Source organism: Bacillus sp. ILBB4 (assembly GCF_035064545.1).
Classification (GTDB): domain Bacteria; phylum Bacillota; class Bacilli; order Bacillales; family Bacillaceae_H; genus Priestia.
The window spans coordinates 633995-749337 of record NZ_JAIQVD010000001.1; the positions used below are offsets into that span (position 1 = coordinate 633995).

Consider the following 115343-nt stretch of genomic DNA (forward strand, 5'->3'; position numbering starts at 1 on the left):
CCGCGAATTTCTACTCCCACGATTTCTTTCAAAATCTGATCGTATAAGTCATCTGGAGCATATAAGTCAATTTCGGCAATTCCCTGCCCCATCTCAATTCCGGCTAATCGAGCCTGATCGATAAACTCAAACTGGCTAAATTGCTCTACTACCCGTTCAACGTCTCTCAGCCTCTTAATATCTTTTACCGTTTCTTTAACGGCTTCTTGATAGCTTTCACGCAGCCAATGTTTATCTTTTAAAACCATTACCCAGCTTGGTAGATTAACGTTGACTTCTAATACAGGGAACTCGTAGAGTGCTTCTCTTAATACGTTCATCACATCAGTATCGCGCATGCTTTCCACACTCATCGCTAATACTGGAATATCATATTTTTCATTAAGCTTTGCACGAAGCTTTTCTGTATCAGGATGATATGGCTGTACGGTATTAATAACCATGATAAATGGTTTGCCTACTTCTTTTAGCTCATTAATGACGCGCTCTTCTGCTTCCACGTAATCTTGACGAGGTATATCTCCAATTGAGCCATCTGTTGTAATGACGACACCAATCGTTGAGTGTTCTTGAATTACCTTTCTCGTTCCAATTTCAGCCGCTTCGTGAAATGGAATTGGTTCTTCATACCAAGGTGTATTGATCATTCGAGGTCCGTTTTCATCTTCGTACCCTTTAGCGCCAGGCACCGTATATCCTACACAATCTACTAACCGTATGTTAACTTCTAGCCCGTCATCTACCAAAACATTAACTGCTTGATTCGGTACGAATTTCGGCTCAGTTGTCATAATCGTTTTTCCAGCTGCACTTTGTGGTAGTTCATCTTGTGTGCGAGCTCTTTCTGCCTCGTTCTCGATGTGAGGCAGGACCACCAGCTCCATAAATTTTTTAATAAATGTAGATTTTCCTGTTCGAACTGCTCCCACCACACCTAAATATATATCGCCTCCTGTACGTTCAGCGATATCTTTAAATACATCCACCTTTTCCAAAAGATCCCCTCCGATCTATGAGTTCATGGAATATGACATCCATTGCGAGAGTAAATTAGGACACTATATAGTTATGACGTTGTCCTATTAAAATATGACTTTTGATAGAAAAATTTATGATTTTTTTCATGCACATGCTGACTTAGTCATTCTGATTATCATTATTGGTGTACAAGAAAGAGAAAACCCCTTCTCTCTGAATATTATTCAAGGAGAAGGGGTTCATGACTTATTTTTTAAAAAATATTGGTTCATTCTTATCGTTGACTGTATAAGGAAGAGAGTAAGCAGGTACAAAATCACTGTTTTCCACAAGGAGCTTTCGTATATCTTCACCAGGTTTGTAGGAGCTTTTATGCTTTTGAATGGCATCATACAAATCAGGGCGATAATCTACAAATACATCTCCCTGTCCATTAACAATTAAAGAAAGACTATTCCCTGTATATGGGCTAGTAACGACAGGAGGCTCTTTCATATTCAATTTTTTATAATTAATAGAGAATACGCCGGGAGCGATGACGTCTTTAAACGGTACGTACCCTTTATGATTTTGACGGTATATATTCAAATGTACGTTAACATCTTGAATCGTATCCGCCATCCGTAAGTCTAATAATTTAACCGTCGGCTTTGTTTCTGCATCCACAAGCACGTACGCAAATATCCCTCCGCTTTCATACGAATTCCCAGGTGCGTCTTGCATGTATCTAGGAACAATTTTCGTAAAGTCAATCGGATATTTTTGATAAATCGGCGTGTCCATATCTTTCGTTTTTATCGGCAATAAGCCTCCGCTTTCTTGTTTAAATTGATCAACCGCCGTTTGCACGGAAGCAACTTGATCTTTATAAGGAACTTGATTTTGAGACATTCTTTCCGTCGGGTACAAACAACCGGATAATATAAAAATGGTTAACCCAACAATAGACGTTAGCATGAATTTTTTCATTTTTCTCACCCTACCATATGTACATTAAGCATCTGTCGGCCCGCTGAATACAACAATTACCATAATAAGACCTGCTACAATCATAAGCGAATAGGCAATGAAAGCGAGTACAATTTTACCAATGCGGTTCGTAATTTTATAACGACTAAAGTAAATAGAAAATACCGAAATAAACATAAATACAATGGAACCCAATGAAATCCACATCTTTAACAAACCTGGCGACAAATTGCATCCACTCCTTTTTTCACCGTTATTATAACATAAGGACTTATAGTTAAGATGGATATTGATAGAACTTTCTAAATTCACTATTTATTTACCTTCCAGTGATTCATGCTCTATAGTAATTACTTTCCTATTAAATTGACAAATTCCTGCTTTTTCGCATAAAAAAAATCGAAGCGAAGGGGGCTCTTCGCTTCGATCATAACTAAATATTCCCATACTAACAGTTCTACTCATCTTTATTTACACGTTATTTTATGCAAGTAAATGATTTTGGGTATCGCCAATTGCCTATTTTTTCATATTTCTTTGCACTTAATTTAATTTTTCTCCTAAAACATTCGCTAAATCTTCCATTTCATGTGTTTTAGTACGAGACATAAGCGCGTCTACTGCATCCTTTGCCTTCACATCATTAAACAGTACATTATATAAAGCATCAGCAATCGGCATTTTTACGTCATATTTTTGAGATAGCTGGTAAGCTGCTTTCGTCGTGCGTACACCTTCTACAACCATTCCCATATTTTCTAATACTTCGTCTAAATTTTTGCCTTTCCCAAGAAGATTACCAGCGCGCCAATTTCGAGAATGAACGCTTGTACACGTTACAATCAAGTCCCCAATCCCGGTTAAACCTGAGAACGTCAGAGGATTGGCGCCAAGCACAGTACCTAAACGAGCGATTTCAGCTAAGCCACGAGTCATAAGAGCGGCCTTCGCATTGTCACCATATCCAAGTCCATCCGTGATACCAGCAGCAAGAGCAATAATATTTTTTAACGCTCCCCCAATTTCCACACCAATCACATCAGGATTTGTATAAACACGGAAGTACTGTTGATTATTAAATAAATCCTGCACTTTTTCTGCTGCTTGTATATTTGTTGAAGCTGACGTCACGGTTGTCGGCTGCCTTCTACTTACCTCTTCAGCATGACTCGGACCTGATAAGACAACGATGTCTTTTGTATCAATTTCTTGTTGAATCATTTGAGATATACGTAAAAGAGAATCCGGTTCAATCCCTTTACTCACGTGAACAATTGTAAACAGTTCATCGGTAAGGGATTTTAGCTGCTGCAACACTTCACGAATGGCCTTCGTTGGAACAGCTAAAATAAGGGTTTCAACACCCTCTATTGCCTTTTCTAATGACGTAAAACCTTTAATCTGATGAGGAAGCTCTACACCAGGCAAATATTTTTCATTCTGATGCGTCTCGTTGATTTGATCAATGACTTGTTGTCTATGTCCCCAAATGCGAACATCGTGTCCATTTTCCGCCAATACGAAAGCTAATGCAGTTCCCCAGCTTCCTGCTCCTAGTACAGCTATTCTTTCCACGCCGATCACATCCTCTGTTATTTTCTTGGTCTTGCAATAATTTTAATTGGAGTTCCTTCGAATCCAAAAGCTTCACGAAGCTTATTTTCTAAGAAACGTTTATATGAAAAATGCATTAGCTCAGGATCATTTACAAACACAACAAAAGTTGGCGGCTTGATTGCTACTTGAGTTGTGTAATAGATTTTTAAGCGGTTGCCGTTGTGAGTAGGCGTAGGGTTCATTGCTACTGCATCCATAATCACATCATTTAAGATGCTTGTTTCTACACGTACCGCATGGCTTTCGCTTGCAAGATCAATCATTGGCAATAGCGTATGCGTACGTTTTTTCGTTTTAGCTGAAAGGAATACAATTGGAGCATATGTTAAGAACTGAAAATGCTCACGTATATTTTCTTCAAATTTTTTCATTGTTTTTTCATCTTTTTCTACTGTATCCCATTTGTTCACAACGATGACAACAGCTTTTCCAGCTTCTTGTGCATAGCCGGCAATTTTCTTATCTTGTTCAATAATACCCTCTTCAGCATTTAATACAACTAAGACAACATCTGAGCGTTCAATTGCCTTTAATGCGCGCAGTACGCTGTATTTTTCAGTACTCTCGTACACTTTTCCACGCTTTCTCATTCCAGCTGTATCAATAACAACATATTCTTGATCTTCTTTTGTAAACTTTGTATCAATAGCATCGCGTGTCGTGCCGGCAAGATCACTGACAATAACACGGTCTTCACCTAGAAGAGCATTAACTAATGAAGATTTTCCTACGTTAGGACGACCAATCAATGAAAATTTAATGACGTCTTCTCCGTAATCTTCGTCTTTTTCTTTTGGAAAGTGCTTAGCTGCCTCGTCTAGCAGGTCACCTAAACCTAAACCATGCGTTCCTGAGATTGGGAACGGTTCTCCATATCCTAGTGCGTAGAAATCATAGATTAATTCTCTCATTTCAGGATTATCTACTTTATTAACAGCTAGGACCACAGGCTTTTTGGATTTGTATAAAATTTTCGCCACTTCTTCATCAGCTGCAGTAATTCCATCGCGTCCATTCACTAGAAAAATGATTACGTCCGCTTCATCAATTGCAATTTCTGCCTGCTGTTTGATCTGTTCTAAAAATGGCTCATCTCCAATATCAATACCGCCAGTATCAATAATGTTAAAGTCCACATTCAGCCACTCACCTGAACTATAGATACGATCACGAGTTACACCCGGAATATCTTCTACAATAGATACTCGCTCTCCTACAATTCGGTTGAAAATTGTTGATTTTCCTACGTTGGGACGACCAACAATCGCAATAATTGGTTTTGGCATACGATTCTTCCCTTTCCTTGATCTTTTTTATGTATCGGCAACCAGTCTTTAATCGACTAAAGGTATTTATCTACATGTACAAATAAATAAGATCATTCTTTTTTCAAAAATTGAGGCCATGCAGCGTGGCATGACCTCTACTAATCGATCATAAGCGATAAAGCAGGCTTTTTATCAGCTCTATTTTACACCAAGCTGATTAACTGCCTATCCGCTGAATAAGCATTACTCTTTCAATCAAACAATTTTATCAAAAATCACCGGTAACAACAATATAATTTTACGAAATCTCTTCTTCTATTTGTAAGTACTTTGCTTTTGCCTGTGAGACTTCAGCACGTACAAATCTAAATAAGCAGAAAAATAAACCAGCATCTCCCAAATAAACATAGTTCCTACTGCTGTTGCTAAAACGTCGAGTGTCCGAAGAGACCCTACTTCATAAGATGCAATATCTCGAATAACAACTGCGTATAAAAAATCTCCTCCAACTACACCTAAAATGATCGCTGCGAATCTTTTTTCAGCATCTTTAATCACCATAAAGCAAATATATAAGATAAGTCCAGTCAAAATCCACTTACGATCAATAAAAATCCATACAGGATCATAGAGCTCAAGTAAACAAAAACCAGCATAGGCAATTATTATAATGCCGCATACAATAACATAATATAACTGCTGAAACCTGCTGTAGCCTGAAGCATAAACACACGCTACTCCCACTAAAAACAAAGCGGTGTAGCTACATGAAAACTGAGCCATATGCATGTTCATTCCGCTTAGGAGTATACTGATTAATATAATGGCTGCTACCTTCCAACGCCTAGGTGTTTTGGGCATAAGAAAAGTCGCAACAATCCATCCCATCCACGAAAGCCAATAAAAGAAAATTCCGTCCACTGAATATGGCACCTCCTCTACCTGTCATCAGTATGTATCAATTTGGTAAAACTTAATCGGAGTTTTAGAATAGAACCCTTTATTTTGGACAACCTATCAGAAAAAAGGAGGGAAACTAAAATGGGAAAAGATCGTCAAGAGAAAAAATTAAAAGAATCAAAACGAGTTGAATCTGACCGTGATCAAGGACTTCACTATCCGGGAGCAACTAGCTTGCAAAGTCCTGAAGAAGCGCGCGAGTTAAATGAGCACAAATAAAAAAATGCGCTGACTTAGTCAGCGCATTTTTTATTTTAAAACTGGATGTGAAACAGGATAGGAACGTTCTTTCTTTCCTGTAAACAAAAAGAGAACTCCTCCCACTAACAATAGTGCTCCTGACAAATAAAATCCGAATTCCATACTTCCAAGTTTATCTGCAAAATATCCGGTAATGTAAGGTGCAAAGATGGATGACAGCATGCCGCTGAAGTTAAAAAAACCGTACACTTTAGAGTACATGGACGATGGAGTAATATCTGCCATATACGAAATCAAAATCGGATCTAATGCTAATTTACCTATCAGACCGTACACAATTAAGCCGATTAATAGCCAAGAATAACTCTCTGTATAGGGAATAAAAAATTGACATAAAGCGCCCGCTACTGACAAACTCACAATTAATGCTTTTTTATTTGCAATTCGATCAGATATATATCCAAAGAAGATTGCTCCTGGAATAGACGCCCAAGGTACTAAAGATGCTATGATGCCTGTTTGAGACCCTTCTAAGCCTCGCGAGTGCTGTAAATAATACGGAAGCCACGTAAGCATCCCAAAAAATCCGTAAAGAGAGCAGAAGATTAAAATGTATACGAAAATATGATTTCTTGTAAATAATACTTTTAGCGACTGCTTTGTTTCTTTATTTGGCGCATTTTTTTCTTGATCCCTTTGCTTATCTTTTACAAAGAAAGCTATTAAAATAGCTATTACTATAGTCGGAATAGCAAATAAGTAAAAAGTAAACTGCCAGTCTTTTTCTAACGTATATGTAATGTATGTAGAACCGATAAAACCAAGTGATATACCAAAAGCCATTCCACTATTAATGAGCGCAGACACTAAACCTCGGTATCGTTCGGACGTGATGCTTGAAGAAATCCCGTATTGTGAACCATAATACGTTCCTTCTCCAAGCCCTGTCAGCGCCCGCATGAGTAAGAACATACCGAAAGTAGTTGTAAGTCCTGTGAAAAATGTGGCAACTCCAAACAAGATGTATCCAGCTACTAAGATCTTAACGCGACCAAATCGATCTGCCAAAAAACCCGTTGGAATTTGCATAGCTGCATACGCTGCAAAAAACACGGTAGACATTAGTCCAAGTTCAGCTTTATTAAGATCCCACTGCACACCGATATCTCCCATAACCGGAGATAAAATATTACGATCTGCATACATGAAAACCCAGCCTAAAAAGAAAAGAAAAATTGTAAATATAGAATGTCCTTTTTTCATTACGCCACCTCTTTTTTCTGATTTTTCTGTTCATTTAACTTATTATAAGGGGCTAACGTTTGGGATTTCATGCTTTTTGTCACTTCTTCTGCCAACATTTTTTGTTTTTCAAAATGAAAACGCGATCATTCATCTTCTAAAGAAATAAAAAAGCACGCAGTCAACTGCATGCTTTTTTATGATCTGTTATTAAATGTTTCTATAGATACATTTCGCTGAGTCAGCCAGCTATGGGTATCCCCTGTAATAACTAGAGGCATTTGCTGAAGCTTAGCAATAGAAGTTGCTCCTAACGCAGCCATGATGAACGTTAACTCCTCATGCAGCTCGGCTATCTCTTCTACAACTGCTTCTAAACCAGACTTCATTAAAATGGATAAAAAATATCCTGCCATTCCCGTTGCAGAAGCTCCTAACGCAATAGACTTAGCAATATCCATAGAGGTTTGAATACCTCCTGAACCAATAATGGACATACCTTCTACGTGCTGAGATACTTCCGCTAAAGAAGCTGCTGTGGAAATTCCCCAATCATTAAAGAAGTGAAAATGTTTTGCTCGTCTTTCATTTTCGATTTTCGAAAAATTGGTACCGCCGTACCCACCAATATCAACGATTTCAACACCAACATCTTTAAGTTTTTGCACTGCTTGAGCGCTCATCCCAAAACCTACTTCTTTGACAATTACAGGAACGGTTACTTCTCGGACAATGCGTTCAATACGACGTAATGCATCGGTAAAATCACGATCTCCCTCTGGCATGACCAGTTCTTGTATAACATTTAAATGAATTTGAAGTCCATTTGCTTCAAGCATATCAACCGCTTTTTTAGCTTGTTCAACTGTAGCTTCACTGCCTAGGTTGGCAAAAATAATTCCGTTAGGGTTTTCTTGACGCACTACTCTGTATGATTGTTCTTCCTTTTCATCTTTAATCGCAGCCATCTGCGATCCAACGGCCATTGCTAATTGACCATGATGAGCAATTTGAGCAAACGAACGGTTAATCCGTTCCGTTTCTTGTCCGCCTCCACCCGTCATAGCATTTATAAAAATTGGCGAACTTAACAAAAGTTCGCCAATTTTTGTATCAATATGAACATCTTGCACGCCTGTATTTGGTAAGCTATTATGAACGAAGCGAATATCATCTAGCCCGTGCAGCCGATGCTGTCCAGTTTGAATCGCATGATGAATGTGATCAATTTTACGTTTTGCTCTGCTCACAAATCATCACCATTACTTATCTTAATTTTTTTAATTGATCCCCAATCATATCACCTAATTGGAAACCTTTTGACTCTTCTTGTAATTCATAGTCACCGTAATCTTCTTGTTCTTCTTCCTCAAGATCACGAATGCTTAACGAAACGCGTCGTTCTTGTTCATTCACATCAAGTACTTTCACCGTCACTTTTTCGCCTTCAGAAAGCACTTCATGCGGTGTCCCGATATGCTTATGGGAAATTTGAGAAATGTGTACAAGTCCTTCTACTCCAGGTAGAACTTCCACAAAAGCTCCAAAAGATACAAGTCTTTTAACGGTTCCATCTACTACATCACCTTGGCGAAGCTTCGTAGAAATGTTGGACCATGGACCTTCTAACGTATCTTTAATAGATAATGAAACACGCCCCGTTGATTTGTCAACAGACAATACTTTGACTTTCACAGCATCTCCCTCAGCTACTACGTCTGAAGGTTTTTCTACACGCGTGTGTGAAAGCTGAGAAATGTGCACTAACCCATCTACTCCGCCTACATCTACAAACGCACCAAAGTCTGTTAAGCGCTGAACGGTTCCTTCTAAAACCTGACCTTCTTTTAATGACTCAAGAACATTTTCTTTTTGTTGTACAAGCTCTTCTTCTACAACTGCACGATGCGAAAGGATCACGCGATTTTTTTCTTTATCTAATTCCACTACTTTGACCGTAAGAGTTTGATCTTGATACTCTGCAAAATCATCAACGAAATGAGTTTCAACAAGAGAAGCTGGAATGAACCCTCTTACACCAATATCTACTACTAATCCGCCTTTGACAATTTCTTTGACTACCGCTTCAAACACTTCACCTGAAGAAAGTTTTGCTTCTAAACCATCCCATGCTTTTTCAGCATCTACAGCCCGTTTAGATAGCACAAGCAAATCGTCTTCCACTTTAATTACTTTCGCTTCGACTTCGGCACCTTCTTGGATTACATCGCCTGCTTTTTCAATATGTAAGCTCGCTAATTCACTAATTGGAATAATACCGTCTAGTTTGCTGTTAGGTACATCTACATACACTTGCTTTTCTTCTACTTTTGTAATAGTACCTTTTACTGTTTCTCCTACTTCTAATGACGTTACCTCTACTTGATTCATATCTTCTGTCATCGTCTTTTCCTCCTCCAATATCCATCTACAATATGTATTCCCTTGTAAGAGTTCTTCACTCTTTTAGCTCATCATTATTGTATATAGCTCTGTATAGAAAAAACTCTCTTTGTTACTAACTTCTAATAAATAGAATCTTTTGTCAAGTCATAAGGTTACAAACTATTGATATTTTTCAATTAATTTACCAATGCTTTTCATAATAGCTTCGGTTACTTCGTCGGCTGATGCTTTTCGTTCGCGAAGCTCATCCATCTGAATTGGCGGTCCGTATACTACTTTTAACCTTGCAAAACGCTTATATGGACCAATAACAGCGCAAGGCACAACAGCTGCTTTTGAACGCAAAGCAAAAAAGCCTACTCCAGCCATCCCTTTTCCTAATTTCCCATCTTTACTTCTTGTTCCTTCGGGAAATAATCCAAGCACTTTTCCTTCTTTTAAAATCTTTAACCCTTGGCGCAAAGCTTCACGATCTGCCATCCCGCGCTTTACAGGGAATGTTTCTAACTTTGGCAGAACCGTCTTCAGAAAAGGTGCTTTAAACAGCTCTGCTTTTGCCATAAACGAAATAGGCCTTGGACATGTCACACCTACAGTAGGCGGATCTAAGTTGTCAATATGATTTGAACAAAGCAACACTCCGCCTTCTGAAGGGATATTTTCTGCACCGATTACTTCATAACGATAAACTGGTGTTAAAATGCCTTTTACAATGGCACGTGCAAACATATAAAAGCTCAAAATCATCCAATCCTTTCTTTTGTAATAGAAAGTATTTTTTCTACAACTCCTTCAATCGATAAGGAAGTTGTATCGATTTCAATTGCATCTTCAGCTTTTTTAAGAGGTGCTACTTCGCGCTCAGAATCCAGCTTGTCTCTGCGGGCAATTTCTTCTTTTAAACGCTCTAAATTTGATTCAAAACCTTTTTTTATGTTTTCGTCGTGGCGACGCTGTGCTCTTTCATCCACAGACGCTAATAAAAAGATTTTAACTTCTGCGTGAGGAAGCACGTGTGTACCGATATCACGTCCATCCATTACAACGCCTCCATCTTTAGCAAGGCCCTGCTGTCTCGCTACCATCTCTTCACGAACTGCACGATGTTTCGCTACGATGGATACAGAGTTAGTTACTTCTGCGGAACGAATTTCACTTGTAACATTCTGTCCATTCAAGATGACTACCTGTCCAGATTCAGACGGTTTTAAATCGATTACTGTTTCGTTAAGCAAATGCAATAGCTCTTCTTCATTTTGCAAATCTACCTGGTTTTTCTGCGCTTGATACGTTAGAGCACGGTACATCGCTCCTGTATCAACATAAATATATGATAAGGTTTCTGCTATAATCTTTGCCACTGTACTTTTCCCAGCAGCTGCAGGACCGTCAATCGCGATTGAAATTTGTTTTTCCATAAGTGCCTCCCTTAATTTCAAAACAGGAACAAACCACTTTCATCTTTTATACAATGAGCCATTTTATATGAAGCGTTTATAAACGAAAAAAAGAGCAGGGGGTCTTCTCCTGCCTGGTGTTCACTGCATGTTTCTTTCCTAGTTATTCTACCATACGTCCGACTACTGGTCGAATGTTTCAATAATTTTATTAAAATTATTTTTGCTAACTCCCTCATACTGAATAACCTTTGAGAAATATGTACTGTGACTGCTAGATAGTAAAATACATTGGGCAATTATTAAAAACACAAATTGAATAACCACTAATTTAATTAAAATTCGTTCTATTCGATTCACCTTTTTTCTCCTTTTGTAAGAAGTAATACCTTTGCTTACAGTTTAGGAAAGAGAAGTTTTTTTTATACGCTAAAGAAGACCTTTTCTTCTTAGGTCGAGCTGACGCTTTAAGGTATAACGAATCATCATTTCTTTCGTTTGTTTTTCCATATTCATAAATTTAATAGATAGCTGACCTACTTTACAAGGAGTCGGGGCGGTAATTTGTACAACTTCCCCTTTTAATTCAAGATGCTGCAAAGCTCCCTCACGATTAGGAAGACTTAATCGTACAACAACCGAATCTTTCTCATTAAAAAGCAGCGAGTGATGGAAGGAGCCGGCTATTCCACCTGCACTGATGTTTTTAGTCATGATTTCCATTACATCCTGCTGTTCTTGTTCACTTTCTATCACCGCCTTCACTGTAAGCGGCACACGGAAAAAATTTCTTCTTTGGATGGATTTTAACTTTTTATCGCCCGGGTAAAAGAGCTTCACAACAGGCATGCCTTTTATTTCACGCCCTGTTACTTCAGTTGGAAAGGCATATACATTTTGATCATATCCAATAAACGTAGCAAGCAATTTTGTACCTTTTAGTAAAAAAGCACTTCGCTGCGTTTCTTCATTTAGCGGATAGCTAATATAAATCACGTCTTCCGTAAACTCAACTACTTTACATCGATATGTTTGTTGTAATGTAGACTCTCTGTGCCCGCTCTCTAACGTCAACCTCATTCCCGCTTTTATCATCTTCTCTCTCCTTCAGTTCCACTATATACACTTTTTCCCTTTATTTAAACATAGTCAAATATGTTTATTTTGTAAATATAAATTAGTTATTTAGACTCAATAAAATATTACAAAACACAAAAACCAGTGTCTATAGACACCGGTTTTTATCAACTTTACACTTCATTATATAAAGGTTCTGAGTTTTGCAATTTTTCGACTTTTTCTTCAAAACCCGTATCGGCATTGATGAAAATACGATACGTATCATTTTTTATTGTCCCTAAAAACTCATAGCATAGCACTTCTTCGTTTAAATCATTCGTAATAATTGCCAAGCGTTCTTCCATCACTTTTACATTCGAGTTCAGCTTGGTTTTTGCCTGTTCTTTCGAAATTTTAGGTTTTGGAATATCTCTTGTACGATGTTTTAATAAGAAGTCTTTAGCTGAGAAACCAATCACAGATCCATCTTCTAAAGACATTTTCATTTTAACTGAATCCGGATAAATCCGAACTCCACTTTCCGTTTGCTCTACGAATGTAAAGACTCCCATATTATCATATTGAGCGCTTTCAGCCATCACTAGGCTTTCAAAACGATGATCTTTTAAAAACTTAGTCGCTTTGTTCATAGCATCGTTTAAACTAATATTTTGTTTTTTAATATCTCGATCTTCGAGCACCCAAAGCGGATATCCACCTTTTTGTGTAATATCCATATACGTCTCTTGTTTAGTCTTTGGATCTGTAATGGTTAAGCTGTACACCTCATAATCGGCATCTTTTCCGCTCTTTACAATATGAATTTGTTCATTTCCTTTTAAATTCAAAAACGAACGCGCCACTTGTTTTGCAACATCTTCACTAACTTCTCTACCTTTTAATTGATGAAAAGCGTTTTTTTCCTGCTCATTCGTTGCATTCATAACGCCTAAATCTGTTTCGGCAAAAGAATCCATACTTTTTTCAACGGTTTTTAATCCGTCAATAATCGTATTGTCCCCTTGCTTTTCTTTTGTGGCTAAGGCTAGCTCAACATCCATCCAGCGCAAGTTATTATCAATGACTAGATGCTGTACTTGGCGCATTTCATTTTGAATTTCGCCTGACTGATCATAAAGCGAATTTAACGTTTTATACTCTTTATCTGTTAGGGGGGATTTGCTTAAATCCCTTACCGCCACTTTATACGTAAAGTCACCAACATCTGAAAGAAACTCTTCTGTTTTATTGAACGGTAAAAGCGATAAAGGCAGCTGTCCTACATTGTTATGAGCCTCAGAAGTTAAACGCCATACTTCTGCAAGCGCGGGCGAAAGCTGATCTCTCGAACTCATGGCGAGCGTGCCACCAATTTTATCATTTAATAAATCTAGCTGATATGACAAATCATGAAATGCTCGTTGATACGTATTCTCCGCTTGAAGCAGCACAGCATCTTTTTCTTGATGTTCGCTGTACCCCCAATACCCTACACCTACAACACCAATAGCTAATAATACAATTAAAATTGTTCGAATCATGTTTCCTTCACCTCTCTTTATCGACAGAAAATGTGTTTCCCGATTTGCTTAATTTGAGGACGTGACCAAATCCATGCGCTTGTTGCTGTATCCGGATTAAAGTAATAAATAGCATTCCCAGTAGGATCCCATCCGTTAATCGCATCCATAACCGCTTTTTTAGATGTTGGATTGGGTTCAAGCCAAATTTGCCCATCTGCTACGGCAGTAAATGCACGCGGTTCAAAAATAACTCCAGCGACTGTATTTGGAAATGACGGACTGTTAACTCGGTTCAAAATAACGGCCGCTACGGCTACTTGGCCATTATATGGTTCACCCCGTGCTTCACCATGCACGGCATTTGCCATGAGCTGAATATCGTTTTGTGAAAAACCGCTTGGTACATTCACCGCTGTTGGCTTTTGTGCTTTTTCTTTCTGTTGTTCAGAATTTCCTTTAGACGTATTACGCTGCGGCTGACTGGCAGGTTTTTTTGTTTGAGAAGATCCGCTTTGTGCTTTTTGCTGACCATTGTTCACCCTGCTTTTCCCACTGCTACCGCTTCCTTTAGACTGTTGATCAAGAGGCTGACCGCCATAGTGCGTAAACTTATTCCCTTTTCTAATTTGATTTTTCACATAGTTTTCGTGATATTTTGTTGCGTTGGCTAATTTAATCTTTGTTTGCCAGCCTGCTAAACCGTCAATCTTTTTAATGCCAAATTCATATTGAAAATTGCGCAGTGCCCAGTATGTGCTCCATCCAAATACACCGTCAATTTTCCCATTATAATAACCTAAATACTGAAGTCTCGACTGCAGCTCAATAACGTCATCTCCAACTGCTCCGTGTTGAATGACTTGATTTGAAAACGCGTGAGCGGCCTTTGGACTCACAACGGATGCTGCAATAAATGAACATATGCATATGAGACATGCATACTTTTTAAAACATCGAAATGATAACATGACAAAACCTCCTACATCGTATGTAACTGATAAGATGATAGGAGTATTTTTTGTAAAGGTTGTTTTTTTATACAAGATGCGCAAAATTTACCGAAATGAAAAAAACTCAGCTCGTAAATCTCTCAAAAAAGATTTACAAGCTGAGCCTAGACAATCGATGGCTGTTTGGCCTTTTTTACTTTTCTTAACGCCAGCCACCATAAATAAATCATAAATGGAATAATAATAAATACCCAATGATCCATTGTTTTTAAAATATAATCATATGTTCCATGTAAAATGAGCGGCGCAAATACGGAGTACAGCGTCCACTTCGTTTTTTCCTTTCCTTCAGAAAACTTTGCTTTCCCTAAATAATACCCCATAATGACGCCGAATAAAGCATGACTAGATACGGGTAAAAAGGCTCTTCCTAGCGCTGATTCTAAACCATTTGCAAATAAATATAAAATATTTTCAACGGTAGCAAAACCTAATGAAACAGCTGCCCCGTAAACAATTCCATCATAATGCTCATCAAATTCCACATGCTGATAAATCGTGAAATATAAAATGAACCATTTGAAAAATTCTTCTAAAAAGCTTGTCGTAAAAAATGCTTGAAGAAAAGGTGATTGAAAAACGTGTTCTTCACCAAATACATATTGAATAAACATAATTGGCAAAACAAGCATTGCTCCAAAAATAAATGTTTTTAATACCATTGAAATAGGCTCAGTTTCATATTCATCTTTCAAATAAAAAAAACTTAACAATGCCAATCCTGGCGCAATGCCTGCAGATACAATCGCCAACATAAATAGCGCCTCATCTCCTCTATTTTTTTTAATAGTAACATGTTATCTTTAGGATGAAAATCTCCGTCTATAATGTCCTTATCTTTATATGTAAATGCTCACATAACTTGCTGTCGATTTACAAAGCCTAACAAAGACCTTAAACAAGTATACCAAAAAATGTATCATACTTATATGAAAAATTGAAAGGAGCTCTCTATGAAAACTGTTTATATTCTTCACACCGGCGGCACAATCTCTATGAAAGAAGACATGGCAACTGGATCGGTAACACCAGATATTCAAAATCCGCTCCACCGCTCAACATCATCTGTTTCAGGTATGGCCAATGTAATCGTAGAAGAAGCATTTCATCTGCCTTCTCCTCACATTACTCCTAAGGAAATGCTTATACTTTCAAGAAAAATACGCGATAAAATTAATGAAGGCAAAATTGATGCAGTCGTGTTAACCCACGGTACGGACACGCTGGAAGAAACCGCTTATTTTTTAGATTTAACAGTGCATACAGATATTCCAATTGTCTTAACTGGAGCCATGAGATCAAGCAATGAAATTGGTTCAGACGGTCCTTATAATTTTATATCTGCGGTTCGGGTGGCTATTAGTGACGGTGCAAAGGGAAAAGGTGTCTTAGTTGTGATGAACGATGAAATTCATACCGCTGAAAATGTGACCAAGACCCACACAAGCAACGTGGCGACATTTCAAAGCCCTCAGTACGGGCCAATAGGATTAATCACAAAACGCGGCGTATCTTTTCACCACATGCCTACAGAACATGAATTTTATCCTGTCAATCAGATAGATAAACAAATCACTTTATTAAAAGCTTATGCAGGAATGGACGACCATTTATTTCGAGCAGTGGCTTCAATGAATGTTGATGGACTTGTAATTGAAGCCCTCGGTCAAGGAAATCTACCTCCTCTCACAATTCCAGGCATTCAATTGCTTTTGGAGCGAAAGATACCCATCGTGCTCGTTTCTCGCTGTTTTAATGGAATTGCTCAAGATGTATATGGATATGAAGGCGGTGGCAAGCAGTTGAAAGAGATGGGCGTTATTTTTTCAAATGGCTTAAATGGTCCTAAAGCACGCATTAAACTGTTAGTTGCTCTCCAAGTAACAACGAATCATGATGAGCTGCAGCAGCTATTTAATCATTAGTAAAACAACGCATAGAAGCCTATGCGTTGTTTTTGTTGATAATATGAGAAGCAATGGATTTTCCATGAAAACGTCCATTTTCGATAAAAATCTCATTAGCATTGTTTCCTGCAGCAATCACACCAGCGATATAAATTCCTTCCACGTTTGTTTCCATCGTCTCTTCGTTAAAAGAAGGGCGGCCTGTTTCATCATCTAATTCCACACCCATTTTTGTTAAGAACGAATGATCAGGGTGATAGCCAGTCATGGCAAAAACGAAATCGTTATTAATCGTAGATTCTTTCCCTTCCTGCTCATATGTTACCGTTTCATCCGTTATCTTTGTTACATGAGCATTAAAATGCATCCCAATTGTTCCATTTCGAACCAGCGCCTCAAATTCAGGCAATATCCAAGGTTTTACGCTAGGTGAGTAATCTGAGCCACGATAAATAACCGTCACCCTTGCATCACACTTCACCAATTCCAGAGCTGCATCGACACTAGAGTTTTTTCCGCCTATAACGACTACATCTTTATCAAAGTACGGATGCGCTTCTTTAAAATAATGAAATACCTTTGATAAATCTTCACCAGGCACATTCATATAATTAGGATGATCGTAATAGCCCGTAGCTATAATGACATTCTCCGCTTCATATGTCTCTTTAGATGTTGTGACAATAAATTGGTTTTCCGCTTGTTTGTCTACTTGCAAGACACGTTCAAACGGCTGAATTCGAACTTGCTTGCGCTTCACCACTTCTCGGTAGTAAGCAAGAGCTTGGTTGCGCACAGGCTTACGATTTTCGGTAATAAAAGGGACATCCCCAATTTCTAGTTTTTCACTCGAACTAAAAAACGTTTGGTGGGTGGGATAGTTATAAATTGCATTCACAATGTTCCCTTTTTCAATTACAAGGGCATCAATACCTGTATGTTGAAGCTCAATAGCTGCTGAAAGGCCGCATGGTCCTCCGCCAACAATAATTACTTTTTCTTTCTTCATGCCTGTCACTCCTTCAGTTGTAAACGCACCTTTTTTTTATTTTAACGCAGTGTAAAACAAAAAAATCTCCTCATTAATGATAGGAGATTTTTTCTATTTACGCAATTGTTCTGCTGTTCTGTTTTTAAATCCAGCCTCTGAAACGAGAGCCTTCTGCCATTTTTCTTACGCCTATCATATAAGCAGCTAGACGCATGTCGACTTTTCGAATTGTAGAGGTTTCATAGATGTTATTAAATGATTTAACCATTACTTTTTCAAGCTTTTCTTCTACTTCTTCTTCCGTCCAATAATAACCTTGGTTATTTTGCACCCATTCAAAATAAGAGACTGTTACACCGCCGGCACTTGCCAAAACGTCTGGAACTAATAAAATTCCTCTCTCTGACAAAATGCGCGTTGCTTCAAGAGTTGTTGGTCCATTTGCTGCTTCTACTACAATACTCGCTTGAATGTTATGGGCGTTTTCTTCTGTAATTTGATTTTCAATCGCAGCTGGAACTAGGATGTCACAGTCAAGTTCAAGTAGCTCTTTGTTGCTGATTGTATTATTGAATAATTTCGTTACTGTACCAAAGCTATCGCGTCGATCTAATAAATAATCAATGTCTAAACCGTTAGGGTCATGCAGCGCTCCGTACGCATCGGATATCCCTACAATTTTAGCGCCAGCGTCGTGCATGAACTTAGCTAAAAAGCTTCCTGCATTTCCAAACCCTTGTACTACTACCCGTGCACCTTGTAATTCAATGCCTCGTTTTTTCGCTGCTTCACGGATACAGATAGTTACTCCTTTTGCAGTCGCTGTTTCACGGCCGTGCGAACCACCTAAGACAAGGGGCTTTCCAGTAATAAAGCCCGGTGAGTTAAATTCATCAATCCGGCTGTATTCATCCATCATCCAAGCCATAATTTGTGAATTTGTAAACACATCCGGCGCTGGAATATCCTTTGTTGGTCCAACAATTTGGCTAATCGCACGAACATATCCGCGGCTTAAACGCTCTAATTCTCCAAAAGACATATTTCGAGGATCACAAACAATTCCACCTTTTCCTCCACCGTAAGGAAGGTCAACGATTCCACATTTTAAACTCATCCATATAGATAGAGCTTTTACTTCTTTTTCAGTTACGTTTGGGTGAAAACGAATTCCGCCTTTCGTAGGACCAACTGCATCGTTATGCTGCGCTCGGTGACCTGTAAAAATCTTAACTGATCCGTCATCCATACGAACAGGAATTTTTACTGTCATCATTCGTAATGGCTCTTTTAATAGTTCATACACTTCATCAGGATAGCCTAGTTTTTCTAACGCTTTATGTATCACTGTTTGTGTAGATTTTAAAACATCATGCTTCTCTTCTTGACTATTTTTACTGTCTTGCATCTTGTCGGCTACCATCTGTAAACCTCCTAAAATGTATCGAAAATTATTCGTTTTTAATTGAATGGTGCTTCTTTCATGACATAGTATACACCCTTAGTTTTACATTGCAAAGGAAAATATCGAACTTTTAGTATTTTTTGTGTTCTTCTAAGAAAACGCTTCCATTAACTTTACAAGGTATGCTACAATGTTTTAAGTCTGCCTCTTTTCTAGTATGCTTTAATCGTCTAAAAAAAATAAAAAACACCCGGTGATAAAGAGCACTTTCAACAACTTTGTACAAGCTGAAAGTGCAGCCACTCTTATTTTAATAAAAGTGCTTTATCCTTCACGGGTGTAATTATTTCAATTAAACAGTTAAGAAAAGACAGAGTTAATATACTCCAAAGCTCTCTTTTCTACTAACATTTTTCCATATTCATTTACGCGGTGCTTTGTAATTGTAGAGGGATTTCCATACTCCGCCAAAACCGCAATCATATTCCCCACTTCAGCCGGTGACAGCATGTGATAATCCAACAGCACGTAAAAACGTTTTTCAAATGAATAGAGCACGCTATCCGTATCGTAAAAGTTTGACATGCGTTTGGTCAGCTGAATGACATCTTCAAATGAATCAAACTCAAAAAACATGTCTTCGCTTTCATCTAGCATGACCTGCATTTCAATGAAGTCTTCGAACTCGTCTTCATCTAACTCACCGTAGCTGGTTTTTTCTTCATACTGCTTTGTCACAAATACAACCATTCCCTGTGCTTGAAGTGAAAAAACTTCTACCGAAAGAGAATTTGTAGGTTCAAAGTTCAGTTCTTGAGAAGCTTGCTCTATCATCTCACGAAAGAGTTGCTTTACTTTGAATGTATCTGTCCATAGATCTTCTTTTGTTAACCCTCTTTCTTTTAAATCATCGTAGGTCAAAAAAACTTTTAGCTTATTATAGTTTAATCGTTCAAGCCTCATTAGCGTCCCTCCCCGCTTGCACTCATAACCACATGGTTCGATAATGCAGTATATGTATTTTTTGGAAAACGGTTCGTGATGTTTACTTACGAGTTTACAGGTTTATGATAGGAAAGACAAGCTATTCTCAATCAATTTCTGCTAATTTTTTTGTTAGCCAGCTGTTCCACTCTTCTTTTGTATTTCCTAAAATAAACGGCTGGGCCTCGCCTTTTCTTTTGCTATCTAAACCATCAAACACATAACCGCCTAATCCTACTTTGAGATGCGGGAATTTCTTTATCATTTGGTTCGTCAAATTTAGTGTTTTCTCGGCATTTTCCATCATTGTGCATGACATAAATAAAAACGTTGGGTCTACTTCTTTAACAATTAACTCAACATCTTTATCTTCAATGCTGCTTCCTAAATAAATAACCTCAAACCCTTTACGGCGTAAAAATAGCGTAAAGATTAGGAGTCCCACTTCATGTGTCTCGTTAGGCCCGCATACAGCAATCGCTTTAGGCAATAAGCCATTTGAAGGCAGCGAATAAAAAATCATGCTGATACGCGTTTTTAATACTTGAGTCGTATAATGCTCGTGAGCACTTGTAATTTGCCCTTTTTCCCACATATCTCCAACCGTCACGAGTAGAGAACCCAAAATATCAATAACCACTTTTTCTACCGAATACAGGCTAAAAGCATGATTAATTAAATCCTGTGCTTTTCCTTCTTCAAAAGATAAAAGCATCGTTAACAGCTCATCCCTAATTTTTTGAGGGGAATCCACTTCTCCTTCTTCTTCAAACGTTCCTACTGTACTACTTTCCGTTTCTAATAACGAAACCGCTTGACTTATGGTAAAACCTCCGCTCACTTTTTCCGTGAGCCATTTTAATTTCCTCAAATCTTCCTCTGTATATAACCGATGCCCCGAATCGTTGCGGACAGGATTTAAAATTTGATAACGTCGTTCCCATGCACGCAAAGTTCCCGGCTGGATTCCGACCATATTTGAGATGGCTTTAATGTTATACTTCCCTTCGTGAGCCATACGTAACCTCCAACTACTCTTCGTGAACTGTATCTATTAATTGAATTATAGGATAAGTTATCCTGTGTGTAAAATTTGTATATGCTATGTAAAGATTTTGTTCAAGGCTATTCTTTCCTTTTTAAAGTGATATAATGCGTTTGGGCTCTAGCTTGTAAACGGAGAGGCAATGAGGTTGTACCATATCCGTTACTGACAAAAAGAGGAATCTTTCGTTTTTCTTTCAGCCCTCCTAATTCATACATACCAAAATTAAATAAACGTATCTGTCCCCCGTGTGTATGTCCGCTCAAAATTAAATCTACTTTTGATTCTTCATCTACATAATAGATAACATCAGGATTGTGGCTTAGAAGAATGGTAAGCTGTTCAGGTTCAATGGAAGAAACAGCTCTCTTTAGATTTATCTGACCTTCTGATAAATCATCTACCCCCGCAAAATGGCATGTAGTACCATATTTGGAAATGGCAAAGACATGCTCGTTTTTAAGGGCAATAACTCCTTCATCTTTAAGCATCTGCTTCAATTGCATTTGACTTACTTCGTAATCATTATTTCCCCACACAAAATAGACGGGTCCTAGCGTTTTAAGCTTTTGAATATTTTGACGAGCCCGCAATAAAGGGACTCCTCCTTCTAATAAATCACCGCCTATGATCACAAAATCTACTTCGCCCGGTATTTTTTCCAACAGCTTCGACGAAACTGTTCGCTTATGTATATCCGATATAAAAAACAGGCGCAAAGGCTGCTGATTTTCAGGAAATCTTGATAAATGAATCGTTCTTTCTTCGACATATGTACGATGGGCTTCTGAAAACATAAAAATCAGCAAGCCTATGCCTAACGCTAAAACAATTAAAAGAATAACCATATATTCTCCTTCTTTTCATTTTATGTCCGGTGTGTTTCTGTTAAAGAAGAAAGGGCATAAATTATCGCAATTGTTAACAAACCTACTACTTGATAAAGCGCAATTGCACTTAACGATAAAATTCCTATCACACATAGACATGAAACAAGGTATTCATGCCATTTTACCTTATAGCCTTTTAGAAGCAACCGACTTTGCAGAAACACTTTACGAACTGCCGCCGACAGACAAAAAAGAGCCGTAAAAAACAAGATTATAACACTAAACACATCTAACGGATGTAAAATCATTTGAATAAGTAAATAGGTTAACGAAGCTTTTGAGCCTACAGCCGTTAAACTGCTGATATAATAACTGCATAACCACGCAGCCAGCAAGTTAAACCAATCCCTCACAAAAAAACCCCCTTCACTAAACTTCTATGTAAAAAGAGGCTTTTTCATGCGATTCTATTTGTTTTCATGATATAAATTAATTCCATAGGTTGACTGCATCCAGCGGAACGTTTCTTTTCGGTGCTCCCATGTTTCAGGCGTCGCCCATAACTCTTTGCTTCTTTTAATAATCTCACAGCGCAAATCTTGAAAAGTCTTTTCTGCTTTCTCGCTTTTTTTCCGCAGCTGTACAGTATAAAAGTAAAGTGAGACGGTAAGCAATAGAAACATCAAATGCCCCATGTTGCCTAACAAAAATGAAAAAAATTCGCTAAACGTCGTAAAAAACCCGCTTTGAAATATGAAAAAAAAGTAGCTAATAACAGCCGTTACACTGGCTAAAAACAAAAGCTTCCATTTTTTCTCTTTAGCTTTCAGCTTATTGACTGTCTCTTTTCTTTTAATAACGCTCGCTAATATATATTGAAGTGTTTCATCGCTTTCAAAGTCTATCACTTTGTTTTCCATCATTCCACCCCCTCGTATGCTAGTACAACATATGAGGGAACATAAAAGATTATGTGGGTAGCACTGAAAATAATGGCTGTTTCCTTACCCTTTACTGCATTAGTTCTTCTGGCTGTGCAGATTCCCCTTTTAATTTTCGTATCTGCAGGCCTAATAAAAAATCAATGAGAAAATGAGTAAAAATCGTGACATACAAATTTTCAGTCCACCAAAAAAGTAACCCTATTAAAAAGCTTAAAAACACAACCGAAATAAAAAGAAACCACTTTTTTAAATATCGAATGTGAACGAGTGCAAATACGATACTCGCCCAAAAAAGGCCAAACTGAACTTGTATAACCCCTCGAAATAGTATTTCTTCTGAACATGCAACGATTAGGCAAATAAGGACCAGATGAGGAACAGAACGATTAGCAAATAAACGTTCATTGATCCCTCCGTCATCGTATAAATGCTCAGGTACGCATTTCATTAGAAGTATATCTCCTCCTACTACCAAGAGAGCTGTTCCTCCCCCGTACAATAAAATAGAAGACCAATCCAGCTGAAAAAACTGTAAAAAGGAATTCCACGAATCGAATGTAAAAAAACCGATGCCTAAAGCAATGAAGCAGATGAGCAGCTGTGTTACATATAAATTTTTAACTAGCTCTGCATCTGTCATGGATGAAATAAGCTCTTGCTGTGATTTTGCCATTATATCTCTCCTTGACGAAGCAAACGAGCTAATTCTAATTCCCAGCCTTGAAATGTCCATTGCTCCTGCTCACCATTTGTTTTTTTATAGTTTTCTAAATCCAAGCCGCAGCAATCGCAACAATTCTCAAGCTCTGATTTTCCCGTTTCATCGAAATAGCCAAGCAGCACGTGACGACGGCATTCTTTTGTCTCAATAAACCCCTTCATCGCACGATACTTGTCATGTTTGTTTCGAAGACGTTTATTTACAGCTGTAACAATCGTTTCATGCAGCGATTCAGGAATTTTCCAGGGTTCAACATGTTCATTTTCCACTGCATTTTCTCTGTACAAATAATAACGAATAAATCGCCAATGTGTTTCTTGAACACCCACTGTATAAAGAAAGTGAGACTCTACTTGTTTTAAAGGAATGGCCTGATCATGGTTTCGTAAATACGACAAGCAGTATAAGATGGTATCTGAAGAAGGAAGCTCAATTTCAAGTAAAGAATGAGCAAAATCATCATCTCCTTCAGCATAAAGCAAGATCGCAATACTGTTTCGCTGATCGCGTCCACTTCTTCCAATTTCCTGTACATATGCTTCCAGCTGCGTAGGTGTATGAAAATGAATAACAAAGCGAACATTCGATTTGTTAACCCCCATTCCAAATGCACTTGTGCAGCAAATGATATCAAGCTGATTTTCTAAAAATTGCTGTTGAACAAGCATTCTTTCATTCGGTTCCATTCCCCCATGGTAATACTGCACTCGCTGTATCCCATTTTCCTTTAGAAGCTGTGTTAATGCTTCTGTCCAAGATCGGCTGGAACAATAGATAATTCCCGGACCTTGCAGTTCACTAACGTACATCAGTAACTTCTCTTTTTTTTCTTCAATACTTGCAACAAAATCAACTTTCATCGCAATATTACTTCGATTCATGGAATAGATGTGCTCGTTGACAGCAGGAAGCGATAAGTAGCGCTTAATATCTTCCACTACTTCCCTAGTCGCAGTTCCCGTTAATGCCAGACATAGCGGACTGCCAAGTTCCTTCCATATATCTCCTAGCTGTAGATAATCTAAACGAAAATCATGTCCCCACTGAGAAATACAGTGCGCCTCGTCCACAACGAAAAGGCCTACCTTTGCCTGCTTTAATGCTTCTACTACAACAGCATTTTGCAAAATTTCAGGAGATGCATAAATAAAACGATAAAAAGCTAAATTTTTTAGCGCTCGTTGTTTTTCTTCTTGTTGTAGGAAACTATTTAAGGCAATAACTCGCTTTTCTCCGCTTGCCTTTAGTTGTTGAACTTGATCTTCCATCAGTGAAATTAAAGGAGATACAATCAGCACCGGTCGGTTCAACAAATAAGCTGGGAGCTGATAGCACAATGATTTTCCTGTTCCTGTAGGAAGAACCGCTAACACATTATGACCCGTTAAAATATCTTGAATAATCTCTTTTTGTCCTAGTCGAAATTGGCTATAGCCAAATTGTTTCTGTAGAAGTTGTTCTATCTTCACATCAAACACCACTTTTTTTAGTATCAGGTAAAATGTTTTGCTAATACGAGACGAATCTGAAAATAGGTAACGTCGTCTTTTACTTCTTCCTTTATCACCTTTAATTTATTTGTACGCAAACCTTCAAAGGCTGAGACAATTTCTTCCTGCTGCTTAGGCGATACGTATGCATCGATTGAAAAAGATGGAACAAACAGAGCTAATTCTGCAATATGATCTTCAATTGTACTTTCTTTTAAACGCCTTATATAAGCAATTTCTTCAAGCGTCTTGCCTTTTTGAAGCCAGCTATACGTTTTTAACGTCGAGCTTGTCAAAGGCAATTCTAAATATAGATCACGTAAAAAAGAAGAAAGTACATGAAAGCTTTCATTATTTTTACTCACTTTTTCAATGATATGGTGAATAACCCCTAAAAGTTGAATATGAACATAATGCTCATCGAGTTCATATTGATATGCTAACTGATTTTTTGTAAAGCCTACTCTTTGGTATCCAGTCAATTGCAAAACAAAAAGAGACGCGTCCCGTTCCGTACAACCTTTCAAGCACGTTCGGAGCTCTTCGAATAGCTCGGCCGCTAACTCTTGACGCGTTTGCTTTTGAGACATAATATACGTTTTGACCCATTGAATAACCTCAGGATTTTTGGAAATGGGTAAAAACCCTTTTTGAAAATACTGTAGGTTTGATAAGGTCTGAATGAACAAAGTGATTCTTGCTAAAAATAATTGAGTACTGCTTGCGAATTTCCATCCGTCTAAAGCTGGATGAAAGGGTCGAGCCGTCAGTTCATCTTCAAGGCGTGCTTGTCCCTTATCTGTCATCACATACTTTTGATTTTCAGTTTCTTCAATATACTGCTGTTCTTTTAAATATGCAACGCAGGTTTCAAAAGACCGTTTATCTAAGTAAACAAATGACTGAAAAAGAAACGAAATTCTAAAAATTTTTCCGTCTTGAATCGTTTGAGCTGACTTTTTACCTGTTAATAAATGATAAATACCATAGGCGGTTCGCTCACCTTTTAACTGTTTTATACAAAATAAAATGCTAACTTGAATATAATTCAAAGGTGTCAACTTCCTTTCTCATTCATTGTACCAAAAGTGACCAATAGCATGTGAGATAAAGGCTTTTTAGCTCTTTCCTTTATGTATCAAAACGTTTGGGTAAGTGAAGAAACCTTGATTTGATAAGCATTCTCAGTGACTTTTCTATTGAAAAGTTTTATAAATCATTTTACAATGAATAAGGAGAAATTTCACTCTTGATTCGCGAAGAGATTATATAATGAGAAATTTTCGAACACTTTACAGGAGGTCTTGTTATGCCAAAATATACAATTGTTGATAAAGATACTTGCATCGCATGCGGCGCTTGCGGAGCAGCAGCACCAGACATTTATGATTATGATGATGAAGGTATTGCATTCGTAACATTAGATGATAACCAAGGTGTAGTAGAAATTCCAGAAGATCTAGAAGATGATATGATGGATGCAATGGAAGGCTGCCCTACGGATTCAATTCGCGTAGCGGATGAAAAATTCGAAGGCGATGCTAATAAATTCGAATAAGTATTGAGCAAACCTGTAGTGTACATGCTGCAGGTTTTTTTATATATAAAAATCGCTCTCCCCGGGAGAGCGATTGAATTAAACAGCAATGCGACGCGTGATCCATTGCTTCATTTTTGAAAACAATAAGACAAAGATAACCCCTGTTGCTGCTCCTTTTATTAAGTTAAACGGCAAAATACCTGCAACGATATATTGACGTGCTTGTTCACTAGACATTTCTGGCGATTGTAAGAAGATTGTATACGCTGGCAAGAAGACATAATAATTTAAGACAGCCATGAGTACCGTCATTACCACCGTACCCGTAACCAAACCTATCGTTACGCCTTTAGCCGTTTTAAATCGGTTGAACATGTATGATACAGGAAGAACGAACAGTAAACCAGCCACAAAGTTCGCCACTTGACCAACTGGAACCCCTGTAGCACTTCCTTGAATTAAATAATTCAATAAATTTTTTATTCCTTCTACTATAACAGCAGCCATCGGTCCGAATACAAGTGCTGCTACGAGTGCAGGAATTTCGCTAAAATCAATTGTTAAAAACGGAGGTAATCCAGGAATTGGAAAGTTAATCATCATTAAAATATAAGCAATACTACTTAACATTCCTAGTACAACCAGCTTTTGAGTTTTCTTACTTTGTTGCATCTTGCCTCTCTCCTTCTTTGTGATCCACTCTTCAAAGAAGAAAGGTTCAACTTTATATCCCCACGCAAAAACCTCCCAACAAATGATTCGTTGAGAGGAGACATGGCAGGCATATTTAATAAACGTTCATCACATTAGGTTTTGAACGCTGAACCTCCACCTTCTCCCATCCAGACTGTACTGTCGGCTTTGGAGTTTCACCAAATCTGCTCGTATGTATTACATATAAGCTCGCGGGCTCAAAACAATTTGTTTTTTACCGCCGGTCGGGAATTTCACCCTGCCCCGAAGATAGACCAATATTTAATTATGAATTTATTATATGTTATCTCGAATTAAAAGTAAATAAAGAAGTTTTTTAATTCCTATTAAATTGATGTCTTTTATAAACTTCATTACTGTTTTTATATGTAAAATAAGTAAATAAGTGCATAACCAACAGCATTATGACATATTTATAGTTCCAATTTACGTTTATAATTGTGTATTTGATAACTAATCGTAAAGTTTGAAAAATACAATTGACAGAATTTTTTTAACATGGTAAATTATCAAATATTTGATGATAGTAAAATCCAAGGGAGATGTTCACGTCATGTATAATGTGTTAGTAGCTGATTCAATTAGCAATGAAGGTCTTGCTCCACTACTTGAAGCTCCTCATGTGAATCTTACGCGAAAAAAAGTTGAAGAAGTTGAGAATGATTTGCATACGTACGATGCGCTTTTAGTACGGAGTGCTACGACGGTTACAGAGGATTTGCTGGCAAAAATGCCGAATTTAAAAATTGTTGCTCGCGCTGGAGTAGGGGTCGATAATATTGATATTGAAGCCTCAACCAAACGAGGGGTTGTCGTTATTAACGCACCGAACGGAAATACCATTTCAACGGCGGAACATACATTTGCTATGATGGCTAGCTTGTTTCGTCATATCCCCCAAGGAAATGCTTCAGTTAAAGCGCGCGAATGGAACCGCTCAGCATTTGTTGGAACAGAGCTTAACCGCAAACACCTGGGCATTATCGGATTTGGACGAATTGGCTCAGAACTTGCCAAACGCGCAAAAGCCTTCAATATGAGCGTTCACGTTTACGATCCTTTTTTAACCTCTTCCCGAGCTGAAAAGCTAGGAGTAGAACTATTATCCCTGGATGAATTACTAGCAGCAGCGGATGTAATTACCGTGCACACTCCGCTTACGAAAGAAACAAAGGGATTGCTCAATCATGACACATTAGCCAAAACAAAGAAGGGTGTGTTTTTATTAAACTGCGCGCGCGGCGGAATCATTGATGAAAAAGCCTTAGTTCATTATTTAGAAATTGGCCATGTTCAAGGTGCAGCTATTGACGTATTTGAAGTTGAGCCGCCGATTGATAACCCTTTGTTACATTTTGATCAAGTTATTACAACTCCCCATTTAGGAGCTTCTACAAAAGAAGCCCAGCTTAACGTTGCTGAGGACGTGGCACATGATGTTCTGCGTTTTCTAGAAGGTAATCCTGTAAGCTCATCCATTAATTTGCCAACGCTTTCTAAAGAAGTTTTTGAAAAAATTCAGCCGTTTACGAGCCTTACTAAACAAATGGGAGCCATTTTATCTCAATGCATGCGAGAACCTGTTCAGCATATCTCTATCTCCTACGGAGGTACAGTGACGGATTTGGAAACCACTTATATTACACGGAGCTTGTTATCAGGCTTTTTAACTCATCGGATCGACTCACCTGTTAATGAAGTCAATGCTTCTATGATTGCCAAAGAACGAGGAATTACATTTGGTGAAAAAACATCGGAAGATACGCAAGGATATTCCAATATGATTGACGTTACCGTAACAGGGGAACAGCGTATATTTACCATTACGGGCACCTATATAGCAGGCTATGGACCTCGAATTATTAATATTGATTCGTTTGATATTGATTTTTATCCGGAAGGACATCTTCTTTATATCCGTCACAGTGATCAGCCCGGAGTTATTGGAAATGTAGGGAAAGTACTTGGAGATTTACGTATTAACATTGCTACCATGCAAGTGGGCCGTAAGCAAAAAGGCGGAGAAGCCATTATGATGCTTACGTTTGATAAACTTTTAGATGATTCTGTCATTTCCTCGTTAAAACAAACAAGCGAAATTGTGACCATACAGCGTATTGAATTGTGACATTAAAAAAAGAGCCTTAGCGGCTCTTTTTTTATGGACTTATCTTTAACACTTGTCCTGCATTTAACATCGTATTTTCTAAATGATTCCACTTTCTTAGCTGATCAATATCTACTTCATATTTGACTGCGAGCTCAGATAATGTATCTCCTTGATGGATAAGAATACAGTTATCAGAAGTCTGATGTAACTGCTGAAAAACCGTGGCAGCTAAATCGCTTTTTACGTATGCCGATAGTTTTTGCTTGTCCAATTTGGCAAGTGGGTTTACTGCATTGGTTTTATCCGGATTCCAACTTCCTTGATGAACTTCAAAATGCAAATGTGCACCTGAAGATCGCCCTGTATTGCCAACTCGTCCAATGTTTTGACCTGCGGCTACACGATTTCCTTCTGCAACAAAACGTTCCTCTAGATGAGCATAGACCGTTTCGTATCCATTTGTTTGTTTGATAAAAACAACCTGTCCGTATGTATTTGAATAGTAAGAGCGGCTCACCACTCCTTTTGCAACAGCATACACCTGTGTACCAACAGGTGCTGCTATATCAATTCCAAAGTGTTTGGCGTGACGAGAACCAAATATATCAGTTAAGACTCCTTCAACCGGCCACTCCCACTGCTTCTCTTCTGCTTTTACCATTTGCCCGCCCAAAAATAAAAGACCTATACACAATCCCATTACTAATACAACCAATATTCTTCTTAACACGTCAATCATGAAGAAAGAACCTCCTATGTAGATCATTGCACACAAAACATACTATATGCCAATTCCTTCTCTTTTAGACTTGTTTATAGAAAAAATAAAGAGATGTGATTTTCCACTGAATCACATCTCTTTGCTATTCTTATTATTTCAGCCGAACAAACTGTTATTTAGCATGTGCTTACTTTGGCAGTTTAATAAAGAAAGTTGTTCCTTCATTTAATCCACTTTCAACCGCAATGATCCCTTGATGTGCCTCCACAATATTTTTGGCGATTGCAAGCCCAAGACCAGTTCCTGACTTCCCTCTTGTTCTGGCTTTATCCGCTTTATAAAATCGTTCAAATACAAATGGAAGATCTTCTTTCGGAATGCCTGCTCCTGTATCTTGAACAGAAAGATGGATTTCGGATTGACTTTTATCAAGATGCAGCTTTACTTCTCCGTAGTCATCCGTATGACGAATGGCATTATCAATTAAGTTTGTCAGCACTTGTTCCATACGGTCTGAATCAATCATCGCTTCAAATTCATCTTCTATTTTTCCATTAAGAGACAGTTTAATATGTTTTTCTTTAGCTAACCCTTGAAACTTACGCAAAACACGTTCTGTAAATTCAACCATTGCTACAGATTCTAAGTGAAGCTGCACATGTCCCGCTTCCATTCGCGCCAAATCTAAAAGTTCATTTACAAGCCGGCCCATACGGAGTGATTCATCATAAATCACCTGTGCAATTTCTTTCTTTTCTTCATCCGTACTTGCAATATCGTCAATAATAGCTTCACTATAACCTTGAAGCATAGAAATAGGTGTACGCAATTCATGAGACACGTTTGCAATAAAATCTTTTCTCGATTTATCAAGTTTACGCTCTTCAGACATATCACGTAGTACAGCTACAGCACCGCGAATTTTCGTTTGATTATAGAGCGGTGACATTAAAATGACCCACGTTTTCCCTTGAATTTTCAATTCTGCACTTCGCTCCGTTTCAGTCTCTACTACCGTTTGAAACAAATGGACGACGTTTGCTGGAAGCTCAGGGACCTGCTGATTGTTGACATCCTGCTCGTAATACCAAGTCTGAAGAAAATGCTCCGCTGGGGGATTGGTAATTAAAATCGATCCGTCTCTACTAAACGTAATAACACCGTCTGCCATACTGCTTAAAATACTTGAAAGCTGCTCTTTTTCCTGATTGAGCGCATTGAGGTTAAACTTTAACTGCCTGCCCATTTGATTAAAAGCAATCGCTAACTCTCCAATTTCATCGTGAGTTAAAATAGGTACTTTTGTATCAAAGTTGCCTTTTGTTACTTCAAATGCCGCCTGCCTCATTTTTCTAAGAGGCGCTGTAATTCGAGTGGATAAGAAAAAAGCAAAGATAGTAGTTAAAATAATAGCAATACCTGCAGCCAATAAAATGAACTTAGTCGTATATTGAGCGGGTTCTTCAATTTCAGAAAGAGATTGATACAAATAAACGCCGCCTGTTGGTTTGTTATCTTTCATTAAAGGTACACCGACAACAAACATTAAAGGCTCATCACTCGTGTCTTTCTTTGTAGTCATGTACATTTTTTCCCGTATTACTTTACCTTTTTCAACCACTTGATTTAGCTGATCGTTTTGTTTAACAATGGCCGAAATAGCTTTCTTATTTTCTTTATCAGGATGTGTGGAATGCCAATAAAAATCTTTGTCTTGAACAATAACTACACTTGCTTGGTCTGCAAGTTCACGAGCAATCGATAGTCCTAGTTTTTCATCGTCCGTTTCCTGCACAATGGTAGAGATTTTAGCAGCCGTTTTAGTTAAACGGTTTTCTGCATCTACAACATGATAATTTTCAAAAAACTGAAGCAGTAAAATGGTCAAAATAAATAAAACAAGCGTGACGAGCAATAGGATAGTAAACCATAGTTTACCAACTACACTTCTCCAAAACATCAGTTATTTTCAACCTCAAATTTATACCCTACTCCCCAAACGGTTACAATCATTTTCGCCGCTTGTGACGATACACGATTTAACTTTTCACGCAAACGCTTGACGTGCGTATCTACCGTACGAAGATCTCCAAAGAAATCATAATGCCATACTTCACGCAGCAGCTGCTCTCTGTCATATACTTTATCTGGCGTTTTTGCGAGATAGCATAATAATTCATATTCTTTTGGAGTTAAGTTAACTTCTTTTCCGTCTGCTGTAACGCGATGTGCATCATTATCAATCGTTAAGTGATCAAAGACAATAAGATTTTTCACGCTCGTTTCTGGTTGAATAAACGTTGCTTGAGAAGAACGTCGAAGCAGTGCTTTTACGCGAAGAACCACTTCTCTTGGGCTAAACGGCTTAACGATATAATCATCTGTACCTACTTCAAACCCTTGGACTCTGTTTACTTCTTCCCCTTTAGCTGTAAGCATGATAATAGGAGTTGCTTTTTTCTCCCGAATTTGTTTACAAACCTCAATACCGTCTATGCCGGGCATCATTAAATCTAATACAATCAAATCATAATCTATGTGTAACGCTTTTTCGATTGCTTCATGCCCATCGGCTGCTTCTTCAATGATGTATCCTTCTTTTTCTAAGTACATTTTTAACAATCGTCTAATGCGATCTTCATCGTCTACTAGCAGTAATCTTTGTTCGTTTTGCATGTATTTTCAACCTCCTAGTCTTAGTGTACAAAAAAAAACCGGCGAGTTCTACTTATGATACCCAAACAATGTGACAATTCGTGAACACCTTTACAAAAAACAGCTTTTTTTACCCAAAAGAAGCTGAGACGCAACGAAATCCATGCAATCTACAGCTGAATAAATAAAATAAAGAAGCTAGTAGGGATCGCTTGTTCCACGGCTATAAGCACCTACATACATGAACCCTACGTTCACCATCTCAATGAAAAAATCCGAACGAATGAGATTCTCCATCAAGAATCTCATTCGTTCGGATCTTCCTTCAACTAAAATATCTTTGTTTCAGCCTCTATTCTATTTCTAAAGGTTACGCATATGAATGTAAACCTGCAATAATTAGGTTCACAGCAACTAAGTTGAACATAATGATGGCAAACCCGCCAACTGCCAGCCAAGCTGATTTTTCACCGTGCCAACCTTTAGACAGCCGAAGATGAAGAAAAGCGGCGTAAAATAAAAAGGTGATCAGCGCCCACACCTCTTTAGGGTCCCACCCCCAAAAGCGCGTCCAGGCCATCTGAGCCCAAATCATAGCGAAAATAAGTGCTCCTAGTGTAAAAATAGGAAATCCAATCGCCACTGCTCTGTAGCTTACTTCATCAAGCAAGTCGCTGTTTACCTGCTTCACAAGCGGCTGCAGCGCGGCTCCAATTCGCTTCCGTAAAATAATACGAATCAGCCAATATAAGACAAAGCCACCGGCTAACGACCAAATAACCGTATTTAATTTTTTAGCATTGATAATAGCGGGCATATCAATAAGCGGCTGTATATCGTTCCCGTCTGTCCACTCACTTTGATGCGGCCCCACTAGCGGAACCATATGATATACGACTTGCTCTTGTTCTCCACTTTTATTAACCCAATTAAATGATGACTCGTAGTGAGCCGCATTAAAAGCCAGCGTCACCGCTACAAACCCAAGCGTACTAATAAGCGTATACAGGATGAATTCCAGCCAAAATGCTTTTTTATTTCGCTTGGATTGGTCAATCGTTTTGATTAAATAAATCAATCCTGCAACAAAGCTAATGGAAAGCACGGCTTCACCCGTAGCAGCAGTTGTAACGTGAATATGCAGCCAATTCGTTTGGAGAGCCGGTATCAGCGGCGTAATTTCAGTTGGAAACATGCTTGCATAAGCAATGATCAAAAGAGCCACCGGCAATGCAAACAGTCCAAGCATGCTAAGACGATAAATAAAGTAAATAACAATAAATGCGCCAACAAGCATCATGCCAAAAAACGTCGTAAATTCAAATAAATTACTAACAGGAGCGTGGCCTGATGCAATCCACCTTGTAATAAAGTAGCCAATCTGTGCAATAAAGCCGATGATGGTAACCGCAATTCCAAACGTTGCCCACTTTGTTTTCTTTTGAGCTGCTCGCTTATCTCGAATAGCTCCTCCGAAAAAAAAGGTTGCAACTAAATAAGCAATAAACGCCACATACAGTAAATTACTACTTATACTCGCGTAATCCATGCTTTTTCCTCCTATTTTGTTTCTTTATCATTTTGGTCCTTCAGCTGTGTAAGGGATGTTGATTCTAATAAACCATTTAGTTCTTTTTTAAGCCCATACCAGTTTTTATTTGTATGTGCGGCCAACCATATCTCATTATTGACTTTTTGAATCCACATGCGGCGATGATTCCAATACATCCCTTGAATCACACCAATCATAAAGATTGCTCCGCCAATTCCTAAAAACCAAAGCGTATAGTCTCTGCGAACGGTTAATCCCGTTACATTTTTCGTTTCCACACCAGCAAAGGTCATTTTATAATCGTTATTTCCTAGCGGCTCCAAGTTCTCTCTAATTCCAACAAAAGCAACTTCCCCTTTTTTATGCTGAGGCGTAATCATTTTAAATACAAAAGCCGGATTGTTAGGCACTCTGGTCTTTGTATTTGGATTTCCTTCATCATCAAAGAAAAAGTCTGGAAAGTAACTCATGAGCTTGACTTTATATCCGTTTTTTAAATCATATGTTTCTTTTGGATTATGTAAATCTACTGTAAGTGAACCAACGTTTCTATTTGCATTTTTATCTGTTAAATGGAAAGACATAGAGCTAAACTCATTTAACTTGAAGTCCACTTGGTACATGGCATATCCTTCAAACTTAAGCGGCTGATTCACCCGAATCTCTGAATCTTTTATTTTCTTTAACTTTGGATCTGCTCCCGGTATAAGCTTTCCTTCGCGCTTATACAAACTAACATCCGCTTCATATTTTTTGGCTACTTTATTATTCCCTGCACGATCAATTGCTTCTTGGAACACGGCGCTTTCGCTATCTTTATCATACGTTTCAACAGTAAAACGATGGTTTTTCAAAAAATACTCTCCGTTCGTCCCAGGAATAACTTTTGTTTCACCTTCACGGATCCAAAGAACTTCATCTATATACATACCTGGTACAAATCTAAGCATAGCACCTAGTAAAAAGATAATGAGACCGATATGATTAATATATGGACCCCATCTTGAGAAGCGTCCTTTTTCAGCCAGCAGATTGCCGTTTTCTTCACGAATGGAGTATCTTCTTTTTTTAAGCATGCTTTTTACGTGTTCATAATCTTGATCCGTCCACGATGATGAAGTGCTATATAAACGCTGTCTTTTTAAGAAGTTTGGATGTTTTGTTACACTCTGCTTTTTTAGAGCTCGGTACAAAGGCACGACTCGATCTAAACTGCAAATGACTAACGACATTCCTAAAGCAGCAATTAAAAGCAAGTACCACCACGATTCGTAGAGATGATGAAAACCTAACTTATAATAAAGCTCTCCTGTCCATCCATATTCCTTTTGGTAATACTCATCTGCTGTCACATTAGGAGGTATGTAAGCTTCTTGAGGATAAATGGTTCCGACTGCAGACGCAACAAGCGTCACAATAATGATCCAAATACCTACTTTTACAGAAGAGAAAAAGTTCCATATTTTATCGATAACTGTTTTATTGTACGTTTGCGATCGCCTTGCGCTTCCTTCATAACGCATATCTACTAATTTATCAGTTGTTTCTTCTGCAATCGGCTTACCACAGGCTTCACACAAAATCGTACCATGCGGGTTAACGTGTCCACATTCACATTTTACGTGTTTCATTGTCAACACTCCCTATGGTTTAATTTCTTCCATATATTCTTTTATTTTAGATTCTTCCAATCCCCCAATAAAACTGTCTACAATCTTTCCGTTTTTATCAATTAAAAATGTAGTCGGCAGAGGATCTATTCCGTATGCACCCAATACTTGTGAATCTTTATCCATCAAAATCGGAAAAGATAGCTCATACTGTTTAGCAAATTGCTCTACTGCTATATTCGTTTCTGCAACGTTAACAGCTAGAATTTCGACACCTTGCTTTTTATATGATGCATACTGCTTCTCCATAGCCGGCATCTCTTGTTTACAGGGCTTGCACCATGTTCCCCAAAAATTCAAAAAAACTCCTTTGCCTTTGTAATCTGATAGCTGATGAGTTTCTCCATTAACATCTCTTAATATAAAGTCAGGTGCCTTATCTCCTACTGATACCTTTTGTTTATCAGCAAAAAATTGAGCATAAAGGGTATATCCAACCGCGCACAGCAAAACTGCCAATATAACTGTTCGAACAATCAAGCGCTTTTTTTTCATGGCACGAACTCCTTTTAACCGCTTTCAATACGCTTTTTTCTACCATTATATCATTTTTGTGGTAGTGGCTTTCCAATAATATTTCGACGTTTCTGTGAAGTCTTCCTCTCATTCTACAAGTTCGACATTTTTTCAAAAAACCTTGCTTGTTTTTCTAATTCACGACATTTTTCATAAAAAAAAACAGGTAAGTGAAAATTACTTACCTGTTTGAGACATTGAATATAATTGTTTGACTTCATGCGCTGTAAGCTCACGAGCTTCTCCTGCATTTAATCCGCGTAAATCTAAAGGTCCGTAGCGTTCACGTTTTAATTTTAAGACAGAATGCCCAATTGCATCGAACATGCGACGTACTTGACGATTTTTCCCTTCATGAATCGTCAATTCCACAATCGCCGTCTGCTTGCTTTTATCAATAGAAAGAACTTTTGCACGAGCTGGTGCTGTTTTTCCGTCCTCTAGCATCACACCGCGCTGCAGCTGTCTGATTTTTTCACGACTTGGAATTCCTTTAATTTTAGCCACATAAACTTTGTCCACTTCAAATTTAGGGTGCATTAGCTGATTAGCAAATTCACCGTCGTTTGTTAAAAGAAGTAAACCCGACGTATCATAGTCTAGACGTCCAATTGGATAAATTCTTTCTTCTACATGTGGAAAGAAGTCAACGACTGTTTTTCTTCCCTTGTCGTCGTTAGCAGCTGAAATTACGCCTCTTGGTTTGTATAACATAAAATAAACGGGCGCTTCGCTTTCTACAGGCACTTCGTCTACTTCAATTTTATCGTTAGGACCTACTTTCGTGCCCAATTCTCTTACAACTTTTCCATTTACTTTCACTCGGCCTTGGCCGATTAATTCTTCAGCTTTACGTCTTGATGCTACACCTGCGTGAGCAATCACTTTTTGTAATCGTTCCATTAACACTTCACCTCTTGTAACATCTTACTTGTTTACGAAGTAATACACAAGTGTATTTGCCACTCAGAGGTAGAATTTTCGATTTCTTACCGACCAAACACAAGGATTACAATTACAACTGAGGAAATAATTCCCACCAAATCTGCCAGTAAACCAACCTTCAGCGCATCTCCCATTTTTTTAATGCCAACCGCTCCGAAATAAACCGTTAAAATATAAAATGTGGTATCTGTACTTCCCTGCATGGTCGATGCCAAACGACCGATAAAAGAATCAGGTCCGTATGTAGAAATTAGATCCGTCGTGATACCAAGAGCAGCCGTTCCAGATATCGGTTTGATAAGAGCTAAAGGTACAATTTCAGCCGGAACGCCGACTGCTTGCAGCATAGGCTTTAAAATAGATAAGAAAAAATCAAGGGCTCCTGAAGCTCGAAAAATAGAGATGCTCACTAACATGCCGACTAAGTAAGGAATGATGGAAAAAGCAATTTGTAATCCGTCTTTCCCTCCCTCTACAAACTTTTCATACGTAGGAATTTTTTTATAGGTTCCATAAAGTAAAATGCATCCTACGATAAGAGGAATAAACATCAATGATACTTGATTAAGCATAGTCATTTTCGTTTTCCTCCTTTTCGTGTACGTCGATAATAAAAGAAGCGATCAATGATGATAGCTCCTATCGTAGCTACAACAGTTGCTAAAAGTGTGGTACCGACAATTTCAGTAGGATTAGCCGAGTTATACGTAATTCGAATTGCAATAACTGTGGTTGGTATAAGTGTTAAACTGGTTGTGTTAAGTGCTAAAAGTGTGATCATAGAACGGCTTGCTTCGTCTCTATCGCCGTTTAGCTTTTTAAGCTGCTCCATCGCTTTAATGCCAAGAGGAGTTGCCGCATTCCCGAGTCCAAACATATTCGCCATCATATTGGACAATATGTACCCTAAGGCCGGATGATCTTTTGGAACATCAGGGAAAAGTCTTGTAATGATGGGTCGAAACAGTTTCGCTAACTTGTCGAGAAGCCCTGCACTTTGAGCAATATTCATCATCCCTAACCAAAAGACCAGCACGCTGATTAACCCAATGCTGATGGTCACTGCTTCGCCTGCTCCTTGAAAAATTGCTTTGTTTACATCACCAATTTTTCCATTTATAATCGCAAAAACAATTCCGATAATGGTCAGCAGCATCCAAATAATATTAACCATCTGTTTTGGCTCCAGACTGAATAAACATTAATCGCTTCACCTTATCAAAAAAACCTTTTTGTTGCTCGGACTGCTTTTCGAAATAAATTGGAACACTGTCAATCGTCTCTCCACTTCTATAAATATCGAGCTTTCCTACCACATTTGGAACTTCCCCTGTTTCTTTCCACTGCTTTTTAGGCTGAATTAACGTTGTTTTCACTTCTACAGAGCTTTGTTCTTTCTTTGTGAGAGGATAGACGACATTTCGTTTAATATACAACTGATCTTTATAGAAAGAATCCTTTATATCTGCCAATTCTCCTTTTGCAGCTAAACTGGTCATATCATATTTATCAAATGCATTTTCATACATGGAAATGTGATCGTTCCAATCATCTGGGGCATTGATCGTTACAGCAATTAAATCCATTCCATCTTTTGTAGCAGTTGTCACAAGCGTTCGTTTTGCTAATTTTGTATACCCTGTTTTTCCGCCAGTACAGTATGCATACAGTGTTGTCAGCAGTTTATTTTTGTTTTTCCACACTCGATCCCATTTCTCTTCAGGATGCTTCATTCGATAGACTTTTGTTCCTGAAATCTCTTTGAAAATTTTATTATTCATTGCATAGCGCATGAGCAGAGCCATATCGTGCGCGGTTGAGCGATGATTTTCATGATCGTCTAATCCATGCGGATTTTGAAATGTTGTATTTGTCATGCCAATTTCTTCTGCTTTTTTATTCATCAAATAAACAAATCCATCTTCGCTTCCTCCAACGGCTTCTGCGATAGCTACAGCAGCATCATTACCTGAACGAAGCATCAAGCCATATACTAAATCTTTTAATTTTATTTTTTCACCTTCAACTAAATACACAGACGAACCTTCAACACCAACTGCGCTGTGGCTCACGGTAACTGTTTTATTTATTTTGCCAGATTCAATCGCCAGTATTGCTGTCATAATTTTTGTAATGCTAGCAATTCGGCTAACTTGATCTGCATTTTTAGCATATAACACTCTCCCTGATTTCTGTTCCATCAAAATAGCACTATGAGCACTTACGCTCCCCGCTGCAGATGATGTGGAAGGCCAACCGCTGAGACATAGCAATACAATAAATAGATAGATGATACTTTTTTTGCTTCTTTTCATGTCATCCCCGTCCCTCTACCTGTTTGTACAAGTTTATGCTCGTCTTTTTTGGTTATGAATGAAAAGATTTGTCCATACAAAAAAGAACATAGAAAAAACTCTATGTTCTTTTACATTTTTACTTCATTTCTTGAAACGATTGAAAAAACAAATCTGCTTCTTGATCGGTTCCTTCTTGTAATAAATCTTCTGGAAGCGGCGGCAGCTCTTCGATACTTTTAAGGCCAAAATAGCCTAAAAATTCCTTTGTCGTTCCGTATAAGATGGCCCGCCCTGCGCCTTCCGCTCGTCCCACTTCTTTTAATAAAACCTTTCCAATTAAAGTTTGAAGAGGTCTTTCCGTTTTCACTCCGCGAATCTCTTCGATTTCAGCTCTTGTAATTGGCTGCTTATACGCTACAATAGCTAACGTTTCAAGCGCTGCTTGTGATAATGATTGATTAGCGGGAGCTTCTACGAGCTTCTCAATATATGGTGCATACTCTTTTTTTGTGACAAGCTGATAGGCCCCTCCTATTTCAACAAGTGTAACTCCTCTGAACTTACACTCTTGCTCTAAGCTCTCCAAAGCACCTTGAATGTCTTCATGAGGCTTTTCTATAATCTCAGCTAACCGGCTAATGGATAGACCTTCATCACCAGAAACAAAAAGTAAGCTCTCAATAATAGCCTGTAGATCATTCGTTGTCATTCCTCTTCATTCCTTTCTCGATACGATACATAAAGCTCGTCTAGATTGTGCTGCTGTTCCACAACGATTTCATTTTCTTTCATTAATTCCAGCACAGCTAAAAACGTTACAACAATATGATCACGCTCTTGATAAGGAAACAGCTGATAAAAACTTTTTTTCCCTTTAAAGGCTTTTAATTCGTTCACAATTTCACTCATGCGCTTATCAATTGGAATGTCTTGCCTTGCTATTTTCGTCTGCACAGGCTTTTTGTTTTGCTTTCGTTTCATCAACTTTTGAAAAGCACTTAGCATATCATACAGTGATATATCCAATCCTTCATCCTGAGGCTGCGTACGTTCTTCTGCATTTATTTGCACATTACTTGGAGGTTTTGTATACACATGACTTTGGTCTTCTTCCAGCTTTTGAAGCTCTACCGCCGCTTCTTTAAACTTTCGATATTCAATTAAGCGCTGCATCAATTCTTCACGTGGATCTTCTTCATCGACCATTTCAATTTCATCCATATCTTCTTCATACGTAGGCAGAAGCATTTTACTTTTAATTTGAAGCAAAGTTGCTGCCATGACTAGATACTCACTGGCAACGTCTAGCTGAAGCTCATTCATTGTATGTATAAACATCATATATTGCTCAGTAATTGTCGCTACTGGGATATCGTAAATATCAATTTCAAATCGGTTAATCAAATGCAGAAGAAGATCTAAAGGTCCTTCAAACGCATCTACTTTTACACTATACTCCACTTTTATCTCACCAACACTTTTCAATTGCTTATCATTTCTGCTGCTTTATATAACGTGACTATCATTAGTATAGAGGATTATAGACACATGTCCAATACAAATTAACGTAAAAATAGGTCATTTGCCCATACAAAAAGTTTAAATATACATATGATGTCAAGGTAATAAGATTTTGAAATGGCTGAAGGAGGAACTCGCATGGGTGAAAAATCTTGTGGATACGGTAGCGGTTTCGCTTTAATTGTTGTACTGTTTATTTTATTAATTATTGTTGGTTGTTCTTGCTTACGCTTCTAACCACACATATTGAATAAAAACAAACGTGTTCGCCATACCTTGAGCACGTTTGTCTCTTTAAAGGCACCGCGCTGATGAATAGCTAATTTTTGTGATACACTACATATAGAGTCTTACCAGGAGGGAACAAGATTGTATTCACAAGCCTATATTGATTATTTAGTTCATTTTCATGGCGACCGGGATTACTTTGAATGTCATGAACTGCTAGAAGAACACTGGAAAAAAGACGAAAGAGGATACCGCAATATTATTTGGGTTGGCCTTATTCAAATTGCTGTTTCACTCTATCATCATCGACGCCAAAATTTCGCCGGAGCCAAAAGAACGATGCAAAAGGCGCTGGCAATTTTAACGAAGGAAGAAGAAAATATTGCACAGCTTGGACTTAATTATCCTTCACTGCTTAAACTTCTTCGCAAACAATTAGCTTTAATCGATACCTATCAGCCATATAAAAGTATTAACTTGCCCATTGAAGATCCAGCATTATTACGAGCTTGCAAACAAAGAAGCACTGATAAACAGCTTGTCTGGTTATCAGCTTCTAATCTGCAAAATGATGCGATTGTTCATCGTCACAGCACGCGAGATCGGTCAGATGTGATTGCGGAAAGACAAGCGAACTTATTGGCAAAACAAAACAACAGGTAGCTTCTAGCTACCTGTTGTTTTATGATGACTAAGATGTGAAAGAAGCTTTCGCACCTCACCTAATCATGCTTTTCTTTATTCATCCGCCTGACACTTTTCATAAAACGGAGCGATGATTTCACTCGGCTTAATTTGTGCAGTCGTATACATTTCTTTAAGAGCTTTAATCATTTTTTTGCCAATGCCCTGTTGGCGGTGTGAAGGGTTTACACTGACGTGTTGAACCTCAATCAAACTTTTATCGAGCATGGAAATGCCAACAATCCCAATAATATCTTCTTCTTGCTTCCAAAGATACAGCTGCCAATGTTCGTTTTGCTCATATTCTTTCATCGTTTGTTGAAGTTTTTTTAAATCTTTTTCCGTAGGTACAAACGATAGAAGACCCATGGCAATTTTTTCATAGTTTCGTTTATAGCGAATAAGCATACGATTCTCCCTCGTCCTCAAACTTTCCTACAAATTAATGCGCTGCGTTTTTTACTGCTTTTATCATACAAAATTTATAAGTAAATAGCAATATTACACAAAAGCTTGTCCTATGTCATGCTTGTATGAGAAACCTAATCTATTACGCTTTTTGAGCTGTTGCGCGAAGAAAAAACGCCGTAACCCCCTGTAAAAGGTTGTTATGACGTTTTATTAGCTAATATCCATTTATAGCAGTATGCTCTTATTCTTCCCAGACTTTTACTTCTTTCATTACGTCGCCATTTTTCATTTTTAACACTGTATCAAGTCCTTCTGTTACTTTTCCAAATACAGTGTGAACACCGTTCAAATGAGGCTGTGGCTCATGAACAAGAAAGAACTGACTGCCGCCTGTGTCTTTACCAGCATGTGCCATTGATAGAGAACCCGCTTCGTGTTTGTGAGGATTTCCTTCTGTTTCACATTTAATTGAGTAGCCAGGGCCGCCAGCACCTGTACCAGTTGGGTCTCCTCCTTGAGAAACAAATCCAGGGATAACGCGGTGGAACGTTACGCCGTTGTAGAATCCTTCATTAGCTAACTTTTCAAAGTTTTCTACTGTTCCTGGTGCTTCGTTCGGAAATAAATCGATTAGAATTTTTTCGCCATTTTCCATTAGAATACTTGCTTTTTTCATATAAATGACCTCCAATATATGTATTAGTACCGCTATAGGCTCTGTTTTCCCTATTAAAGCGGCAAAACGTAAAAATTGCAAGTGCCACCTAGAGTAGAACACTTACATTTATAAACTCACTCTATTCTACTACAAACAAGCTCATGAATTCAATGAATGCACTTTTTCACTTTCTTCTCGTAGGGCTCTAAATAAAAAATAGTAGTTGTGAGATGAAACTTTTTATAGTATCATCCGTCTAATACAGTGATGGAGATACATAGATTTCATTTCATATAGAAATCTACGCCTCTAGACTGATTTATGGGAAAATGATGAATTGACTCTGTTACTTCAGACCTGCCCGTATTATAATAGGGCAAGTATGGGATTAAAGGAGGAAAAAGGTTTGAAATTAACGATAAAAGCAATGATGGTGACATTAGGTCTTCTTCTATTCCTAACCGCACCCTTAAAAAGTTTTGCAGATGCGGCTCCGGGCGATGTTATTATTACATTAGGTCAGGACTTAACCAGCTCTCAGAAGCAACAGGTATTAAATGACCTTGATGCGCCAAGCAATGCTCAAACAGTAACCGTGACAAACCAAGAAGAGCATGAATATTTAGGTGACTTTATTCCAAAGGCTACTATTGGATCTCGTGCTATTTCATCTTCTAGTATTACCCTTGGTTCAAAAGATTCAGGTTTAAGCGTATCAACTCAAAATATTAATGGTATTACAGACGACATGTATATTAATGCTTTGATGACCGCCGGCGTTAAAGATGCAAAAATCCAGATTACCGCTCCATTTGAAGTATCTGGTACAGCTGCTTTAACAGGTATTATGAAAGCATATGAAGTTCAAACAGATCAAAAAATCCCAGAAGAAGTAAAAAAAGCAGCCAATGAAGAGATGGTCCAGACATCTGAGCTTGGTGAAAAAATCGGTAAAGAAAAAGCAGCGCAGTTTATGGCAACGATTAAAGAAGAAATTGCCAAAGAAAACCCTCAAACAAAGGACGATTTACGCACGTTAATTCAGCGAGTGGCTGATGATTTAGGTATTAAATTAACAGATTCAGAGCTTAATACACTTGTTGACTTTTTCAATCGTTTAAAAGATATGAACATCGATTGGAATCAAGTAAAAGACCAACTTTCTGCGACAAAGGAAAAAGTAACAACATTTCTTCAGTCAGAAGAAGGCCAATCATTTCTTGATAAATTAAAGCAATTCTTTGTTGATATTATTAATGCTATTAAATCGTTATTCTCATAAAAAAAAGAGCCTCTTGAACAAGAGGCTCTTTTTTTACGTTAATCACTCGTTACTTTTTTACCGTCACTTTGTATTTCACGTCATTTTTTACAATGTCTTCATACGTTTCGCGTTTTACGACTAGCTGTGCTTCTCCATCTTCTACGAACACGACAGCTGGCTTTGGCAAACGGTTATAGTGACTTGCCATAGAATAACCGTATGCGCCTGTACAAAACATCGCTAATAAATCATCTGGGTTTGCTTTTGGAAGGTGTACATCCCACATCAGCATATCCCCCGATTCGCAGCACTTACCCGCAATAGATACAAGCTCATCACTCTCATCATTCATTCGATTAGCAATGACTGCTTCATATTTCGCTTGATACAGCGCAGGACGGATATTGTCGTTCATTCCTCCATCAATGGCTACATATTCACGTACATTAGGTACATGCTTACGAGAACCAATCGAATACAGAGTCGTTCCAGCATCTCCTACAAGAGAGCGGCCGGGCTCAATCCAAATTTCAGGGATTTCTACCTCTAACTGTTTAGACTGCTTTTTGACCTCTTCTATAATAACTTCCACATACTGTGAAACAGGAATAGGCTGATCTTCTTCCGTATAACGAATGCCAAAGCCGCCGCCTAAATTTAATACTTGCGGAACAAATTCTATACGTTGTTTCCACTCTTTCATTTTTGCAAAAAGCTTTTGAGTCGCCATAATAAATCCGGTTGTTTCAAAAATCTGAGATCCTATATGACAGTGAATACCTAAAAGTTCTAGCCTCTTGCTATTTTGCACAAGACGCACAGCTTCGTCTGCTTGACCGTTTTGAAGATCAAACCCAAACTTCGAGTCTTCCTGCCCTGTCAAGATATAATCATGTGTATGAGCTTCAATTCCGGGTGTTAATCTGAGAAGAACAGGCATCTTTTTTTGATACTGTTCCGTTATTTCCTGAAGCAATGCAATTTCATAAAAATTATCAACTACAATGCATCCTACATCTTCTTTGATGGCCATTTCTAGTTCTGCTCGGCTTTTATTGTTCCCATGAAAATGAATCCGTTCTTTCGGAAAGTCAGCTGCTAAAGCCGTATACAGTTCTCCTCCCGAAACAACGTCTAACGAAAGACCTTCTTCATGAACGACTTGGACCATGGCAATTGTAGAAAAAGCTTTGCTTGCATAAGCGACCTGTGCTTTTACCCCATGCTTTTCAAATGTTTCTTTAAATCCTCTAGCACGCTGCCGAATTAAAGCCACGTCATATACGTAAAGGGGTGTCCCAAAATTTGATGCTAATTCAACCGTATCAACTCCACCAATTTCAAGATGCCCCTGCTTATTTATGCGACTTGTTCCGTGTAAAAACATGTTTAGACCCCGTTCCTGTGTATAGTGTAAAAAAGACAGTTAACGGCAATTCGCTGCTAACTGTCTAAATATTTATTATTTTCCATATTTAAAACAAATCTATCACATCTTCGTACAGGTTTCAACCACATATTTTGTTTAAGGTTTTGCAGGCTGGCGGTCTTTGTCCTGCGGATGTACAATACTAGGACGCGGATTTGCTCCAGGAACCGGTGTGCGAATGATAATCTGCCATAAAGCCTGCGGATTAAATGGAAGAAACGGCCACAAATAAGGCGTATTCAATGATTTTAGACGTACCATGTAGAGAATGATAGCCGTTGTCGCAATAAGGAATCCTGGAGTATGAAATGCCGCAACAAAAATTAATAAAGACAATCTCAGCATCTTATTTGCCACTGCTAACTCATAGCTTGGCGTTGAAAAAGAACCAATGGACGCAATAGCTACATAAAGAATAACTTCCGGAACAAACAATCCTACATCAATGGCAATCTGTCCAATGAGTGCTGCAGCAATTAAACCCATCGCAGTAGCAAGCGGTGTCGGCGTATGAATGGCGGCCATCCTCAGGAATTCAACCCCTAGATCGGCTAAGAAAATCTGGATAACTGTCGGAATATTTGTTGTTTCGTTTGGTCCAATAAACTGCAATTTTGCCGGCAGCAGATCTGGCTCAAGTACAAATAACAGCCATAGCGGCAATAAGAAAAGAGACGCAAGAATTCCTAAAAACCGTATCCAGCGTATAAAGGTACCTACAGAAGGAGACTGCCTGTATTCTTCTGCATGCTGCACGTGATGAAACAGCGTAGTTGGCGTAATAATAACGCTTGGTGATGTATCGGTAATAATAATGACATGCCCCTCTAGTACATGAGCTGCTGCTGTGTCAGGGCGTTCTGTATAGCGTACCATTGGAAAAGGATTAATTCCTTGTTTGACTAAAAACTCTTCAATGGATTTGTCAGCCATAGGCAAACCATCTACATCGATAGCTTCCAGTTCATCTTTTATCAGTTTAACCAGTCCTGGATCAGCTACCCCCTTTATGTACCCAATCGCTACGTCCAGTTTCGAACGTTCGCCTACCTTCATAATTTCAAAACGAAATCTTCCGTCACGGATTCGTCTTCTCGTTAACGCTGTATTGATAATGATGTTTTCAGTGTATCCATCTCTTGCTCCGCGAATCACTTTCTCTGTATCCGCTTCTTCAGGCGATCTGCCGGGATACGTACGCACATCGACTTCAAAGCCAACTTCTTCACCGTCAATTAAAACGAATAGCAGTCCTGATAAAACAGAAACCATTCCATCATCCAGCGTTTTTAAAGGCTTTACTTGCTGATGAATAAGACGGTTTTCAACAATATCCTTTAGCTTCGCTCGTTCAACTTCATTATCATTAATTTGAACGAGCACTTTTGTAATTTCAATAATAAATGAACTGTCGCACAGTCCTGTTACATAGTAAACATGAACTTCTCGATCCAAAATAAGTAATTTACGCACGCCCACATCAAAACTTGTGTTCATACTAGCGTTTTCTTTGAACCACTGATCGTTTTTTTGCACTTTTGAAAAAATAGCTGTTTTCTGCTCTGCTGGCTTACCCAAACGAACCGCTCCTTTCTAAAATAAGTCTTGCTGCTTTTTCTGTAATAGGACATCCCAGTTTAACATCATCCATCCTAGCCATTTTGCCGATATCCCCTATTCCTACAACTAAGGGAATATCGAGCTGATCCAAGCAGTAAACTGTATCTCCATTAATTCGTCCGACTTCTAACTCTTGAATTCCGCTTTTATCCACGCCGTAATGCGATATTTCCCCAAAACGATCAATGGTCACATCCACTCTTGTCCATTCGCTTTGATGAGTACGTGATGCAACGGCAATCACTCCAAGAACTTCTACTTGAGGATGCTTTGCTACATGCAGCAAAGCAATTTCCCCAGGTCCTTCCTCTAAGAAACCGCTATCGTCAAACATCACAAAGACGGGATCATATGGTGCTTGAAGAATTAAATCTACCGTTTGACTACCTGTTAACGTAGTAGGGTTTCCATATGACCTCGAAATGCATCTGCCACCAACTGATTTAGCTACATGCTCAATTGCTTTGCGAGCATATTCATCACCATCGGTTACAATAATGATCCTTCTTTTTTTCATAATCTTTTATCCTTTCGGTTTAAAGATTAACGCGATAATAAAAGCAAATAAAATAGCTGCTGAAATTCCAGCCGAGGTAAGTTCAAAAATCCCAATCCCAATCCCGATAAATCCATGGTCATCCGCTTGCTTCATCGCTCCGTGCAGCAAAGAATGACCAAAGCTTGTAATTGGAACCGTCGCTCCGGCGCCAGCAAATTCAATTAACTTATCATAAAGACCAAATCCATCTAAAATCGCTCCTGCAACTACAAACGAACTCATAACATGCGCTGGAGTAAGCTTAGCAAGATCAAGCAGCAGCTGCCCAATAACGCAAATGATTCCTCCTACAGCAAAAGCTATTACATACTCCATTGATCATCCCCCTCCCCAATATGTTCTAAGACGACGCCATGAGCAATTGTTGGAATTGACTCTTTTTGCTGAATCATCGTTGGACTTAAAAGAGCTCCTGTTGCCACCATAAACACTTTCTTTAAGTTTCCTGATTTTAATTCATTTAAAATATGCCCATACGTGACAATAGCCGAGCAGCCGCAGCCGCTTCCTCCTGCAAATACATTTTGATCAGGGCGATATACCATTAATCCGCAATCATTATGATTGGTTGATATATCGTAGCCTTCGTCCTTGAGCAGCTGTTTTAAGATTGGACTTCCTACACCAGATAAATCTCCTGTTAAAATAAGATCATACTCGCTTGGAGCAACGTTTAAGTCTTCCAAATGTCTTTGAATGGTATCTGCAGCAGCTGGTGCCATAGCAGAACCCATGTCGTTTGCATTTTTAATCCCGTAATCCATTACCCGACCAATCGTTGCAGACGTGAGACGGACAATACCTTTTTCTTTCGAGACCAGCGCTGCCCCTGCTCCCGTAATGGTTGCCGTTGCTGTATCTGGTTTTTGTCCTCCGTACTCGGTAGGATTTCGAAATTGGCGCTCAGCCGTTGCGTTATGACTGCTCGCTGATGCAATAACACGATTAGCAAACCCTGCATCTACAAGAGCTGCTCCCGTTGCGAGCGTTTCCATTGATGTGGAGCAAGCGCCAAACATGCATAGAAATGGAATTTGGTTATGCCGGGCTACAAAATTAGCCGTTACGTTTTGATTTAATAAATCTCCAGCCAAAAACAAATCAACGTCTTCATAGGATAAATTTATTTTTTGCAAGCAGGAATCAATAGACTCCGTCATAAGCCTTCTTTCAGCCAACTCCCAGTTATCTTCTTCACAGTGCAAATCTTTATGTGTAATATCAAATGTTTCTCCTAACGGTCCATCTGCTTCTTTTGGTCCTACAGCTGTTCCTGTGGCATTAATATAAATAGGATTTTCATAAACCCACGTTTGCTTTCCAGTTTTTCTCATAATCCCCCTCTTTTCATAGCAAATAAGTTTTAAAAAGGTAGCGAATGATTCCTACAACGTAAGCCGAAACCGTTCCAAATACAATGACGTTTCCGGCCAGTTTGAACATGTTCGTCGCAATTCCAAGAACAATCCCTTCACTTCGATGTTCAAGCGCTGCACTCGTCATGGAATTGGCAAAACCCGTAACAGGAACAGCTGAACCTGCACCTGCGAATTGACCAATACGATCGTATATCCCAAACCCGGTTAAAAGCGCAGATATTAAAATAAGGGTTGCAACGGTAGGATTGCCTGCATTTTTTTCATTAAAGTCAAAAAATGCAATATAGAAATTTTGAATTGCCTGTCCTAATGTACAAATGATTCCCCCTACCAAAAAGGCTTTTAGGCAATTTGCCACATATGAAGGTTTAGGCTGAAATGGTTTAATGCTTTCTTGATAGTTATCTTTTAATTTTTGATTATTTGCCATGTTACATACATCCTTTTCTTATTGATTAACAAAATAAATCCAATGAAATAATGATCCGCATACTTTGCCTAGTACAATGGCCATTAACAATAAAATAAGCTTGCCTTCCATTCCTATTCGTTTTGTTAACGTCGGCAATACATTAAGCACTTCTGTTAACGCTGCTGCCAGCATCCCAATAAAAATACCGCTCGTTAGACCTATGATCATAATGAGCACCGCAGGAAACTGCCACGTGTATTGATGAAGACTGCACCACCCGCCTGTAACAGCACCACCCACCACTCCCCATTCATATGCTTGAATATATTTCATGGTTTTGGTCAGCTGCATCAAACGCGGAATAATGCCCAGCACCGTTAAAAATGCTACAAACCCAGCACCTGCAGCCAGTCCTCCCGCAAGTCCAATTACAATGGTCATCACAATGTTAATGATCATCAATTTTTTTCATACTTTCTTTATTCTCGTGCATAATGACGTATTGATCTAAGTCTTGCTGGTAATTAAACATTTCGACTTCGAGAGGACTAGGCTCTTCATTAATTCGTTTTCTAAAGACATGGTTAAAAAACAGAATCATTCCCAGGCCTAAACCGATAGAGTAAGGCACTTGAATCAGCAAAGGCTGCTTATCTCTCAGACCGGTCAGCATGTAGAACAATTTTTGATGTACTTGTCTCATACTCACATCTTCGTGAAAGTTCATAATTGCTAAAGCAGCTCCGATGAAAAGAAGAAACCAAACAGCTAGAAAAAACAAAAAGGAATATTGTTTCTTTTTATACACGACCTCTACAATCGTTTGAGCGGGTCCAATCGTCTGAATGTCCAAATGCGGATACCGAGAGGCAACTTTTTCAATTACCTTCATTAAATCAACAATGATAATATTTCGATCACTCATACTGACTTGATATACAACTAGCTTTTCAATTTGCTTTTGAACAGAATCTGCTGCTATAACCATTGCTAATTGTCCAATATTTACAGCCTCATCAGGTTTTACTTGAATACGATGTCTCATTTTAAGATAAAGAACGTTTTCCATTCATATCACACCTTACGATTCATTATCTCCCTGTACGTGTAGTATGGATTTTCTTAAATTTTCTAATTCACGTTTCTGAACAGACCATTAATTACCAAATGAAAAAAGCAATCCGTTTCACTATTCTTGTTTGAATAGCAAAACGGATTGCTTCTTAAGTATTACGTATCATTCATATGCAGCTTCATTTGTTTTAAGATTTTCTTCTCAAGCCTCGATACCTGAACTTGAGAAATTCCCAGCCTTGCGGCCACTTCGGACTGAGTTTGATCTTTGTAATACCTCAAATAGACAATGAGCTTTTCACGCTCATCAAGTTCTTCAATTGCTTCTTTTAAGGCAATTTTATCAAACCACTTCGCTTCCGTATGATCAGCAATTTGGTCAAGAAGGGTAATTGGATCTCCATCATTTTCATAGACGGTCTCGTGAATAGACGAAGGAGCACGATTAGCTTCTTGAGCTAGCACTACTTCTTCAGGAGTGAGATCCAAATGTTCTGCAACCTCAGCGACTGTAGGGACGCGTCCAAGTAATTTGGAAAGCTCGTCTTTTGCCTTACGTATTTTATTGCTCATTTCTTTCAGAGAACGGCTAACCTTTACCGTGCCATCATCACGAATAAATCGCTGAATTTCACCAATAATCATTGGAACAGCATATGTTGAAAATTTAACATCATACGATAAGTCAAATTTATCAACGGACTTTAATAGCCCTATGCATCCAATTTGAAATAAATCATCGGGCTCATAACCACGGTTAATAAAACGTTGAACAACCGACCAAACGAGCCGCATATTTTTTTGGACGATTGTATCTCGTGCAATTTGATCACCTTGCTGACTGCGCTTGATGAGGTCTTTAACTTCATGATCCTTTAAATACGGTTCGTTTTTATTTTTTTTGACCTCCACATCCATTGGCAAGTCTCCTTAATTACATAGCGCTTTACTATTTGTTAAGTGCTTTTTTAAATATAAGGTCGTACCTTCTAATACAGTAGACTCCACTCGAATTTCGTCCATAAAGTTTTCCATTATGGTGAAACCCATTCCAGAACGTTCTAGATCTGGTTTCGTTGTGTATAACGGCTGCTTGGCTTCATCCACGTTATCGATACCAATTCCTTCATCACGAATCATCAGCTCGACTACACCGTCTTCGTGAAGCGTCACAGAAATATATACCACGCCATCCGGATTGCTTTCGTAGCCGTGAATAATAGCATTTGTTACTGCTTCAGATACGACTGTTTTAATTTCTGTTAACTCATCCATTGTTGGATCTAACTGCGTAATAAATGATGCTACCGTGACGCGAGCAAACGATTCATTTTGACTAAGCGCGGAAAATTGGAGGTTCATTTGATTTTTCATTATGCCACCCCCAATTTTTGAAGCGCGTTTTCTTCATTAGGTTCAAAACGAATAATTTTAAATAAGCCTGACATATTAAACAAACGTTCTATGGCAGGAGAAATAGCGCATACAACCATTTCCCCGCCGTTATTATGAACCTGTTTGTATCTCCCTAAAATAACCCCCAAGCCAGAGCTGTCCATAAAGGTTAAATGCTGTAAATTTAAAATCAAATGGCTGATAGATTCCTTCTCTATCGCTTCGGTGATTTTGCTTCTTAGCTCTTCTGCCGTATGATGATCTAATTCTCCAGTTAATCGAACCAACAAGACATCTTGTTTGAATTCCAATTCAATCGAAAGACTCACTATACAAACCTCCTCGGAAATCTTATAGTCAGTCTTTCGCTGCCGACAGAATAGAATCCTTCTCACCGACAAAACTAGTTCTATTTCGTCACATTTAGCTGTTTAAGATGTTTGAGAGAAAATAGAGAATGTACGTTTGAATATCTTCCACCAAGAAGCAGCATCGATATCTTCTTTTGCAAGAAGCGGTGAAGAACTAACTACTTTGTTATCCTTCTTAATGGTCAACGTTCCAATTTTGTCGCCTTTTTGAATAGGCGCATTTAGCTTCTCGTTCATTTTCACTTCTGTTTTAACGTCTTTGGCTGCATTTCCTTTTTTCAATAAAACAGAAATAGGCTCGGACGTAACAGCTGTTACCTGATCTTCGCTACCCTTGTTTACATCTATCTTGGTAATAACGTCTCCTTTTTTGTATAAAGGCTTCGTTGTATATTGACTGAATGCGTAGTCTAACATTTTGGTTACTTGATTATTGCGATCTTTTGGCGTGCTTGCACCGAATACAACCGCTAACACACGCATATTTCCCTTTTTAGCGGTAGCTGTTAGGCAATACTTAGCTTGACCTGTAAATCCGGTTTTGAGTCCATCAACGCCGGGATAAAACTTCACTAAGCGATTTGTATTTACTAACCAAAACTTCTTATCTGTATCCGTGCGCAAATAAGCTTCGTATTTACTTGTATAGTTAATAATTTTTTCATACTTTAGCAGCTCTCTGCCCATCATGGCCATATCATGAGCTGTACTATAGTGATTTTCTACGGGCAGGCCTGTCGGATTTTGAAATTTTGTATGAGTCAAACCAAGATCTTTCGCTTTTTGGTTCATCTTTGCTACAAATTTTTCTTCTGATCCAGCTAAATATTCAGCCATTGCCATAGAAGCATCGTTACCAGAACCTATCGCAATCCCTTTTAGCAAATCATTTACCGTCATTTCTTCTCCGGGCTCTAAAAAGATTTGTGAGCCTCCCATTGAAGCGGCATATTCACTTGCCCGCACTTTATCTTTTAAGGTAATTTTCCCTTTATCCAAAGCCTCCATAATTAAAATCATTGTCATAATTTTAGTCATACTGGCAGGGGGAAGTTCTTGATTACTATTTTTTTCGTATAGAATTTTTCCTGTATCCCGTTCAATTAAAATAGCTGACCTAGCACTGTCAGCAAGCTCAGAATTCTTTTTTTCTGCGGCTAAAACAGGTTGCGTCATAAGTGGAAATAAAAATATGACAACGAGTAACTTTACAATAGTTCGCTTCATCTCCACAAACCTCCATTCTTTATACAACCTATTTTTTCCAAGGTATAATCGATTTATACTAAGGGAAATAAAAAAAGCATCGAGAAATTCTCGATGCTTGAAGTCATATTCTCTTCTTATTTTTGATAAGCTGGAAGCTGCTTTACTACTTCTTTTACAAGCGATAAAAACTGCTGTTTTACTTTTTCAGTCGTTTCAATTACTTCTTCATGATTTAACGGCTGATCTAAAATACCAGCTGCCATATTAGAAATACAAGAAATACCTAGCACTTTCATACCTGCATGGCGTGCCACAATAACTTCTGGCACTGTAGACATGCCAACCGCGTCTCCCCCGATAATGCGAAGCATGCGCACCTCAGCAGGCGTTTCATATGTTGGACCTGTATTTCCTACATATACACCTTCTTGTAAGGCGATATTTAAATCAGCTCCTACTTTCTTCGCTAATTGACGAAGATCCTTGCAGTAAGCAGTTGACATATCCGGGAACCTTACTCCAAAATCAGAGTCATTAGGTCCAATCAAAGGGTTGGTTCCAAAGTTATTAATATGATCAGAAATAATCATTAAGTCTCCTGGATTAAAGGATTCGTTTACTCCGCCCGCTGCATTCGTTACAATCAACGTTTCTACACCGATTTCTTTCATTACGCGCACTGGAAATGTTACTTTATCAAGGGCGTACCCTTCATAAAAGTGAAAACGTCCTTGCATAGCTACAACCGGTACGTCATGAATAGTACCTATTACTAATTGACCTGCGTGACCTTCAACTGTTGAAACCGGGAACTCAGGAATGTCGTTATACGGAATTTTTACCGCGCCTTCAATTTCGTCAGCTAATACCCCTAGTCCAGAACCTAAAATAAGCCCAATTGTTGGTGTAACAGCTGATTGATTTTTAATATATGCTGCTGCTTTTTCGATATATTCTTTTTTCATACTCCATTCCCCCTGCTTAATTCAGCTCTTTTAAAAAACTCTTTCCATGCTTAGGCATTGCTACGCCAAAATTTTCTGCTACCGTTGCGCCAATATCCGCAAACGTTTGACGAATAGAAAGCTCTTTTCCTTCTTGCATGCCTTTATTGTACACAAGAAGCGGCACGTATTCACGCGTATGGTCTGTCCCATGATGAACAGGGTCATTTCCATGATCCGCTGTAATAATCAATAAATCATCTTCTTTTAATAAATCAAATACTTCTTCTAAGCGTGCATCATATTCTTCAAGTGCTTGCCCATATCCTTGTGGATCGCGGCGATGACCATAGAGAGCATCAAAATCAACTAAATTTAAGAAGCTTAAGCCTGTGAAGTCCATGTTTAATGTATCAACTAGCTTATCCATGCCGTCCATATTCGATTTGGTACGAAGAGATTTTGTTACCCCTTCTCCGTCGTAAATATCAGAAATTTTACCGATAGCAATAACATCGATGTCATTGTCTTTTAATTCATTCATTACTGTACGTCCAAAAGGCTTTAATGCATAGTCATGACGATTGGATGTACGTGTAAAGTTACCTGGTTCACCTAAAAACGGGCGAGCGATAACACGTCCAATCATATATGGATCATCAAGCGTTAATTCACGAGCAATCTCACAAATTTTGTACAATTCATCAATTGGAACAATTTCTTCATGAGCAGCAATTTGCAAAACAGAATCCGCTGATGTATAGACAATTAAGTCACCTGTTTCCATATGCTGTTTTCCTAGCTCATCCAAAATTTCTGTACCAGACGCTGGTTTGTTCCCGATGATTTTTCGACCTGTTTTTTCTTCTAATTGTGAAATCAGCTCTTCTGGAAATCCATCTGGAAATACATTAAAAGGCGTATCAATATTAAGACCCATAATTTCCCAATGACCTGTCATTGTATCTTTTCCTGCAGAAGCTTCCTGCATTTTTGTATAGTAAGCCAACGGTTTTTCGGCTTTACCGATTCCTTTAATTTCACGGATATTGCTTAGGCCAAGCTTAGCCATATTGGGCATATGAAGACCGTTACAGTGCTCTGCAATATGACCAAACGTATCAGCACCCTTATCATTGTATTTTTCAGCATCCGGTGATTCACCGATACCCACTGAATCCATGACAATTAAAAATACGCGTTTATATGTATGCGCCATTTTATTCCCTCCAAATATCAATTTATTTATTCTCTATAAAATTCCCGTTTGGAAATAATTTAACCATCTTCTCTTATTGGTCAGAAGTCTGACCTCTCTATTAGTATAGACGCTTTTTATTTTTTTGTACACATGAATGAAAGTGTTTTCAATCAAAAAAACCAATGTCTATGAACTCATTGGACATTGGAATCTTCCTACGCTCGCGGATGAAACTGATTGTATACATCTTTTAAACGTGCTTTTGTAACATGTGTATAAATTTGAGTGGTCGAAATATCCACATGCCCGAGCATTTCTTGAACGGCTCTTAAGTCCGCGCCGTTCTCTAACAAATGAGTAGCAAACGAATGCCGTAACGTATGAGGAGTTAATTCTTTTTCAATTTTTGCTTCAGAAGCTAACTTTTTTAATATTTTCCAAAACCCCTGCCTTGTTAAACGCCTTCCGTGATGATTAACAAAGAGTGCTTTGTCCTGTTCCTTTTGCTTTGTTAAAACACTCCGGCTATGCTGTAAATACTCTTCAATCGCCTCCGTTGCCAACCTTCCGATGGGGACAATTCTTTCTTTATTTCCTTTTCCGATACAACGAATAAATCCCATCGTCAAATGTGCATCATCAATATTTAAGTTAACGAGTTCAGACACACGAATTCCAGTAGCATAAAGCAACTCAAGCATCGCTTTGTCTCGTATGCCAAAAGGCGTCGATGTATCAAACACATTTAACAGCGCCTCTACTTCTTCTGCATTTAGCACTTTTGGCAGCTTGCGCTCAAGCTGCGGGGTATCAATATGAACGGATGGATCTGTATCCGCTGCTTTTTCTCTTAGTAAGAATTGATGAAAAGATCTAGTTGAAGCCACATGTCTCGCAATCGTTTTAGATGACTTTTGCTGATCACTTAAATATTTCAGAAAATTAACAATGTGGAGTCTTGTTACTTCATTAAATGATTTCAGCTGCTCTACATGCTTTAAATATTGAGCATACTTTTTTAAATCTCGTTCATACGAATCAATCGTATTTTTCGCCAGTCCCCGCTCTACTACTAAATAATGAATAAAATCTTGAATTTGATCATTCAATAGCCTCTACTCCCCGTTTTGATAAAACATAAATAAACGCTCTAGCCACGTCTGATCTTTGTTCACACTTGCTTGCATGACCTTAACTGCTGAACCCGACGGCTCATCATAACGTTTATAATTTTGATACTCTTGAGATACCCATATCATTCCAAAATAAAACAAAAGAGTAAACCCGGTAAATAAGATAAATACTTTACATGTATTATATACCATTTCAGCCCATGATTTCATGAAACAATTCCTCCAATTTTTGATTCTATTAGAAGATATGCCAATTGGGACAGGTTTTATACATGTTTCTTACCTTTATACGCTGAGTTCTCTCCTGGTCATTTCCTTTCTTTCTATAAAAACATGTAGCTTGTAACCTCGTTATTTTTTTCTATTTATGTACGACAAAAAACCTTCTCCATTAGGAAAAAGGCTTTTACTGCTTGTCTTCTTTATCCTGACAGCGATGGCAAATGCCATGAAATGTCAAGCGGTGATCTTTAATTTTAAAATTCCATTGCTTTTCCACAATTTCTTCAACGTCTTCAAGCAAATCTTCTTGAATTTCGTCCACAGATCCACATTCCATACACACAAGGTGATGATGAAAGTGTGCGGCTCCTTCTTGTCTTAAATCGTAGCGAGAAACGCCATCGCCAAAGTTTATTTTATCAACAATTTTAAGTTCAGTTAACAATTCTAACGTACGATAAACAGTTGCCAATCCAATTTCCGGAGACTTTTCCTTGACGAGGAGATATACATCTTCGGCACTTAAATGATCCTCTTCATGTTCAAGAAGTACTCTTACAGTCGCCTCACGTTGAGGTGTCAATTTATAGCTAGCTGAGTGCAACTGCTGCTTAATTCGCTCAATTCGACTTTCCATAATTATTCCCTCCCTCGCCATTCACTAATTCATTATATCAGATGTGTCGAGGGTGTCAAAATAAAGTTATTATTAATAAGAAAAAAGAATTCTTTTTACTTAATACTTATTCTTACTTATTTAATAGAGCCATTACACTTTTCATTAAAGTAGGTGATACATAGGCTTCAACTGTAGCCGCACAGGCAACCAAACATATCATTGCAATCATCGTGCCGCTATAGCGTAAAAAGGATGCGGAAATTGGCTCCGCTGCTTTTTTAAAGAATTGCTGCCGCACAAGCTTCAAAGAAAAGGCAACTGAAGCTGCAGACAAGATCAGAAATGCCGGTATGAGAAAGATATTTTGCGGCATAACAGATACAAAAGATAGCGCAAACCCAGAGAGTCCCATTTGATTGACTAAAAAGCCTACGGTAAAACCAATCACCATTCCTTTTAAAAACAGCAGAATTAACACTACAGGCAAACCAATAATGGCAATTCCTAATATCCAAATGAGCCCCAAGTATTTAACATTATGAAAAAAACTTTGCTGAAACATTTCAACGCTGCTTGCTACTTCTCCACTCTTTACCTGTCCGAAAAACCGGTTTAAATAGAAGTACAGGTCTTCTTTTTGATCAAGCGTCAAACTATTTACAACAATAGCCCCAAAAATGATTCCCATTAAAAACAGCACGGTCACAAACAAATAAATAGAACTGTTTTCTTGAAAATGTCTTGCATACGATAATGGCAATTGTTTTTTTCTCATCGTCTTCCTCCTATTAATCGCTTAATAGAGTGTATGATAGAGTACAAAAACTATGCCAAGAATCTTTTGAATCTATCAAATAAAAAAAGAGAATGAGACATAATGAAATCAATCCATTCTAAATAAGAACAAATGAGATAGTATGGATGGCTTGGGCCACCGCTGTTGATTTCCATGCAAGGCTTCGCTTTCCGCGAGCGGCCGGTGAGTCTTCGCCTTGCCCTCCAATCAACCTCTAGAACCAACTATATAAATGAAATCTACATTCACCATCACCTAAAAAAATCCGAACGAATTTGATTCTCCATCAAGAATCTCTATTCATCGTTCGGATTTTCCTTCAACTAAAATATGGTTGTCACACATTTTTTTAAGTTAGAGATACACGCATGCCTGTTTTTTCTCACATCAAATGATGTTTCAATGTAAACCTCTACATTGCTAGATTGCCGTTCGTATGTAAAAGAAAAAACTCTCTTATTCTCCTAATCCGCTTTTTAACTGTAAGTACTGCACAGCATAGGCTGTTTTTGCATCATAAATTTCCTTGTTTTGAATAAGAGTAAGCGCCTCATCTACCGTAACTTCCATTACTTCAACAAATTCATCTTCGTCTAATTCCGCTTTGGTGGTCATCACTTTTAAATCTTCCGCTAAATAAAGGTGCACCAACTCATCCGCAAAACCTGGTGATGTATAAAAAGAAATAATATGGCTAAGCGAATCTGTCGTATAGCCCGTTTCTTCTTCTAACTCACGTTTTGCCGTCACAATCGGCTCTTCTCCTTTTTCTAGCTTGCCGGCTGGAATTTCGACTAAAATACGATCCATCGGCCTGCGATACTGTTTGACCATAACCATTTTATGATCGCTTGTTAATGCAATGATAGCTACGGCTCCAGGGTGCTTAACTACTTCTCTTGTACTCGTTTTTCCGTTTGGAAGCTCTACTTCTTCTAAGTACAAATCAATCACTCTGCCTCCAAACAGCTTTTCAGAAGACAGCATTTTTTCTGTTAAATGATCCATTTTCTACACCTCGTTCTATTTTTTTGACTCTTACATATATTCTATCATACGAATCTTGGGAGGTAGAAAAAATGAAAGTTTATGTTCACGAGAAGCAAATCATTTTGGTCGGTAAAGCATGGGAAATCAAGCAAAAGTTAAAAGAATACGGCGAACAATTTCAGTATGTTGATGAGTGGACGAACGCTATCTCTCAAAATTTTAATTCTTACAAACAAGCAGACTGCAGACACTAATTGTGCTGCAGTTTTTTAATCTTCTTATTTGAGTTTCCCTCTATCATAGCGCTACAATAGATAGAAACAAGTAAAAAATAAGGAGTGACATATATGGAAAAAAGACGCTTAGGTACTTCAGACTTGCTCGTCAGTACATTAGGTTTAGGATGCATGTCTCTTGGAACGGAACAAAAACACGCTGTCAATATGATTGATGAAGCTCTCGAATATGGCATTAATTATTTCGATACAGCAGATTTATATGATTTTGGCTTAAACGAGAAGTTTGTGGGACAAGCCCTAAAAAAACGCAGAAATGATATTATTTTAGCCACAAAAGTGGGGAATCGCTGGAATGATGCAAAAGACAGCTGGACGTGGGATCCGTCAAAGGTTTACATAAAAGATGAAGTAAAAGAAAGCCTGCGCCGTCTTCAAACGGATTACATCGATTTATACCAGCTGCACGGAGGGACCCTCGAAGATAATATTGAGGAAACGATTGAAGCATTTGAAGAATTAAAACAAGAAGGCGTCATTCGGTACTATGGTATTTCATCTATCCGCCCAAATGTGATTCGAGAGTATGTGCAAAACTCTTCTATTGTCAGCGTCATGATGCAATACAGCTTGTTAGACAGACGACCTGAAGAAAGTGCACTTCCTCTTTTACATGACAACGGCATTAGCGTTGTAGCGAGAGGTCCAGTAGCCAAAGGACTGCTAACCGAAAAAGGAGAGCAAAAACTTGCTGCATTCGAGGGCAAGGGCTACTTAGATTATAGCGGTACGGAATTAGCAAAAACGATAGAAGAATTTCGTCACGTACGACCAACTCACTCTCTGAATTCAACGGCACTTCAATACTGTTTAGCTAATCCTACGGTAGCCTCGGTTGTAGCAGGAGCAAGCTCTTCTTCACAGCTTCGCGAAAACGTCAAAGCTGTCGAGGATTCCCCGCTTCAGCCTACTGAAATTAGCAAGCTGCAATCGATCTTTAAAGCAAATCAATACGAAGCTCACCGTTAAAAAATAAAAGCGCCTTTACCGGCGCTTTTATTTTTTAAATTCAGACCAGTTCAAATCACTTTCATTTAACAGTTCTTCAAACGACTTATTTTTTTCTTTTTCTTTTCGAATTCGAGCAGCTTCTTTACGCTCTGTTTCTTTCTGCTCTTCTTCTTTTAAAGAAAGCGCCTTTTTTTTAGCTTGAAGCTGTTTTAATAAGCTATCATTTAGCTGATCTTTGATACTGAGCTGATCATTTTGTTTTTGTGCTGATTGTTTTTGCTTTTTTTTAGCCATCACAATTCCCCCGCTACTTTAATTGAGAGATATTGTATCATATTCTTGCTTTTGTTACCAAAAATCAAAATGCATCTAGTTTTACATGTTCATCAATGATTAAAGTTGGCTCTGTAGATTGCTGAATATCTTCTACCGTATAGCCTTTCGCTACTTCAACAAGCTTTAGACCTTCTGCCGTAATATCAATGACCGCTCGATCTGTAATAATACGATCCACTACCTCTTTTCCTGTCAGAGGGAGGCTGCACTCATTTAAGATTTTAGGCTCATCTTTTCTCGTCACGTGTTCCATAATAACAATGATGCGCTGTGCTCCGTGAACTAAATCCATTGCACCGCCCATTCCTTTAATCATTTTTCCAGGAATCATCCAGTTTGCCAAATCACCAGTTTTTGAGACTTCCATTCCTCCTAAAATCGCAATGTTAATATGCCCTCCGCGAATCATTCCAAACGATTCAGCACTATCGAAGTAAGAGGCGCCTTTTGTCGCTGTTACGGTTTCTTTACCTGCATTAATTAAATCAGGATCTACTTCTCCTTCTTTCGGATATGGTCCAATGCCTAATAGACCGTTTTCGGACTGAAGCACCACCGTTTTATTATCTGAGATATGATTAGCCACAAGCGTTGGAATACCAATTCCAAGGTTTACATAAAATCCGTCCAAAATTTCTTTTTCAGCACGTTTTGCAATTCGCTCTCTCACGTTCACGCCGTTTTCAATCATGAAAAATCTCTCCCCTTTTGTTATTTTTGAACGGTTAAACGCTCAATACGTTTTTCTTGTTCACCAATAATTAACGATTGAACATATACACTGGGTGTGTGGATAATATTTGGATCAAGTGAACCTGTTGGGTGAAGTTCCTCCACTTCTGCTATCGTCACTTTTCCTGCTGCTGCAATCATTGGGCTGAAATTGCGCGCTGTCTTGTTATACACTAAGTTCCCCATATGATCGGCTTTCCAAGCTCTAACCAAACTAAAATCAGCTTTTAACGCCTCTTCTAGTAAATATTCTTTTCCATCAAACACGCGAACTTCTTTTCCTTCAGCAATGGGTGTTCCCACTCCCGCTGGTGTATAAAATGCAGGTATGCCCGCTCCGCCGGCGCGAATCTTTTCAGCTAGCGTGCCTTGAGGTAGCAATTCTACTTCAATTTCTCCTGACAATACTTGTCTTTCAAACTCTTTATTTTCTCCCACGTAAGAACCAATCATCTTTTTAATTTGTTTGTTTTTCAGAAGCAGTCCAAGTCCCCAGTCGTCTACACCGCAGTTATTTGAAATTACGGTTAAATCTTTTACCCCTGTTTCAACTAACGCTAAAATCAAATTCTCCGGAATTCCACATAAACCAAAACCACCGACCATAATCGTAGCACCGTCGTGAATATCTTTCACCGCTTCTTTAAACGACGTATGTACTTGTTTCATACATAACCACCCCTTCGTTATTTTTGAAAACGCTTTCTAATCTATTATAAAAGATTTTTATTTCTTTTTAAATATATATATAACTGAAAATTATAATTTAATCATTTTTTTGTCAAAAAAGTTATATTACTAGACAAATTAAAGGAAAAACAAAAACGCCACGAGTTCCAAAGCTGTATGTTTGGAATCTGTGGCGTTGTGATATAGCTTTAATGTTTGTTAAAACTATATCAAATTAAGGACGTTCAACGATTGTTGCAACGCCTTGGCCTCCGCCAATACATAACGTTGCTAACCCAAGTTTTGCGTCGCGTTTTTGCATTTCATGAATAAGTGAAACTAGGACACGTGTACCACTTGCACCAATAGGATGTCCAAGCGCAATTGCTCCACCGTTCACATTTAAAATATCATGATTAAATTGAAGTTCACGATCCACAGCGATTGACTGTGCAGCAAATGCTTCGTTTGCTTCTACTAATTGAACATCTTCTAATGAAACAGCAGCTTTTTCCAGAGCCTTTTTCACTGCGCTTACAGGACCGATTCCCATAATGCTTGGGTCTACTCCGGCAGTTGCATTAGCTTTAATTGACACTAATGGTGTTAGGCCTAACTCGTCTGCTTTTTTACGGCTCATTACCACTACTGCCGCTGCACCGTCATTGATACCAGATGCATTACCAGCTGTTACAGAACCGTCTTTTTTGAAGGCTGGACGTAGTTTCCCTAGACTTTCAGCCGTTGTGCCTGCGCGCGGGAACTCATCTTGTTCAAAAATAGTTACTTGACCTTTTCTTCCAGGCACTTCTACCGGTACGATTTCATCTTTGAAACGACCAGATTGAATAGCTGCTTCTGCTTTTTGCTGACTTGAAGCTGCAAACGCATCTTGTTCGTCGCGAGTAATTTCATATTTATCACACAGATTTTCAGCTGTAACGCCCATATGGTAGTCGTTAAATGCACACCATAATCCATCTTGAATCATGCTGTCAACTACTTTTTGGTCGCCCATTTTAAACCCGTTGCGTGCATTTTTTAATAAGTATGGTGCTTGGCTCATGTTTTCCATTCCACCAGCAACAATCACATCAGCATCCCCAGCAAGAATCGCTTGTGTAGCGAGATGTACTGCTTTTAGTCCTGATCCGCATACTTTATTGATGGTTAATGCTGAAACAGTTTCAGGTAAACCTGCTGCTAAAGTTGCTTGTCGTGCTGGATTTTGTCCTAAACCTGCTTGTAGGACATTCCCCATGATAACTTCATCTACTTCGTTTGCTGATACCCCTACTTTGTTTAAAGCTTCTTTAATTACAGTACCACCTAAAGTTGTTGCGGATACATTTTGTAAGCTTCCCCCAAAGCTGCCGATTGCTGTACGTACAGCGCTTACAATGACTACTTCTGTTTGACCCATGTCGAAAACCTCTCCTTACTGTTTGATTACTGTGATTAACTGTCACCTGTATTAATTTCGACATCGGTTGCGAAATTCCTCTTTTTTTGTAAAAATTTATAATTTTTATTGAATTTTAATTTTTTAGAATTAAAATGAATATTAGTAAGCGTTTACAATGTAGGAGGAGAGCGGTTTATGGGATTTCCTGAAAAAGTAACAATTATAGAAGTTGGTCCACGAGATGGACTTCAAAATGAAAAAAATTTTGTTCCAACTGATAAAAAAATTAATTTTATCAAAAAATTAAAAGAAGCTGGACTATCCGAAATCGAAATTACATCCTTTGTTTCTCCAAAATGGGTTCCTCAAATGAAAGATGCTTCTACTGTTGCAAATACATTTCAGTCTGATACATGCCGAAACATTGTACTTGTGCCGAATCAAAAAGGCTTGGAAAAAGCACTGCAAGCTAATTGCCGCTCCGTTGCGCTGTTTATTGGCGTAAGCGATACCTTTAATCAAAAAAATATTAACAAACACACCAAAGAAGCTGTACAAACGCTGCTTCCTCTCATTCAGCAGCTCAAGCAGCAAGAATGTTTTATTCGAACTTGCATTTCCACCGCCTTTTATTGCCCGTATGAAGGAAAAATACATGAACGCGACGTGCTGGCTCTTTGCGAAAGCTTTGTGGAGGCTGGAGTGAATGAACTAAGCGTTGCCGATACAATTGGCATGGCAAACCCTAAAGATGTATTTTCACTTTTCTCGAAATTAAAACAAAACTTTCCACACACCCTACTTGCTGCGCACTTTCACGATACGAGAGGATTAGCCATTGCAAATATCTATGCAGCTCTGCAAGCCGGTATTAACAGGTTCGATTCATCCGCTGGCGGGGTAGGTGGATGTCCATTCGCTAAGGGAGCAACGGGAAACGTAGCTACGGAAGATCTCGTCTTTATGCTTCATGAAATGGGTATTTCCACTTCTATTAATGAAGAAAAGCTGCTCGAAGCGGTCGATTTTATTGCTCCTCACATTTCAAGACCGATTGAAAGCAAGCAATACTCTTTGTTTGCACAGCGTTAAAAATTAGGTTTTTATGAGAGCGATGCTATAATAAATAATAGCTATATTAACAAAAGGAGCCGCTAATCATGAAAAAATGGCTATTATTAATAGGAAGTGTTTTCGGAGCATTTGCCGCTCTTGGCATCTTTTTTACAAATCAAATGATGTACATCCGTAAAAAGACCGACAAAGTTATTATTGACCGCGATACGGAAGATGGCTTTTATGATGAGAAAGTCTATAGCACTCTTCCTAAAGAAGCATTTGTGCTTCCTTCTTCTTTAGGCTATAACATAGCTGGGACCGTTATTAAACAACACGACAATAACCGATTTATGATTCTTTCGCACGGAGTTACAGTTCATTCACTCAACTCTATGAAGTATGCTCGGCTTTTTCTAAAGCTGGGATGGAACGTCGTTCTTTATGATCATCGCCGCCACGGCAAGTCTGAAGGGAAAACAACGAGCTACGGCTATTATGAAAAGCTGGACCTTCAATCCGTTGTTCATTGGGTAAAAGAACAATTCGGTTCAACTATTTCCCTTGGGATTCACGGGGAGTCTATGGGAGCTGCGACCACTCTTTTGTATGCTGGAATGGAAGACGGAGCTGATTTTTATATTGTCGACTGCCCTTTTTCTGACTTGGAAGAACTTCTTGCCTATCGCTTAAAACAAGATTTCCACCTGCCCAAACAGCTTGTGATGCCAGCAGCTAATGTTATTTTAAAATGGCGAGAAGGCTACTCATTTAAAGACGTATCTCCCATTTCAGTCGTAGATCAAATCAAACATCCTGTTCTGTTTATCCATAGTAAAGAAGATGACTATATTCTTCCTAAAATGACGGAGCAGCTGCATGCCAAAAAAATGGGAGCAAAACGGATGTATTTAGCACCTGTAGGCACTCATGCCCGCTCGTATGCTGATAACCCAGAGGAATATGAACAAGTTATTGAATTATTTTTAGAAAAAATACAAAAAGAAGCGCTTTAAAGCGCTTCTTTTGTTTTATCGATAAATGACATGCGCGGATTTAAAATTTGAGAAGGACATTTTAGCATAAACGTATATGCACTTTCATTGTAGTCAATCGTCATATTATCATCTAAAAATACTTGCTTTGTTTTTTCGACAAGAACAGGAACAAAATTCGTCTCGATGGTTACATCATCGCTCTCTTTTTCATCAACAATCCATAGCGTCGTTACGCCGCTCACGACACAGCCGCATCCATCCGTATCGTATTTTAATTTTAAATATAGTGAAGAATCTTTCCCGTACTTTTCTTGTACTTTTGCTATCGCTTTATCAGTAAAGGTAATATTCATTTTCCTTTAACTCCTTTTAAACTAATTGTATAAACAAACGAAAATTGCTTATATAATGAGTATAATACACATCTCGCTTTCATTAAACTCTCGCGCTTCATATAGATGTGTACAAAAAGGAGGTTTTTCTATGTCAAAAGTACAAATTAAAGTAATGGATAACGGCTCTTTCCGTGTCACTGGAGACGTTGAATTAATTGATGCAGACGGCAACAAATTTGAAACAAAGCCGACATTTTCACTATGCCGATGTGGCCAGTCGCAAAAGATGCCCTTTTGCGACGGAAACCATAAAGGAAAATTCGACTCTTGTGTGCGCGCTGCAAAAATTTTAGACGAGCAGTAGATTTATAGAAATACAGCCTTACTGAACAAAACCGTTAACGAAAAACATTAGTAACCTGTGGTTAAAACACAGGTTATTTTCTATTAAACGCATCCCCTGCCAATTTTTCTACGAGACCTGGGGCAAGCTGATACATCTTCGAACCTATATTCATCCACTTAGGCAAGTTGACTTCTCGTTTTGGTTTCCCAATAATATTGACCGTTTTTTCAGCTACGTATTGAGGGGTTAACATAAACTTTTCTACACTTTTTTCATAGTTTCCTGATTGATCTGCTATTGAAAAGAAGTTGGTTTGAATAGGACCTGGATTCACTGCCGTGACATAGATATCTGTTTTCGCTAATTCCATTCGCAGGCTGTTGGTAAACCCTAGCACGGCATGTTTAGAAGCTGAATAGCCACTGGATTTAGGCGTTGCAAGTTTGCCTGCTTGAGAAGCAATGTTAATAATATGTCCTTTGTTTTCTTTTAGCATATAAGCTAAAATTTCTTGTGTACATGCAATTAATCCAATAACATTGACTTGAAACATTGAGGCAATTGTCTTAATCGATGCTTCTTTCACTTCTTCAAATACACCAAATCCTGCATTATTAATCAGGACATCAACACGCTTAATTTCACTCATCATTTTCTGAACAACTCTTTTGACTTCCTCTACGTTCGCTACGTCAGCTTTATATATGTAAGAGGTAATCCCATACTTTTGACTAATTTGCTCCGCTACTCGGTGCAGCTTTTCTTCTGTACGTGCAAGCAAAACGGGGACGCCCCCTCTTTTGGCCACTTCATAAGCTAAATGTTCTCCAAGACCTCCTGAAGCCCCTGTAATCACGACATATTGGTTCTTTAACGAGGATTTCAAATATAACACACCTTTTTTATAAGTTAAGAGCACACAGAATAAATAAGCTTACTTTCTTTTTCATGTGTACTGATTTTATTTGCATCTTCTAAAAAATCGAGCTGACCAATTGTTTCAGAAAGAGTTAGCCCTAGTTCTTTTTCATAAATAGTAGGAAATAGCTGTTTGCAAATATCAAACGCTGTTTGAGGGCGTTCTTTTATCATGCTAAGCACTTTATCCGCTCGGTCGCTCTGCTTTTGTAACCTCTCTTGTACAAGTTGGCGAACATGTAACACTTCATCTCCATGACCTGTATAGATACAGTTTATCTCTAAGTCAAGGAGACGTCTTAATGAATGATTATATTGAAGAAGCGTTTTAGGTCGCTCGCCGCTTGGTTTCATAGGAGGTTCAATGAGCGGATTAGATGAAATATGCTTTAACAGTAAATCTCCTCCAATCATAACCGCTGTTCTTTCATTGTATAATGCAATATGGCTTTGAGCATGACCGGGTACTTCAAGTACTTTCCAACTCTCTAGGCCCGGAATGTAATCTCCTTCCTGAACAGAAGTTGTAAGAGAACGGTGACATGAATACTTCATTGATGCTTTTAAACGTTTTAAATAAGGGCGAAACCTTTCATCTACGCCGGCTTTCATAAAGTGATCTTCAAAAAACGCATCGTACCACTCAAAAAAATCTGGATTTTGGGAGATCCAAGGCTGATTTTTCGCATGACCGACTATGGCGATATCTTTATCAAAAAAATCAAGCATTCCTACGTGATCAGGATGATGATGAGTTAGGACAACTTGCTTAATATCATCTGGTTTTAATCCTATTTCATTAAGCTTTTCTTTAAATACAGACCACGCTGCCTCCGTCTTAATACCAGCATCGATTAGCGTAACGGTCTGACCTTTTATAACAAAAACATTCACATCTCCTACCGCAAAAGGAGTAGGCAGCACAATTTTATATAATTGCTCATTCATCTGTATTTTTGCTCCTTTACCATCGCATTTTCTTTTAAGTTTACACGATTTTTCCTGTTATTTATACAATTGCATTCGTTTTCTGAAAATTACATTGACATCCTTCTCTTTTTCATTGCATAATGACAGAAATATAGTGAAGTTTTATTCATATCTTTAGATAACTATGCATTTTATAAAGAAGAGATACACAAACACAAACCTTTAACAGATACTGAAATCTCAGTATCTGTTTTCATTGGATAGCAAATGACTGGAGGAACTTTTAATGAAAACGGATCTAAACATCGCCTTTATTGGAGCTGGATCAATGGCTGAAGCCATGATCTCAGGGCTGCTGTCAGATAAAAAGCTTCGTCCCAATCAAATCACCGTAACAAATCATAGCAACGATAAAAGACTTCACGAACTTCGAAACGCCTATGAAATTAACATTACGCGTAATCATGCCTTGTTAATCGAAAAAAGCGATATCGTCGTGCTTGCTATTAAACCAAAAGACGTAGCGGAAAGCATCGATACGATTAAGTCCTATATTCGTCCTCACCACCTCGTTCTCTCTGTTTTAGCAGGTGTATCGACTGCCACAATTGTAAACTTGTTTGACCAAGAAGTAGCGGTTGTAAGAGCTATGCCAAATACATCGGCCTCTATTGGATTATCAGCTACAGCCATTGCACCCGGCAAGTTTGCTACAGCAGAGCATATGAACGTTACTACTGCTTTATTTGAAACGATTGGTACGGTTACAACTGTAGAGGAAGAGCAGCTTCACGCTGTAACAGGACTATCTGGAAGCGGCCCAGCATATGTCTACTATTTAGTAGAAGCAATGGAAAAAGCAGCTGAAAAACAAGGCTTGGATACGTCAGTGTCAAATGAACTAATTCTTCAAACTCTTATCGGTGCTGCAGAAATGCTAAAACAGTCACCTAAAACGCCAGCCGTACTTCGAAAAGAAGTGATGAGTCCCGGCGGCACAACAGAAGCAGGAATTGAACAGCTTATTTCTCATAACTTCCAAGAAGCCATGATGCAGTGTATTGAACAAGCTACAATTCGCTCCAAATATTTAGGAGATACGATTGACGAAAAAATCTCGAGTAAACGTTCGTAGAGGTTCACCTCTTTCTAAAAAAAGAAAGAGGTTTTTTTATGATTAAAAATGGATAAGCAGATTATGTGAAAGAAAATTCAAGGCGGTGATATAATAACTTTTGTTTAGAGTATCGAAATAATTGGAGGTTAAACCAAATGACAACAAAACTATTTTCACCTTATACAGTGAAAGATGTAACATTAAAAAACCGAATTGTAATGTCACCAATGTGCATGTACTCATGCGAAAAGGAAGACGGCGTAATAACCGACTTTCATATGGTTCACTACACAACTCGTGCGGTTGGACAAGTAGGTCTCATTATGGTTGAAGCCTCAGCTGTCGTGCCACAAGGTCGTATTTCAGCTCAAGACTTGGGCATTTGGAATGATGAACAAAGAGATGGATTAACGAAACTTGTGACACAGCTAAAAGAAAACGGTGCAAAAACGGCTATTCAACTTGCACACGCAGGACGTAAAGCAACTGTTGAAGGCGATATTTATGCTCCTTCCGCTATTGCTTTTGATGATAAAAGTAAAAAACCTGTGGAAATGACCACAGAACAAATTCAAGAAACGATTTCTGCCTTTAAAGAAAGCGCTCGACGTTCAAAAGAAGCTGGGTTTGATATTATCGAGCTTCATGCGGCACACGGTTATTTAGTACATCAATTTCTATCGCCGCTAAGCAATAAGCGCAGCGACGAATATGGCGGCAGCGCTGAAAACCGCTATCGTTTCTTAAAGGAAATTATTGAAGCTGTGAAAACAGAGTGGGACGGCCCTTTATTTGTCCGTGTTTCTGCTTCTGACTATACAGAAGGCGGATTAACAGTCGATGATCACGTTGTATTTGCAAAATGGATGAAAGAACAAGGCGTCGACTTAATTGACGTTAGTTCCGGTGCTCTGGTACACGCTCCAATCAACGTATACCCTGGCTATCAAGTGCCGTTTGCAGACAAACTCAAACAGCAAGCTAATATTGATACAGGGGCTGTTGGATTAATTACAACTGGACGACAAGCAGAAGAGATTTTACAAAGCGAACGCGCTGATTTAATTTTTGTTGCGCGCGAACTTCTGCGTGATCCGTACTTCCCGCGCACGGCGGCAAAAGAACTAAATGAAACAATTTCAGCACCCGTTCAGTACGAACGCGGATGGTAAAAAAAGACGAGGATATCCTCGTCTTTTTTTATGAAATCGTAAACCGTTTCAAGTCTTCTGCTATGTCGGTATTCGGAAAAATTTCTTTTGCTCCTTCTGCTAGCCGGCTGACTGCGTCTCCTTGGTAACGCGAACTAATATGAGATAAAATAAGACGCTCGGCCGATGCTGTTTTAGCAATTTCAGCGGCTTCTTTTGCAGTGGAATGAAAATAGTTGTAAGCAAGCTCCTCGTCTCCCGCTGCAAAAGTAGCTTCATGGACTAACACATTCGCATGCATAGCAAGCTGAACACTTTGCATGCACTTTCTTGTATCTCCTAAAACCGTGATAACCTTCCCTTTTTTAGGCTCTCCTACAAACTCTTGTCCATTAATAAGGCGCCCATCTTTTAATACTACTTCTTTCCCTTCTTTTAACTGCTGATAGTGAGGCCCTGGGGGAATATTCATCTCTTTTAAACGCTGAATGTCCAGTGATCCTGGCAAATCTTTTTCGACAACTCGATATCCATAAGATAAAATGCCATGTTCAAGCTTGCCAAATTCCACTGAAAAAGTTTCATCTTCAAAAATCGTTCCACTTTCACTTTCCTCTTCTATTTCAACAATCTCTAGAGGATATTGCAGATGAGTTTGACTTACAGCCAGCGTGACTTCAATAAATTCTTTAATTCCTTTTGGCCCGTATACAGTAAGCAGCGATTCTCCGCCTTGAAACGAACGGCTTCCAAGGAATCCAGGCAATCCGTAAATATGATCACCGTGAAGGTGCGTAATAAAAATTTTCTCAATTCGCCTTGGTTTAACGGTTGTATGTAAAATTTGATGCTGCGTTGCTTCTCCGCAATCAAAAAGCCACACCGCCCCTCTTTCTTGCAAAAGTTCGAGCGCAAGAGATGAAACATTCCGCTGTTTCGCCGGTACTCCTGCACCCGTTCCTAAAAATAACAATTCCATTTTCTACTTCCTCCTTCACACGCACAAAAAGCCTGTAAGTATATTATACAGGCTTTTTGCAAACTTACCTATTTGATGCTGTCAAGCGCATACGTAATAGTAGCTAATAACAGCTCAATATCACTTTCCTCAATGTTGAGCGGCGGCGAGAGCGTGAGAACATTATTATAGCCGGCCACCGTTGCTCCATTTTTCCCAATAATGACTCCTTTGCTTTTGCATTTAGCAATCACTTCATTTACAAGATTAACGTCTAACGGTTCCTTTGTTTGTTTATCAGCTACAAGTTCAATTCCAATTAAAAGCCCTTTACCTCTTACGTCTCCAACATATGGGTGGCTATCAATAAGCGGCGTTAGCTCACTTAATACGTAAGCCCCGAGCTGTTTAGAACGGCCAAAAAGATTTTCTCTCTCCATAATTTCTAAATTCTTTAATGCCAGTGCACACGCAGCTGGACTTCCTCCAAATGTATTAACATGGCGAAAATACTCGTACTGATCGCTATCTTTGAACGCTTCATAAATTTCTTTTTTAACAGCAGTTGCAGAGAGCGGAAGATATGCGCTTGTAATTCCTTTTGCCATGGTAATGATATCTGGTTTTACATCGTAATTCATAAAACCAAAGGCTTCCCCTGTACGTCCAAAGCCGCAAATAACTTCATCTGCAATTAAAAGTGCACCGTGTTTTTCACACGTTTCTTTTACGCCTTTCATATAATTTTGAGGCGGTAAAAGAATTCCTCCTCCTGTAATAATTGGCTCCATAATAACAGCGGCAATCGTTTCACTTAGCTCCCACGTCATAACATTGTCAATATCTTTTACAGATTGAAGCTTCTCTTTCGGTGCATCGTAGTCATCTTGCCCTCGGTACGAATCAGGCGGGGCAACGTGAATGAAGCCAGGGGCAAGCGGTTCATATTTATATTTACGCTGAGCTTGGCCCGTTGCTGCTAGTGCGCCCATTGAATTTCCGTGATACCCTCGATAACGCGAAATAAATTTGTAGCGAGAATGCTCTCCTTTTTGCTGATGATACTGACGCACAATTTTAAAAGCCGTTTCATTTGCTTCAGATCCGCTATTTGAAAAGAAGATAACATAGTCATCACCTAGCATTTCATTTAGCTTCTCTGCCAGTTTGATAGCAGGTACGTGAGATTGAGTGAGTGGAAAATAAGCCAGTTCTTTTAGCTGCTCATAAGCTGCGAGCGCTAACTCATCCCGTCCATACCCAGTATTTACACACCAAAGCCCTGCCATTGCATCTAAATAGCGATTTCCTTGTTCATCTGTAATCCAAGCACCTTTTGCTTTTGTAGCTACCATCGTTGCATCCGGACTGTATGGTTTCATTCCATGCCATACATACTGCTCATCTTTTGCACGCAGATCTTTTTCATTTTGACTGACCTGTACCATCTTATCCACTCCCAAATCGCTAGCGCGGTATTTTTTTCTGTATAGAAAGACTTCGACAAAATGCCGAAGCCACTTGCTATATTCATCTATATGTTAAAAGTCAAAGCGTGATGTAACCATCTTTTTACGTGTAAAGAAGTTCAAACCGTCTTTGCCGTTGACATGCAAATCTCCGTAAAAAGAGTCTTTCCAACCGGAGAATGGGAAGAAGGCCATTGTAGCAGGTACTCCTACGTTAATACCGAGCATACCCGCATCTGCTTCTTCTCTAAATTGACGCACCGCTTTTGCATCTTTTGTATAAATCGTTGCTCCATTTCCAAAACGGGATTTTTCCATATAGCGAAGTGCTTCATCTAATGTGTCAGCGCGAAGCAAGCTTAGTACAGGTGCAAAAATCTCTTCTTTAGCAATGGTCATATCAGGAGTTACGCGGTCAAAAATTGTTGCCCCTAAGAAGTTGCCTTCCGTATGCTCATCCATTTCTTTACGTCCGTCACGAATGAGTTCCGCCCCTTCTTTCATGCCAAGTTCAATATAATCCAGCACTTTATCACGGTGCTCTTTTCGAATCACAGGCGTTAGAAGCACTTCATCATCAAAGCCGCTTCCCATAATTAATTCATCTGCTTTTTGCTTTAATTTTGCGACGAATTCATCGCCTTTTTCACCAACCACGACCACGGCGCTGCAAGCCATGCATCGCTGGCCGGCACTTCCATAAGCCGAGCTGATAATATGTGATACCGCTTTATCCATATCGCAGTCTGGCATCACAACATGATGATTTTTAGCTCCAGATAAAGCCTGAACTCGTTTCCCTTGAGCAGCGGCTTGTTCATAAACATATTTTGCTACCGGCTGCGATCCGACGAATGAAATCGCTTTAACTTTTTCATGCTCTATTAATCCGTTCACGACATCGTGTGCCCCGTGCACAATATTTAATAATCCATCCGGTGCTCCTGCTTCTGTAAAAAGTTCAGCAAGTCGCGTTGCTAAAAGCGGCGTTCGCTCAGACGGTTTTAATACAAACGCATTTCCACATACAATTGCAAGAGGGAACATCCAAAGCGGTACCATCATCGGAAAGTTAAAAGGTGTGATGCCGCCAACGACACCCAGTGGAAAACGGAACATCTCAGAATCAATTTCTTCCGCTATGTTATTTAATGATTCCCCCATTAATAAAGTAGGAGCACCCGCGGCAAACTCCACGCATTCAATACCGCGCTGTACTTCACCGTAAGCTTCTTTGAAAGCCTTGCCGTTTTCTTGTACAACTAATTTAGCTAACTCTTCATGATGCTTAACTAGTAAATGCTGAAACGCAAACATTAATCTTGCTCGTTTTGGAGCAGGAACGTTACGCCATGTTTCAAATGTTTTTTGCGCTGTTTCCACCGCATTGGCTACGTCTTCTTTTGTAGAAAGCGGTACTTTTGCAATTATTTCGCCCGTCGATGGATTAATTACCTCTCCAAATTTTTCACCTGCCGTATCAACCCATTTTCCGCCCACGTAATTTTTTAAAACTTGCGTATCATTATTCACAACTGACATATCGCTTGGCCTCCTCAAAAAATAAGAAATGACAAATCTACCTTTATTATTGAATAAATAAATGGTGGTTGCATTAGACAAAATGTGAAACAACTCTAGATTCTCGTTTCACATTTTGCGCAGTGAACTCGAAGAAAGCATGAACTAAAATGAACATATAGTAAAATCAGCCTCAACATAAAAAAACAGCTGTTTCCAGCTGCTTACTTATCCGTTTATAAATTCCGCGCGCGACTTTTTCATCATAAACAAATATTCATATGCCATAATCATAAACTCAATTGCCAGTCGTTTTTCCGGCTCCATAAAGTCTTCACCCAGCAGCTTTTCTAGTTTTTCAATACGATGATACAGCGTTTGCCGGACAATGTATAAACGCTTAGCCGTCTCTTGTTTAGAACCGTTGCATGCTAAATAAATTTTTAATGTTTCCATGAGTTTTGCATTATACGTTTCATCATATGTAATAACGGGCTGCAGATATTCAAACACCACTTCCTGTAAGTCTTCATGCTGATGTAAAAGCGAAATAATCCGGTACATATGCAAATCATCATAAAAATGAATAATGGTTTGTTTTTGCAGCATTTCTTGAATCGAAATTGTTTCTTTAGCCGTTTCGTAGCTTTTATGCATGCAGTCAAGCTGTTCACAGTATTGGCCAATTCCGATAAAGCTAATGGCGTTCCTCTTTGAATTTTCATCCGATTCATATTGATTCATCCAGCGATGAAGGCTGTTTTCTAATCTCTCTCTCCACGTGCTAACCATTCGTTTGTTCAAAAGAATAAATAATACTTCGCGATTTCGCTCGGAGACTAATAAGTGAAAGCCTTCTTGTTCAAAAATGCTTCGCAAGATCAGCTTAAAATACGTTCGATCAAACTTCTCCCGCCTTTGCCACTTACAGCAAACAACGACACCTCCGCGAATAGGCGAATCTGAACACACTTCGTGCATAGAGTCTTTTATTTGTTCAAGAGTTAACTCTCCGTTCATCCATTTCGTCATCCATTCGGTTTCATCTACTCTTTTTTTCTCTTCGACATACAGGTCCTTCAAAAAATGCTGAGCAAGTGCAGTCGCCGTTCGGTCAACGGTGAGCACTTCAAGTTCTGTTAAGGCTTCATTTATAGAAGCAACATACAGCTGAGCATAATCTTGTCCTAATAAATGAATAGGCTGCTCAGTAAAATGCGGACTTTCATTTTCCCTGCTTATATAATGAAGTAGAAGCTGCTGTTTGAGCAAGTCCATCTCCGGAGCAAAGGTAAGCAATTCATTTGAAACTTTAAGGCCGACAAGAAGCCCCGTAGATTCATATAAACACTGTAAGATGACGGCTGGGTCATTAACTGTTAACAGCAGCTGATTTAGCCTATGAGAATACTGTTCTAAATCGGAAATCATTTGATAGTGCTGATTAATTAAAAGCGAGTGAACATCTTGTGTAATTTCAACGAACGGAACTTCCTCGTGAAATAAAATAATCGGAAAATCACATTCGTTCGCTTTATCAATAACAATTTGCGGAATCTTAGAAGTATAAGTGCCAAGTTCAATACACAGTCCTGATGCCTTACAAGAAATTAATTGCTGAAGAAATGATAAACAAGATTGAGAATCTTCTCCCCAGCCTACCCCTGTTGATAAAATGAGCTCGTTTCCTTTTAGCAGCTCATTAATGCGCGTCACTTCCATCACGTGCACCCACTTCACAGAATTAGTAAGCCCTTTCTCTCCAGCTATTACTTCACAGTTTACAAAATGTTTCCTTGTTAAAATCTCTGTTACTGTTAAATATGATTTCAAGTCAACACCGCCCCTAGCGAATTTCACATCATGTCTCCTGGATCATTAACGCGTATTTCGCATATGTGTAGAACAAAAGCTATATCTTCTTACATTATATTAAATATTTAGAAGAAATAAAATATTTAATAAAAGAAACGAAAAAAGCTGTAACGATAATGGATCGTTACAGCTTCTGAGCTGTTTGCTGTAATTTATTAAAAAAACCGTGGCGTTTAACCGCTTGTTCTTTAATTCGGTGAATTTCTTTTTTATAAAAACGCAAATCTTGTAGTGACACTGCATTTAACATTTCCATTTTTAATTTATCAATAATTTTTGTTTCTTCCTGTGTCATACACTGCGTAGCTTGATCCATCCGTGTCACACCCTTTTCGTATTTAATAGATTTAGTTTGAAAACGTTCTACTATAATATTTACTACAATTTACTAGATAACTAAACCTTTTCTCTTTCGATGTAAACGAAATGTAACAACTGTAATACAGTGAATGGATAATATCTAGTTATTTTGTTTCACATCCAAAACGAAAAAAACACAAAAACAGTTCACTTTTGTCAGCCAATATAGTAAAAAACTTATAGGTATTAGTAAACAAATAAAGAGATTGAAACATGATTAAATTACTCCAATCAACAGCCAGAAGCACCTACATACATGAAATCTACGTTCACCCTACCAATAAAAAAATCCGAACGATTCATCGTTCGGATCTTTCTTCAGCTAAAATAATTTTGTCCCAGCCTTCGTTTTTATACTTGTTGAATCAGTACGGATGAAAAATATTTTCTAGCATCCGCCGTCAATATATGAAGGGTTTCTTGTTCGGCTTGGTTATTTTCGGTGCGTTCAAACGTCACAAATGCCCCGCTTAGATTCTCTGTTACAGCTGTTATTTTGAATCCTTTTTGCAGCAAAAAATCAATCTTTTCTCGCTCTGCCATATATTCATGGTAACTTGACATTTCCCTGCCCCCGATCTATTTCTTCATCTGTTTTTATAACATTAATTTTTCAGCTTCGTTAGCCGTGTTTAACTCATTAAACTTTGCTCGTTTTGTAAATTGTCCGTAGCCTTTTTGACCGACAAACTGCTTATCTTTTACGACAAATTCCCCGCGGCAAAGTACTGAAACCGGCTCACCTGTGACTTTCATTCCCTCAAATGCGCTATAATCGACTGCCATATGATGCGTGTTTGCTGAAACCGTACGTTCAACAGAAGGGTCAAATATAAGCAGATCCGCGTCTGCGCCAACCGCTATTGTTCCTTTTTTCGGGTACAGTCCGAACAGCTTAGCAATTTTTGTTGATGTTATATCAACAAACTGATTTATATTAATTCGTTTCTTCACTACTCCTTCTGAAAATAAAATACTCATGCGATCCTCGATAATAGGACCTCCGTTTGGAATCTTCGTAAAATCTCCTTTTCCCAGATCTTTTTGACCGTTAAAATCAAACGAACACTGATCTGATCCAATCGTTTGCAAGTCGCCATTACGCAGAGCATTCCACAAAACATCTTGGTTCCACTTTTCACGTAAAGGCGGCGACCATACGTATTTTGCTCCTTCAAAATTCGGCTTTTCTAAATAGGTTTGGTCAAGCGTCAAATACTGCGGACACGTTTCGCCCCAGATATTTACGCCTTTTTCCCTTGCTTCAGCAATCTTTTTAACCGCTTCAGCGCACGACACGTGAACAACATAGAGCTGTGAGTCAGCCAGCTCCGTTAGCACCGCGGCTCTTCCCGTAGCTTCTCCTTCTATTTCTGGAGGACGAGTCAGTGCATGATAGATAGGATCGGTTTGTCCTTGTTCTAGTGCTTGTGCCGTTAAATACTCAATAACATCTCCATTTTCAGCATGTACCATCACAAGCGCCCCTAGTTTTTTAGCTTGCACTAGCGTTTGATAAAGGGTAGCATCGTCTGCTTGAAAAACATTTTTATAGGCCATGAACACTTTAAAAGAAGTAATTCCTTCTTTTTCAATAATCGTAGGAAGCTCATTTAATACATCTTCCGTGATTTCGCCAATCATTAGATGAAAGCTATAATCGATAGCCGCTTTTCCTTTTGATTTTTCATGCCATGTGCCGATCGCTTTTTGCAGCGGTTCGCCTTTATTGGTTAAGCAAAAATCAATAACAGTTGTCGTACCTCCAAAAGCTGCTGCTCTTGTACCTGTTTCAAAGTCATCTTTTGTAACGGTGCCTCCAAACGGCATATCTAAATGAGTATGAGGATCGATGCCTCCTGGAAATACATAGTTGCCTTTTGCATCAATCACTTCACAGCCCTGCTCTTCAAATGCCGAGCCAATTGCTGAAATAACTCCATTTTCAATTAAAATATCGGCTTTATACGTATCTGTTGCTGTGACTACCACACCATTTTTAACGATTTTCTTCATTTCTTCATCCCCTTTGTCTTTATACATCTAATCGCTGTGCAGCCGTCGCTTGTAAAGCAGCTTGGCGTTCATTCCACGTCATTGGAGGCTGTTCATTCGGTAATTCAACCATGGATATAGCCCCGTCCACCGGACATACAATCGAACATAAATTACAGCCTACACAATCTTCTTCTCTTACTTTTAAATAAGATTTCCCTGAAGGGTCTTTCAGCATATCAATACATTGGTGAGAAGTATCTTCACAAGAAATATGACACTTATTGCAGTTAATACACGTATCCGGATCGATGCGAGCCACTACTTTATAATTGAGATCTAAGTTGCCCCAGTCGGAATATTTTGAAACGGCTTTCCCTACAATATCACTTACTTTTTCGATTCCTCTTTCATCCAAATAATAATTGAGACCTTGAATCATATCCTCTACAATGCGGAACCCGTGATGCATAGCAGCTGTACATACTTGCACACCTGTAGCACCCATGAGCATAAATTCGACGGCTTCCTGCCAGTTCGAAACGCCTCCCATACCTGATATTGGAACGTTAATAAACGGACTTCTTGCACATTCAGCGACCATATTTAATGCAATCGGCTTAACAGCCGGGCCGCAATAACCTCCGTGAGCGCCTTTTCCTGCTACGTGTGGAATTGTATTCCATGAATGAATGTCTACTCCTGCTAAACTATTAATAGTGTTAATCATGCTCACAGCGTCAGCACCGCCTCGAACCGCTGCTTCTGCTGTAACGGTGATATCTGTGATATTTGGGGTTAATTTAACAATAACCGGCGTTTGGGCAACTTCTTTAGCCCAATGCGTTTGTTTTTCAACCAAATCAGGGACTTGCCCAGAGGCAGCACCCATCCCTCGTTCTGCCATTCCATGCGGACAGCCAAAATTCAGCTCTAATCCATCCACTCCTACGTCTTCTACTTTTTTGACAATCTCATGCCATTTTTCTTGCTGTGGTTCTACCATAAGAGAGGCAATAATTGCGTGGTTAGGAAACTTCTTTTTCGTTTCATAGATTTCCTTCAAATTAACTTCAAGCGGACGATCGGTGATTAACTCAATATTATTAAAGCCGGCTACGCGCTGACCGTTGAAGCCAACGGCAGCAAATCGAGAGGAAACATTTAAAATCGGATCACCAAGCGTTTTCCAAACTGCGCCTCCCCATCCTGCTTCAAATGCACGCTGCACTTGATAACCTGAATTGGTTGGCGGTGCGGATGCCAGCCAAAACGGATTTGGTGATTGAATACCTGCTAAATTTGTTGTTAAATCTGCCATAGATTTCTCCTCCTCCTGATTTTAAGCTGTTTCCATTGTTTCTTTTGTTAACTGCATATGAATATTTAACGCCGTTTGTTTTCCTTGCTGAGCAGCGGTCACAACCATTGCTTCTCCTTGCCCTTTACCAAAAATAACGTCTCCGCAAGCAAATACTTTTGGATTTGAAGTTTGAAACGTCTCTTGATTAATTAAGACAACTCCGTCTTCATGATGCAGCTGGAATTGTTGAATCAAAGACAGGTACCGTTCTTGACCAATTGCTTTAACAACAGCATCGACTGGAATGGTAAATGTTGAACCTTCAACAGGAACAGGCTTCCTGCGGCCGTCTGCATCTGGATCTGTTAGGGTCATTTTTACACATTCAATCCCGCTCACCTTACCATTTTCATCTCCAATAATTCGTATAGGAGCCGTTAACCAGCGGAATTCAACACCATCTTGTTTCGCAAATTCAAATTCAAAATCATAAGCCGTCATTTCTTCTCGTGTACGACGGTATAAAATTTGAACATTTTCAGCCCCCAAGCGCACGGAACACGTAGCACCATCAATCGCAGTATTTCCCGCGCCAATGACGGCAACACGCTTACCCACAAATTCTGTTGATAACGCTTCTGACTTCGTTTTTTTCACAAAATCAATCGCGTCATACACACCGTCTAGCTCTTCACCTTCAACATGTAGAGAAGGCACCTTGCTCATACCAATAGCTAATACAACCGCGTCATACGACTGCAGCAATTCACTTGGAAGAATATCTTCTCCAATTCTTACGTTTGTTTTAATTTTTACATCTAAGCTTTTTACTTGTTCAACTTCCCAGAATGAAATCGCTTGAGGAAGACGAAACGACACGATTCCATATGTATTTAACCCTCCTGCTTGTTTTTCCGCTTCAAAAATGGTTACGTCATATCCAAATCGCGCCAGTTCTCTTGCTGCAGAGAGACCCGCCGGACCTCCACCAACAATTGCTACCTTTTTGCCGTTTGCTCTTCCTTTCTCAAACAGCACCTGTTCATTTTGAATAGCCCAATCCGTTGCGTAGCGCTGCAAATTCCCAATCATAATTGGTTTGGTTGAGTGGTTAAGTACACACGCTCCTTCACATAGTTCATCGGTTGGACAAACTCTTGAACAGCTTGCTCCTACGGGATTAGAAGACATAATCGTTTCGGCAGACCCCTTTAAATTGCCCGATGCAATTTTTTTAATAAACGTCGGGATGTCAATTCCTGTAGGGCATGCCTGAATACAGGGTGCATCATAACAGTACAAACATCGATTAGATTCTTCGACTGCTTCTCTATTTGACAACCCTTTTTCTACTTCATTAAAGTTTTGAATGATGGACTGCAAACTTTCCTGTGATCGCATTGCATCAACCTCCCAAGGATATCTGTTGATAAAACTAAAATTGAAAGCGCTTACATATTTTTTATATACGTTATTTTCAACTTCTACTTTGGTAAAATGTATTACTAACTTTATTGTACAAAACGACCGTCTTTTCTTCATTATACATTATGTTAAAAAATTCAGACTATTTACTATTCACTATGTAAAAAGCCTTGCTTTTATATAAAAGCAAGGCTGCAACTATTATTTTGCTACTTCTTTAATAATCGACACTACTAGTTCAGATGTCTTCACCAGTTCTTCTACCGGAATTTTTTCATTTGTTGTATGAATGTCTTCATAACCAACTGCTAAATTTACTGTTGGGATATCAAAGCCTGCGATTACATTTGCATCGCTTCCGCCTCCGCTTTGAAGCAGGCGTGAAGGACGATCGATATTAGCCACGGCTTTTTTAGCAACTTCGACAACATGATCTCCATCGCCAAATTTAAAGCCTGGATACATCACTTTAATATCAACTTCTGCACGTCCGCCCATTTCTTGTGCAGCTGTTTCAAACGCTTCTTTCATTTTCGCTACTTGTGCTTCCATTTTTTCTGGAATTAATGAACGAGCTTCTGCTAAAATATCGACGCGGTCACACACGATATTCGTTTGCGTTCCACCTTCAAAGCGTCCAATATTCGCTGTAGTCTCTTCATCAATACGTCCAAGCGGCATTTTAGAAATGGCTCTTGAAGCAATCGTAATAGCAGAAACGCCTCGTTCAGGAGCTACACCTGCATGAGCTGTTTTTCCATAAATTGTTGCATTTACTTTTGCTTGCGTCGGCGCAGCAACGATAATGTCTCCCACTTTGCCATCGCTATCTAAAGCATAGCCGAATTTTGCCGTTACGAGACTAGAATCAAGAGCTTTAGCGCCCACTAAGCCAGATTCTTCTCCTACTGTAATAATAAATTCAATTTTGCCGTGCGCGATGTTTTCTTCTTTTAATACGGTGATGGCTTCTAGCATTGCTGCTAAGCCTGCTTTATCATCCGCTCCAAGAATTGTCGTGCCGTCACTTTTAATATAGCCATCTTCGATAGATGGTTTAATACCGTTTCCAGGTACGACTGTATCCATATGAGAAGTAAAGTAGATTGTGTCTACGCCTTCTTTTGTAGCTGGCAGTGTGCAGATTAAGTTGTTGGCTCCGTGGCCCGTTTTTTCTTTGGCATCATCTTCTACTACTTCGACGCCTAATGCGGTAAATTTTTCTTTTAGTACAACAGCAATTTTTTCTTCATGCTTTGTTTCTGAGTCTACTTGTACTAATTCAATAAATAAATCAACGATTCGTTGTTCATTAATCATAATATGTAATCCCTCCAAAAATAACCTACAATGGTATGTTACCATGTTTCTTTGCTGGACGCTCTTCCTTTTTATTGTGCAACATTTCAAGCGCTTGTATTAATTTTATTCGCGTTTCCCTAGGATCAATAACATCATCCACCATTCCAGCGCTTGCCGCTACGTAAGGATTAGCAAATTTCTCGCGATACTGTTCAATTTTTTCGTGTCTTGTTTCATCTGGGTTTTCGCTACCTCGAATGTCGTTTGCAAAGATAATATTTGCAGCACCTTGAGGACCCATAACAGCGATTTCGGCATTCGGCCACGAATACACAAGGTCCGCTCCAATCGATTTACTATTTAAAGCTACGTATGCACCGCCGTACGCCTTTCGCAAAATCACCGTGATTTTCGGAACGGTAGCTTCGGAGTATGCATATAAAATTTTAGCACCATGACGTATAATTCCGCCATGTTCCTGCTTGATACCTGGGAAAAAACCTGTAACATCTTCAAATGTAATAAGTGGGATATTAAATGAATCGCAAAATCGAATAAACCTTGCTGCTTTATCTGAGGAGTTAATATCTAAACTGCCTGCCATTACTTTAGGCTGGTTACACACAAGTCCGACAACTTTTCCATCTATGCGGGCAAAACCAATGACAATATTTCTTGCAAAGTCTTTTTGCACTTCAAAAAATGAGTGCTCGTCCACTACTTGGTGAATGACTTGACGCACATCGTAAGGGCGCACGGCATCAAACGGGACAACGTCTAATAAATCCGGACGATAATGATCACACTCTGCCTTTGAGGCTAAAGGAGGCTGCTCTTGGCTAGACTGAGGAAGATAACTTAAGAGCATTCGTACTTGTTCTAGCACCTCTTGTTCTGTTGCACCTCTAAAATGGGCATTACCGCTAATTTCGTTATGAACAGCTGCTCCTCCAAGATTTTCTGAGGAAATGCTTTCTCCCGTTACCGTTTCAATTACTTTTGGTCCTGTAATGAACATTTGACTTGTTTCTTCTACCATAAAAACAAAGTCCGTAATCGCCGGTGAGTACACGGCTCCGCCTGCACAAGGCCCCATAATAACAGATATTTGAGGCATGACACCCGAATAAATGGCATTTCGATAAAAAATATGACCGTATCCATCAAGAGACATGACGCCCTCTTGAATACGAGCCCCGCCTGAATCATTTAACCCAATAAACGGCACGCCTGTTTTAGCAGCTAAGTCCATTACGTGCGCAATTTTTTTAGCATGCATTTCACCTAACGCGCCTCCGAATACCGTAAAATCTTGCGAAAACAAATAGACTGAGCGACCGTTTATCTTGCCGTAACCTGTTACTACCCCGTCTCCTGGTCCTACTTGATTATTCATACTGAAATCCGCACACCGATGTTCAATAAATGGATTTAATTCGACAAATGTATGTTCATCCAAAAGAATTTCAATTCGTTCGCGTGCCGTTAGTTTCCCTTTATGGTGCTGTTTTTCAATTTTTTCGTCCCCACCGCCTAACTCGATCTTCCGGCGCTTATCGTACAATTCATTTAATTTATCATAAATGTCAACCATGTTTCTTCTCCTCCTCTAGTGTTTTTTCACAGAGCTCATAAAGAACACCGTTTGCTGACTTTGGATGCAAAAAAGCAATGGATGCTTCCCCTGCGCCTTTTCTCGGAACATCGTCAATCATTTGTACACCCTTTTCCTTTAACTCGTTAATCCGTTCTTCAATCGTGCGCACACCTAAAGCCACATGATGAAGACCTTCACCTCTCTTTTGGATGAACGCGCCGACTGCACTGTCTTCAAAGAGCGGCTCTAATAATTCGATTTTTACGTTGCCGCACTGAATAAAAGCAACTTTTACTCCTTGTTCTTCTACTTCTTCTACTTTTAATAGAGACAGTCCTAATACCTTTTCATAAAAAGGGAGGCTGCCTTCAATTGATTTTACAGCTATTCCTATGTGATCAATTCCTTTTATCACTTTCTCACCTCTTTAAAAAAGCGTTTTCATTTATACATATTCTTGAAAACAAAAGAAATCTCCTGCTGGCGTATCTACAGAAAGTTGCTTGTCTAAGCAGCGGAAGACATGTAAAATAAGAAAAAAACGTGTAGGAGGACTTTGGTTGTATGTCTAATAAGAAAATCCAAAAAACCATTGTGTTTTTAATGCTTCTTGTCATGTTAATATCTACGCTTTTAGCGGGACTTGCCATGTGGTTTTAATCGAGACTGATGACTAAAAACATAGATGCACTGCTTCTTTGTGCAATGCAAACATATAAAAAAGACTGGTGACTAGTCACCAGTCTTTTGCTGTATATTCACAATGCCTTTTTGAGCGGCTAACTCTTCAAAAGATTGATCTGTAGATACAATCCAGACTTTTGTACCTAACGGGACTTGATCGTATAAATGGCTTACTTCACGATTTTCTACGCGAATACAGCCATTCGATACATATTTACCGATGGAATCCGGCTGATTTGTACCGTGAATGCCATAAATACGTCCGTCAGTCTCTCTTGCATCAAACCCAATCCACCTTACACCTAGAGGATTTTGAGGAGCGCCTCCTTCAATATTATTTCTCCGATAATAAGGATTAACAGCTTTTACTGTTACCGTGAACTCCCCTTCGGGCGTCAGATTAACTGTTTTCCCCGTTGCTACTTTAATAATTTGTTTAATTTCTTTATTTTGAATATAAGCAAGCTCATTGCTCTGTTTATTAATAATAATATAAGGATCATTTGGCAACGGATTTTCTCCTAATGGCCAAACCGGAGATAGTAGTAAAAGGATAAAAGCAAACACATGCATGTAATCCACCACCTTACGTTAGTCCTAAGTAAAAGACAAGAGAGATATCTCTTGTCTTATTTAGTGTTCGTAAGCAAGCTAAACAACATGCATGCTGTTTAGCTTATTTTTAAGGTTTGTTTAATAACCAAATATTGTTCAATTTCTTTGACTACGTGCAGTAAATCGGCACGCGCTTCAAACTCTTCCCGTGTTTTGGGAAGCGGCATCTCTGCAAATGCTTCTCGTAAATGCTGAAGTTTGGCTAAAAATAATTTTGCTGTATTACCGGGGTGGATGGATAGACTTAATTCTTCAATGAAATCGGCAATCATGTAGCGCTGTTCTACCACCAAATCAATAGCGGTAATGAGAGGAAGCGTACGCTCAATAATTTCAAGCTGTTTTTCACGAATTTTAAAATAGCGGTAATAATAATTTTCCCCACGCACAAAATGATTTTCTACATCACGAAACGCAAGGCTTTTTGCTTTTTCTAAAATTTTTACCGTATCTGCAATTTCCTTACCGTCCCAACTGCTGTCATTGGTTCTGAGATACAGGGCAATTTCTTTTAACATCGACCGGAAATTTTCTTCAATTTCTTGCTGATACGTGCGAAGCTCTTGGTCTAAACTTGGCATGTATAAATTCACAAGCAGGGCAACACCTATCCCAATTACAATTAAGCCAAGTTCATTAAAGACGATTCCCCATGTCATATTTCCTTTGGAGTAAATATGAAGCAAAATAACGGAGCTTGTAACAATGCCTGCATTAACTTTGAATATAACCGTAACCGGGATAAACAAAAGCAGCATCAGTCCTATAACAAGTGGATGATAAGCAATCCCTTCAAAGAATATAAACGAAAACAGAATGGATAAAGAACAAGCAATAAAACGATCGCTTGCACTTCGCAACGATTTTTTCTTTGAATTTTGAATGCACAAAATGGTGATAATTCCAGCTGATACAAAAAACTCGAGGTGAAAGAACTGAGCTATAATAATAGCCAGTGATGTACCGACGGCTGTTTTAATTGTCCGGTACCCAATTTTAAATTTCATTTTCTAGACTCCTACATGTTGGTTTCTTTTTAGTGTGATAAAATACTCTATTCTTTATTAACACGAATAGAAAAATAACACAACCTTAAATCTTGCTGTACCGTATAAATTCCAATAAAAAAAGTGCAGAAAAGATCGTACTCTTCCTGCACTTTTTTATTATAAAATCTTTTCTAAGAAATCTTTAGCACGCTTGCTTTTAGGCGCTGAGAAAAATTCAGCCGGAGGCGCATCTTCAACAAGAACACCGCCGTCTAAAAACAGCACACGATCCGCTACTTCTCGTGCAAATCCCATTTCATGCGTTACAATGACCATCGTCATTCCTGTTTCTGTTAGCGACTTCATTACATCTAGTACTTCTTTTACCATCTCTGGATCTAATGCTGAGGTTGGTTCGTCAAACAGCATCACTTTCGGCTCCATTGCCAGTGCTCTGGCAATAGCTACACGCTGCTTTTGACCGCCCGATAAGCGATTTGGAAACTCGTTGGCTTTTTGAGCAAGTCCCACTTTTTGGAGTAATTCTTTGCCTTTAGCAACAGCCGTTTCTCTTGACACGCCTTTTACCGTCATCGGAGCATACGTCAAATTTTCAAGCACTGTCATATGTGGAAACAAGTGAAAATGCTGAAATACCATTCCTACGTTTTCACGCACACGCATAATGTTTGTTTTTTTATCTGTAATCACTTGACCGTTAATTGAAACTACTCCGCTCGTCGGTTCTTCAAGCAGGTTCATACAGCGTAAAAAAGTAGATTTACCAGAACCAGAAGGGCCAATAACAGCTACGACTTCTTTTTCTTTAATCGTAGTTGAAATACCTTTTAAAACTTCATTTTTACCAAATGATTTGTGTAAATTTTCAACGTTAATCACCTTTTCTCATTCTCCTCTCGACTGCTTTACCAAGGAGCGTTAAGCCCATTACCATTACATAATAAATCAACCCTGCAAAAATTAACGGTTCAAGGTAGGCGAATTTTTCTCCACCTACAATGTAAGCACGGCGCATAATGTCGAGTGCTCCAATAACTGTAACGATAGCTGATTCCTTTGTTAATGTAATGAACTCATTCATTAAAGCAGGTAAAATATTTTTAAGTGCCTGTGGCAAAATAATTTGTCCCATCATGCGGCGATAAGGAATTCCTAACGCTAATGCCGCTTCACGCTGTCCTTTATCAACAGCTAAAATACCAGCGCGAATAATTTCAGATATATATGCTGCAGAGTTTAGCCCGAACGCAGCAACGGCCGCTGGAAACGGGGCAATATCAAACCCGAGCAGCTGAGGTAATCCAAAGTATATTAATAATAATTGCAATACTAGCGGTGTTCCGCGAAACACGGACGTATATGCATCCGCAAACCATTGAAGAGGTTTATTGCGGCTGATTTTACATAAAGATAAAATAACTCCCAGCACAAACCCTAAAATTGCTGAAGCTAGGACTATCTGTATCGTTACCCCTATCCCTTTTAAAATATAAGGCATAGAAGGCACGATTTGCGAAAAATCCAAATTCATGCCTAGTTCCATTCCTCTCTAACTATCATTCTTATTTTTGGTCGTCAAACCACTTAACGATTAATTTATCTAATTCACCGTTTTCTTTCATTTTCTTTAATTCACGGTTAAAGTCATTCGTTAGCTTGCTGTCTTTAGGAAATGCGATTGCTGATCCTTTACTTGAATCTGGACGTCCTGTATCAGACATTTGCAAGCTTTTGTCTTTGTTCACATACCCTTTAGCTACTGTATCTTCAATAATCGCTGCATCGATACGATTTGATTTCATTTCTTGAATTAGTTCTGGAATACGGTCACGCGTTGTTACATTTACTCCGTCAACTTCTTTTGCAATTTCTTTTGCTTCGTCTGCTTGGATAGAAGAAGTTTGTACACCGACTGTTTTCCCTTTTAGTTCTTCTGCATTTTTAATTGGCGCATCTTTCTTCGATACAATCATGTTTTTTGCTTCATAATATACGTCTGAGAAGTTCACGTTCTTTTTACGCTTTTCAGTTGGCGTCATACCAGCTAAAACTAAATCGACTTTATTAGATTGTAAAGCTGGAATTAATCCGCCAAATTCCATATCCTTCACCTGTACGTCATAACCTAACTTTTTACCGATTGCTTTTGCTAAATCTACGTCAAATCCGATTGCTTCACTATCACCTTTTGCCGTATTAATATATTCAAATGGTGGGTAATCTGCTGATGTTCCCATTACTAGTACTTTTTTATCTTTGTCGTCGCTGCTTGCTCCGCCATTAGACGTTCCTTCTCCTGCTCCGCATGCAGCTAAAACGCCTGCTGTTAAAAGACCAATTGCCGTTACCGATAACCACTTCTTCAATTTCATCTTCGTTCCCCCTAGTTTATTCCTTACATTATTTTTTAAAAATTAATAATATTATGAAATAAGTTTTTTACTATTGCAAGTAAATGTCGAAATTTAAATATATATTCATATAAATGTATTTTAACACAACGTTATAAATATGCAATATCTTTTTTAAATATAAGTTTCACTATTTGAAAATACCTTTTCTCAACATTTTCCACTCTCTAGAAAGCCTGCATACAGATAGGTAAAAAAACGCATAAAAAAAGAAGCCGTTTAAAACGGCTTCTCTCTTACACTTCTTCACAATGCTGTTCGAATGCTTCTTGCAGCTTCATCACAACTGACATTGGCTCGTGGCCTTCAATTTCGTGACGTTCTACCATTGTGATAATTTTTCCGTCTTTTAATAAGGCGAAAGATGGAGACGAAGGCGGATAACCTTCAAAGTATTCGCGTGCACGCGCAGTTGCTTCTTTATCTTGCCCAGCAAATACTGTAACCAAGTTTGTTGGACGTTTATCATAATGTACAGCGTGCGCTGCAGCAGGTCTTGCAATACCTCCTGCACAACCGCAGACTGAATTCACCATTACAAGCGTTGTACCAGGCTTTTTAAACGTTTCATCTACCGCTTCAGCCGTCGTTAATTCTGTATAACCAGCAGCTGTAATTTCTTTACGGGCTTGACGAACAACGTCGTTCATAAACAAGTTAAAATCGATATTCATTTTCATACCTCCCTTTTGCTATCTATTCTTTATCATAGCAAACGAAAACTAAAAAGGCGATTGCTTTGACTCATTTTTTCTTGGTAATCAAGATTAAACAAGAAAAGAAATGGTGATACTATTTTTACAGCTAGAAAACCATACTCTTAACTCCCTAGTGTAGAAGGATCCGCATAAAATGCAGGATCCTTTTTTATATTTTCTTCATCGCCTGCTGGTAGGTTTTAATCAAGCGTTCGAGAGCTTCAGCCATTGTGACATCTCCCGTCATCATTTGTTTTTCAACATCCCCTAACGTTTGCTTAACTAAAGGATGTTCATAAAATGATTCTTGTAAATATTCATTAACACTTGCTTGTAACCATGCCTTCATTTGCTTTCGCCTTACTGTATAAAACAGATCATTTTTATTCATCCATTCCTTATAGTCACAAATTATCTTCCACAAGTCTTGAAACGATGCTTCTTCATAAGCAGAAGTTGTGATGACCTGTGGGTTCCACCCTCCAGAATGACCGTGAAGGAAACCGATGACGCTTTCGTATTCTTTTGCAGTCACTTCTGCTTTTAGCCGGTTATCCCCGTCTGCTTTGTTTACACAAATCAAATTAACCCATTCAAGCAGTCCTTTTTTAATTCCTTGCAAATCATCTCCTGCTCCGGTCAAAGCAAGCAGAACAAAGAAGTCTACCATCTCTTTTACAATTATTTCACCTTGGCCAACACCCATCGTTTCGACAAATATGATGTTATACCCAGCCGCTTCACAAAGAAAAATGGCTTCTCTCGTTTTAAGATGAACACCTCCAAGCGTTCCTTGAGAAGGTGAAGGACGGACAAAAGCGTTCTCTTGTTTGGTAAGCAGCTCCATTCTCGTTTTATCTCCTAAAATACTTCCTCCAGACAAGGTACTGCTTGGATCGACTGCCAAAACTGCAACGGAATGGCCATTTTTGCATAGGTACGACCCAAATTTGTCAATCAGCGTACTTTTTCCTGCTCCGGGTACGCCTGTAAAACCAATGCGCACTGAATGCCCCGTATGAGGATAGATTTCTTTAATCAGCTGTTGTGCTATTACTTTATGCTTCGGCGCTTTACTTTCAATTAAAGTAATGGCTTGAGCTAACGCTGTTCTTTTCCCTTCAAGCAGCCCTTGTGTATAATCTTGTACCGTTTTTAATTTCACCAATTGTCTTCACCAACTATTCTTCTAACCGTTTCTTTATTTCATGTAAGACGGAAACGGCCGCTTTTGGGATTACTGTTCCAGGTCCAAAGATTGCAGAAGCGCCGTGTTCTAAAAGAAATGAGTAGTCTTGTTTAGGAATAACGCCTCCGACAATAACAACGATATCGTCGCGCTCTAATTTCTTTAACTCATCAACAAGCTGCGGCAGTAACGTTTTATGCCCGGCTGCCAAAGAGCTTATGCCAATTACATGTACGTCGTTTTCTACAGCTTGCCTTGCTGTTTCTTGAGGCGTTTGAAATAAAGGACCAATATCAACATCAAAGCCAAGGTCAGCAAAGGCTGTTGAAATAACTTTCGATCCTCTGTCATGACCGTCTTGCCCCATTTTCGCGACTAAAATTCTTGGGCGTCTTCCTTCTTCCTCTAAAAATTCAGCCGTGAGCTTTCGAACTTCTTCGATTTGATCTCGATGCACAAACTCTGCACTGTATACCCCGCTGACTGACTTAGAAATAGCCTGATGTCTTCCAGCCACTTTCTCAATAGCTTCTGAAATTTCACCTAGTGTAGCTCTAGCTCTCGCAGCTTCAACCGCAAAAGCAAGGAGGTTCCCTTCACCTGTTTTGGCACAATTGGTCAGTCGATTAAGCGCTTCGATTACCGCTTGTTCGTTACGCTCACTGCGTATTTTCTTTAACTTTTCCAGCTGCTTCATTCGAACTGCTGTGTTATCAATATCAAGAATATCAAGCGGTTCTTCTTGCTCCGGCTGAAACTGATTCACACCTACAATAATTTCTGCCTGCGAGTCTATTCTTGCTTGTCTGCGCGCAGCGGCTTCTTCTATCTTCATTTTAGGTACGCCTGCTTCTATTGCTTTTGTCATTCCGCCGAGCTGCTCTATTTCTTCAAGGTGCTTCCACGCTTTTATCATTAATTCATTCGTTAATGATTCCACATAATAAGAGCCTCCCCAAGGATCAATAACGGAACAAATCTCCGTTTCATTTTGTAAATAAAGCTGCGTATTTCGGGCAATTCTAGCTGAAAAATCAGTTGGAAGAGCAATCGCTTCATCCAGTGCGTTTGTATGAAGCGACTGCGTATGTCCTGATACTGCAGCCAGAGCTTCGACGCATGTTCTAATAACATTATTAAATGGATCCTGCTCCGTTAAGCTCCATCCGGACGTTTGAGAATGCGTTCTAAGAGCTAGAGATTTAGGATTATCCGGCTCAAACTGCTTCATTAGTTTTGCCCAGAGCAGCCTCCCTGCTCTCATTTTCGCTACTTCCATAAAATAGTTCATTCCAATTGCCCAGAAAAAGGATAGCCTCGGAGCAAATGCGTCAATTGTAATTCCCGCTTTCAAGCCGGTTCGTACATATTCAAGTCCATCTGCAAGCGTATAAGCAAGCTCTAAGTCTGCTGGAGCACCTGCTTCTTGCATATGATAGCCTGATATACTGATACTGTTAAATTTCGGCATGTACTCCGCTGTATATTTAAAAATATCCGCAATGATTCGCATTGACATCTCAGGAGGATAAATATATGTATTGCGCACCATATATTCTTTTAAAATATCGTTTTGAATCGTTCCAGCCAGCTTTTCTTTTTTTACGCCTTGTTCTTCAGCTGTTACGATGTAGAAAGCTAAAATAGGAAGCACCGCCCCGTTCATCGTCATCGACACGGACATTTGGTCAAGCGGAATCCCTTCAAACAGCTGCTTCATATCCATCATTGAATCAATTGCAACACCTGCTTTCCCTACGTCTCCAACAACTCTTGGATGATCAGAGTCATAGCCGCGGTGGGTAGCGAGGTCAAAAGCAACAGACAGCCCTTTCTGTCCAGCAGCTAGGTTTCGGCGGTAAAAGGCATTGCTTTCCTCCGCCGTTGAGTATCCTGCATACTGTCTAATAGTCCAAGGCCGATTCACATACATCGTTGCATACGGTCCTCTCACAAACGGTGGGACACCAGGTGCAAAGTGAATAAAGTCGAGGTTATCTCTGTCTTTTTTTGTATACACTGATTTTAATTCAATTTGTTCATTTGTTTGAAAAGCAGTGTATGAACTTTGAGTCACGTCATCTTCTCTTTGCTGCTTTGAAAATGATAATGGAATATTAGAAAAAGAAGGCTTTTTATACATGAACTTCTACCTCCAAAGCACATAATAACTTCTTAACGCATTGAATAACATTCGTCTTAGGATGTATGACGCTCATTACACCTTTTTGCTGCCACTGCGTTTTGCGTGATACATGTTCTTCCCCTACTACGTACACATAAACAGAATCTTCCTCAAAATAAGTCATCGCTTTTGTTAAGAGCTTTTCCACGAGTTCATCATTTCCACAGATCACATATGCTTCGTGCTTTTGTTCATTCATCCAATCTGCTATCTCCACATAGGAATCTATGTTTTTAATTGTTTCACACGCAAAGCCTGCACTTTCAAATAAAGACCGGGCAATCTCAGCTTTTTTACGGCTGCTAGGATCGGTGAGCTCCATAATGCCAATGCTCATTCCCTTTGTATAAACCCGTATTTTTTCAAACTTCTCTGCTGCTCTCCACTTAGTGAGCGGCACAACACTGTCAGGCTGTGTCTGCTTCGCCATTTGTTTTAGCATCCACCCTGCTGTTACCCCTTTAGATGCTAGCTTTGTATAGTCCTCTAGCGAAAGATTTGATGAAAATTCCGAAGCGTTCTGATCACGGTATTTATCCATTTTTATTTCTTCTTTTTTAAACGGCGTGCTTTTTATCTCTTGAGATGCATCCTGTTGCTTAGGAGCATAGTGTGTGACTCCGATCAAGCGCTCAATTCGGCACTCTATATCCTCTTGTCTTTTTACTTTCATTTGTTCAACTTCATCTTGAATTCGCCCTTGTTTTAAAGCTTCTTCCATTCCGCCGTGGTCTTCAATGTTGCCAAATAACTCCCAAGCTTTTGTCATTAATTCATGTGTGTAGGCTTCAACGTACCAAGAGCCTCCGGCAGGATCCATTACTTTTGATATATGTGTTTCGTGCTGCAAAATTAAGTGAGTGTTACGGGCAAGGCGATGAGCGAACTGAGAAGATGAAGATGTGACGGAATCATATGGTTCAATATGCAGACTATCCGCTCCTCCTACAATAGAAGCAAATGCTTGAACCGTGCTCCTTAATGCATTTGTATACATGTCTTCTTTAGACTGTGTAAGATGTGACGTTTCCGTATGGATAAACGGCACTGAAACGGCCGTGTCATCAAAAGCACGAACCACATTTGCCCAAAGCATGCGAAAAGCACGAAGTTTTGATATTTCCATAAATAAATGTGAGCTAACTGAAAAAGAAAAGGTCATGTGAGGTAAAACTTGATGTAAGGACAAACCGCGTTTTATGCATTCATCAATATACTGCACCCCTGTAGCAAGCATATAAGCTAGTTCTTGAACAGCGTTTGCACCGCTGTTATGGTAAGGAATGCTTGATACAATGATCGTTTTGAGCTCTGGAACATTACTGTGAGCCAAACGCGTTGCGTATGCTAAATGATCGTATAAATCTCGAGTAGAAAGTGGAACTCTTCCATATTCAGCAAGGGTGCCGAGCGGATCCATTCCAACCGTTCCTTTTAGCTGTCTCATATTAAAGTTATGATCAACACAGTATGCTTTTAGAAACGAAAGAAGTGGAACGGATGTACATCCCGTATTTAAAAATAAAGGCACCGCTTCAAGAGCTACATGCTGAAACAAATGAGCAACATCCTCTAAAGTAGAAATTGTAGCGCCTGAGGCCACTTCAGCTTCAGTTGCTTCATCAACGTCTTTCCCTTGCCTCATTGCTTCACTGCATGTAAAAGCGGCCGTATTTTGTCCATTTCTCAAACTGTGTAAAAGAAGTTTATTGCTTTCTTTAATAGAAGGTAAGTCGATTTTTTGGGTGATTTCCCATTCCCCTAGTATGTATGATTCTTTACCGGCTCCTCTTAAACAATCTATTCCCGCCGGACTCTGCTGTAAGTAGTCTAAATGTGCCGTATCACTTTCGAAATAAAGCGGTTTCAAAAAGATGTTTTCTAACGTTTCTTTTGAAGAGATCGCGGTATTTTTGCTAACTTCCTGTGCCCAATCTTCTTTAGGTGTACGTGTAAATTCATGAAATGATAATGTATTTGTTTTCATTTCCATGCCCCTTTACAGTTAATAGCTGCCTGCTAAACCGAGATGATTACACTTTGAAGTTTGATGATTCTTCTTTTATTTTAATACATCTTTTACAAATTGTTCAATCATTGCTTCAAAATAAAAAGAGACCGAGACATAATTAACCTACGTTTACCATCACCATAAAAAAAATCCGAACGAGTTGGATTCTCTATCAAGAATCTCAATTCATCGTTCGGATCTTCCTTCAGCTAAAATATTTTGTGCCAGCCTCTGTTTTAATAGAGAGACGTATTCTCTTTAGAAGTAGATTCTAAAATCTCTTTAACTCTTGCCAAGAATCTGCCGCACACCAAGCCGTCTAACACGCGGTGATCAAGTGATAAACATAAGTTAACCATATCTCGAACAGCAATCATGTTATCAATAATAACCGGACGTTTTACAATAGATTCTACTTGTAAAATAGCCGCTTGCGGGTAATTAATAATCCCCATTGATTGCACGGAACCAAATGAGCCTGTGTTGTTAACAGTAAACGTTCCGCCCTGCATGTCTTCAGACTTCAATGAACCCGTACGAACTTTTTGCGCGAGCTCTGTAATTTCACGCGCAATGCCTTTGATTGTCTTTTCATCGGCTTGTTTAATAACCGGCACAAACAAAGCATCGTCTGTTGCAACAGCAATGGACACATTAATGTCTTTTTTCTGAACAATACGGTCTTCTGCCCACATTGAATTCATTTGAGGGAATTCTTTTAAAGCTTGAGCCACTGCTTTTACGAAGAACGCAAAATACGTTAAGTTAAAACCCTCTTTTTGTTTGAACTCCGTCTTTAATGCATCACGATAAGAAACTAAGTTCGTTACATCAACTTCAACCATTGTCCATGCATGCGGAATTTCGTGCTTGCTGCGAAGCATATTTGCTGCAATAGCTTTACGCACGCCTGTAACAGGGATTTCTTGATCTCCTGCTGCAGACACAACCGGCGCGGGCTGCTGCGTTTTTGGAGCAGCTGCCGCTACAGGTGCTTCTGGCTGAACTGTTGATGCAGGTGTTTCTTTCACTTCAGCAGCTCCGCCTTTTTCGATAACAGTTAAAATATCTTTTCTCGTAATGCGGCCGCCCGCCCCTGTTCCTGTCACGGTATCTAAATTAATATTATGTTCTTGTGACAGACGCATAACAGCTGGAGAGTACCGACTTTTATTGGATTGACTGTCCGCTGTTTTTGACGCTGATTCTTCTACAGTCTTATCAGACGTTTTCTGTTCTTTTTGAGGTACAGTTCCTTCTACTTCAATTAAACAAATCACTTCTCCTACAGGCAAAGTATCATCTTCACCTGCAATTAACTCTTTAATTGTTCCACTAAAAGAAGAAGGCACTTCAGCATTTACTTTATCCGTCATGACTTCAGCTAACGGGTCGTACTTATTTACGTGATCTCCAACAGAAACGAGCCATTTGCTAATTGTACCTTCTGTTACACTTTCACCGAGCTGCGGCATCGTAATTTTTTCAATAGCCAATTGATACAACTCCTTTTAAAATTGAGCTAATTCTCTCATTGCTTTTTCTACTTTATCTGGATTCACCATAAAATATTTTTCCATTGTTGGTGCATACGGCATAGCTGGAACATCAGGGCCAGCAAGGCGCTGAATTGGCGCATCTAAATCGAATAAGCAGTGTTCAGCAATAATAGCTGCTACTTCGCTCATGATGCTGCCTTCTTTGTTGTCTTCCGTTAAAAGCAGGACCTTACCTGTTTTAGATGCCGCTTCAATAATAGCTTCTTTATCAAGCGGATAGACCGTTCTTAAATCTAAGATGTGTGCTGAAATACCGTCTGCTTCCAGTTTTTCAGCAGCTTGAAGAGCAAAGTGTACACAAAGACCATATGTAATAACCGTGATGTCGTCTCCTTCTCTCTTTATATCTGCTTTGCCAATCGGAAGTACATAATCATCTTCAGGGACTTCTCCTTTAATCAAACGGTACGCACGCTTATGCTCAAAGAAAAGAACTGGATCATCATCACGAATAGCTGCTTTTAATAATCCTTTTACGTCATAAGGCGTAGAAGGCATCACAATCTTTAACCCTGGCGTATTGGCAAATAGCGCTTCAACAGATTGAGAATGATAAAGAGCACCGTGAACTCCGCCGCCGTAAGGAGCTCGAATTGTAATTGGACAACTCCAATCATTATTAGAACGATAGCGAATTTTCGCTGCTTCTGACACAATTTGATTGACTGCAGGCATAATAAAATCAGCAAATTGCATTTCAGCAATCGGACGCATGCCGTACATTGCTGCTCCGATTCCTACGCCTGCAATAGCAGACTCTGCAAGAGGTGTGTCAATGACTCTTTCTTCCCCGAACTGTTCGTATAGTCCGTTGGTTGCTTTAAATACGCCGCCTTTTTTCCCTACGTCTTCTCCTAATACAAACACGCGGGAATCTCTTTCCATTTCTTCACGAATGGCCATTGTTACTGCATCAATATATGAAATAACCGGCATATGTTCTCCTCCTTACTCACCGTACACGTATTTTAAAGCCGATTCCGCTTCTGCATAAGGAGCGTTTTCAGCATAATCTGTTGCATCATTAACGATGTTCATAATATCATCAAGCATTTGTTTTTCTCGTTCATCGGTTAACACGTTAACCTCTTTTAAATAAGTCGCAAAGTACGCAAGCGGATCGCTCTTTTTAGCTTCAGACAATTCTTCTGCTCCGCGATATGCACGATCATCGTCATCACTTGAATGGGCAGTCATACGCTCTGAAACAGTTTCAATAAGAGTAGGCCCTTCTCCTCTGGATGCACGATCTCTTGCTTCTTTTACCACTCGGTATACTTCAAGGACGTCGTTTCCATCAATTGTGTAGCCTGGCATGCCATATCCAATTGCACGATCAGATACTTTTGCGCATCCTAGCTGCTTTTCAACCGGAACAGAAATCGCATACTTGTTATTTTCACACATAAAGATAACAGGAAGCTTATGAACACCTGCAAAGTTCGCGCCTTCGTGGAAATCTCCTTGGTTGGAAGATCCTTCTCCAAACGTAACAAACGTTACTAAGTCTTTTTTCTCCAATCGTCCTGCTAAAGCGATTCCTACTGCATGAGGCACCTGTGTTGTAACCGGAGAAGATCCTGTTACAATTCGCTTTTCCTTATGCCCAAAGTGACCTGGCATTTGACGACCTCCTGAGTTTGGATCTTCTGCTTTAGCAAACCCAGAAAGCATTAAATCACGCGCAGTCATTCCAAATGCTAGCACAACACCCAGATCGCGGTAATAAGGTAATATGTAATCATTCTCTCTATTTAAGGCAAAAGCTGCGCCAACTTGAGCGGCTTCTTGACCTTGACATGAAATAACAAAAGGCACCTTCCCTGCACGATTTAATAACCACATACGCTCATCAATTTTTCGTGCAAGCAGCATAGTGCGGTACATTTCAAGTACTTGTTCATCAGTTAATCCTAATGATTCATGACGGTTTTTTGTCATGTTTAAACCTCCTTTAATCATCAAAAATGAATCGCTTTTCCATCTACAGCTAATGAAGCTTCTCCTATCGCTTCTGAAAGGCTAGGGTGAGGATGAATGGTATGAGCAATTTCCCATGGTGTAGCATCCAATACCTTTGCAAGACCTGCTTCAGAAATCATATCCGTCACGTGAGGTCCAATCATATGCACACCAAGGACATCATTTGTGTCGGCATCAGCAATAATTTTAACAAATCCCTCTGCCTCTCCATATACAAGAGCTTTTCCAACGGCCTTAAACGGAAACTTTCCAACCTTCAGCTGAAACCCTTGCTGTTTTGCTTCTTGTTCTGTTAATCCTACACTTGCTGCCTCCGGGCTGCTGTATACGCATTTAGAGATTGTTGTATAATCAATCTTCAAAGGCTTTTCACCATGTAAATGCTCAACAGCTACAATTCCTTCGTGAGAAGCTACATGTGCAAGCTGCAGTCCGCCAATCACATCTCCAATTGCGTAGATATGAGATTCTTTCGTTTGATAAAAATCATTTGTGGCAATCACACCGTTTTCTACTACAATATCGGTATTCTCGAGACCAATTCCTTCGACATTCGCTTGACGCCCTACAGATACAAGCAGCTTTTCTGCTTCATATTCTTGCATATCGTCTCCTACTTGAGCGGAAATTTTCACCTGACCACCAATAGACAGTGTATCAGCCATTACTTTAGCAGAAGTAATAATGGTAACTCCTTTTGCTTTTAAAAGCTTCGTCATTTCACGGGAGATATCTTGATCTTCTGTTGGTAAAATTCGATCGCTGTATTCAACAACCGTTACATCAACATCAAAATCTGTGAGCATTGACGCCCATTCAATTCCGATAACGCCGCCTCCCACAATAATAATAGAAGCAGGAAGTGTTTCCATCTTTAATGCTTCATCTGAAGTGATTACTTTCTCTCCGTCAATCGTTAAACCAGGTAATGTTCTAGGACGAGACCCGGTTGCGACAATTACATTCTTTGGAATAAGCATTTCGTTCTCTTCACCGCTTTTTAATTCGACGGAGATAGTTCCTGGCATAGGAGAAAAAATAGAAGGTCCTAAAATACGTCCAATTCCTTCATATACCTCAATTTTACCTTTTTTCATTAACTGTTTGACACCATTATGTAACTGTGAAACAATTTCTGACTTTCGTTCTTGTACACGTGCATAGTTCAATAGTACATTGGACGTTTCTACGCCAAATTCACTGCTTTTCTTAGCCGTTTGATAGACTTCTGCACTTCTTAGTAAAGCTTTGCTTGGGATACACCCTGCGTGCAGGCATGTGCCGCCTAACTTATTTTTTTCCACAACCGCTACCGATAGACCTAACTGAGAGGCACGAATAGCTGCTACGTACCCTCCGGTTCCACCGCCGAGAATGACCAAATCATATTCTTTTGCCACACTGCTTCACACCTTTCTGCAAACGCTATTAAGCGCCTTTATATTCCTTCACTTCTTCTTCACCTGTAAGCACTCGTAGAGCCCCTTCAGCTAGCGCTTGAAGCTCATTTTCTCCAGGATAAACAATGACATCTGCAATCCACTTTACATGATTAATAATCAGCTCAACAAACGCTTTTGAATAAGCAATGCCTCCTGTTAAAATAATGGCATCTACTTTTCCATGCAATACCGTACTGGCAGCTCCAATTTCCTTCGAAATTTGATAAGCCATTGCTTCGTAGATAAGCTTAGCTTTTTCGTTTCCATTTTTCACCATCAATTCGACTTTCTGCACGTCAGATGTGCCCAAATAACCGACAAGCCCGCCTTTTCCTACAAGCATTTTCATAATCTCCCCGCGGTAATACTGACCTGAAAAGCAAAGACGAACTAATTCACCAACCGGTACACCGCCAGCGCGCTCTGGACTAAAAGGACCGTCACCGTGCAGGCCATTGTTCACATCAATTACTTTTCCGCGTTGATGAACTCCGACTGTAATGCCTCCACCCATATGGGTAACAATAACGTTCATTTGTTCATATGTGCTATTCATTTCTTTAGCCACTTTTCGAGCAACCGATTTTTGATTCAGCGCGTGAAAGATGCTTTTCCTTTCCATAAAAGGAGTTCCTGAGATACGAGCGATGTCACTTAGCTCATCTACCACCACTGGATCAACAATGTACGCTGGAATATTTAATCCAGACGCAATCTCAAACGCTAAAATCCCACCTAAATTTGAAGCATGATGGCCGGCATAACCGTCTTTTAAATCTTTGAGCATGGCTTGATTTACTTCATATGTGCCGCCTTCAATCGGGCGTAAAAGCCCTCCTCTTCCACATACTGCACTTAATTTAGATAAATTAATCCCTTCTTCATCAAGTGCCTCTAAAATCGAGTTTTTACGGAACTCATACTGTGCATATATCGTCTCAAACTGATTCATTTGCTGTGAATCGTAGCGGATTGTTCGATCAAAAATTGGTTTATCGTTGTGAAACACGCCAATTTTTGTGGACGTTGAACCCGGATTTATTATCAGCATTCGATATTCGTGCATATCCAACACATGTCCTCCTACCTTATCATTCTCATAAATGAAGGCTAGGTCGAAAGGATTTCATTTATTCCTTTTGCCTAGCCTTCAGCTCAAACATTAGCGCGTATGACGTCTACTTAAAATATGCTGTCCATTTTGTAAAAATTGACTGCGTGAACGACGCAGCTTTTCAATTCTTTCTTCAGCTAAGCGATCTGCTGCTAGATAGGTTGGAATGCCATCTCGCTTTGAGATTTCAACTACCTTTTCAATATTATCATAAATACCTTCAACTTTTTTCAGCGCACGCTCACGGTTATACCCAACTAGCTCATCAGCTACGTTAATAACGCCTCCTGCGTTAATAACATAGTCGGGTGCATATACAATGCCTAATTCATGAATTAAATCACCATGACGCGTTTCTTTCAATTGATTATTAGCTGCCCCTGCAATAACTTTTGCTTTTATTTGAGGGATCGTTTCATCGTTAATCGTTGCTCCGAGTGCACAAGGAGCATAGATATCACATTCTACACCATAAATATCATTCGGGTCTACTGCTTGCGCACCAAATTCTTCTACCGCACGCTGAACAGCTTCTTTATTAATATCCGTTACAATAAGTTTCGCTCCTTCTTCGTGAAGGTGGCGGCATAAATTATACGCTACGTTTCCTACACCTTGGACAGCTACTACTTTTCCTTCAAGCATATCTGTTCCAAATGCTTCTTTTGCTGCTGCTTTAATTCCTCGGTATACGCCGTAGGCTGTGACTGGTGATGGATTGCCTGATGAACCAAAAGCAGGAGATACACCCGTTACATAATCCGTTTCCTCATATACAATATCCATATCCTCTACCGTTGTGCCCACATCTTCTGCTGTAATATATCGACCATTTAACCCTTGAATAAAGCGACCAAATGCACGGAACATCGCTTCATTTTTGTCTTTGCGAGGATCTCCGATAATAACCGTTTTCCCTCCTCCTAAATTCAAGCCTGCTGCTGCATTTTTATAAGTCATTCCGCGTGATAGACGAAGCGCATCTTCAATTGCAGCCTCTTCTGATTCATATGTCCACATTCTCGTACCGCCTAGAGCTGGTCCAATTGTTGTATCGTGAATCGCAATAATGGCTTTTAAGCCTGAATCTTTATCTTGGCAAAATAATAACTGCTCGTAATCGTATGTTTCCATATAGTCAAAAATTTTCATTGTTAGTGCCTCCTAAGAATTCTGTTGGGCGACGCTGATAGCAAGCGCCAGTGAGTATAATTTACTTTCTGATGAATCTGCTCTGGATGTTAAGACGACCGGAGCTTTTGCTCCTGCTAGAATAGCTCCAACTTTTGCTTTAGCAAAATAAATGAGGGATTTATATAAGACGTTCCCTGTTTCAATTGCTGGAACGAGTAATATATCTGCTTGACCGGCAACTTCACTTTGAATGCCTTTTTGCTTGGCTGCTTCTATGTTAATGGCATTGTCGAGTGCTAAAGGTCCATCAATAACGCAGCCTTTAATTTGTCCTCTGCGGTTCATCTGTGTAAGAAGCGCAGCCTCTACTGTTGCAGGCATCAAAGGGTTCACAACTTCAACCGCTGCAATAGGAGCTACCTTTGGCATCTCTACCCCAATAGAGTGGGCAACGTTCACCGCATTTTGAATGATTTGAACTTTCTCTTCCAGAGATGGCGTAATATTCATAGCTGCATCTGTTACAAGAATCGGACGGTCATAGTGAGGAACGTCAAACACAGCTACATGTGATAAAACATTTCCCGTACGCAAACCATGCTCTTTATTTAACACAGCTTTTAAGATAAGCGATGTGGATAAATTCCCTTTCATTACGATATGAGCTTGACCTTGCTGAACTGAACGCACAGCCAATTGAGCCGCTTCTAAAACGGACTCCGTATGTACGACCGTCACAGCCTTATGAGTGAGTAAGGATGGGCGGTACTGCCTGAATAATTCATTAATTGTCGTTTCGTTGCCAAACAAAATAAATTCAGAAACTTTCCTTGACACAGCTTCATACACTGCCTCAATTGTTTCTAAGTCTTCAGCTGCAGCAACAGCAACAGTCAAAGAAGACTGCTTAGCAACCCGAGATAAGATGGTAGCAAGAGTCATGGAATGTTCGACCTCTCCTTTTTCATTCTTTCGTTTGCCCCGTTTTAAAGAGCATACTGCGCGTTTAGGCAGTCACCTAAAATACATGCAAGATTTGTGCCATCCTCTGCATATATTACATAATATAGCTGCTTATATCCTTTCTTACGCACAAAAAAAATTTTTTTATTGATTCTAACAACAAATAGAAAAAAAGAATACCTCTTTATTTATATGCAACAAACTGCATACCATGCATTTTATTGCATGCTGTTATTTGCAAGATTGTATTTTTCCAACTTATAATACAAAGAACGCAGGGAAATATTAAGCTGTTTTGCTGTTTTCGTTCGGTTATACTCGTTTGCAAGCAGCACTTTTTGAATAAGTTCCGCTTCGTAATTTTCCATCATGTGCGCTAAAGTCTTCCCTTCGAACATTACCTCTTCATTCACCTGATTTTTTTCTTTATTGCCCTTGCCTTCAAGTGAAGGGAGATGAACAGAATCAATCATTGTTTCTGTATAGTGCATATAAATAATCGCTCTACCTAATATGTTTTCAAGCTCTCTGACATTTCCTGGCCAGTCGTATGATCTTAATGACTGTAAAGCCCGCTCTGTTACTCCTTCAACATGTCGGCCGTAATCTTGATTAATTTTTGTAATTAAGTGTGTAACAAGCGCACCAATATCCTCTTTTCTCTTCCGAAGTGGAGGTATGTGAATCGGAATTTTGTTTAGCCGATAATACAAGTCCTGTCTGATGCTCCCATCAGCCATTCCTTTTTCTAAATTCACATTCGTAGCTGCAATAACGCGAACATTCACCGGAATAGGAGTCGTTCCTCCAACGCGAATAAGCTCTTTTTCTTGAAGAACCCGAAGCAGCTTAGCCTGCATATGAGCTGAGAGCTCCCCGATTTCATCTAAAAAGATGCTACCGTTATTGGCTTCTTCAAAAACGCCGCGTTTCCCGCCTCTTTTTGCCCCGGAAAAAGCTCCTTCTTCGTACCCAAAAAGTTCACTTTCAAGCAAAGACTCAGAAAGCGCAGCACAGTTAATCCGGACAAATTTATTAAACTTTCGGCTGCTCGCATTATGAATAGCATGTGCAAACAACTCTTTACCCGTCCCAGATTCACCTCTAAGCAAAACAGTAGCTGGTGTTTTAGCAGCAAGTCTAGCCTGCTCAATTGCTAACTGAAACTCTTCAGATTGACCAATGATATCAGCAAATGAATATTTCGCTTCAAGCGTTCGGATAATTTGACGCGCTCTTTTGAGTTCATTTGTAAGCTCTTGAATTTCAGACATATCATGAATAACGCCAACGCTGCCTTTTAATTTTCCATCAACAATAACGGGTGCAACATTCACAACTACGTCTCTTTTACTCGGACCGAGCCTCATCCTTACACCTCGAACAGGACGCCTTGTTTGCAGCACCTTCATGTGCATACTGTCTCCTTCAGAGATATCGGCAGTCGCGGGCTGACCAATAATATCCGTCTTTTTTAAACCCGTAATTCTCGTATAAGCAGGATTAATTAAAATCCCTCTTCCTTCTTCATCCACAACCGAAATAGCTTCTTCAGAAGATTGAATAATAGCTTGAAGCATAGTTTGTACTTCTTTTAAGTTCGTAACTTCTTCTGCCAATCCGACAACGTCCGTAATATCTTTAAAAATCGAAAAGGCCCCAAACAGCTCTCCATTCTCGTCGAGTATTGGTATTCTAGTCGTAATTACCTTGCGTCCGCTATCTAACACAAATTCACTATTTTGATCAATCGTTTTTGTATGAAGAACATCAACAAGTTTACTATTTGGAATGACTTTATGAAGATGCTTACCAATTACATCTCTGTGTGAAAAGTTCGTCAAACGCTCGGCACTTTGATTAAATAGCGTAATATATCCATTCCTATCAATCACGACCATCGCATCATGAGCCGCGTTAAAAATAAGATCATATTTATACGATTCTTGCTTTAACCGCTGAATTAACTCTTCTTTTTCCTCCATCAGATTGGCCATAATTTCAGCAACCAATCCCGGCACTACCAGTGCATCAGCGGGTTTGCTTCTTTGCAATTGTTGAAAGACGCCTTGTTTACCTGTTGTTTCAACAATGACATCGAGCTGCTTTGTCATATAAGGCTCCCAATTCATTCCGGTTGAAATATCTTGTTCTTGCGCATGCAAAACAGCCGGCGCGTTAGCTCGTACGTCTACTACACCAATCACTTTCATAAATTCTGTTTCCAACAAGATTTTCAGAATAGCTAATCCGCCTTTTCCTCCTCCAACAATCAACACATTTTGCATATTTTTTCACCTTTTCTACTTAATATGTACATATTCCGTGCAAAATATTGCATATACCTATCATATAAAAAAAGAAACACTCTTGACAATTTATTTAGTTCTTTTATGATTCAAGTATAACGGTTTCGTAATGTAAACGCATTCATTTTAAAAAAAGAGAAGCGAAAGGAGCAATTATGGTTCGAATTATCGCACTGCTAATCTTACTTATTCCTGGTATACTCGCTGGCTATGGCATTAAACTTATGAGAGATATGATTTTTGGCATCCTGCAATCCCCGTTCCCTTCTTTATTTTTGCAATTTTCAGTCGGTGTTCTATTATTTTTAATCGGCCTTGGATTTGTTGCTGGCTTTATTCTGCACAGAGACCGCAAGCGAAACAAAGTTCAAGACAGATTTCAAAAAGATAAAAAAACATCGCATTAATGCGATGTTTTTTTACGAAAAGCGCCCTCCAAATTGCTTCACCATTTTTTCTGGATAATCGGTAATAACGGATTCACATCCATATTTTCGAAGCTGCTCAGCTACTTTTACATCATTTACTGTGTAAGGTCGCACTGGAATTTGACAATCTTTTGAAGCGGCTACATTTACTTCATTAACGGTACGCTGATTAGGGTGAAGAGCTTTTGCGCCAAGATGCTGCGCATATACCCAAGGCTCATACATCGGATAAGAATATAAAATAGCTGTTTCAATCGTAGAATCCAGAGAACCAATTCGGGCTAAGCTGTTATGATTAAAAGATGAAATCATCGTTCGATCCTTCATCTTGTATAAATAAATTAAATCCAAGACTTTCATTTCCAAGTATGGATAGTCAAATATATTGTTTTTCAACTCAATATTTACGCTAATTCCTTCACTTAAAGCCCACTCCATTACTTCATTTAACGTGGGGATTTTACATACTCCATACTTTTTTTTGAACTTATAGCTCGCATCTAATTTTTGTAAATCTTGATACGTAAAATCTTTTACATACCCTTTTCCATTCGTCGTTCGATCTACTTTTTCATCATGAATTACAGCAAGTTCTCCATCCTTTGTCATATGCACATCAAGTTCAATTCCATGTGCTCCAACTCTCGCTGCTTCTTTGAAGGAAATCATCGTATTTTCAGGAAACGTTCCAGCTGCGCCGCGATGACCTATTACAAACATACTTGCTCAACTCCTCTATTATCACTTATTATTAACTTTAGCATTACTTAATAGTGAAAGCACGAATTTACTGTTTATACTTTTTTACTTTCATTACTTTATATGCAAAAGGAGGTCGTTGTGTATGAGACCACTGCAAATTTCACCGGATACAGCCGTAAAATTAGCGGAACAATTAAATATCCCCCTCGAGCAATTAATGCATATGCCTCAGCATATTTTGCTGCAGAAACTTGCTGAATTAAATGCGAGCGAAGATAAAAAAGGATCTGAATAACAGATCCTTTTTTCTTTCGAATTTTCATTTCCAAAAATAGTATTACCTTATCACTTCATTCCCCATAACATATATTAGAATATTTAATAATATAAATGTATTTTTAAAAATGCTTTTAGATAAGTAATTTAATACTTTTTTGTGTATATTTAATTATTTTTTGATTTTTCCATATAATTTCATTGACGAAATTATTGTTTTTCTACTAAAATAAAAATACATTATATTTATTCCGGTACTTATATTCTGATTTTTTGATCAATTCAAAAAAAAAAAAAAAAAAGAATTAAATAGTATGAGAAAAATTTAGGGGGACTTCATTATGCAAGCAGCTGTACAACACGAAAATCAGCAGCCAAATGGGTCTAGGAAAAAACATCCTCCTGGACTGTACTTATTATTCGCTACTGAGGCATGGGAAAGGTTTAGTTATTATGGAATGAGAGCCATTCTGGTTCTTTATTTAACTGCTACCGCTGCTCAAGGTGGACTCGGGGTAGATAAAGCAACTGCACTGAGCTTATATGGAACATTCACTAGTGCTGTTTACATTACGCCAATGATTGGCGGATATTTAACAGACCGCTTCCTCGGAAGAAGGTTAGCCATCACTATCGGTGGTGTGATTATGGCACTTGGGAATTTTTCCATCTTCATTCACCAAAGTGTAGCCGCTTTGTATATCGGACTTGCTTTATTAATTATCGGAAACGGATTTTTCAAACCAAATATCTCCACATTGGTCGGAGATCTGTATGAAGAAAATGATCCTCGCCGTGACGGTGCTTTTACCATTTTTTATATGGGTATTAACTTTGGTGCATTTTTCGCACCGTTAGTTGTTGGATTAATGAGTTACAAATACGGATTTTTAACAGCAGCTATTGGAATGGTTGTTGGACAAATTTTATTTAACCTACTGGCTAATCGCTACTTAGGTGATATCGGGAAAGAGCCTACAGGAAAAGTTCACGCAGCGGCATCTCAAACATCAACTGCTCCGCTGACAGTACGAGAAAAGAAAAGAACGGTTGCTATCGTTATTCTAGCCTTCGTTGTTATTGCTTTCTGGACAGCTTTTGAACAGGCTGGAAGTTCTTTAACGCTATATGCTCAAGATCAAATTAATCGTCAAATAGGTAGTTTCACGGTTCCAACAGAGTGGTTCCAATCATTGAATCCGCTGTTTATCATGATTTTAGCACCAATTATGTCACTAGTTTGGTACAAGCTAGGAAATTCAAAACGCGGTGATTTCAAAACGCCAACAAAAATGGGTATGGGACTTGTAACAGTCGGATTAGGATTCTTAATTTTAATTCCGGCCGTTATGTATACTGGTAATGATCCAGCTTTAAAAGTAAATATCCTGTTCATGATTTTCACTTACTTCCTGCACACGCTAGCTGAGCTTATGATTTCGCCAGTAGGGTTGTCTATGGTAAGTAGACTAGCTCCATTAAAGCTTGCTTCTCTTTTAATGGGCGTATGGATGGCAAGCTCTGCTGTCGCTAATAAGCTAGCGGGTGTTCTTGCATCTTATACACAGTCTTTAGGTTATTTCGATATCTTCAGCTTAATCGGGGCTGTAACAATTGTACTTGGAATTATTGTTCTGTTCCTTTCAAAACCGATTGCTAAATTAATGGATTAAAAAAAGCAGCCTTTTCTGAAGGCTGCTTTTTTTATAATTTACTTATCCATATCCCATTTAAAATATGGAGATAAATTTTTTAATGCATCTTCTAAATCTTTTTTCAAGTACAAAACCCTCATAACAATTAAATAAATTATTTCAATAAAATACACCACTATGGATATGAAGAAAAACAAGATGCACGTTCCATTAACCTCAATATTTTCACCTCTTAAAACAAAATAAAAAGACCAATGAATGATTAAAATTCATCGGCCCTGCAGTAGAAAGTTTATTGGTTTTCAGTTTACTATCTAATGTAAATTCCAAAAGTTTATCGGCATGTACTCTGTATTACAAAAGGTATAAACTCACTCAAAACCCCGTAATTCCAGCAGTCCTATCCCTTTCAACTCGCTTTATGTTCAAGGCGTAATTTATCCGCAACCATGGCGATAAATTCACTATTTGTCGGCTTCGCTTTTGACATACTGACAGTATATCCGAATAATGAAGAAATGGAATCAATGTTTCCTCGGCTCCATGCTACTTCAATGGCATGACGAATGGCGCGCTCAACGCGGCTTGCCGTTGTATTATATTTTTTTGCAATATCAGGATACAGTACTTTTGTAATCGACCCAAGCAGCTCAATATCCTTATATACCATTGAAATGGCTTCTCTCAAATACAAATAGCCTTTGATATGAGCAGGTACACCAATTTCGTGAATGATGCTCGTAATGCTTGCATCTAAATTTGCTGGTTTGCTGTCGCGATGTGAACGCATGGAAGAAGATGAACGTTGCATAAATGAAGATGTTTGTCCGCTAACTTGACGAATATGATTCACTAAGTTTTCCATATCAAACGGTTTTAGAATAAAATAAGCAGCTCCTAAATCCACCGCTTTTTTCGTTACGTCTTCTTGACCAAATGCTGTTAGCATAATGACATTTGGATAATTCTCTTTTTTCATTTCTTTTAACTGACCTAAAACTGCTAATCCATCTAGATGCGGCATAATAATGTCTAATACAAGAACATCCGGATTTTTATCTTTTAAAATGGATAAACACTCTTGTCCATTGTAAGCTACTCCGATTACTTCCATGTCTTCTTGCTCTGAAATATAATCTTCAAGTAAACCAATTAGTTCCCGATTATCATCAACCAAGCATACTTTAATTTTTTTCAATGCAGCTTCCTCCTCAGTCCTTTATGTTATACGTCGTTTCCTACGTGTCTCTATTCTTTATTCTAAAGGACAAATTCGACAATGCAACATTATTTCCTTTATTTTTTTAGAAAAAAGTCTTTTAAATGGAATTTATTCGATTTTCTCTTATTTTCTTTGTTTTTCGACGTTTTTCTCGTACATTTACGACAATAATTTTTATCAAAAAAAGCGAACTAATGACAACATTAGCTCGCTTTTTTTCGATTATTTTCATAAATATCAATTCCTGCTTCGTTAAGCATCCATTCAATATGGACACCATAACCCGAGGTAGGATCATTTACAAAAACATGGGTAACCGCTCCAACGACTTTACCGTTTTGAATAATCGGGCTCCCGCTCATTCCTTGAACAATTCCACCTGTTTTCTTTAGCAATTTAGGATCTGTAATTTTAATAACCATTCCTTTAGTAGCCGGAAACTTTTGAGGTATAGTACTCATAATTTCAATATCAAATTCTTCCACTTGATCATCATCTACTACCGTTAGAATTTTAGCTGGTCCTTCTTTTACTTGATGAGATAGGGCAATTGGCATTGCTTTATCCATTATTCCGTTTTCCATCGTTGAAGACAATTTTCCAAAAATACCAAAAGGACTATTTCGTGTAATATTTCCAATGATTTGTCTATCTTCAGAAAACCTTGCTAGCTTTTCACCGGGAACGCCGTTAGAACCTTTTTCAATTGATGTAACGGTCGAACGGACAATTTGTCCATCTTCTACTACGATTGGCTTTTTTGTATCCATATCCGAAATAACGTGGCCTAAAGCGCCGTATTTTTTAGATTTTGGATCATAAAAAGTCATTGTGCCAATTCCTGCAGCTGAATCACGGATGTATAAACCAATTCTGTACGCATAATCTTGCTTATCTTTTAACGGATACAGCTTAGTGTCAAACTGCTTTTTTTCTCTTAAAATATGCAGATTTAATGGTTCACCCGTTTTTCCTGCCTGCTGAATAAACGGTGTAATATCACTCATTTTTTCAATGGTTTTACCATTAATCTTCGTAATCATATCTCCAACTTGAATACCCGCAATTTCGCCAGGAGATCTTTTACCTTTTGCTGTATCTACCTGATGATAGCCTACAACAAGAACACCTTTTGAATTTAATTTCACACCGATTGATTGTCCACCTGGAATGACTTTAAAATCAGATAATACCTGCACGTCTACACGCTTTACAGGAATACCGGCCAAATGAAGCATCAACTCTTCTTTGCCTACCTGTTTGCCTGCTACAGTCAGCTTCGCCTTGTTACTTGTTACATCGTAAACAGGTGATGAAGCTTCTACGCTAAGCGGTAATGTCGTATTAATTTTTTCTTTTTGCTGTTCAAATAAGACGATTTGTTTTGGAATGTGTATATATTGTTGCACAACTGGAATAAACCCTACAAAGATGAACGAAACAAGGAGAATCGCACCAATTATATGTCTGTATCGATTTTGCATGTTTTCACTCTCCTCGCTTCCTCGCCTAAATGGCTACACATTTAATTTAGCCTTCTTAGAGCGCATTTATAACAGAAGTTCAGAGAAAAATGAAAAGAAGTGCAAGGAAACATTTTCAGTTCCTCCATTTTGTATAAAAAAACACCTTTAACACATACTGTTACGTGTTAAAAGGTGTTTTTTTAAATGGTGTGCTTCATCTTATCCGCTAAATCTAAAAGCTCTTTGGCATGTTCCTTCGTTAAGCTTGTAATTTCAGCTCCTGCAATCATTCGACCAATTTCTTTTACTTTTTCATCAAGAGTTAATGGAAGAACAGATGTCGTTGTACGATCACCTTTTATCTCTTTAGCAATAAAGAGATGAGTATCTGCCATCGCTGCTACCTGAGGCAGATGAGATATACAGAGAACTTGTGAATCAACAGAAATAGCATGTATTTTTTCACCGATCGATTGAGCTACTCTTCCACTTACGCCTGTATCAACTTCATCAAAGATAATGGACGTCACGCCTTGATGCTTAGAGAAGATGCTCTTTAACGCCAGCATAATTCTTGACAGTTCTCCTCCTGAGGCTACTTTTGCAAGAGGCTTTAAAGGTTCACCAGGATTGGTAGAAATATAAAATTCTACGTTGTCAATGCCGTCTTTGGTGAATTTTATTCTTTCTCCATTTAATTCAACGTCATTTTTACCTGCATTTACAACAGAGAATTTAATTTGAAATACGGTCTTAGCCATATACAGTTCTTGAAGCTCATGATGGATGCTGTCCGTTAACTCTTGAGCAAGTTTTTTTCGAATAGCTGAAACGTTATTAGCTTCTACTAATAAATCCTGTGCTACACTGTTTAACTGTTCTTTGATCTTGCTTACATGCGTATCTCGATTTTCAATACGATCAATTTCATCTTCAATTTGCGCTGCATATTCTAGAATTTCATCTACACTTTGACCATATTTACGCTTTAAGTGATTAATTTCATTTAAACGCGCTTCAATAAAGTCTAAGCGTTTGGGATCAAATTCTAATAAATCAAGCTGCTGACGAATTTTATAAGATGCGTCTTCTAGCTGATAGAAGCTCGATGAAATGATCTCAGAAATTTCGGCATAGTTTTTTTCCAGTGACGAAATATCCTCCGTATGATTCATCGCTACGCCTACCCAATCTAAACCTTGATGTTCACCGTGCAGCGCATTGTACGCATCGTTTAGCGACGTATAGATCTTTTCAAAGTTAGAAATCTTCAAACGCTCTTCATTTAGTTCCTCGTCTTCGTTCAGCTGCAAATTTGCCGCTTTGATTTCATCTAATTGAAATTGAATAAGATCGAGGCGATGTGCCATCTGCTGTTCATTTTCAGTTAATTGATCGAGCTGCTTTTTTAGCGATGTATACCTAGAAAATACCTCTCGATACTCCGTCAAAGCCTCTTCTACTTTTTCTCCTCCATATTGATCAAGAAGAGTTAAGTGACGATCTTGATTCATTAAATCTTGGTGCTCGTGCTGTCCATGTATATCAATTAACGTCTGTCCGACTTCACGTAGGATAGCTAACGTTACGAGCTTACCGTTGATGCGGCAAATACTTTTCCCATTTGTAGTGATATCTCGGCGAAGCACAATCATTCCATCTTCCACTTCCAAACCGACTTGTTTGGCTTTTTCGTGACTCGGATGCTGTTCTTCATCAAATAAGAAAAGTCCTTCAATTTCGGCTCTGTCTGTTCCGTGGCGTACAAACTCGGAAGAGCCTCTTCCACCTACTAACAATGAAATGGCATCAATAATAATCGATTTCCCCGCTCCTGTTTCGCCTGTTAATACCGTTAAGCCTTTTTCAAATGAAACAGAAAGTTCATCAATAATCGCAAAGTTTTTAATGGATAATTCAGCTAACAACCTGCTTCACTCACCTTTATAACATTTCTAAGAATCGGTCTGATATAATTTGCGTATCTTCAGGAGTACGGCAAATAATCAAACATGTATCGTCTCCACAAATTGTTCCTAATATTTCATCCCAGTCCAAATGATCAATTAATGCGCCAATCGCATTTGCATTTCCCGGTAATGTTTTCATCACCAACATATGCCCAGCTGAATCAATTTTTACAAATGCGTCCATAAGAGAGCGCTTTAACTTTTGTAAGGGATTAAAACGCTGATCTGCAGGCAAGCTGTATTTGTATCGACCGTCCATCAAAGGCACTTTGACTAAGTGCAGTTCTTTAATATCACGAGAAATTGTTGCCTGTGTTACATTAAAACCTTGGTTTTTTAAAATATCTACCAATTCATCCTGTGTTTCAATATCATTATTCGTGATAATATCACGAATTTTAATATGTCTTTGCCCTTTATTCATGTTGGCACCTCACATTAATATGTAATCTTCTTTTTGTTTTGTTGTTTATAAGTCTTTCACTAATTAAGTATCATAATGTGTTCAACTTGATTATGCACCTTTTGTATAAAGAGTCATAATCAAATCGCCAATGCTAAGTCTTTGCTTAACATTGGCCATTATTACTTTTTCTCTTTTAACGTCTTATGTGCTTCTTCGACTACTTCACGCACAGTAAGCGGAGCTTGATTTTTACCAAGTTCACGCTCGCCTTTCCAGCGCAGGTGGAGAAGAAATTCGATATTTCCATCTCCTCCCGTTATCGGTGAATACGACATGTTATATACATCGTATCCTTGACGAAGCGAGAAATCCACCATGCCTTGAAGAACTTCTTCATGCACTTTTGAATCACGCACGATTCCTTTTTTCCCAACTTGCTCTCTTCCAGCCTCAAACTGTGGCTTAACGAGCGCAACAACATCGCTGTGTGGAACAAGAAGTTTTTTTAACACAGGAAGAATGAGTCTTAAGGAAATAAATGATACATCAATAGAAGCGAATTCAGGCAAACCTCTTGATAAATCAGCTGGCGTCACATAACGGAAATTTGTTCGTTCCATTACTTCTACTCGTTCATCTTGACGAAGCTTCCAAGCTAGCTGATTATAGCCTACGTCTAGCGCATAGGACATCTTCGCTCCATTTTGAAGCGCACAATCAGTAAAGCCTCCAGTAGAAGAACCAATATCAATCATGATTTTATCCGCTACATGGACATTAAATTCTTTAATCGCTTTTTCAAGCTTAAAGCCGCCTCTGCTGACGTAAGGCATCACTGCACCTTTAATTGTCAGCGGCGTATCGCGTTCAATTTTCTCTCCCGGCTTATCCAAACGGACTTCATTCGCATAGACAAGTCCTGCCATCACTGTACGCTTTGCTTTTTCTCTTGTTTCAATCAAACCTCGTTCTACTAATAATACATCTACTCGTTCTTTTTTTGTCACTTAACTTCAAGCCTCTTTTGTGTTGGTGTTACGAGTTTTTTAACTCGATTTATAATCTCTTCTTTGGTTAAGC

At 38.9% G+C, this 115343-nt stretch carries 121 protein-coding genes and 1 riboswitch (2 of these 122 running past the window's edge); of the genes, 18 read left to right on the forward strand and 103 right to left on the reverse strand.

Annotation, left to right across the window (positions count from 1 at the left end; genetic code table 11):
* The 6 genes from spoIVA to LAV82_RS03405 all read right to left on the reverse strand — a co-directional run.
* Positions 1–995: the 5' portion of a stage IV sporulation protein A gene (spoIVA, locus tag LAV82_RS03380; protein WP_013059017.1), read on the reverse strand. 484 nt of this gene lie to the left of the window's left edge; only the first 995 of its 1479 coding nucleotides appear in the window; its start codon is at positions 993–995; the stop codon falls past the left edge of the window.
* A 229-nt stretch (positions 996–1224) separates the two neighbouring features.
* The gene (locus LAV82_RS03385) at positions 1225–1947 is read right to left on the reverse strand and encodes a YphF family lipoprotein (protein ID WP_029320416.1); all 723 of its coding nucleotides are present in this window, start codon (positions 1945–1947) and stop codon (positions 1225–1227) included.
* Positions 1948–1971: 24 nt separating this feature from the next.
* Positions 1972–2175 (reverse strand): DUF2768 domain-containing protein, encoded by a 204-nt coding sequence (locus tag LAV82_RS03390; protein WP_013059020.1) that lies wholly within the window; start codon positions 2173–2175, stop codon positions 1972–1974.
* A gap of 315 nt (positions 2176–2490) precedes the next feature.
* Positions 2491–3522 carry an NAD(P)H-dependent glycerol-3-phosphate dehydrogenase gene (locus LAV82_RS03395; RefSeq protein ID WP_013059021.1) on the reverse strand — a complete coding sequence of 344 codons (1032 nt, stop codon included), beginning with the start codon at positions 3520–3522 and terminating at the stop codon, positions 2491–2493.
* 17 nt (positions 3523–3539) lie between these two features.
* The gene (der, locus tag LAV82_RS03400; protein WP_013059022.1) at positions 3540–4850 is read right to left on the reverse strand and encodes a ribosome biogenesis GTPase Der; all 1311 of its coding nucleotides are present in this window, start codon (positions 4848–4850) and stop codon (positions 3540–3542) included.
* Positions 4851–5147: 297 nt separating this feature from the next.
* Positions 5148–5753: a YphA family membrane protein gene (locus LAV82_RS03405; RefSeq protein WP_013059023.1), complete on the reverse strand. Its 606-nt coding sequence runs from the start codon at positions 5751–5753 to the stop codon at positions 5148–5150.
* 120 nt (positions 5754–5873) lie between these two features.
* Here LAV82_RS03405 and LAV82_RS03410 point away from each other — a divergent pair, with 120 nt between their 5' ends.
* The gene (locus LAV82_RS03410) at positions 5874–6011 is read left to right on the forward strand and encodes a YpzI family protein (protein ID WP_013059024.1); all 138 of its coding nucleotides are present in this window, start codon (positions 5874–5876) and stop codon (positions 6009–6011) included.
* 30 nt (positions 6012–6041) lie between these two features.
* On the opposite strand, the gene LAV82_RS03415 is transcribed toward LAV82_RS03410, so the two are convergent.
* From LAV82_RS03415 to prsW, 10 genes are all read right to left on the reverse strand, one after another.
* Complete coding sequence (locus LAV82_RS03415; protein ID WP_499715662.1) at positions 6042–7256, reverse strand: MFS transporter; 1215 nt, start codon at positions 7254–7256, stop codon at positions 6042–6044.
* 176 nt (positions 7257–7432) lie between these two features.
* The gene (gene fni, locus LAV82_RS03420) at positions 7433–8485 is read right to left on the reverse strand and encodes a type 2 isopentenyl-diphosphate Delta-isomerase (protein WP_013059026.1); all 1053 of its coding nucleotides are present in this window, start codon (positions 8483–8485) and stop codon (positions 7433–7435) included.
* A gap of 16 nt (positions 8486–8501) precedes the next feature.
* On the reverse strand, positions 8502–9638 hold the full coding sequence (gene rpsA / locus LAV82_RS03425; RefSeq protein ID WP_013059027.1) for a 30S ribosomal protein S1: 1137 nt from the start codon (positions 9636–9638) through the stop codon (positions 8502–8504).
* 162 nt (positions 9639–9800) lie between these two features.
* Positions 9801–10388 (reverse strand): lysophospholipid acyltransferase family protein, encoded by a 588-nt coding sequence (locus LAV82_RS03430; protein WP_013059028.1) that lies wholly within the window; start codon positions 10386–10388, stop codon positions 9801–9803.
* On the reverse strand, positions 10385–11059 hold the full coding sequence (cmk, locus tag LAV82_RS03435) for a (d)CMP kinase (protein ID WP_013059029.1): 675 nt from the start codon (positions 11057–11059) through the stop codon (positions 10385–10387). The genes LAV82_RS03430 and cmk overlap by 4 nt, the downstream gene beginning before the upstream one ends.
* Positions 11060–11221: 162 nt before the next feature.
* Complete coding sequence (locus LAV82_RS03440; RefSeq protein ID WP_013059030.1) at positions 11222–11398, reverse strand: YpfB family protein; 177 nt, start codon at positions 11396–11398, stop codon at positions 11222–11224.
* 69 nt (positions 11399–11467) lie between these two features.
* On the reverse strand, positions 11468–12133 hold the full coding sequence (locus LAV82_RS03445; RefSeq protein WP_499715663.1) for a flagellar brake protein: 666 nt from the start codon (positions 12131–12133) through the stop codon (positions 11468–11470).
* Between the two features lie 155 nt (positions 12134–12288).
* Positions 12289–13638, reverse strand: coding sequence for a germination protein YpeB (gene ypeB / locus LAV82_RS03450; protein WP_029320395.1), 1350 nt, complete (start codon positions 13636–13638; stop codon positions 12289–12291).
* A gap of 17 nt (positions 13639–13655) precedes the next feature.
* The gene (sleB, locus tag LAV82_RS03455) at positions 13656–14588 is read right to left on the reverse strand and encodes a spore cortex-lytic enzyme (RefSeq protein ID WP_098757642.1); all 933 of its coding nucleotides are present in this window, start codon (positions 14586–14588) and stop codon (positions 13656–13658) included.
* Between the two features lie 146 nt (positions 14589–14734).
* On the reverse strand, positions 14735–15385 hold the full coding sequence (prsW, locus tag LAV82_RS03460; RefSeq protein WP_013059034.1) for a glutamic-type intramembrane protease PrsW: 651 nt from the start codon (positions 15383–15385) through the stop codon (positions 14735–14737).
* A 198-nt stretch (positions 15386–15583) separates the two neighbouring features.
* Here prsW and LAV82_RS03465 point away from each other — a divergent pair, with 198 nt between their 5' ends.
* Positions 15584–16555, forward strand: a complete 972-nt coding sequence (locus LAV82_RS03465) for an asparaginase (protein WP_029320392.1) — start codon at positions 15584–15586, stop codon at positions 16553–16555.
* Positions 16556–16574: 19 nt separating this feature from the next.
* On the opposite strand, the gene LAV82_RS03470 is transcribed toward LAV82_RS03465, so the two are convergent.
* The 10 genes from LAV82_RS03470 to LAV82_RS03515 form a co-directional block, all read right to left on the reverse strand.
* The gene (locus LAV82_RS03470; protein ID WP_057273987.1) at positions 16575–17546 is read right to left on the reverse strand and encodes a YpdA family putative bacillithiol disulfide reductase; all 972 of its coding nucleotides are present in this window, start codon (positions 17544–17546) and stop codon (positions 16575–16577) included.
* A 124-nt stretch (positions 17547–17670) separates the two neighbouring features.
* Positions 17671–18936 carry a Glu/Leu/Phe/Val family dehydrogenase gene (locus LAV82_RS03475; RefSeq protein ID WP_371399835.1) on the reverse strand — a complete coding sequence of 422 codons (1266 nt, stop codon included), beginning with the start codon at positions 18934–18936 and terminating at the stop codon, positions 17671–17673.
* A 357-nt stretch (positions 18937–19293) separates the two neighbouring features.
* Positions 19294–19896, reverse strand: a complete 603-nt coding sequence (locus tag LAV82_RS03480) for a genetic competence negative regulator (protein WP_211077335.1) — start codon at positions 19894–19896, stop codon at positions 19294–19296.
* 127 nt (positions 19897–20023) lie between these two features.
* Positions 20024–20935, reverse strand: a complete 912-nt coding sequence (locus tag LAV82_RS03485) for a MerR family transcriptional regulator (RefSeq protein ID WP_013059039.1) — start codon at positions 20933–20935, stop codon at positions 20024–20026.
* 107 nt (positions 20936–21042) lie between these two features.
* Positions 21043–21810, reverse strand: coding sequence for a metallophosphoesterase (locus LAV82_RS03490; RefSeq protein ID WP_063672637.1), 768 nt, complete (start codon positions 21808–21810; stop codon positions 21043–21045).
* Between the two features lie 20 nt (positions 21811–21830).
* A complete protein-coding gene (locus LAV82_RS03495; protein WP_499715664.1) occupies positions 21831–22205 on the reverse strand; it encodes a hypothetical protein in 375 nt (124 codons plus the stop codon).
* A gap of 54 nt (positions 22206–22259) precedes the next feature.
* Positions 22260–22712, reverse strand: coding sequence for a DUF2663 family protein (locus LAV82_RS03500; RefSeq protein WP_029320381.1), 453 nt, complete (start codon positions 22710–22712; stop codon positions 22260–22262).
* A gap of 91 nt (positions 22713–22803) precedes the next feature.
* Positions 22804–23409, reverse strand: a complete 606-nt coding sequence (locus LAV82_RS03505) for a CPBP family intramembrane glutamic endopeptidase (protein ID WP_499715665.1) — start codon at positions 23407–23409, stop codon at positions 22804–22806.
* On the reverse strand, positions 23409–24926 hold the full coding sequence (locus LAV82_RS03510) for a RecQ family ATP-dependent DNA helicase (RefSeq protein WP_098279061.1): 1518 nt from the start codon (positions 24924–24926) through the stop codon (positions 23409–23411). The genes LAV82_RS03505 and LAV82_RS03510 overlap by 1 nt, the downstream gene beginning before the upstream one ends.
* A 23-nt stretch (positions 24927–24949) precedes the next feature.
* Positions 24950–25999, reverse strand: coding sequence for a YpbB family protein (locus LAV82_RS03515; protein WP_211077330.1), 1050 nt, complete (start codon positions 25997–25999; stop codon positions 24950–24952).
* Positions 26000–26256: 257 nt separating this feature from the next.
* Between LAV82_RS03515 and LAV82_RS03520 the strand changes: the two genes are divergently transcribed.
* Positions 26257–26505 (forward strand): ferredoxin, encoded by a 249-nt coding sequence (locus LAV82_RS03520; RefSeq protein ID WP_013059046.1) that lies wholly within the window; start codon positions 26257–26259, stop codon positions 26503–26505.
* A gap of 78 nt (positions 26506–26583) precedes the next feature.
* Here the strand turns inward: LAV82_RS03520 and LAV82_RS03525 are convergent, their stop codons facing one another.
* Entirely contained in the window at positions 26584–27159 is a 576-nt protein-coding gene (locus LAV82_RS03525; RefSeq protein ID WP_013059047.1) for an ECF transporter S component, read from the reverse strand.
* Positions 27160–27313: 154 nt separating this feature from the next.
* A riboswitch (FMN riboswitch) is annotated at positions 27314–27456 on the reverse strand.
* A gap of 298 nt (positions 27457–27754) precedes the next feature.
* On the opposite strand from LAV82_RS03525, the gene serA reads away from it, so the two are divergent.
* The gene (serA, locus tag LAV82_RS03530; protein ID WP_055992936.1) at positions 27755–29329 is read left to right on the forward strand and encodes a phosphoglycerate dehydrogenase; all 1575 of its coding nucleotides are present in this window, start codon (positions 27755–27757) and stop codon (positions 29327–29329) included.
* Positions 29330–29360: 31 nt separating this feature from the next.
* Here serA and LAV82_RS03535 read toward each other — a convergent pair whose 3' ends face one another.
* The 12 genes from LAV82_RS03535 to LAV82_RS03590 form a co-directional block, all read right to left on the reverse strand.
* Positions 29361–30050, reverse strand: a complete 690-nt coding sequence (locus LAV82_RS03535) for a peptidoglycan DD-metalloendopeptidase family protein (protein ID WP_057273992.1) — start codon at positions 30048–30050, stop codon at positions 29361–29363.
* A gap of 169 nt (positions 30051–30219) precedes the next feature.
* A complete protein-coding gene (locus tag LAV82_RS03540; RefSeq protein ID WP_499715666.1) occupies positions 30220–31992 on the reverse strand; it encodes an ATP-binding protein in 1773 nt (590 codons plus the stop codon).
* Positions 31992–32708 carry a response regulator transcription factor gene (locus LAV82_RS03545; protein ID WP_013059051.1) on the reverse strand — a complete coding sequence of 239 codons (717 nt, stop codon included), beginning with the start codon at positions 32706–32708 and terminating at the stop codon, positions 31992–31994. Before LAV82_RS03545 ends, LAV82_RS03540 begins: the two co-directional genes overlap by 1 nt.
* Positions 32709–33057: 349 nt before the next feature.
* The gene (ccsB, locus tag LAV82_RS03550) at positions 33058–34236 is read right to left on the reverse strand and encodes a c-type cytochrome biogenesis protein CcsB (protein WP_499715667.1); all 1179 of its coding nucleotides are present in this window, start codon (positions 34234–34236) and stop codon (positions 33058–33060) included.
* An 11-nt stretch (positions 34237–34247) separates the two neighbouring features.
* Positions 34248–35870 carry a cytochrome c biogenesis protein ResB gene (gene resB / locus LAV82_RS03555; RefSeq protein ID WP_029320357.1) on the reverse strand — a complete coding sequence of 541 codons (1623 nt, stop codon included), beginning with the start codon at positions 35868–35870 and terminating at the stop codon, positions 34248–34250.
* Positions 35871–35882: 12 nt separating this feature from the next.
* Positions 35883–36404, reverse strand: coding sequence for a thiol-disulfide oxidoreductase ResA (resA, locus tag LAV82_RS03560; RefSeq protein ID WP_499715668.1), 522 nt, complete (start codon positions 36402–36404; stop codon positions 35883–35885).
* 198 nt (positions 36405–36602) lie between these two features.
* Positions 36603–37328: a pseudouridine synthase gene (locus LAV82_RS03565; protein WP_013059055.1), complete on the reverse strand. Its 726-nt coding sequence runs from the start codon at positions 37326–37328 to the stop codon at positions 36603–36605.
* An 86-nt stretch (positions 37329–37414) separates the two neighbouring features.
* The gene (locus tag LAV82_RS03570) at positions 37415–37948 is read right to left on the reverse strand and encodes a spore maturation protein (RefSeq protein ID WP_064472105.1); all 534 of its coding nucleotides are present in this window, start codon (positions 37946–37948) and stop codon (positions 37415–37417) included.
* Complete coding sequence (locus LAV82_RS03575; protein WP_013059057.1) at positions 37945–38544, reverse strand: nucleoside recognition domain-containing protein; 600 nt, start codon at positions 38542–38544, stop codon at positions 37945–37947. The genes LAV82_RS03570 and LAV82_RS03575 overlap by 4 nt, the downstream gene beginning before the upstream one ends.
* A complete protein-coding gene (locus LAV82_RS03580; RefSeq protein ID WP_029320329.1) occupies positions 38537–39685 on the reverse strand; it encodes a D-alanyl-D-alanine carboxypeptidase family protein in 1149 nt (382 codons plus the stop codon). Before LAV82_RS03580 ends, LAV82_RS03575 begins: the two co-directional genes overlap by 8 nt.
* A 118-nt stretch (positions 39686–39803) precedes the next feature.
* Entirely contained in the window at positions 39804–40376 is a 573-nt protein-coding gene (gene scpB / locus LAV82_RS03585; protein WP_057273995.1) for an SMC-Scp complex subunit ScpB, read from the reverse strand.
* Positions 40373–41128: a segregation/condensation protein A gene (locus LAV82_RS03590; RefSeq protein ID WP_048019795.1), complete on the reverse strand. Its 756-nt coding sequence runs from the start codon at positions 41126–41128 to the stop codon at positions 40373–40375. Before LAV82_RS03590 ends, scpB begins: the two co-directional genes overlap by 4 nt.
* A 198-nt stretch (positions 41129–41326) precedes the next feature.
* Between LAV82_RS03590 and LAV82_RS03595 the strand changes: the two genes are divergently transcribed.
* Both LAV82_RS03595 and LAV82_RS03600 read left to right on the forward strand, forming a co-directional pair.
* Positions 41327–41425, forward strand: coding sequence for a YjcZ family sporulation protein (locus LAV82_RS03595; RefSeq protein WP_170836726.1), 99 nt, complete (start codon positions 41327–41329; stop codon positions 41423–41425).
* Positions 41426–41557: 132 nt separating this feature from the next.
* On the forward strand, positions 41558–42079 hold the full coding sequence (locus tag LAV82_RS03600; protein WP_029320325.1) for a DUF309 domain-containing protein: 522 nt from the start codon (positions 41558–41560) through the stop codon (positions 42077–42079).
* A gap of 75 nt (positions 42080–42154) precedes the next feature.
* Here LAV82_RS03600 and LAV82_RS03605 read toward each other — a convergent pair whose 3' ends face one another.
* Together LAV82_RS03605 and LAV82_RS03610 are read right to left on the reverse strand one after the other, a co-directional pair.
* Positions 42155–42508 (reverse strand): GNAT family N-acetyltransferase, encoded by a 354-nt coding sequence (locus LAV82_RS03605; RefSeq protein ID WP_013059063.1) that lies wholly within the window; start codon positions 42506–42508, stop codon positions 42155–42157.
* A 244-nt stretch (positions 42509–42752) separates the two neighbouring features.
* Complete coding sequence (locus LAV82_RS03610; protein ID WP_013059064.1) at positions 42753–43187, reverse strand: peptidylprolyl isomerase; 435 nt, start codon at positions 43185–43187, stop codon at positions 42753–42755.
* 388 nt (positions 43188–43575) lie between these two features.
* Between LAV82_RS03610 and LAV82_RS03615 the strand changes: the two genes are divergently transcribed.
* A complete protein-coding gene (locus tag LAV82_RS03615) occupies positions 43576–44451 on the forward strand; it encodes a DUF1002 domain-containing protein (protein ID WP_013059065.1) in 876 nt (291 codons plus the stop codon).
* Between the two features lie 49 nt (positions 44452–44500).
* Here LAV82_RS03615 and lysA read toward each other — a convergent pair whose 3' ends face one another.
* From lysA to LAV82_RS03710, 19 genes are all read right to left on the reverse strand, one after another.
* Entirely contained in the window at positions 44501–45820 is a 1320-nt protein-coding gene (gene lysA / locus LAV82_RS03620) for a diaminopimelate decarboxylase (protein ID WP_211077326.1), read from the reverse strand.
* A 138-nt stretch (positions 45821–45958) separates the two neighbouring features.
* Positions 45959–47440, reverse strand: a complete 1482-nt coding sequence (locus tag LAV82_RS03625; protein WP_211077325.1) for a spore germination protein — start codon at positions 47438–47440, stop codon at positions 45959–45961.
* The gene (gene spoVAEA, locus LAV82_RS03630; RefSeq protein WP_014458304.1) at positions 47433–47999 is read right to left on the reverse strand and encodes a stage V sporulation protein SpoVABEA; all 567 of its coding nucleotides are present in this window, start codon (positions 47997–47999) and stop codon (positions 47433–47435) included. Before spoVAEA ends, LAV82_RS03625 begins: the two co-directional genes overlap by 8 nt.
* Before the next feature lie 6 nt (positions 48000–48005).
* A complete protein-coding gene (gene spoVAE, locus LAV82_RS03635) occupies positions 48006–48356 on the reverse strand; it encodes a stage V sporulation protein AE (RefSeq protein WP_013059069.1) in 351 nt (116 codons plus the stop codon).
* Complete coding sequence (spoVAD, locus tag LAV82_RS03640; RefSeq protein ID WP_013084932.1) at positions 48344–49375, reverse strand: stage V sporulation protein AD; 1032 nt, start codon at positions 49373–49375, stop codon at positions 48344–48346. Before spoVAD ends, spoVAE begins: the two co-directional genes overlap by 13 nt.
* A gap of 13 nt (positions 49376–49388) precedes the next feature.
* Positions 49389–49850 carry a stage V sporulation protein AC gene (spoVAC, locus tag LAV82_RS03645; RefSeq protein ID WP_025750442.1) on the reverse strand — a complete coding sequence of 154 codons (462 nt, stop codon included), beginning with the start codon at positions 49848–49850 and terminating at the stop codon, positions 49389–49391.
* Between the two features lie 18 nt (positions 49851–49868).
* The gene (locus tag LAV82_RS03650) at positions 49869–50291 is read right to left on the reverse strand and encodes a stage V sporulation protein AB (RefSeq protein WP_014458301.1); all 423 of its coding nucleotides are present in this window, start codon (positions 50289–50291) and stop codon (positions 49869–49871) included.
* Positions 50281–50901, reverse strand: coding sequence for a stage V sporulation protein AA (locus LAV82_RS03655; RefSeq protein WP_029320316.1), 621 nt, complete (start codon positions 50899–50901; stop codon positions 50281–50283). Before LAV82_RS03655 ends, LAV82_RS03650 begins: the two co-directional genes overlap by 11 nt.
* Positions 50902–51062: 161 nt before the next feature.
* Complete coding sequence (gene sigF, locus LAV82_RS03660) at positions 51063–51824, reverse strand: RNA polymerase sporulation sigma factor SigF (RefSeq protein WP_013059074.1); 762 nt, start codon at positions 51822–51824, stop codon at positions 51063–51065.
* Positions 51825–51836: 12 nt separating this feature from the next.
* Positions 51837–52280, reverse strand: a complete 444-nt coding sequence (gene spoIIAB / locus LAV82_RS03665) for an anti-sigma F factor (protein WP_013084935.1) — start codon at positions 52278–52280, stop codon at positions 51837–51839.
* Complete coding sequence (spoIIAA, locus tag LAV82_RS03670; RefSeq protein ID WP_013059076.1) at positions 52280–52630, reverse strand: anti-sigma F factor antagonist; 351 nt, start codon at positions 52628–52630, stop codon at positions 52280–52282. Before spoIIAA ends, spoIIAB begins: the two co-directional genes overlap by 1 nt.
* 102 nt (positions 52631–52732) lie before the next feature.
* Positions 52733–53899, reverse strand: coding sequence for a D-alanyl-D-alanine carboxypeptidase family protein (locus tag LAV82_RS03675; protein ID WP_211077323.1), 1167 nt, complete (start codon positions 53897–53899; stop codon positions 52733–52735).
* A 116-nt stretch (positions 53900–54015) separates the two neighbouring features.
* The gene (locus LAV82_RS03680; RefSeq protein ID WP_013084938.1) at positions 54016–54846 is read right to left on the reverse strand and encodes a purine-nucleoside phosphorylase; all 831 of its coding nucleotides are present in this window, start codon (positions 54844–54846) and stop codon (positions 54016–54018) included.
* Positions 54847–54862: 16 nt separating this feature from the next.
* Entirely contained in the window at positions 54863–56044 is a 1182-nt protein-coding gene (gene deoB, locus LAV82_RS03685; RefSeq protein ID WP_013059079.1) for a phosphopentomutase, read from the reverse strand.
* A 197-nt stretch (positions 56045–56241) separates the two neighbouring features.
* On the reverse strand, positions 56242–57135 hold the full coding sequence (gene xerD / locus LAV82_RS03690; protein ID WP_211077322.1) for a site-specific tyrosine recombinase XerD: 894 nt from the start codon (positions 57133–57135) through the stop codon (positions 56242–56244).
* Positions 57136–57141: 6 nt separating this feature from the next.
* The gene (locus tag LAV82_RS03695; protein ID WP_013059081.1) at positions 57142–57369 is read right to left on the reverse strand and encodes a YqzK family protein; all 228 of its coding nucleotides are present in this window, start codon (positions 57367–57369) and stop codon (positions 57142–57144) included.
* Positions 57370–57565: 196 nt separating this feature from the next.
* Positions 57566–58018 carry a ferric iron uptake transcriptional regulator gene (fur, locus tag LAV82_RS03700; RefSeq protein ID WP_013059082.1) on the reverse strand — a complete coding sequence of 151 codons (453 nt, stop codon included), beginning with the start codon at positions 58016–58018 and terminating at the stop codon, positions 57566–57568.
* Positions 58019–58130: 112 nt separating this feature from the next.
* Complete coding sequence (spoIIM, locus tag LAV82_RS03705) at positions 58131–58775, reverse strand: stage II sporulation protein M (RefSeq protein ID WP_025750451.1); 645 nt, start codon at positions 58773–58775, stop codon at positions 58131–58133.
* A 477-nt stretch (positions 58776–59252) separates the two neighbouring features.
* Positions 59253–59804: an NUDIX hydrolase gene (locus tag LAV82_RS03710; RefSeq protein WP_057274000.1), complete on the reverse strand. Its 552-nt coding sequence runs from the start codon at positions 59802–59804 to the stop codon at positions 59253–59255.
* Positions 59805–59875: 71 nt separating this feature from the next.
* Here LAV82_RS03710 and mciZ point away from each other — a divergent pair, with 71 nt between their 5' ends.
* Both mciZ and LAV82_RS03720 read left to right on the forward strand, forming a co-directional pair.
* The gene (mciZ, locus tag LAV82_RS03715) at positions 59876–60040 is read left to right on the forward strand and encodes a Z-ring formation inhibitor MciZ (protein ID WP_013059085.1); all 165 of its coding nucleotides are present in this window, start codon (positions 59876–59878) and stop codon (positions 60038–60040) included.
* A gap of 93 nt (positions 60041–60133) precedes the next feature.
* Positions 60134–61051: an aldo/keto reductase gene (locus LAV82_RS03720; protein WP_499715669.1), complete on the forward strand. Its 918-nt coding sequence runs from the start codon at positions 60134–60136 to the stop codon at positions 61049–61051.
* Between the two features lie 27 nt (positions 61052–61078).
* On the opposite strand, the gene LAV82_RS03725 is transcribed toward LAV82_RS03720, so the two are convergent.
* From LAV82_RS03725 to LAV82_RS03740, 4 genes are all read right to left on the reverse strand, one after another.
* The gene (locus tag LAV82_RS03725; RefSeq protein WP_211077320.1) at positions 61079–61327 is read right to left on the reverse strand and encodes a YqkE family protein; all 249 of its coding nucleotides are present in this window, start codon (positions 61325–61327) and stop codon (positions 61079–61081) included.
* Between the two features lie 64 nt (positions 61328–61391).
* Complete coding sequence (locus LAV82_RS03730) at positions 61392–62060, reverse strand: 3-oxoacid CoA-transferase subunit B (RefSeq protein WP_016765510.1); 669 nt, start codon at positions 62058–62060, stop codon at positions 61392–61394.
* Between the two features lie 20 nt (positions 62061–62080).
* Positions 62081–62770, reverse strand: a complete 690-nt coding sequence (locus LAV82_RS03735) for a CoA transferase subunit A (RefSeq protein ID WP_013059089.1) — start codon at positions 62768–62770, stop codon at positions 62081–62083.
* A 235-nt stretch (positions 62771–63005) separates the two neighbouring features.
* Positions 63006–64193, reverse strand: a complete 1188-nt coding sequence (locus LAV82_RS03740; protein ID WP_013059090.1) for an acetyl-CoA C-acetyltransferase — start codon at positions 64191–64193, stop codon at positions 63006–63008.
* Between the two features lie 177 nt (positions 64194–64370).
* On the opposite strand from LAV82_RS03740, the gene LAV82_RS03745 reads away from it, so the two are divergent.
* Positions 64371–65267 (forward strand): hydroxymethylglutaryl-CoA lyase, encoded by an 897-nt coding sequence (locus LAV82_RS03745; protein WP_013059091.1) that lies wholly within the window; start codon positions 64371–64373, stop codon positions 65265–65267.
* Positions 65268–65335: 68 nt separating this feature from the next.
* Complete coding sequence (locus LAV82_RS03750) at positions 65336–66247, forward strand: alpha/beta hydrolase (RefSeq protein ID WP_211077319.1); 912 nt, start codon at positions 65336–65338, stop codon at positions 66245–66247.
* Here LAV82_RS03750 and LAV82_RS03755 read toward each other — a convergent pair.
* Positions 66244–66582: an iron-sulfur cluster biosynthesis family protein gene (locus LAV82_RS03755; protein WP_013059093.1), complete on the reverse strand. Its 339-nt coding sequence runs from the start codon at positions 66580–66582 to the stop codon at positions 66244–66246. The two genes, LAV82_RS03750 and LAV82_RS03755, sit on opposite strands and share 4 nt — an antisense overlap.
* 130 nt (positions 66583–66712) lie before the next feature.
* Between LAV82_RS03755 and LAV82_RS03760 the strand changes: the two genes are divergently transcribed.
* On the forward strand, positions 66713–66928 hold the full coding sequence (locus tag LAV82_RS03760) for a CDGSH iron-sulfur domain-containing protein (protein WP_013059094.1): 216 nt from the start codon (positions 66713–66715) through the stop codon (positions 66926–66928).
* 73 nt (positions 66929–67001) lie between these two features.
* Here LAV82_RS03760 and LAV82_RS03765 read toward each other — a convergent pair whose 3' ends face one another.
* Together LAV82_RS03765 and LAV82_RS03770 are read right to left on the reverse strand one after the other, a co-directional pair.
* A complete protein-coding gene (locus LAV82_RS03765; protein WP_013059095.1) occupies positions 67002–67796 on the reverse strand; it encodes an SDR family NAD(P)-dependent oxidoreductase in 795 nt (264 codons plus the stop codon).
* A gap of 23 nt (positions 67797–67819) precedes the next feature.
* Entirely contained in the window at positions 67820–68776 is a 957-nt protein-coding gene (locus tag LAV82_RS03770) for an MBL fold metallo-hydrolase (RefSeq protein ID WP_029320282.1), read from the reverse strand.
* 268 nt (positions 68777–69044) lie between these two features.
* Here LAV82_RS03770 and proI point away from each other — a divergent pair, with 268 nt between their 5' ends.
* Complete coding sequence (proI, locus tag LAV82_RS03775) at positions 69045–69893, forward strand: pyrroline-5-carboxylate reductase ProI (protein ID WP_013059097.1); 849 nt, start codon at positions 69045–69047, stop codon at positions 69891–69893.
* Positions 69894–70030: 137 nt separating this feature from the next.
* Positions 70031–71047: an NADPH dehydrogenase NamA gene (gene namA / locus LAV82_RS03780; RefSeq protein WP_211077318.1), complete on the forward strand. Its 1017-nt coding sequence runs from the start codon at positions 70031–70033 to the stop codon at positions 71045–71047.
* 28 nt (positions 71048–71075) lie between these two features.
* Here namA and rnz read toward each other — a convergent pair whose 3' ends face one another.
* From rnz to mce, 12 genes are all read right to left on the reverse strand, one after another.
* Positions 71076–72005 (reverse strand): ribonuclease Z, encoded by a 930-nt coding sequence (rnz, locus tag LAV82_RS03785; protein ID WP_029320278.1) that lies wholly within the window; start codon positions 72003–72005, stop codon positions 71076–71078.
* A gap of 68 nt (positions 72006–72073) precedes the next feature.
* Positions 72074–73432 (reverse strand): aspartate aminotransferase family protein, encoded by a 1359-nt coding sequence (locus tag LAV82_RS03790; RefSeq protein ID WP_013059100.1) that lies wholly within the window; start codon positions 73430–73432, stop codon positions 72074–72076.
* 93 nt (positions 73433–73525) lie between these two features.
* Positions 73526–74995 (reverse strand): CoA-acylating methylmalonate-semialdehyde dehydrogenase, encoded by a 1470-nt coding sequence (locus LAV82_RS03795; RefSeq protein WP_057274004.1) that lies wholly within the window; start codon positions 74993–74995, stop codon positions 73526–73528.
* A gap of 207 nt (positions 74996–75202) precedes the next feature.
* Entirely contained in the window at positions 75203–76834 is a 1632-nt protein-coding gene (locus LAV82_RS03800) for a PucR family transcriptional regulator (protein ID WP_013059102.1), read from the reverse strand.
* A 139-nt stretch (positions 76835–76973) separates the two neighbouring features.
* Positions 76974–77165 carry a hypothetical protein gene (locus tag LAV82_RS03805; protein ID WP_013059103.1) on the reverse strand — a complete coding sequence of 64 codons (192 nt, stop codon included), beginning with the start codon at positions 77163–77165 and terminating at the stop codon, positions 76974–76976.
* Positions 77166–77560: 395 nt separating this feature from the next.
* Positions 77561–77773, reverse strand: coding sequence for a hypothetical protein (locus LAV82_RS03810; protein ID WP_013059104.1), 213 nt, complete (start codon positions 77771–77773; stop codon positions 77561–77563).
* Positions 77774–77806: 33 nt separating this feature from the next.
* Positions 77807–79225, reverse strand: coding sequence for a dihydropyrimidinase (gene hydA / locus LAV82_RS03815; RefSeq protein WP_013059105.1), 1419 nt, complete (start codon positions 79223–79225; stop codon positions 77807–77809).
* 19 nt (positions 79226–79244) lie between these two features.
* Positions 79245–80525, reverse strand: a complete 1281-nt coding sequence (gene preA, locus LAV82_RS03820) for an NAD-dependent dihydropyrimidine dehydrogenase subunit PreA (RefSeq protein WP_013059106.1) — start codon at positions 80523–80525, stop codon at positions 79245–79247.
* A 21-nt stretch (positions 80526–80546) separates the two neighbouring features.
* Positions 80547–81908, reverse strand: a complete 1362-nt coding sequence (locus LAV82_RS03825) for an NAD(P)-dependent oxidoreductase (protein ID WP_053487727.1) — start codon at positions 81906–81908, stop codon at positions 80547–80549.
* Positions 81909–82133: 225 nt separating this feature from the next.
* Positions 82134–83252: a tripeptidase T gene (locus LAV82_RS03830; RefSeq protein WP_013084962.1), complete on the reverse strand. Its 1119-nt coding sequence runs from the start codon at positions 83250–83252 to the stop codon at positions 82134–82136.
* A gap of 25 nt (positions 83253–83277) precedes the next feature.
* Positions 83278–84828 (reverse strand): acyl-CoA carboxylase subunit beta, encoded by a 1551-nt coding sequence (locus LAV82_RS03835; protein ID WP_013059109.1) that lies wholly within the window; start codon positions 84826–84828, stop codon positions 83278–83280.
* Positions 84821–85246, reverse strand: coding sequence for a methylmalonyl-CoA epimerase (gene mce / locus LAV82_RS03840; RefSeq protein ID WP_029320258.1), 426 nt, complete (start codon positions 85244–85246; stop codon positions 84821–84823). The genes LAV82_RS03835 and mce overlap by 8 nt, the downstream gene beginning before the upstream one ends.
* A 149-nt stretch (positions 85247–85395) precedes the next feature.
* Here mce and prli42 point away from each other — a divergent pair, with 149 nt between their 5' ends.
* Complete coding sequence (gene prli42, locus LAV82_RS03845; protein WP_149917156.1) at positions 85396–85491, forward strand: stressosome-associated protein Prli42; 96 nt, start codon at positions 85396–85398, stop codon at positions 85489–85491.
* 72 nt (positions 85492–85563) lie between these two features.
* Here prli42 and LAV82_RS03850 read toward each other — a convergent pair whose 3' ends face one another.
* The 17 genes from LAV82_RS03850 to LAV82_RS03930 form a co-directional block, all read right to left on the reverse strand.
* Complete coding sequence (locus LAV82_RS03850) at positions 85564–86088, reverse strand: L,D-transpeptidase (RefSeq protein WP_013059111.1); 525 nt, start codon at positions 86086–86088, stop codon at positions 85564–85566.
* Positions 86089–86186: 98 nt separating this feature from the next.
* Positions 86187–87137 carry an aromatic acid exporter family protein gene (locus LAV82_RS03855; protein WP_013059112.1) on the reverse strand — a complete coding sequence of 317 codons (951 nt, stop codon included), beginning with the start codon at positions 87135–87137 and terminating at the stop codon, positions 86187–86189.
* Positions 87138–87296: 159 nt separating this feature from the next.
* A complete protein-coding gene (locus LAV82_RS03860; protein ID WP_013059113.1) occupies positions 87297–88019 on the reverse strand; it encodes an amino acid ABC transporter ATP-binding protein in 723 nt (240 codons plus the stop codon).
* Complete coding sequence (locus tag LAV82_RS03865; RefSeq protein WP_013059114.1) at positions 88012–88671, reverse strand: amino acid ABC transporter permease; 660 nt, start codon at positions 88669–88671, stop codon at positions 88012–88014. The genes LAV82_RS03860 and LAV82_RS03865 overlap by 8 nt, the downstream gene beginning before the upstream one ends.
* A gap of 31 nt (positions 88672–88702) precedes the next feature.
* The gene (locus LAV82_RS03870; protein WP_499715738.1) at positions 88703–89506 is read right to left on the reverse strand and encodes a transporter substrate-binding domain-containing protein; all 804 of its coding nucleotides are present in this window, start codon (positions 89504–89506) and stop codon (positions 88703–88705) included.
* A gap of 281 nt (positions 89507–89787) precedes the next feature.
* Positions 89788–90225, reverse strand: a complete 438-nt coding sequence (locus LAV82_RS03875; RefSeq protein WP_013059116.1) for a BrxA/BrxB family bacilliredoxin — start codon at positions 90223–90225, stop codon at positions 89788–89790.
* A 193-nt stretch (positions 90226–90418) separates the two neighbouring features.
* Positions 90419–91414, reverse strand: coding sequence for a methylmalonyl Co-A mutase-associated GTPase MeaB (gene meaB, locus LAV82_RS03880; RefSeq protein WP_211077312.1), 996 nt, complete (start codon positions 91412–91414; stop codon positions 90419–90421).
* 16 nt (positions 91415–91430) lie between these two features.
* Positions 91431–93581: a methylmalonyl-CoA mutase gene (gene scpA, locus LAV82_RS03885; protein WP_053487729.1), complete on the reverse strand. Its 2151-nt coding sequence runs from the start codon at positions 93579–93581 to the stop codon at positions 91431–91433.
* The gene (locus LAV82_RS03890) at positions 93574–95610 is read right to left on the reverse strand and encodes a methylmalonyl-CoA mutase family protein (protein ID WP_499715670.1); all 2037 of its coding nucleotides are present in this window, start codon (positions 95608–95610) and stop codon (positions 93574–93576) included. Before LAV82_RS03890 ends, scpA begins: the two co-directional genes overlap by 8 nt.
* Before the next feature lie 260 nt (positions 95611–95870).
* A complete protein-coding gene (locus tag LAV82_RS03895; protein ID WP_499715671.1) occupies positions 95871–97130 on the reverse strand; it encodes a dihydrolipoamide acetyltransferase family protein in 1260 nt (419 codons plus the stop codon).
* 15 nt (positions 97131–97145) lie between these two features.
* Positions 97146–98129, reverse strand: coding sequence for an alpha-ketoacid dehydrogenase subunit beta (locus LAV82_RS03900; RefSeq protein ID WP_013059121.1), 984 nt, complete (start codon positions 98127–98129; stop codon positions 97146–97148).
* Between the two features lie 12 nt (positions 98130–98141).
* Positions 98142–99134: a thiamine pyrophosphate-dependent dehydrogenase E1 component subunit alpha gene (locus LAV82_RS03905; RefSeq protein ID WP_499715672.1), complete on the reverse strand. Its 993-nt coding sequence runs from the start codon at positions 99132–99134 to the stop codon at positions 98142–98144.
* Between the two features lie 20 nt (positions 99135–99154).
* Positions 99155–100576: a dihydrolipoyl dehydrogenase gene (gene lpdA / locus LAV82_RS03910; protein ID WP_499715673.1), complete on the reverse strand. Its 1422-nt coding sequence runs from the start codon at positions 100574–100576 to the stop codon at positions 99155–99157.
* A gap of 28 nt (positions 100577–100604) precedes the next feature.
* Positions 100605–101684 (reverse strand): butyrate kinase, encoded by a 1080-nt coding sequence (gene buk / locus LAV82_RS03915; protein WP_372585232.1) that lies wholly within the window; start codon positions 101682–101684, stop codon positions 100605–100607.
* A 96-nt stretch (positions 101685–101780) separates the two neighbouring features.
* Positions 101781–102884 (reverse strand): branched-chain amino acid dehydrogenase, encoded by a 1104-nt coding sequence (gene bcd / locus LAV82_RS03920; protein WP_013059125.1) that lies wholly within the window; start codon positions 102882–102884, stop codon positions 101781–101783.
* Positions 102885–102896: 12 nt separating this feature from the next.
* Positions 102897–103808: a phosphate butyryltransferase gene (gene yqiS, locus LAV82_RS03925; protein WP_029320246.1), complete on the reverse strand. Its 912-nt coding sequence runs from the start codon at positions 103806–103808 to the stop codon at positions 102897–102899.
* A gap of 239 nt (positions 103809–104047) precedes the next feature.
* The gene (locus LAV82_RS03930) at positions 104048–106117 is read right to left on the reverse strand and encodes a sigma-54 interaction domain-containing protein (protein WP_013059127.1); all 2070 of its coding nucleotides are present in this window, start codon (positions 106115–106117) and stop codon (positions 104048–104050) included.
* 176 nt (positions 106118–106293) lie between these two features.
* On the opposite strand from LAV82_RS03930, the gene LAV82_RS03935 reads away from it, so the two are divergent.
* On the forward strand, positions 106294–106545 hold the full coding sequence (locus LAV82_RS03935) for a DUF2627 domain-containing protein (RefSeq protein WP_211077308.1): 252 nt from the start codon (positions 106294–106296) through the stop codon (positions 106543–106545).
* 12 nt (positions 106546–106557) lie between these two features.
* On the opposite strand, the gene LAV82_RS03940 is transcribed toward LAV82_RS03935, so the two are convergent.
* Positions 106558–107286 (reverse strand): glycerophosphodiester phosphodiesterase, encoded by a 729-nt coding sequence (locus tag LAV82_RS03940; RefSeq protein WP_013059129.1) that lies wholly within the window; start codon positions 107284–107286, stop codon positions 106558–106560.
* 124 nt (positions 107287–107410) lie between these two features.
* On the opposite strand from LAV82_RS03940, the gene LAV82_RS03945 reads away from it, so the two are divergent.
* Both LAV82_RS03945 and LAV82_RS03950 read left to right on the forward strand, forming a co-directional pair.
* The gene (locus tag LAV82_RS03945; RefSeq protein WP_013059130.1) at positions 107411–107563 is read left to right on the forward strand and encodes a YycC family protein; all 153 of its coding nucleotides are present in this window, start codon (positions 107411–107413) and stop codon (positions 107561–107563) included.
* Positions 107564–107885: 322 nt separating this feature from the next.
* A complete protein-coding gene (locus LAV82_RS03950) occupies positions 107886–109217 on the forward strand; it encodes a peptide MFS transporter (RefSeq protein WP_013059131.1) in 1332 nt (443 codons plus the stop codon).
* Between the two features lie 391 nt (positions 109218–109608).
* On the opposite strand, the gene spo0A is transcribed toward LAV82_RS03950, so the two are convergent.
* The 6 genes from spo0A to dxs all read right to left on the reverse strand — a co-directional run.
* On the reverse strand, positions 109609–110397 hold the full coding sequence (gene spo0A, locus LAV82_RS03955) for a sporulation transcription factor Spo0A (protein ID WP_013059133.1): 789 nt from the start codon (positions 110395–110397) through the stop codon (positions 109609–109611).
* Between the two features lie 227 nt (positions 110398–110624).
* Entirely contained in the window at positions 110625–111905 is a 1281-nt protein-coding gene (gene spoIVB / locus LAV82_RS03960; RefSeq protein ID WP_211077307.1) for a SpoIVB peptidase, read from the reverse strand.
* A gap of 182 nt (positions 111906–112087) precedes the next feature.
* On the reverse strand, positions 112088–113815 hold the full coding sequence (gene recN, locus LAV82_RS03965) for a DNA repair protein RecN (RefSeq protein ID WP_013059135.1): 1728 nt from the start codon (positions 113813–113815) through the stop codon (positions 112088–112090).
* Positions 113816–113831: 16 nt separating this feature from the next.
* Complete coding sequence (gene ahrC, locus LAV82_RS03970) at positions 113832–114281, reverse strand: transcriptional regulator AhrC/ArgR (RefSeq protein ID WP_013059136.1); 450 nt, start codon at positions 114279–114281, stop codon at positions 113832–113834.
* Between the two features lie 161 nt (positions 114282–114442).
* Positions 114443–115270 carry a TlyA family RNA methyltransferase gene (locus LAV82_RS03975; RefSeq protein WP_057274014.1) on the reverse strand — a complete coding sequence of 276 codons (828 nt, stop codon included), beginning with the start codon at positions 115268–115270 and terminating at the stop codon, positions 114443–114445.
* On the reverse strand, positions 115267–115343 hold the final stretch of the coding sequence (dxs, locus tag LAV82_RS03980; protein ID WP_013059138.1) for a 1-deoxy-D-xylulose-5-phosphate synthase. 1825 nt of this gene lie beyond the right edge of the window; the window shows 77 of its 1902 coding nt (coding positions 1826–1902); the start codon falls outside the window, past its right edge — the gene reads right to left on this strand; it ends in the stop codon at positions 115267–115269. Before dxs ends, LAV82_RS03975 begins: the two co-directional genes overlap by 4 nt.

Excerpts from the sequence above, each read along its gene's own strand:
- LAV82_RS03385 (WP_029320416.1), bottom strand. The coding sequence starts at position 1,947 with ATGAAAAAATTCATGCTAACGTCTATTGTTGGGTTAACCATTTTTATA.
- der (WP_013059022.1), bottom strand. The coding sequence starts at position 4,850 with ATGCCAAAACCAATTATTGCGATTGTTGGTCGTCCCAACGTAGGAAAA.
- LAV82_RS03410 (WP_013059024.1), top strand. The coding sequence starts at position 5,874 with ATGGGAAAAGATCGTCAAGAGAAAAAATTAAAAGAATCAAAACGAGTT.
- LAV82_RS03415 (WP_499715662.1), bottom strand. The coding sequence starts at position 7,256 with ATGAAAAAAGGACATTCTATATTTACAATTTTTCTTTTCTTTTTAGGC.
- rpsA (WP_013059027.1), bottom strand. The coding sequence starts at position 9,638 with ATGACAGAAGATATGAATCAAGTAGAGGTAACGTCATTAGAAGTAGGA.
- LAV82_RS03430 (WP_013059028.1), bottom strand. The coding sequence starts at position 10,388 with ATGATTTTGAGCTTTTATATGTTTGCACGTGCCATTGTAAAAGGCATT.
- cmk (WP_013059029.1), bottom strand. The coding sequence starts at position 11,059 with ATGGAAAAACAAATTTCAATCGCGATTGACGGTCCTGCAGCTGCTGGG.
- LAV82_RS03445 (WP_499715663.1), bottom strand. The coding sequence starts at position 12,133 with ATGATAAAAGCGGGAATGAGGTTGACGTTAGAGAGCGGGCACAGAGAG.
- ypeB (WP_029320395.1), bottom strand. The coding sequence starts at position 13,638 with ATGATTCGAACAATTTTAATTGTATTATTAGCTATTGGTGTTGTAGGT.
- sleB (WP_098757642.1), bottom strand. The coding sequence starts at position 14,588 with ATGTTATCATTTCGATGTTTTAAAAAGTATGCATGTCTCATATGCATA.
- prsW (WP_013059034.1), bottom strand. The coding sequence starts at position 15,385 with ATGTTGGCGATTGTATCTGCAGGCATTGCGCCAGGATTGGCATTGTTA.
- LAV82_RS03465 (WP_029320392.1), top strand. The coding sequence starts at position 15,584 with ATGAAAACTGTTTATATTCTTCACACCGGCGGCACAATCTCTATGAAA.
- LAV82_RS03470 (WP_057273987.1), bottom strand. The coding sequence starts at position 17,546 with ATGAAGAAAGAAAAAGTAATTATTGTTGGCGGAGGACCATGCGGCCTT.
- LAV82_RS03475 (WP_371399835.1), bottom strand. The coding sequence starts at position 18,936 with ATGCAAGACAGTAAAAATAGTCAAGAAGAGAAGCATGATGTTTTAAAA.
- LAV82_RS03480 (WP_211077335.1), bottom strand. The coding sequence starts at position 19,896 with ATGAGGCTTGAACGATTAAACTATAATAAGCTAAAAGTTTTTTTGACC.
- LAV82_RS03485 (WP_013059039.1), bottom strand. The coding sequence starts at position 20,935 with ATGGCTCACGAAGGGAAGTATAACATTAAAGCCATCTCAAATATGGTC.
- LAV82_RS03490 (WP_063672637.1), bottom strand. The coding sequence starts at position 21,810 with ATGGTTATTCTTTTAATTGTTTTAGCGTTAGGCATAGGCTTGCTGATT.
- LAV82_RS03500 (WP_029320381.1), bottom strand. The coding sequence starts at position 22,712 with ATGGAAAACAAAGTGATAGACTTTGAAAGCGATGAAACACTTCAATAT.
- LAV82_RS03505 (WP_499715665.1), bottom strand. The coding sequence starts at position 23,409 with ATGGCAAAATCACAGCAAGAGCTTATTTCATCCATGACAGATGCAGAG.
- LAV82_RS03520 (WP_013059046.1), top strand. The coding sequence starts at position 26,257 with ATGCCAAAATATACAATTGTTGATAAAGATACTTGCATCGCATGCGGC.
- LAV82_RS03525 (WP_013059047.1), bottom strand. The coding sequence starts at position 27,159 with ATGCAACAAAGTAAGAAAACTCAAAAGCTGGTTGTACTAGGAATGTTA.
- serA (WP_055992936.1), top strand. The coding sequence starts at position 27,755 with ATGTATAATGTGTTAGTAGCTGATTCAATTAGCAATGAAGGTCTTGCT.
- LAV82_RS03535 (WP_057273992.1), bottom strand. The coding sequence starts at position 30,050 with ATGATTGACGTGTTAAGAAGAATATTGGTTGTATTAGTAATGGGATTG.
- LAV82_RS03540 (WP_499715666.1), bottom strand. The coding sequence starts at position 31,992 with ATGTTTTGGAGAAGTGTAGTTGGTAAACTATGGTTTACTATCCTATTG.
- LAV82_RS03545 (WP_013059051.1), bottom strand. The coding sequence starts at position 32,708 with ATGCAAAACGAACAAAGATTACTGCTAGTAGACGATGAAGATCGCATT.
- ccsB (WP_499715667.1), bottom strand. The coding sequence starts at position 34,236 with ATGGATTACGCGAGTATAAGTAGTAATTTACTGTATGTGGCGTTTATT.
- resB (WP_029320357.1), bottom strand. The coding sequence starts at position 35,870 with ATGAAACACGTAAAATGTGAATGTGGACACGTTAACCCGCATGGTACG.
- resA (WP_499715668.1), bottom strand. The coding sequence starts at position 36,404 with ATGAAAAAAAAGCGCTTGATTGTTCGAACAGTTATATTGGCAGTTTTG.
- LAV82_RS03565 (WP_013059055.1), bottom strand. The coding sequence starts at position 37,328 with ATGGAACGATTACAAAAAGTGATTGCTCACGCAGGTGTAGCATCAAGA.
- LAV82_RS03570 (WP_064472105.1), bottom strand. The coding sequence starts at position 37,948 with ATGACTATGCTTAATCAAGTATCATTGATGTTTATTCCTCTTATCGTA.
- LAV82_RS03575 (WP_013059057.1), bottom strand. The coding sequence starts at position 38,544 with ATGGTTAATATTATTTGGATGCTGCTGACCATTATCGGAATTGTTTTT.
- LAV82_RS03580 (WP_029320329.1), bottom strand. The coding sequence starts at position 39,685 with ATGAAAAGAAGCAAAAAAAGTATCATCTATCTATTTATTGTATTGCTA.
- scpB (WP_057273995.1), bottom strand. The coding sequence starts at position 40,376 with ATGACAACGAATGATCTACAGGCTATTATTGAGAGCTTACTTTTTGTT.
- LAV82_RS03595 (WP_170836726.1), top strand. The coding sequence starts at position 41,327 with ATGGGTGAAAAATCTTGTGGATACGGTAGCGGTTTCGCTTTAATTGTT.
- LAV82_RS03605 (WP_013059063.1), bottom strand. The coding sequence starts at position 42,508 with ATGCTTATTCGCTATAAACGAAACTATGAAAAAATTGCCATGGGTCTT.
- LAV82_RS03610 (WP_013059064.1), bottom strand. The coding sequence starts at position 43,187 with ATGAAAAAAGCAAGTATTCTAATGGAAAATGGCGAAAAAATTCTAATC.
- lysA (WP_211077326.1), bottom strand. The coding sequence starts at position 45,820 with ATGTTTTTACACGGAACAAGTCGCATAAATAAGCAGGGGCATCTTGAA.
- spoVAEA (WP_014458304.1), bottom strand. The coding sequence starts at position 47,999 with ATGAAAAAAAGAAGGATCATTATTGTAACCGATGGTGATGAATATGCT.
- spoVAE (WP_013059069.1), bottom strand. The coding sequence starts at position 48,356 with ATGGAGTATGTAATAGCTTTTGCTGTAGGAGGAATCATTTGCGTTATT.
- spoVAD (WP_013084932.1), bottom strand. The coding sequence starts at position 49,375 with ATGAGAAAAACTGGAAAGCAAACGTGGGTTTATGAAAATCCTATTTAT.
- spoVAC (WP_025750442.1), bottom strand. The coding sequence starts at position 49,850 with ATGGCAAATAATCAAAAATTAAAAGATAACTATCAAGAAAGCATTAAA.
- LAV82_RS03650 (WP_014458301.1), bottom strand. The coding sequence starts at position 50,291 with ATGATCATTAACATTGTGATGACCATTGTAATTGGACTTGCGGGAGGA.
- LAV82_RS03655 (WP_029320316.1), bottom strand. The coding sequence starts at position 50,901 with ATGGAAAACGTTCTTTATCTTAAAATGAGACATCGTATTCAAGTAAAA.
- sigF (WP_013059074.1), bottom strand. The coding sequence starts at position 51,824 with ATGGATGTGGAGGTCAAAAAAAATAAAAACGAACCGTATTTAAAGGAT.
- spoIIAB (WP_013084935.1), bottom strand. The coding sequence starts at position 52,280 with ATGAAAAATCAAATGAACCTCCAATTTTCCGCGCTTAGTCAAAATGAA.
- LAV82_RS03675 (WP_211077323.1), bottom strand. The coding sequence starts at position 53,899 with ATGAAGCGAACTATTGTAAAGTTACTCGTTGTCATATTTTTATTTCCA.
- LAV82_RS03680 (WP_013084938.1), bottom strand. The coding sequence starts at position 54,846 with ATGAAAAAAGAATATATCGAAAAAGCAGCAGCATATATTAAAAATCAA.
- deoB (WP_013059079.1), bottom strand. The coding sequence starts at position 56,044 with ATGGCGCATACATATAAACGCGTATTTTTAATTGTCATGGATTCAGTG.
- LAV82_RS03695 (WP_013059081.1), bottom strand. The coding sequence starts at position 57,369 with ATGAAATCATGGGCTGAAATGGTATATAATACATGTAAAGTATTTATC.
- fur (WP_013059082.1), bottom strand. The coding sequence starts at position 58,018 with ATGGAAAGTCGAATTGAGCGAATTAAGCAGCAGTTGCACTCAGCTAGC.
- spoIIM (WP_025750451.1), bottom strand. The coding sequence starts at position 58,775 with ATGAGAAAAAAACAATTGCCATTATCGTATGCAAGACATTTTCAAGAA.
- LAV82_RS03710 (WP_057274000.1), bottom strand. The coding sequence starts at position 59,804 with ATGGATCATTTAACAGAAAAAATGCTGTCTTCTGAAAAGCTGTTTGGA.
- mciZ (WP_013059085.1), top strand. The coding sequence starts at position 59,876 with ATGAAAGTTTATGTTCACGAGAAGCAAATCATTTTGGTCGGTAAAGCA.
- LAV82_RS03720 (WP_499715669.1), top strand. The coding sequence starts at position 60,134 with ATGGAAAAAAGACGCTTAGGTACTTCAGACTTGCTCGTCAGTACATTA.
- LAV82_RS03725 (WP_211077320.1), bottom strand. The coding sequence starts at position 61,327 with ATGGCTAAAAAAAAGCAAAAACAATCAGCACAAAAACAAAATGATCAG.
- LAV82_RS03730 (WP_016765510.1), bottom strand. The coding sequence starts at position 62,060 with ATGATTGAAAACGGCGTGAACGTGAGAGAGCGAATTGCAAAACGTGCT.
- LAV82_RS03735 (WP_013059089.1), bottom strand. The coding sequence starts at position 62,770 with ATGAAACAAGTACATACGTCGTTTAAAGAAGCGGTGAAAGATATTCAC.
- LAV82_RS03740 (WP_013059090.1), bottom strand. The coding sequence starts at position 64,193 with ATGGGTCAAACAGAAGTAGTCATTGTAAGCGCTGTACGTACAGCAATC.
- LAV82_RS03745 (WP_013059091.1), top strand. The coding sequence starts at position 64,371 with ATGGGATTTCCTGAAAAAGTAACAATTATAGAAGTTGGTCCACGAGAT.
- LAV82_RS03750 (WP_211077319.1), top strand. The coding sequence starts at position 65,336 with ATGAAAAAATGGCTATTATTAATAGGAAGTGTTTTCGGAGCATTTGCC.
- LAV82_RS03755 (WP_013059093.1), bottom strand. The coding sequence starts at position 66,582 with ATGAATATTACCTTTACTGATAAAGCGATAGCAAAAGTACAAGAAAAG.
- LAV82_RS03760 (WP_013059094.1), top strand. The coding sequence starts at position 66,713 with ATGTCAAAAGTACAAATTAAAGTAATGGATAACGGCTCTTTCCGTGTC.
- LAV82_RS03770 (WP_029320282.1), bottom strand. The coding sequence starts at position 68,776 with ATGAATGAGCAATTATATAAAATTGTGCTGCCTACTCCTTTTGCGGTA.
- proI (WP_013059097.1), top strand. The coding sequence starts at position 69,045 with ATGAAAACGGATCTAAACATCGCCTTTATTGGAGCTGGATCAATGGCT.
- namA (WP_211077318.1), top strand. The coding sequence starts at position 70,031 with ATGACAACAAAACTATTTTCACCTTATACAGTGAAAGATGTAACATTA.
- rnz (WP_029320278.1), bottom strand. The coding sequence starts at position 72,005 with ATGGAATTGTTATTTTTAGGAACGGGTGCAGGAGTACCGGCGAAACAG.
- LAV82_RS03790 (WP_013059100.1), bottom strand. The coding sequence starts at position 73,432 with ATGGTACAGGTCAGTCAAAATGAAAAAGATCTGCGTGCAAAAGATGAG.
- LAV82_RS03795 (WP_057274004.1), bottom strand. The coding sequence starts at position 74,995 with ATGTCAGTTGTGAATAATGATACGCAAGTTTTAAAAAATTACGTGGGC.
- LAV82_RS03805 (WP_013059103.1), bottom strand. The coding sequence starts at position 77,165 with ATGGATCAAGCTACGCAGTGTATGACACAGGAAGAAACAAAAATTATT.
- LAV82_RS03810 (WP_013059104.1), bottom strand. The coding sequence starts at position 77,773 with ATGTCAAGTTACCATGAATATATGGCAGAGCGAGAAAAGATTGATTTT.
- hydA (WP_013059105.1), bottom strand. The coding sequence starts at position 79,225 with ATGAAGAAAATCGTTAAAAATGGTGTGGTAGTCACAGCAACAGATACG.
- preA (WP_013059106.1), bottom strand. The coding sequence starts at position 80,525 with ATGGCAGATTTAACAACAAATTTAGCAGGTATTCAATCACCAAATCCG.
- LAV82_RS03825 (WP_053487727.1), bottom strand. The coding sequence starts at position 81,908 with ATGCGATCACAGGAAAGTTTGCAGTCCATCATTCAAAACTTTAATGAA.
- LAV82_RS03830 (WP_013084962.1), bottom strand. The coding sequence starts at position 83,252 with ATGATTAATGAACAACGAATCGTTGATTTATTTATTGAATTAGTACAA.
- LAV82_RS03835 (WP_013059109.1), bottom strand. The coding sequence starts at position 84,828 with ATGGTTGACATTTATGATAAATTAAATGAATTGTACGATAAGCGCCGG.
- prli42 (WP_149917156.1), top strand. The coding sequence starts at position 85,396 with ATGTCTAATAAGAAAATCCAAAAAACCATTGTGTTTTTAATGCTTCTT.
- LAV82_RS03850 (WP_013059111.1), bottom strand. The coding sequence starts at position 86,088 with ATGCATGTGTTTGCTTTTATCCTTTTACTACTATCTCCGGTTTGGCCA.
- LAV82_RS03855 (WP_013059112.1), bottom strand. The coding sequence starts at position 87,137 with ATGAAATTTAAAATTGGGTACCGGACAATTAAAACAGCCGTCGGTACA.
- LAV82_RS03865 (WP_013059114.1), bottom strand. The coding sequence starts at position 88,671 with ATGAATTTGGATTTTTCGCAAATCGTGCCTTCTATGCCTTATATTTTA.
- LAV82_RS03875 (WP_013059116.1), bottom strand. The coding sequence starts at position 90,225 with ATGAATATCGATTTTAACTTGTTTATGAACGACGTTGTTCGTCAAGCC.
- scpA (WP_053487729.1), bottom strand. The coding sequence starts at position 93,581 with ATGTATAAAAAGCCTTCTTTTTCTAATATTCCATTATCATTTTCAAAG.
- LAV82_RS03890 (WP_499715670.1), bottom strand. The coding sequence starts at position 95,610 with ATGAAAACAAATACATTATCATTTCATGAATTTACACGTACACCTAAA.
- LAV82_RS03900 (WP_013059121.1), bottom strand. The coding sequence starts at position 98,129 with ATGCCGGTTATTTCATATATTGATGCAGTAACAATGGCCATTCGTGAA.
- LAV82_RS03905 (WP_499715672.1), bottom strand. The coding sequence starts at position 99,134 with ATGACAAAAAACCGTCATGAATCATTAGGATTAACTGATGAACAAGTA.
- buk (WP_372585232.1), bottom strand. The coding sequence starts at position 101,684 with ATGCACGAATATCGAATGCTGATAATAAATCCGGGTTCAACGTCCACA.
- bcd (WP_013059125.1), bottom strand. The coding sequence starts at position 102,884 with ATGAAAATTTTTGACTATATGGAAACATACGATTACGAGCAGTTATTA.
- yqiS (WP_029320246.1), bottom strand. The coding sequence starts at position 103,808 with ATGACTCTTGCTACCATCTTATCTCGGGTTGCTAAGCAGTCTTCTTTG.
- LAV82_RS03930 (WP_013059127.1), bottom strand. The coding sequence starts at position 106,117 with ATGCAAAATGTGTTGATTGTTGGAGGAGGAAAAGGCGGATTAGCTATT.
- LAV82_RS03935 (WP_211077308.1), top strand. The coding sequence starts at position 106,294 with ATGGTTCGAATTATCGCACTGCTAATCTTACTTATTCCTGGTATACTC.
- LAV82_RS03940 (WP_013059129.1), bottom strand. The coding sequence starts at position 107,286 with ATGTTTGTAATAGGTCATCGCGGCGCAGCTGGAACGTTTCCTGAAAAT.
- LAV82_RS03945 (WP_013059130.1), top strand. The coding sequence starts at position 107,411 with ATGAGACCACTGCAAATTTCACCGGATACAGCCGTAAAATTAGCGGAA.
- LAV82_RS03950 (WP_013059131.1), top strand. The coding sequence starts at position 107,886 with ATGCAAGCAGCTGTACAACACGAAAATCAGCAGCCAAATGGGTCTAGG.
- spoIVB (WP_211077307.1), bottom strand. The coding sequence starts at position 111,905 with ATGCAAAATCGATACAGACATATAATTGGTGCGATTCTCCTTGTTTCG.
- ahrC (WP_013059136.1), bottom strand. The coding sequence starts at position 114,281 with ATGAATAAAGGGCAAAGACATATTAAAATTCGTGATATTATCACGAAT.